101 protein-coding genes and 2 pseudogenes (2 of these 103 running past the window's edge) are annotated in these 115,343 nt (G+C 66.8%); 62 read left to right on the top strand and 41 right to left on the bottom strand.

Going from position 1 to position 115,343, the window contains the following annotated elements; translation table 11 throughout:
• The 3 genes from SKC41_RS01665 to SKC41_RS01655 all read left to right on the top strand — a co-directional run.
• Positions 1 to 867: the 3' portion of an adenosine deaminase gene (locus tag SKC41_RS01665; RefSeq protein ID WP_330976030.1), read on the top strand. It extends 222 nt beyond the left edge of the window; only the last 867 of its 1,089 coding nucleotides appear in the window; its start codon lies beyond the left edge, outside the window; the stop codon is at positions 865 to 867.
• A 397-nt stretch (positions 868 to 1,264) separates the two neighbouring features.
• The gene (locus SKC41_RS01660) at positions 1,265 to 1,468 is read left to right on the top strand and encodes a cold-shock protein (protein WP_330978721.1); all 204 of its coding nucleotides are present in this window, start codon (positions 1,265 to 1,267) and stop codon (positions 1,466 to 1,468) included.
• Positions 1,469 to 1,840: 372 nt separating this feature from the next.
• Positions 1,841 to 1,999: a DUF6307 family protein gene (locus SKC41_RS01655; protein ID WP_330978720.1), complete on the top strand. Its 159-nt coding sequence runs from the start codon at positions 1,841 to 1,843 to the stop codon at positions 1,997 to 1,999.
• A 74-nt stretch (positions 2,000 to 2,073) separates the two neighbouring features.
• On the opposite strand, the gene SKC41_RS01650 is transcribed toward SKC41_RS01655, so the two are convergent.
• On the bottom strand, positions 2,074 to 2,535 hold the full coding sequence (locus SKC41_RS01650) for an STAS domain-containing protein (protein ID WP_330976029.1): 462 nt from the start codon (positions 2,533 to 2,535) through the stop codon (positions 2,074 to 2,076).
• 295 nt (positions 2,536 to 2,830) lie between these two features.
• Here SKC41_RS01650 and SKC41_RS01645 point away from each other — a divergent pair, with 295 nt between their 5' ends.
• The 3 genes from SKC41_RS01645 to SKC41_RS01635 all read left to right on the top strand — a co-directional run bounded on the left by SKC41_RS01645 (position 2,831) and on the right by SKC41_RS01635 (position 5,676).
• Positions 2,831 to 3,658 (top strand): GAF and ANTAR domain-containing protein, encoded by an 828-nt coding sequence (locus SKC41_RS01645; protein ID WP_330976028.1) that lies wholly within the window; start codon positions 2,831 to 2,833, stop codon positions 3,656 to 3,658.
• Between the two features lie 73 nt (positions 3,659 to 3,731).
• On the top strand, positions 3,732 to 4,364 hold the full coding sequence (locus SKC41_RS01640) for a hypothetical protein (RefSeq protein ID WP_330976027.1): 633 nt from the start codon (positions 3,732 to 3,734) through the stop codon (positions 4,362 to 4,364).
• Between the two features lie 133 nt (positions 4,365 to 4,497).
• The gene (locus SKC41_RS01635) at positions 4,498 to 5,676 is read left to right on the top strand and encodes a glycosyltransferase (protein ID WP_442931519.1); all 1,179 of its coding nucleotides are present in this window, start codon (positions 4,498 to 4,500) and stop codon (positions 5,674 to 5,676) included.
• A gap of 153 nt (positions 5,677 to 5,829) precedes the next feature.
• Here the strand turns inward: SKC41_RS01635 and SKC41_RS31810 are convergent.
• The 3 genes and pseudogenes from SKC41_RS31810 to SKC41_RS01620 form a co-directional block, all read right to left on the bottom strand.
• Positions 5,830 to 5,972 (bottom strand): annotated as a pseudogene (locus SKC41_RS31810) (NAD(P)H nitroreductase); the annotation flags it as partial.
• Between the two features lie 57 nt (positions 5,973 to 6,029).
• Complete coding sequence (locus SKC41_RS01625) at positions 6,030 to 8,489, bottom strand: phosphoketolase family protein (RefSeq protein WP_442931518.1); 2,460 nt, start codon at positions 8,487 to 8,489, stop codon at positions 6,030 to 6,032.
• A gap of 11 nt (positions 8,490 to 8,500) precedes the next feature.
• The gene (locus SKC41_RS01620; RefSeq protein ID WP_330976025.1) at positions 8,501 to 9,370 is read right to left on the bottom strand and encodes a slipin family protein; all 870 of its coding nucleotides are present in this window, start codon (positions 9,368 to 9,370) and stop codon (positions 8,501 to 8,503) included.
• Between the two features lie 826 nt (positions 9,371 to 10,196).
• Here SKC41_RS01620 and SKC41_RS01615 point away from each other — a divergent pair.
• Positions 10,197 to 10,376, top strand: a complete 180-nt coding sequence (locus SKC41_RS01615) for a DUF6131 family protein (RefSeq protein ID WP_330976024.1) — start codon at positions 10,197 to 10,199, stop codon at positions 10,374 to 10,376.
• A gap of 336 nt (positions 10,377 to 10,712) precedes the next feature.
• Complete coding sequence (locus tag SKC41_RS01610; protein ID WP_330976023.1) at positions 10,713 to 11,963, top strand: fatty acid desaturase family protein; 1,251 nt, start codon at positions 10,713 to 10,715, stop codon at positions 11,961 to 11,963.
• 39 nt (positions 11,964 to 12,002) lie between these two features.
• On the opposite strand, the gene SKC41_RS01605 is transcribed toward SKC41_RS01610, so the two are convergent.
• The 4 genes from SKC41_RS01605 to SKC41_RS01590 all read right to left on the bottom strand — a co-directional run bounded on the left by SKC41_RS01605 (position 12,003) and on the right by SKC41_RS01590 (position 15,339).
• Positions 12,003 to 12,710: a sensor histidine kinase gene (locus tag SKC41_RS01605; protein WP_330976022.1), complete on the bottom strand. Its 708-nt coding sequence runs from the start codon at positions 12,708 to 12,710 to the stop codon at positions 12,003 to 12,005.
• 262 nt (positions 12,711 to 12,972) lie between these two features.
• The gene (locus tag SKC41_RS01600; RefSeq protein ID WP_330976021.1) at positions 12,973 to 13,236 is read right to left on the bottom strand and encodes a CDGP domain-containing protein; all 264 of its coding nucleotides are present in this window, start codon (positions 13,234 to 13,236) and stop codon (positions 12,973 to 12,975) included.
• 30 nt (positions 13,237 to 13,266) lie between these two features.
• On the bottom strand, positions 13,267 to 14,520 hold the full coding sequence (locus SKC41_RS01595; RefSeq protein WP_330976020.1) for a PPE family protein: 1,254 nt from the start codon (positions 14,518 to 14,520) through the stop codon (positions 13,267 to 13,269).
• A 159-nt stretch (positions 14,521 to 14,679) separates the two neighbouring features.
• On the bottom strand, positions 14,680 to 15,339 hold the full coding sequence (locus tag SKC41_RS01590) for a GntR family transcriptional regulator (RefSeq protein WP_330976019.1): 660 nt from the start codon (positions 15,337 to 15,339) through the stop codon (positions 14,680 to 14,682).
• Positions 15,340 to 15,467: 128 nt separating this feature from the next.
• On the opposite strand from SKC41_RS01590, the gene SKC41_RS01585 reads away from it, so the two are divergent.
• Entirely contained in the window at positions 15,468 to 16,472 is a 1,005-nt protein-coding gene (locus SKC41_RS01585; RefSeq protein WP_330976018.1) for a cupin, read from the top strand.
• 47 nt (positions 16,473 to 16,519) lie between these two features.
• Positions 16,520 to 17,527, top strand: coding sequence for a VWA domain-containing protein (locus SKC41_RS01580; RefSeq protein ID WP_330976017.1), 1,008 nt, complete (start codon positions 16,520 to 16,522; stop codon positions 17,525 to 17,527).
• Between the two features lie 16 nt (positions 17,528 to 17,543).
• Here the strand turns inward: SKC41_RS01580 and SKC41_RS01575 are convergent, their stop codons facing one another.
• The 3 genes from SKC41_RS01575 to SKC41_RS01565 form a co-directional block, all read right to left on the bottom strand.
• On the bottom strand, positions 17,544 to 18,527 hold the full coding sequence (locus SKC41_RS01575; protein WP_330976016.1) for a VWA domain-containing protein: 984 nt from the start codon (positions 18,525 to 18,527) through the stop codon (positions 17,544 to 17,546).
• Positions 18,528 to 18,626: 99 nt separating this feature from the next.
• A complete protein-coding gene (gene satS / locus SKC41_RS01570; RefSeq protein ID WP_330976015.1) occupies positions 18,627 to 19,949 on the bottom strand; it encodes a protein export chaperone SatS in 1,323 nt (440 codons plus the stop codon).
• Positions 19,950 to 20,007: 58 nt separating this feature from the next.
• Positions 20,008 to 20,838 (bottom strand): alkaline phosphatase family protein, encoded by an 831-nt coding sequence (locus SKC41_RS01565; protein WP_442931515.1) that lies wholly within the window; start codon positions 20,836 to 20,838, stop codon positions 20,008 to 20,010.
• A 145-nt stretch (positions 20,839 to 20,983) separates the two neighbouring features.
• Between SKC41_RS01565 and upp the strand changes: the two genes are divergently transcribed.
• Positions 20,984 to 21,718 (top strand): uracil phosphoribosyltransferase, encoded by a 735-nt coding sequence (upp, locus tag SKC41_RS01560; protein WP_330976014.1) that lies wholly within the window; start codon positions 20,984 to 20,986, stop codon positions 21,716 to 21,718.
• Here the strand turns inward: upp and SKC41_RS01555 are convergent.
• Both SKC41_RS01555 and SKC41_RS01550 read right to left on the bottom strand, forming a co-directional pair.
• Positions 21,609 to 23,189 carry a phospho-sugar mutase gene (locus SKC41_RS01555; RefSeq protein ID WP_330976013.1) on the bottom strand — a complete coding sequence of 527 codons (1,581 nt, stop codon included), beginning with the start codon at positions 23,187 to 23,189 and terminating at the stop codon, positions 21,609 to 21,611. The two genes, upp and SKC41_RS01555, sit on opposite strands and share 110 nt — an antisense overlap.
• Before the next feature lie 12 nt (positions 23,190 to 23,201).
• Positions 23,202 to 24,008, bottom strand: coding sequence for a purine-nucleoside phosphorylase (locus SKC41_RS01550; protein ID WP_330976012.1), 807 nt, complete (start codon positions 24,006 to 24,008; stop codon positions 23,202 to 23,204).
• A 43-nt stretch (positions 24,009 to 24,051) separates the two neighbouring features.
• Here SKC41_RS01550 and SKC41_RS01545 point away from each other — a divergent pair, with 43 nt between their 5' ends.
• The 3 genes from SKC41_RS01545 to SKC41_RS01535 are packed head-to-tail and all read left to right on the top strand — an operon-like array spanning position 24,052 to position 27,124.
• Complete coding sequence (locus SKC41_RS01545) at positions 24,052 to 24,714, top strand: cutinase family protein (protein WP_330976011.1); 663 nt, start codon at positions 24,052 to 24,054, stop codon at positions 24,712 to 24,714.
• Positions 24,715 to 24,764: 50 nt separating this feature from the next.
• Positions 24,765 to 25,949: a M20 family metallopeptidase gene (locus SKC41_RS01540; protein WP_330976010.1), complete on the top strand. Its 1,185-nt coding sequence runs from the start codon at positions 24,765 to 24,767 to the stop codon at positions 25,947 to 25,949.
• The gene (locus SKC41_RS01535; protein ID WP_330976009.1) at positions 25,946 to 27,124 is read left to right on the top strand and encodes an amidohydrolase; all 1,179 of its coding nucleotides are present in this window, start codon (positions 25,946 to 25,948) and stop codon (positions 27,122 to 27,124) included. Before SKC41_RS01540 ends, SKC41_RS01535 begins: the two co-directional genes overlap by 4 nt.
• Here SKC41_RS01535 and SKC41_RS01530 read toward each other — a convergent pair.
• Entirely contained in the window at positions 27,121 to 27,687 is a 567-nt protein-coding gene (locus SKC41_RS01530; protein WP_330976008.1) for a TetR/AcrR family transcriptional regulator, read from the bottom strand. The genes SKC41_RS01535 and SKC41_RS01530 overlap by 4 nt on opposite strands.
• Before the next feature lie 71 nt (positions 27,688 to 27,758).
• On the opposite strand from SKC41_RS01530, the gene SKC41_RS01525 reads away from it, so the two are divergent.
• The 5 genes from SKC41_RS01525 (at position 27,759) to SKC41_RS01505 (ending at position 31,865) form a co-directional block, all read left to right on the top strand.
• Positions 27,759 to 29,177, top strand: a complete 1,419-nt coding sequence (locus SKC41_RS01525; protein ID WP_330976007.1) for a PPE domain-containing protein — start codon at positions 27,759 to 27,761, stop codon at positions 29,175 to 29,177.
• Between the two features lie 231 nt (positions 29,178 to 29,408).
• Positions 29,409 to 30,569: an EspA/EspE family type VII secretion system effector gene (locus SKC41_RS01520; RefSeq protein WP_330976006.1), complete on the top strand. Its 1,161-nt coding sequence runs from the start codon at positions 29,409 to 29,411 to the stop codon at positions 30,567 to 30,569.
• A gap of 17 nt (positions 30,570 to 30,586) precedes the next feature.
• Positions 30,587 to 30,901, top strand: coding sequence for an ESX-1 secretion-associated protein (locus SKC41_RS01515; RefSeq protein ID WP_330976005.1), 315 nt, complete (start codon positions 30,587 to 30,589; stop codon positions 30,899 to 30,901).
• Between the two features lie 20 nt (positions 30,902 to 30,921).
• Positions 30,922 to 31,512, top strand: a complete 591-nt coding sequence (locus tag SKC41_RS01510; protein WP_330976004.1) for a secretion protein EspD — start codon at positions 30,922 to 30,924, stop codon at positions 31,510 to 31,512.
• Positions 31,513 to 31,520: 8 nt separating this feature from the next.
• Positions 31,521 to 31,865 (top strand): YbaB/EbfC family nucleoid-associated protein, encoded by a 345-nt coding sequence (locus tag SKC41_RS01505; RefSeq protein ID WP_330976003.1) that lies wholly within the window; start codon positions 31,521 to 31,523, stop codon positions 31,863 to 31,865.
• An 8-nt stretch (positions 31,866 to 31,873) separates the two neighbouring features.
• Here the strand turns inward: SKC41_RS01505 and SKC41_RS01500 are convergent, their stop codons facing one another.
• Entirely contained in the window at positions 31,874 to 32,353 is a 480-nt protein-coding gene (locus SKC41_RS01500; protein ID WP_330976002.1) for a gamma-glutamylcyclotransferase, read from the bottom strand.
• A gap of 76 nt (positions 32,354 to 32,429) precedes the next feature.
• Between SKC41_RS01500 and SKC41_RS01495 the strand changes: the two are divergent.
• The 3 genes and pseudogenes from SKC41_RS01495 (at position 32,430) to SKC41_RS01485 (ending at position 36,564) form a co-directional block, all read left to right on the top strand.
• Positions 32,430 to 33,883: pseudogene (locus SKC41_RS01495) on the top strand (NAD(P)H-quinone dehydrogenase).
• A gap of 84 nt (positions 33,884 to 33,967) precedes the next feature.
• Positions 33,968 to 35,674 carry a glycerol-3-phosphate dehydrogenase/oxidase gene (locus SKC41_RS01490; RefSeq protein ID WP_330978717.1) on the top strand — a complete coding sequence of 569 codons (1,707 nt, stop codon included), beginning with the start codon at positions 33,968 to 33,970 and terminating at the stop codon, positions 35,672 to 35,674.
• The gene (locus SKC41_RS01485) at positions 35,671 to 36,564 is read left to right on the top strand and encodes a pseudouridine synthase (protein ID WP_330976001.1); all 894 of its coding nucleotides are present in this window, start codon (positions 35,671 to 35,673) and stop codon (positions 36,562 to 36,564) included. Before SKC41_RS01490 ends, SKC41_RS01485 begins: the two co-directional genes overlap by 4 nt.
• Here the strand turns inward: SKC41_RS01485 and SKC41_RS01480 are convergent.
• From SKC41_RS01480 to SKC41_RS01470, 3 genes are read right to left on the bottom strand one after another with little or no spacing between them, the layout of a single operon-like run.
• Positions 36,509 to 39,208 carry a cation-translocating P-type ATPase gene (locus SKC41_RS01480; protein WP_330976000.1) on the bottom strand — a complete coding sequence of 900 codons (2,700 nt, stop codon included), beginning with the start codon at positions 39,206 to 39,208 and terminating at the stop codon, positions 36,509 to 36,511. The two genes, SKC41_RS01485 and SKC41_RS01480, sit on opposite strands and share 56 nt — an antisense overlap.
• Positions 39,209 to 39,214: 6 nt before the next feature.
• On the bottom strand, positions 39,215 to 39,835 hold the full coding sequence (locus tag SKC41_RS01475) for a DUF5994 family protein (protein ID WP_330975999.1): 621 nt from the start codon (positions 39,833 to 39,835) through the stop codon (positions 39,215 to 39,217).
• A complete protein-coding gene (locus SKC41_RS01470) occupies positions 39,822 to 44,225 on the bottom strand; it encodes a cation-translocating P-type ATPase (RefSeq protein ID WP_330978716.1) in 4,404 nt (1,467 codons plus the stop codon). Before SKC41_RS01470 ends, SKC41_RS01475 begins: the two co-directional genes overlap by 14 nt.
• A 367-nt stretch (positions 44,226 to 44,592) precedes the next feature.
• Here SKC41_RS01470 and SKC41_RS01465 point away from each other — a divergent pair, with 367 nt between their 5' ends.
• Complete coding sequence (locus tag SKC41_RS01465) at positions 44,593 to 47,487, top strand: arylsulfatase (protein WP_330975998.1); 2,895 nt, start codon at positions 44,593 to 44,595, stop codon at positions 47,485 to 47,487.
• Between the two features lie 302 nt (positions 47,488 to 47,789).
• Here SKC41_RS01465 and SKC41_RS01460 read toward each other — a convergent pair whose 3' ends face one another.
• On the bottom strand, positions 47,790 to 48,173 hold the full coding sequence (locus tag SKC41_RS01460; RefSeq protein ID WP_330975997.1) for a DUF732 domain-containing protein: 384 nt from the start codon (positions 48,171 to 48,173) through the stop codon (positions 47,790 to 47,792).
• 143 nt (positions 48,174 to 48,316) lie between these two features.
• Between SKC41_RS01460 and SKC41_RS01455 the strand changes: the two genes are divergently transcribed.
• Positions 48,317 to 49,234 (top strand): extracellular catalytic domain type 1 short-chain-length polyhydroxyalkanoate depolymerase, encoded by a 918-nt coding sequence (locus SKC41_RS01455; protein ID WP_330975996.1) that lies wholly within the window; start codon positions 48,317 to 48,319, stop codon positions 49,232 to 49,234.
• Between the two features lie 82 nt (positions 49,235 to 49,316).
• On the opposite strand, the gene nei2 is transcribed toward SKC41_RS01455, so the two are convergent.
• Genes nei2 through SKC41_RS01440 form a run of 3 tightly spaced genes read right to left on the bottom strand, consistent with a single transcriptional unit; the run spans position 49,317 to position 55,356 of the window.
• A complete protein-coding gene (gene nei2, locus SKC41_RS01450) occupies positions 49,317 to 50,072 on the bottom strand; it encodes an endonuclease VIII Nei2 (RefSeq protein WP_330975995.1) in 756 nt (251 codons plus the stop codon).
• A gap of 6 nt (positions 50,073 to 50,078) precedes the next feature.
• Positions 50,079 to 54,650, bottom strand: coding sequence for an ATP-dependent helicase (locus SKC41_RS01445; protein WP_330975994.1), 4,572 nt, complete (start codon positions 54,648 to 54,650; stop codon positions 50,079 to 50,081).
• Positions 54,651 to 54,684: 34 nt separating this feature from the next.
• Entirely contained in the window at positions 54,685 to 55,356 is a 672-nt protein-coding gene (locus SKC41_RS01440) for a TetR/AcrR family transcriptional regulator (RefSeq protein ID WP_330975993.1), read from the bottom strand.
• A 283-nt stretch (positions 55,357 to 55,639) separates the two neighbouring features.
• Here SKC41_RS01440 and SKC41_RS01435 point away from each other — a divergent pair, with 283 nt between their 5' ends.
• The 4 genes from SKC41_RS01435 (at position 55,640) to SKC41_RS01420 (ending at position 57,873) form a co-directional block, all read left to right on the top strand.
• The gene (locus tag SKC41_RS01435; protein WP_330975992.1) at positions 55,640 to 56,026 is read left to right on the top strand and encodes a hypothetical protein; all 387 of its coding nucleotides are present in this window, start codon (positions 55,640 to 55,642) and stop codon (positions 56,024 to 56,026) included.
• A gap of 26 nt (positions 56,027 to 56,052) precedes the next feature.
• Positions 56,053 to 56,364, top strand: a complete 312-nt coding sequence (gene usfY, locus SKC41_RS01430) for a protein UsfY (RefSeq protein ID WP_330975991.1) — start codon at positions 56,053 to 56,055, stop codon at positions 56,362 to 56,364.
• A gap of 280 nt (positions 56,365 to 56,644) precedes the next feature.
• Entirely contained in the window at positions 56,645 to 57,082 is a 438-nt protein-coding gene (locus SKC41_RS01425; protein WP_330975990.1) for an ATP-binding protein, read from the top strand.
• A complete protein-coding gene (locus tag SKC41_RS01420; protein ID WP_330975989.1) occupies positions 57,079 to 57,873 on the top strand; it encodes an RNA polymerase sigma factor SigF in 795 nt (264 codons plus the stop codon). Before SKC41_RS01425 ends, SKC41_RS01420 begins: the two co-directional genes overlap by 4 nt.
• On the opposite strand, the gene SKC41_RS01415 is transcribed toward SKC41_RS01420, so the two are convergent.
• The 7 genes from SKC41_RS01415 to SKC41_RS01385 all read right to left on the bottom strand — a co-directional run bounded on the left by SKC41_RS01415 (position 57,844) and on the right by SKC41_RS01385 (position 64,331).
• Complete coding sequence (locus SKC41_RS01415) at positions 57,844 to 58,266, bottom strand: STAS domain-containing protein (RefSeq protein ID WP_330975988.1); 423 nt, start codon at positions 58,264 to 58,266, stop codon at positions 57,844 to 57,846. The two genes, SKC41_RS01420 and SKC41_RS01415, sit on opposite strands and share 30 nt — an antisense overlap.
• Positions 58,267 to 58,462: 196 nt before the next feature.
• A complete protein-coding gene (locus tag SKC41_RS01410) occupies positions 58,463 to 60,259 on the bottom strand; it encodes an acetyl/propionyl/methylcrotonyl-CoA carboxylase subunit alpha (protein ID WP_330975987.1) in 1,797 nt (598 codons plus the stop codon).
• Between the two features lie 130 nt (positions 60,260 to 60,389).
• Positions 60,390 to 60,812 (bottom strand): SufE family protein, encoded by a 423-nt coding sequence (locus SKC41_RS01405; protein WP_330975986.1) that lies wholly within the window; start codon positions 60,810 to 60,812, stop codon positions 60,390 to 60,392.
• Positions 60,809 to 61,714, bottom strand: a complete 906-nt coding sequence (locus SKC41_RS01400; RefSeq protein WP_330975985.1) for a sulfurtransferase — start codon at positions 61,712 to 61,714, stop codon at positions 60,809 to 60,811. Before SKC41_RS01400 ends, SKC41_RS01405 begins: the two co-directional genes overlap by 4 nt.
• 57 nt (positions 61,715 to 61,771) lie before the next feature.
• Positions 61,772 to 62,416, bottom strand: coding sequence for a Maf family protein (locus SKC41_RS01395; RefSeq protein WP_330975984.1), 645 nt, complete (start codon positions 62,414 to 62,416; stop codon positions 61,772 to 61,774).
• Positions 62,413 to 62,694, bottom strand: coding sequence for an acyl-CoA carboxylase subunit epsilon (locus tag SKC41_RS01390; protein ID WP_330975983.1), 282 nt, complete (start codon positions 62,692 to 62,694; stop codon positions 62,413 to 62,415). The genes SKC41_RS01395 and SKC41_RS01390 overlap by 4 nt, the downstream gene beginning before the upstream one ends.
• A complete protein-coding gene (locus SKC41_RS01385) occupies positions 62,691 to 64,331 on the bottom strand; it encodes an acyl-CoA carboxylase subunit beta (RefSeq protein ID WP_330975982.1) in 1,641 nt (546 codons plus the stop codon). The genes SKC41_RS01390 and SKC41_RS01385 overlap by 4 nt, the downstream gene beginning before the upstream one ends.
• 39 nt (positions 64,332 to 64,370) lie before the next feature.
• Here SKC41_RS01385 and SKC41_RS01380 point away from each other — a divergent pair, with 39 nt between their 5' ends.
• From SKC41_RS01380 to SKC41_RS01370, 3 genes are read left to right on the top strand one after another with little or no spacing between them, the layout of a single operon-like run.
• On the top strand, positions 64,371 to 65,936 hold the full coding sequence (locus tag SKC41_RS01380) for an FAD-binding protein (protein ID WP_330975981.1): 1,566 nt from the start codon (positions 64,371 to 64,373) through the stop codon (positions 65,934 to 65,936).
• 26 nt (positions 65,937 to 65,962) lie between these two features.
• Positions 65,963 to 66,769, top strand: a complete 807-nt coding sequence (locus SKC41_RS01375) for a biotin--[acetyl-CoA-carboxylase] ligase (protein WP_330975980.1) — start codon at positions 65,963 to 65,965, stop codon at positions 66,767 to 66,769.
• A 9-nt stretch (positions 66,770 to 66,778) separates the two neighbouring features.
• Entirely contained in the window at positions 66,779 to 67,297 is a 519-nt protein-coding gene (locus tag SKC41_RS01370) for a PH domain-containing protein (protein WP_330975979.1), read from the top strand.
• Here the strand turns inward: SKC41_RS01370 and SKC41_RS01365 are convergent.
• The gene (locus SKC41_RS01365; protein WP_330975978.1) at positions 67,252 to 67,911 is read right to left on the bottom strand and encodes a GtrA family protein; all 660 of its coding nucleotides are present in this window, start codon (positions 67,909 to 67,911) and stop codon (positions 67,252 to 67,254) included. The two genes, SKC41_RS01370 and SKC41_RS01365, sit on opposite strands and share 46 nt — an antisense overlap.
• A 98-nt stretch (positions 67,912 to 68,009) precedes the next feature.
• Between SKC41_RS01365 and SKC41_RS01360 the strand changes: the two genes are divergently transcribed.
• The 6 genes from SKC41_RS01360 to SKC41_RS01335 all read left to right on the top strand — a co-directional run bounded on the left by SKC41_RS01360 (position 68,010) and on the right by SKC41_RS01335 (position 74,282).
• A complete protein-coding gene (locus SKC41_RS01360) occupies positions 68,010 to 69,233 on the top strand; it encodes a 5-(carboxyamino)imidazole ribonucleotide synthase (protein WP_330975977.1) in 1,224 nt (407 codons plus the stop codon).
• Positions 69,226 to 69,741, top strand: a complete 516-nt coding sequence (gene purE / locus SKC41_RS01355; RefSeq protein ID WP_330975976.1) for a 5-(carboxyamino)imidazole ribonucleotide mutase — start codon at positions 69,226 to 69,228, stop codon at positions 69,739 to 69,741. The genes SKC41_RS01360 and purE overlap by 8 nt, the downstream gene beginning before the upstream one ends.
• Before the next feature lie 23 nt (positions 69,742 to 69,764).
• Positions 69,765 to 70,934, top strand: a complete 1,170-nt coding sequence (locus SKC41_RS01350) for an acyl-CoA dehydrogenase (RefSeq protein ID WP_330975975.1) — start codon at positions 69,765 to 69,767, stop codon at positions 70,932 to 70,934.
• A gap of 143 nt (positions 70,935 to 71,077) precedes the next feature.
• Entirely contained in the window at positions 71,078 to 72,262 is a 1,185-nt protein-coding gene (locus tag SKC41_RS01345) for a PP2C family protein-serine/threonine phosphatase (protein ID WP_330975974.1), read from the top strand.
• Positions 72,259 to 73,845 (top strand): sensor histidine kinase, encoded by a 1,587-nt coding sequence (locus SKC41_RS01340; protein ID WP_330975973.1) that lies wholly within the window; start codon positions 72,259 to 72,261, stop codon positions 73,843 to 73,845. Before SKC41_RS01345 ends, SKC41_RS01340 begins: the two co-directional genes overlap by 4 nt.
• The gene (locus SKC41_RS01335; RefSeq protein ID WP_330975972.1) at positions 73,842 to 74,282 is read left to right on the top strand and encodes a response regulator; all 441 of its coding nucleotides are present in this window, start codon (positions 73,842 to 73,844) and stop codon (positions 74,280 to 74,282) included. Before SKC41_RS01340 ends, SKC41_RS01335 begins: the two co-directional genes overlap by 4 nt.
• Here SKC41_RS01335 and SKC41_RS01330 read toward each other — a convergent pair.
• The 3 genes from SKC41_RS01330 to SKC41_RS01320 all read right to left on the bottom strand — a co-directional run bounded on the left by SKC41_RS01330 (position 74,221) and on the right by SKC41_RS01320 (position 78,951).
• Positions 74,221 to 76,509, bottom strand: a complete 2,289-nt coding sequence (locus tag SKC41_RS01330; protein WP_330975971.1) for a SulP family inorganic anion transporter — start codon at positions 76,507 to 76,509, stop codon at positions 74,221 to 74,223. The two genes, SKC41_RS01335 and SKC41_RS01330, sit on opposite strands and share 62 nt — an antisense overlap.
• 313 nt (positions 76,510 to 76,822) lie before the next feature.
• A complete protein-coding gene (locus SKC41_RS01325) occupies positions 76,823 to 78,010 on the bottom strand; it encodes a CoA transferase (RefSeq protein ID WP_330975970.1) in 1,188 nt (395 codons plus the stop codon).
• A 14-nt stretch (positions 78,011 to 78,024) separates the two neighbouring features.
• The gene (locus tag SKC41_RS01320) at positions 78,025 to 78,951 is read right to left on the bottom strand and encodes a class I SAM-dependent methyltransferase (RefSeq protein WP_330975969.1); all 927 of its coding nucleotides are present in this window, start codon (positions 78,949 to 78,951) and stop codon (positions 78,025 to 78,027) included.
• A gap of 129 nt (positions 78,952 to 79,080) precedes the next feature.
• Here SKC41_RS01320 and SKC41_RS01315 point away from each other — a divergent pair, with 129 nt between their 5' ends.
• On the top strand, positions 79,081 to 80,742 hold the full coding sequence (locus tag SKC41_RS01315; RefSeq protein WP_330975968.1) for an AMP-binding protein: 1,662 nt from the start codon (positions 79,081 to 79,083) through the stop codon (positions 80,740 to 80,742).
• Positions 80,743 to 80,813: 71 nt separating this feature from the next.
• Here SKC41_RS01315 and SKC41_RS01310 read toward each other — a convergent pair whose 3' ends face one another.
• Together SKC41_RS01310 and SKC41_RS01305 are read right to left on the bottom strand one after the other, a co-directional pair.
• Positions 80,814 to 81,545: a TIGR03089 family protein gene (locus SKC41_RS01310; protein ID WP_330975967.1), complete on the bottom strand. Its 732-nt coding sequence runs from the start codon at positions 81,543 to 81,545 to the stop codon at positions 80,814 to 80,816.
• A complete protein-coding gene (locus SKC41_RS01305; protein ID WP_442931509.1) occupies positions 81,533 to 82,999 on the bottom strand; it encodes an LCP family protein in 1,467 nt (488 codons plus the stop codon). The genes SKC41_RS01310 and SKC41_RS01305 overlap by 13 nt, the downstream gene beginning before the upstream one ends.
• A gap of 84 nt (positions 83,000 to 83,083) precedes the next feature.
• Here SKC41_RS01305 and rfbD point away from each other — a divergent pair, with 84 nt between their 5' ends.
• From rfbD to SKC41_RS01290, 3 genes are read left to right on the top strand one after another with little or no spacing between them, the layout of a single operon-like run.
• Positions 83,084 to 84,007 (top strand): dTDP-4-dehydrorhamnose reductase, encoded by a 924-nt coding sequence (rfbD, locus tag SKC41_RS01300; RefSeq protein WP_330975965.1) that lies wholly within the window; start codon positions 83,084 to 83,086, stop codon positions 84,005 to 84,007.
• Positions 84,000 to 84,896, top strand: coding sequence for a glycosyltransferase family 2 protein (locus tag SKC41_RS01295; RefSeq protein WP_330975964.1), 897 nt, complete (start codon positions 84,000 to 84,002; stop codon positions 84,894 to 84,896). Before rfbD ends, SKC41_RS01295 begins: the two co-directional genes overlap by 8 nt.
• Position 84,897: 1 nt before the next feature.
• Positions 84,898 to 85,977: an NDP-sugar synthase gene (locus SKC41_RS01290; protein ID WP_330975963.1), complete on the top strand. Its 1,080-nt coding sequence runs from the start codon at positions 84,898 to 84,900 to the stop codon at positions 85,975 to 85,977.
• Positions 85,978 to 85,993: 16 nt separating this feature from the next.
• On the opposite strand, the gene SKC41_RS01285 is transcribed toward SKC41_RS01290, so the two are convergent.
• The 4 genes from SKC41_RS01285 to cofD are packed head-to-tail and all read right to left on the bottom strand — an operon-like array spanning position 85,994 to position 90,486.
• Positions 85,994 to 86,530: an NUDIX hydrolase gene (locus tag SKC41_RS01285; RefSeq protein WP_330975962.1), complete on the bottom strand. Its 537-nt coding sequence runs from the start codon at positions 86,528 to 86,530 to the stop codon at positions 85,994 to 85,996.
• The gene (locus SKC41_RS01280) at positions 86,527 to 88,116 is read right to left on the bottom strand and encodes a class I SAM-dependent methyltransferase (RefSeq protein WP_330975961.1); all 1,590 of its coding nucleotides are present in this window, start codon (positions 88,114 to 88,116) and stop codon (positions 86,527 to 86,529) included. Before SKC41_RS01280 ends, SKC41_RS01285 begins: the two co-directional genes overlap by 4 nt.
• A 10-nt stretch (positions 88,117 to 88,126) precedes the next feature.
• Positions 88,127 to 89,488: a coenzyme F420-0:L-glutamate ligase gene (locus SKC41_RS01275; RefSeq protein WP_330975960.1), complete on the bottom strand. Its 1,362-nt coding sequence runs from the start codon at positions 89,486 to 89,488 to the stop codon at positions 88,127 to 88,129.
• Positions 89,485 to 90,486: a 2-phospho-L-lactate transferase gene (gene cofD, locus SKC41_RS01270; protein ID WP_330975959.1), complete on the bottom strand. Its 1,002-nt coding sequence runs from the start codon at positions 90,484 to 90,486 to the stop codon at positions 89,485 to 89,487. Before cofD ends, SKC41_RS01275 begins: the two co-directional genes overlap by 4 nt.
• Positions 90,487 to 90,777: 291 nt before the next feature.
• Here cofD and SKC41_RS01265 point away from each other — a divergent pair, with 291 nt between their 5' ends.
• Complete coding sequence (locus SKC41_RS01265; protein ID WP_330975958.1) at positions 90,778 to 91,149, top strand: WhiB family transcriptional regulator; 372 nt, start codon at positions 90,778 to 90,780, stop codon at positions 91,147 to 91,149.
• Positions 91,150 to 91,167: 18 nt separating this feature from the next.
• Here SKC41_RS01265 and SKC41_RS01260 read toward each other — a convergent pair whose 3' ends face one another.
• Positions 91,168 to 91,590, bottom strand: coding sequence for a metallopeptidase family protein (locus SKC41_RS01260; RefSeq protein ID WP_330978715.1), 423 nt, complete (start codon positions 91,588 to 91,590; stop codon positions 91,168 to 91,170).
• Positions 91,591 to 91,763: 173 nt separating this feature from the next.
• Here SKC41_RS01260 and SKC41_RS01255 point away from each other — a divergent pair, with 173 nt between their 5' ends.
• The 4 genes from SKC41_RS01255 (at position 91,764) to manA (ending at position 96,054) form a co-directional block, all read left to right on the top strand.
• Complete coding sequence (locus SKC41_RS01255) at positions 91,764 to 92,246, top strand: DUF3499 domain-containing protein (protein ID WP_330975957.1); 483 nt, start codon at positions 91,764 to 91,766, stop codon at positions 92,244 to 92,246.
• A gap of 66 nt (positions 92,247 to 92,312) precedes the next feature.
• Entirely contained in the window at positions 92,313 to 93,710 is a 1,398-nt protein-coding gene (locus SKC41_RS01250; protein ID WP_330975956.1) for a phosphomannomutase/phosphoglucomutase, read from the top strand.
• Positions 93,707 to 94,819, top strand: a complete 1,113-nt coding sequence (locus tag SKC41_RS01245; protein WP_330975955.1) for a TobH protein — start codon at positions 93,707 to 93,709, stop codon at positions 94,817 to 94,819. Before SKC41_RS01250 ends, SKC41_RS01245 begins: the two co-directional genes overlap by 4 nt.
• Before the next feature lie 8 nt (positions 94,820 to 94,827).
• Positions 94,828 to 96,054: a mannose-6-phosphate isomerase, class I gene (gene manA, locus SKC41_RS01240; RefSeq protein WP_330975954.1), complete on the top strand. Its 1,227-nt coding sequence runs from the start codon at positions 94,828 to 94,830 to the stop codon at positions 96,052 to 96,054.
• Here the strand turns inward: manA and SKC41_RS01235 are convergent.
• The gene (locus SKC41_RS01235; RefSeq protein ID WP_330978714.1) at positions 96,032 to 97,420 is read right to left on the bottom strand and encodes an FAD-dependent oxidoreductase; all 1,389 of its coding nucleotides are present in this window, start codon (positions 97,418 to 97,420) and stop codon (positions 96,032 to 96,034) included. The genes manA and SKC41_RS01235 overlap by 23 nt on opposite strands.
• A gap of 95 nt (positions 97,421 to 97,515) precedes the next feature.
• Between SKC41_RS01235 and SKC41_RS01230 the strand changes: the two genes are divergently transcribed.
• The 16 genes from SKC41_RS01230 to mddA form a co-directional block, all read left to right on the top strand.
• Positions 97,516 to 98,991 (top strand): amino acid permease, encoded by a 1,476-nt coding sequence (locus tag SKC41_RS01230; protein ID WP_330975953.1) that lies wholly within the window; start codon positions 97,516 to 97,518, stop codon positions 98,989 to 98,991.
• Positions 98,992 to 99,091: 100 nt separating this feature from the next.
• Positions 99,092 to 100,339: an alkane 1-monooxygenase gene (locus SKC41_RS01225; RefSeq protein ID WP_330975952.1), complete on the top strand. Its 1,248-nt coding sequence runs from the start codon at positions 99,092 to 99,094 to the stop codon at positions 100,337 to 100,339.
• A complete protein-coding gene (locus tag SKC41_RS01220; RefSeq protein WP_330975951.1) occupies positions 100,336 to 100,509 on the top strand; it encodes a rubredoxin in 174 nt (57 codons plus the stop codon). The genes SKC41_RS01225 and SKC41_RS01220 overlap by 4 nt, the downstream gene beginning before the upstream one ends.
• On the top strand, positions 100,506 to 100,688 hold the full coding sequence (locus tag SKC41_RS01215; protein WP_085220026.1) for a rubredoxin: 183 nt from the start codon (positions 100,506 to 100,508) through the stop codon (positions 100,686 to 100,688). Before SKC41_RS01220 ends, SKC41_RS01215 begins: the two co-directional genes overlap by 4 nt.
• 29 nt (positions 100,689 to 100,717) lie before the next feature.
• Positions 100,718 to 101,323 (top strand): TetR family transcriptional regulator AlkX, encoded by a 606-nt coding sequence (gene alkX / locus SKC41_RS01210; protein ID WP_330975950.1) that lies wholly within the window; start codon positions 100,718 to 100,720, stop codon positions 101,321 to 101,323.
• 124 nt (positions 101,324 to 101,447) lie between these two features.
• Positions 101,448 to 102,905: an adenosylhomocysteinase gene (ahcY, locus tag SKC41_RS01205; RefSeq protein ID WP_330975949.1), complete on the top strand. Its 1,458-nt coding sequence runs from the start codon at positions 101,448 to 101,450 to the stop codon at positions 102,903 to 102,905.
• Between the two features lie 91 nt (positions 102,906 to 102,996).
• Positions 102,997 to 103,650: a dTMP kinase gene (locus SKC41_RS01200; RefSeq protein ID WP_330975948.1), complete on the top strand. Its 654-nt coding sequence runs from the start codon at positions 102,997 to 102,999 to the stop codon at positions 103,648 to 103,650.
• A gap of 80 nt (positions 103,651 to 103,730) precedes the next feature.
• Positions 103,731 to 104,417 (top strand): two-component system response regulator MtrA, encoded by a 687-nt coding sequence (gene mtrA / locus SKC41_RS01195; protein ID WP_007168097.1) that lies wholly within the window; start codon positions 103,731 to 103,733, stop codon positions 104,415 to 104,417.
• A gap of 49 nt (positions 104,418 to 104,466) precedes the next feature.
• Positions 104,467 to 106,158, top strand: a complete 1,692-nt coding sequence (gene mtrB / locus SKC41_RS01190) for an MtrAB system histidine kinase MtrB (protein WP_330975947.1) — start codon at positions 104,467 to 104,469, stop codon at positions 106,156 to 106,158.
• Complete coding sequence (gene lpqB / locus SKC41_RS01185) at positions 106,158 to 107,909, top strand: MtrAB system accessory lipoprotein LpqB (RefSeq protein ID WP_330975946.1); 1,752 nt, start codon at positions 106,158 to 106,160, stop codon at positions 107,907 to 107,909. The genes mtrB and lpqB overlap by 1 nt, the downstream gene beginning before the upstream one ends.
• 91 nt (positions 107,910 to 108,000) lie before the next feature.
• Positions 108,001 to 108,633, top strand: coding sequence for a ComF family protein (locus SKC41_RS01180; RefSeq protein ID WP_330975945.1), 633 nt, complete (start codon positions 108,001 to 108,003; stop codon positions 108,631 to 108,633).
• 347 nt (positions 108,634 to 108,980) lie between these two features.
• Complete coding sequence (gene hpf / locus SKC41_RS01175) at positions 108,981 to 109,661, top strand: ribosome hibernation-promoting factor, HPF/YfiA family (RefSeq protein ID WP_442931650.1); 681 nt, start codon at positions 108,981 to 108,983, stop codon at positions 109,659 to 109,661.
• Positions 109,662 to 109,743: 82 nt separating this feature from the next.
• Positions 109,744 to 112,593, top strand: coding sequence for a preprotein translocase subunit SecA (secA, locus tag SKC41_RS01170; protein WP_330975943.1), 2,850 nt, complete (start codon positions 109,744 to 109,746; stop codon positions 112,591 to 112,593).
• Between the two features lie 277 nt (positions 112,594 to 112,870).
• The gene (locus SKC41_RS01165; protein WP_330975942.1) at positions 112,871 to 113,617 is read left to right on the top strand and encodes a hypothetical protein; all 747 of its coding nucleotides are present in this window, start codon (positions 112,871 to 112,873) and stop codon (positions 113,615 to 113,617) included.
• Positions 113,618 to 113,648: 31 nt separating this feature from the next.
• On the top strand, positions 113,649 to 115,232 hold the full coding sequence (locus SKC41_RS01160; protein ID WP_330975941.1) for an HD domain-containing phosphohydrolase: 1,584 nt from the start codon (positions 113,649 to 113,651) through the stop codon (positions 115,230 to 115,232).
• A 47-nt stretch (positions 115,233 to 115,279) separates the two neighbouring features.
• On the top strand, positions 115,280 to 115,343 hold the 5' portion of the coding sequence (mddA, locus tag SKC41_RS01155) for a methanethiol S-methyltransferase (RefSeq protein ID WP_330975940.1). Its footprint extends 692 nt past the window's final position; the window shows 64 of its 756 coding nt (coding positions 1–64); it begins with the start codon at positions 115,280 to 115,282; the stop codon falls past the right edge of the window.

Raw genomic sequence — 115,343 nt, 5'->3', positions numbered from 1 at the left:
GTGGCCGTGATGCAGACGCCGGACGCGCTGTTCCGGGTCGGCTACGAGTGCGTGGAAGACCTGGCTGCCGACTCCGTGGTGTACGCCGAGATCCGTTTCGCGCCAGAGCTCCACATCAACCGCGGGCTTTCCTTCGACGAGATCGTCGATGCCGTGCTGGAGGGCTTCGCCGCCGGCGAGAAGGCCGCCGCCGCGGCGGGCCGCCCGATCGTCACGCGTCTTCTGGTCACCGCGATGCGGCACGCCGCGATGTCGCGAGAGATTGCCGAGCTGGCAATTCGCTTCCGGGACAAGGGCGTTGTCGGTTTCGACATCGCCGGTGCCGAGGCCGGCTATCCGCCGACGCGACACCTGGACGCGTTCGAATACATGCGAGACCATAACGCGCGCTTCACTATTCATGCCGGTGAAGCGTTCGGTCTGCCGTCCATTCACGAGGCGATCGCGTTCTGCGGGGCCGACCGGCTCGGCCATGGCGTGCGCATCGTCGACGACATCGAAGTCGTCGAGGGCCGCGGTGTCGAGTTGGGCAGGCTGGCATCGATCCTGCGCGACAAGCGAATTCCTCTCGAATTGTGCCCGAGCTCGAACGTGCAGACCGGCGCGGTCAAGAGCATCGCCGACCACCCGTTCGATCTGCTGGCCCGGGCGCGGTTCCGAGTGACCGTCAACACCGACAACAGGCTGATGAGCGACACCACGATGAGTCTCGAAATGCACCGGCTGGTAGAGGCTTTCGGCTACGGATGGAGCGACCTCGAGCGGTTCACCATCAATGCGATGAAGTCGGCGTTCATTCCGTTCGACCAGCGGCTGGCGCTGATCGACGACGTGATCAAGCCGCGGTATGCGGTGCTGATCGGCTAGCACTGCGGCGGTTCGTTACACGACTATTCCAAGTTGTGTCGTCGCCGATTTCGAAGGATTTGGCTTCGTAGCGATTTCAGTGTCTACGACGTACCCCGCTACGCAGGAGTTTCTCGGCGCATGCTTCGCCGACTTGAAGATCGAGAAATCCAACAATCTCGGGGCCCATCTCGGCGGCCGCGCGCATCCTTAGCATCCAGCGTCATCGCACACGCCGTGGTTGAGCTGGAGAACGAACTTCCAGGGCTAGAAGGACGTCTGGACACAAAATAGTCAAAGAACATCCAGCGCCCCCAAGGTCACTGGAACCTGCCATCCCTGTGTATTTTACAAGTATGTTACCCTGAGAACAGGGATGTATCTCAATTACATCCATGTGAAGGAGAAAGAAATTAGTATGACACAGGGGACCGTGAAATGGTTCAACGGCGAAAAGGGCTTCGGCTTTATCGCCCCTGACGGTGGCGCAAAGGACGTGTTCGTCCACTATTCTGAGATCCAATCAGGCGGTTTTCGCTCGCTCGAGGAGAATCAGCGAGTCCAGTTCGAGATCGCCCAAGGGGATAAAGGCCCCCAAGCGGTGGGAGTGACCGCCATCTAGCCGTTCGACACGAAAACCCCTGGGGCGATCGGGCATTGACTTGCTTCGTCGTGGACGCCTTTGTTGGTCGACCTCGGGGGGTTTTCGCACTCGAAATCGTGCTTTATCAGCCCCGGCCGGCCAACCGGGGGACCTCGAGCTATTCGGCACCTTTCTGACTGGATTTTCCAGATTTTGGCGATCATCGACGAGTGACGTGTCAAGAGGGTTTTGATTATTCTGGCTTCGGCGCCTTCCTGTTGTCCGACGATATTCAACCCGTCAAATTCCTCCTCAACGCGGGGGGAGACGCCAGCCCATTCACGGACTAAGATCGATACTGTCGAGGGGTTTTCCTTGACTGAACAAACTGGACGGAATAGGAATGAAATCATGGTATCTCGGTCAACACTTATCTCGCCTTATGAAAAGCGTGTAAGACTCGTCAAGGAGACGTTGAAAACGCACTCGAAAATCGATGATGCCGCCGCGGGCGAGCTTGCGGTGCACGTACTGGACGCACTGAATTCGATCCCTGAGCAGATTCGCTGAGCGACAAAAGCTCACGACATCGTTGATCGGTGTCTCCCGGCATCACCGCACTTTGCGCCCGTTATTCGGACCCGTTATTCGGAGTAGTGCGAATCGGCCGCCGCTGCGTGCAGGCTCGCTAGTACCGCGCTGACGGTATCGGCGGTTGGCACCAAGCGGTCCGGATCGCAGATTCGCAGCACCAGGGATACCGCGGCACCCGGGACCAACGCCCAGGCGATTCCAGCGCCCGCGCAGCTCACCGAGATTCTGCGCAGCGCCGAGAAGCCCGCGGCACCAAAGAATTCCAGACGGGTCAGATCGAGGATCAGTCCGCGGCAACGCATCAGGTGGGCGAGTGGATACTCGGCCAGGGTATGCGCGTTCGTAGTGTCGATGTCGCCGTGGGCGCTGACGATGACCACCGACGACTTCATCCAGCGAGTGTCCCAATACGCCAATTGACCGTTGCGCGACTTGGGGAAAGGCGTCGAGAAAGGTGTCGAGAAGATGGCATCGCCCGGCAGGGCGGCCGAGTCTAACAGTGTCTTGGTCATGGTGATCCCGTCGTGCGGGCGATCACCGGATTGTCAGGGCTCGGAGCAACGCTCCTTGGGTTGAGCAGCGTACGGCTGAACCCGTCCCGGACCAGCTGAGATTCTCAGCAGCTCTCACGCTACACCGTGGTCGGCCGGAGTGCCCAAAGTCGGGAAGCCATCAGCCACCCTCGCCTTAGGCCGGCCAACCAGTTTCGCCCTAGGATGGTAGGCAACTCGCGGCGGGTACGCCCTGGGTATGTGGCTGGTCGCCGGTGCCGCCGGGCTCCAGCAGGTTATGAGGCAGGTACCGGCAATGGTGGAGTCCACCGAGGACGCTGATGACCCACCGCTGGGATCGCGGACACCGGCGCAGCTCAGTGCCGACGATGCCGATTTACAGGCGGCGATCAGCAATCTCGCGGGTCTGGTCGCCGGTCATCGGCGCTTGCCCGAGTTGCTGGCGGAGGTAGCGTCGTTCGCCGTCCGCGCGATACCGGGGGCCGATGGTGCCGGAGTCACGCTGCTCAATGTCGACCGGGTGGACGACATGGTCGCGGCGTTGGCGGCCAGCGCTCCCTTTGTCGCCGAGATTGACGAAATTCAGTACGTCACCCTCAACGAAGGGCCCTGCATCACGGCGGCGCTGGAACGTCGCACGGTGCGCTCGGGGTCGTTGGGCGGGGAGAAGATGTGGCCGCGGTTCGGTCCACGGGTCGGCAGGTTGGGGGTGCACAGCGCGCTGTCGCTGCCGCTGCTGCTGCCCGATCGCGTGGTCGGGGCGATCAACGTATACGCCTACGGCAAAGACGTTTTCGATGAGCACGCCGCCGAGTTTGGGGAGTTGTTCGCCAAACCAGCGGCGGTCGCCGTACACAACGCGCAGATCCTTGCGGACGCGCTTGCTCTTACTGTCCAGTTGCAGACGGCGTTGTCCACCCGCCCAGTGATCGATCAAGCGATCGGTCTGATCCGCGGACGTACCGGGCGCAGCGCCGAGGACGCGTTCACCCAACTGCGAGCGATGAGCCAATCTCAGCACCGCAAATTGGCCGACGTGGCCCAACACATTGTCGATGAAGCCGTGCGCCGCGCCCGCGCCCGCGCTCGACCCACGCCGGAGAGTCCATCCGGCGTACCGTAACAAGCGGGGAAACAGTTACGGGACGGGTCCTGACTCGCGTCTTGAGAATCCTCACCACGCACAGCGACCGGCCGTGCGCGGCGCCGGCACGCTCGATCGCGCTCGGGAGCGCGCAGCGGAGCAGTCCCTTGTGGAGATCGCAGCGGCGCTAGCCGCAGACCTAGGCATCCTCACCGCGGCGTTGGATGAGCCGGGCGCCGATGTCGCCGATAGTCTGCGCCGGCTCACGGCCGATGCCGCCGCGGCAATACCCACCTTCATGGGGTTGAGCGTGACCGTCGACGGCATTGATCCGCCGTTCGCGTTCACCACATTCGTCGACAGTGCCGGGACGGGTGATGTCCGCACCTCGCTCAGGCTCGCGGTGCCAGGTGTCGGTGACGTCGGTCTTCTCCCGACCGTCGTCCTCGTCCTGTACGCGGGGTCGCCGGGAACCTTTGTCGACCTCGCCGCGGACCTCGCGTGGCTGACCGGCCGGCCCCTGAGTGACTTCGTCCTCGATCAGCACCTGGCGGTGCCTGCCGAACGGGATTCCGCGACAAGCCGTTTAGAGGCGTCGGTCATTAATCAAGCAATCGGAGTCCTCGTCGGTCGGGGCTACACGCCCGAGCAAGCCGAATGCCACCTCACGGTTGAGGGTGCCGACGCCGGTATCAGTCGGCACGCCGTCGGCCTGCGCATACTGGCCGGGCTCACGCGGCGATAGCCGGTCATCGCGTGTAGTGTGAGTGACGTTGGGCATCCAGCCAGTCCGGAATGAAGTCAGCTGTCCGCCGCTGATCTCGCAGAGCAACGGCTCGCGCCGGGCACGCCGGTGATAACCGTCAATTGGGATCACCTTGAGTGCTCTATCCCTCTTTCGATCATCGAATTCTGCTTTCGTTCGGCAAGGCCGTTGCGGCCCAACGAGTTTCGGCATTCTCAGTACGTATGCACCGACACCGTGTGGGTTGGCGACGTTCAGTGCGGCCTTGTCAGAAGGGCTGCACGCGAATGGTTCTGACGTCAGCGTCGTACGGGTGGCCGACGGGTCGTTGTCTTCTGACGCTCGGGTGATCGGAGAGCTGGTCAACGGTTCCGCGACGTCGGTGGCTGCAGCCTCCGAATTGCTGAACGAGAGCGACATCGCGGTCGTGCAGCATGAGTACGGCATCTACGGCGGCGTCGACGGAGACGAAGTCGTGGATATCATCGGCGCGCTGCGCATCCCGTCGATCGTGGTCGCCCACACGGTTCTCAAAGACCCGACCCCTCACCAGCGTTCGGTGCTCGAGACGATCGCGGCGACGGCCGCTCAGGTGGTTGTTATGTCGGAGGCGGCCAGGCAACGCCTGTGCCTAGGCTACGACGTTGATCGCCGGAAAGTCACCACGATCGCGCATGGCGCGACCGTCCCGAGGAACACGCCCGTGAAGCGTTCCGGCCGACCGACTTTGCTGACCTGGGGTCTGCTGGGTCCGGGCAAGGGCATCGAACGGGTCATCGAGGCGATGGGTTCGCTGCATGAGCTCCATGGCCGGCCGCGTTACCTGATTGCCGGCCGCACGCACCCAAAGGTTCTGGCCGCCGATGGCGAGGCATACCGTGACGCCCGCGCCGAACAGGCGCGACTGCGTGGCGTCGCGGACTCGGTGTGCTTTGACGCCAACTACCGCGATGCATCGTCGCTGGCGGCGCTTGTCCAGTCCTCGGCCGTGGTGGTGCTGCCCTACGACTCGACGGATCAGGTCACTTCCGGTGTTCTGGTCGATGCCATCGCGAGCGGGAGGCCGGTCGTTGCGACCGCGTTCCCGCACGCCCTCGAACTCCTCGGCAGTGGGGCGGGCATCGTTGTCGGGCACAATGATCCCGATGCGCTGACATCCGCCCTGCGCCGAGTGCTGACCGAGCCGCGCCTTGCTGGCTCGATGGCCGCGGAGGCACGCCGGTTGGCCCCGGCGATGTCCTGGCCGGTGGTGGCCAATGCCTATCTGGACTTGGCACACCGCCTTCTCGCTAAGCGTCGGGCGCTGGTATGAACCGCCACCATGCCGGACCCGAAATTCGACCACCTGGTTTTTCGAAATGACCTGTCCAACAATTTAATTCATTACGATACGAGGTATCGTACGCTCGTAGCGATTCGGTGAGTTTCGACGCCTTCGCCAGTTCCAGCTGCAGCTCGTCGGCTCGTCGGCGGAGTAGAGAATCCGGTTGCGATCAACGTAGAGGTGTAGCCGTGCATCCTCGGCGATCCATTGCCAGGGCTGGCTGTTGTGCAACGACGGGGCGCGGCACGCCAACTGCGCCGCGTTCCTGATATGTCGCTACCCATCAATGTGTCCGGCCTGATCCGAGAATTGGGCGCGTCAGCGATTATGCCGGTTGTTCCTTATGTCGGACGTCGGCGTGTGACGGGGAGGGCTCTGGCCGACGGAAACTCTGCGAACACTGTTCGTCCGCCGATCGGCGGTGTCGAAGTCACTCGCGGTGGATTCCAGCTCCAGTTGCGGATTTCGGGCAGGTCTTGGCCGTGGGTGTTGATGTAGAGGCTGTGTTCGACGAGCTTGTCGGCCATCGCCTGCTTGAGGTAGTCGCCGGTTGCGCCGAGTTGGGGCATCCGGTCGATGACGTCTGCGACGAGGTGGAAACGGTCCAAGCGGTTCTGCACCCGCATGTCGAAGGCGGTAGTGATGGTGCCCTCTTCGTTGTAGCCGCGCACATGCAGATTGCGGTTGGTCCGGCGGTAGGTGAGTCGGTGGATCAGGCTCGGGTAGCCGTGGAACGCGAAGATGATGTGTTTGTCGGTGGTGAACAGGGTGTCGTAGTCGCGGTCGCTTAGCCCGTGCGGGTGCTCGGTGGCCGACTGCAGCCTCATCAGGTCCACGACGTTGACCACCCGGATCTTCAACTCGGGCAGGTGTTCCCGCAGGATCGACACGGCCGCGAGTACCTCGAGGGTCGGAGTATCTCCGCAGCAAGCCAGGACCGCATCCGGTTCCACGCCGCGGTCGTTTCCGGCCCATTCCCAAATGCCGATGCCCTCGGTGCAGTGGACCACCGCGTCGTCCATGCTGAGCCATTGCGGCATCGCGCGCTTCCCGGCGACCACGACGTTGACGTAGTGGCGGCTGCGCAGACAGTGGTCCGCAACCGAGAGTAGGCAGTTGGCGTCCGGCGGCAGGTAGACCCGTACGACGTCAGCCTTTTTGTTTACGACATGGTCTAGGAAGCCGGGATCTTGGTGGGTGAAGCCGTTGTGGTCTTGCTGCCAGACATGGGAGGCGAGTAGGTAAGTCAGCGACGCGATGTCGCGGCGCCACGGCAGTTGCGCGGTGACCTTGAGCCATTTGGCGTGCTGGTTGAACATCGAGTCAACGATGTGGATGAACGCCTCGTAGCAGTTGAACAGCCCGTGCCGCCCGGTGAGCAGATAACCTTCCAGCCAGCCTTCACTTTGGTGCTCACTGAGCATCGAATCCAGCACGCGCCCCTGTGGCGCGAGGAACTCGTCGTTCGCGGTGGTGCGCGCCTGCCACTGTCGGTCGGTGACCTCAAAGACCGCGCCGAGCATGTTCGACAGGGTTTCGTCGGGCCCGAAGATCCGGAAGTTGCGTGTCTCGTCGTTGAGCGCGATGACGTCGCGGAGGAAAGTGCCGAGCACGGCGGTGTCCTCTGCTTCCACCGCGCCCGGCGAGGTGACTGCCACGGCGTGGGTGCGGAAATCGGGCATCCGCAAGTCACGCAGCAACACTCCGCCGTTGGTGTGCGGGTTGGCGCCCATCCGCCGTGGCCCAACAGGAGCCAGCGCAGCCAGCTCGGGCAGCAGCCGTCCGGCCTGGTCGAATAACTCGTCGGGTCTGTAGCTGCGCATCCAGCTCTCCAGTTGCTCGACGTGCCCGGGATGCTGCTCGTCGACGAGTAATGGCACCTGGTGTGCCCGGAAGGTGCCTTCGATCTGCCGACCGTCGACCTCTTTGGGTCCGGTCCAGCCCTTGGGGGAGCGCAGCACGATCACGGGCCAGGGTCTGCGGGTGGTATCGCCGGCGGTTCGAGCGTCGCGTTGGATCCCGTGAATGGCCTCCACCGTCTCATCGAGGGCGGTGGCCATCAGCTCATGCATATACTCGGGATCCTCACCCTCGACGTAGCGGGGCTCCCAACCGCAGCCGCGCAGGAACTGGTCCAACTCTTCGTGTTCGATGCGGGCCAGCACGGTGGGATTGCTGATCTTGTAGCCGTTCAGATGCAGGATCGGCAGCACCGCCCCATCGCCGATCGGGTTGAGGAACTTGGTGGAATGCCAGGCCGTGGCCAGTGGCCCGGTCTCGGCCTCACCGTCACCGATCACGCACGCGACGACTAGGCCGGGATTGTCGAAAACAGCGCCAAACGCGTGACTCAGCGAGTAGCCCAGCTCCCCACCTTGGTGGATCGAACCCGGCGTCGTGGGTGCCACGTGGCTGGAAATGCCTCCGGGAAAAGAGAATTGGGTAAACAACTTCTTGAGGCCGGATTCGTCCTGGCTGATGTCGGGATAGATCTCAGTGTAGGAGCCCTCGAGGTAGGTATTGGCGACCAGGGCCGGGCCGCCATGGCCCGGGCCAGCGACGTAGAACATGTCCAGGTCGTACTTCGTGATGACCCGGTTCAGGTGCACGTAGATGAAGTTTTGACCCGGCGTCGTTCCCCAATGGCCGACGACGAGCGGTTTCACATCCGATAGCCGCAGCGGTCGTTTCAACAACGGGTTGTCATACAGGTAGAGCTGGCCGACCGACAGATAATTCGCCGCCCGCCAGTAGGCGTCCATCTGGTGCAGGAGTTCGGGTTCGAGGGTTCGGGTCGTCATTGTGCTGCTTGTCATTTTGACTCCGAAGCCCGGCCGTTCGCGGGCCGGTGCCCGGGTTGCGTTGACGTGTCCGCCCTATTCGCGTTGGCCGGTTGGGGTACGGGCGCGGCGGCAGCACTTTCTCTGGCAAGGAAGGCGCCCAGTTCACCGATCGCGCTCATTAGAGGCGCCGGGAACACGATGGTGGTGTTCTTCTCCACGCCGAGTTCGACAAGCGTTTGCAGGTTGCGCAGCTGCAGGGCCAACGGGTGCGCCATCATCGTGTCCGACGCCTCGCCCAACGCGGCCGCGGCCATCGACTCGCCCTCTGCCGCAATGATTTTGGCGCGTTTCTCGCGCTCAGCCTCAGCCTGCCGAGCCATCGCGCGCTTCATGCTGTCGGGCAACTGGATATCCTTGAGCTCGACCAGTGTCACTTCGACACCCCATTCGAGTGTCGCGATGTCGAGGATCTTTCGAATATCGGCGTTGATGGTGTCGGTCTCCGACAGCGCCTGGTCAAGGGTGTGCTGGCCGACAACCTTGCGCAGCGTGGTCTGCGCGATCTGGTTGATCGCGGCGTGGACGTTCTCGATGGCGACCACCGATTTCACCGCGTCGATAACCCGGAAGTAAGCGACCGCCGAAATATCAACGCTGACGTTGTCGCGGGTGATGATGCCCTGAGACTGGATCGGCATCGTCACAATTCGCAGCGCCACCTTAATCAGCCGATCGATGACCGGGATGATCACGGCCAGCCCGGGGTCCTTAACCCCGACCACCTTGCCGAGGCGGAATAACACACCCTTCTCGTACTGGGTCACGACTTTTATCGACAGTGGCAACGCGATCAGGGTGGCAACGAGGAGCACCGCGACCAGAATGATCAAAAATCTCATGGCGCGTCCTTCACAGATATCAGGGAATCGAAGCCGTTGTTGTGCGTGAGGAAGCCCGCGCGGCAGCCGTCGTCGAAATCTGGTGCGCCAGCAGGTGGGTGGTTGACGGCAAGCACGTGAAGTGGTCATGGGTGACCCGACGTGCTATTAATCACCGGCGTGTGGGGGCTCGGAGCCGATGCTCCTTGAGTTGGGCGGCGGACGGCCGAACTCATCCCGGACCAGCTGAAATTCTCAGCCCCCTTGACACTACGCGCATTGGACTGTGCGTAGCGACCAATTTCCTTATCGGCTCCCTACGGCTGGGGGCCGATTTGACTCGTGTACGGCGCCGGGCCTCGGCGTGGATGTCCAGTTCCAGCAAGATTATTCAGCGCAGGTATAGCGTACTTTACGCAGGCTCCCGGCGGCATACCGACGGGGTTGCTCAGCGCGCAGCGTGCGGTGAACCGCCGCGGCCGTGCCGCGCTCGGCCGTCAACTAGCCGGGGGTCCCCGAGAGGGGTAATGTTGTTGTTGCTGAGTCCTTCAGCCAGTCCGGTGAGAGTTTGGCTGTACGCCGCTGAACTTGATGAGCGTCTTGCTCGCGCCGTATATTCCTCCGGTTATCCCCGAACTCGGACGGCCACCAACACCCCGTTCACCCGGTTCGCCCGTCGGTTTGCCGGCCATGTGACCGGTGCCGGCGGGACAAGCCGCGTCGCACCCGCAAGGCCGCGACGATCGGCACGCAACCCAAATCAGTTGCAGAGCAAGCCGAATGAGACCTTCACGCTCCGACTCGGGCCTTCTCTTTTCAAACTTCTAGAAAGAAGCTAGGTAACGTCATGATCACTCTCGGAATCGTCCTTATCGTCCTCGGGCTGCTCCTCCCTGCCCTCGTCCCCACCTTCGCCTACGCCCATATTTGCTTGGTCATCGGGGTCATCCTCCTGGTGGTCGGCGTGATACTCGCGGTGGCGGGACGGACGGGACACGCTGTCGGCGGCCGCCGCCACTACTACTAACCGGCCAGATTTATCCAGTGACGGCCGGGCTCGGACGGTCGAGGCCGCGCTCCGCGACGAGCCGCCGCCTCTTATCACCGCGGGGCAGTCACCGGTCGCCGTCAAAACAACGAATAATGTTGGCGGGCTGACAAATTGGGTAAGCCGGACAGGCATCGGAAACACCTGAGCCCGCTGCCTAGCAGGAACCGAAACAGCCGTAGCCAGTTGTGGCCTGGCCTATCGATAGGACGCTTGTCGTTGGCTTGGCCGCAACAGCCGCGGTAACCCCGAGTTCATCGTTGCCGATCAATGCTGGGGAATCCGACACAGAAACCAGACTTAGAGGGGAAAACCATGGCGATTACTGACATTCCGGCCTTCGCCCATTTGACTGAGGCTGACATCGAGAGTCTGGGTGTTGAGCTGGATGCGATTCGGCTGGATATTGAGGATTCGCTGGGTGAGCGTGATGCGCGCTATATCCGTCGCACCATTGGTGCGCAACGTGCCCTCGATGTCGCCGGTCGGTTGCTGCTGGCCGGTGCCTCCAAACGTTCGGTGTGGTGGGCGGGAACCGTGACCTTGGGTGTGGCGAAGATCATCGAGAATATGGAGATCGGCCACAACGTGATGCACGGTCAGTGGAACTGGATGAATGATCCCGAGGTCCATTCCTCGACATGGGAGTGGGACATGAGTGCGGTGTCTAAGCATTGGCGATCGACCCACAACTTTCAGCATCACAAGTACACCAACATCGTCGGGATGGATGACGACGTGGGCTACGCGATCCTGCGTGTTACTCGTGATCAACCGTGGGAGCCGTATAACGTCGGCAACCTGCTGTTCAACGCCGTCCTTGCGGTCGGCTTTGAGTGGGGAATTGGTTTTCAGCCCATCGAGCTCGGCAAGCTCTTGAAGGCTGGTGCGGAGCGCGACATCACGTTGGAACAGGTGCGTGAGTTCTCGATCAAGGCCGTCAGACAGTTGGTCAAGGATTACGTCGCGTTCCCGGCGCTGACGTCGCTGTCGCCGGCGGCGACCTATAAGTCGGTGTTCAGGGCCAACGTGCTGGCTAATGTGATCCGCAACATCTGGGCCGACGCGGTGATCTTTTGTGGTCACTTTCCTGATGGCGCAGAGAAATTCAGCAAGATCGACATGATCAGCGAAACGATGGGGCAGTGGTATCTGCGCCAGATGCTGGGCAGTGCCAACTTTGAGGCCGGGCCGGTGTTGCGGCTCCTGAGCGGCAACCTCTGCTATCAGATCGAACATCACCTTTACCCTGATCTGCCCAGTAACCGTTTGCACGAGATCTCGGTGCGGGTCAGGCACGTCTGCGAGAAGTACGACTTGCCCTACACCACAGGCTCTTTCCTGATGCAGTACGGCAAGACGTGGCGCACCATCGCCAAACTGTCACTGCCGGACCGCTACTTGCGCGATACCGCCGACGATGCTCCGGAGACCCGCAGCGAGCGGATGTTCGCCGAACTGGGGCCCGGTTTCGGGGGGACCGATCCAGCAACAGGACGCCGCCGCGGGCTCAACACGGCGATCGCAGCGGTCCGCCAGTGGCGTCGGTGCCCTACGCGGTGCTGACCGCCTAGCCCGGCGCCGGTTCACTGGGGTGGCCTGAGGTCAATGGCAGGCGAGCAACGGTGCGGTCCAGTTCACTTCGGTGCCGCCTCCCGGTGGTGTTGTGAGGTAGCAGTTCCCGCCGATCTCTTCGGCGCGGGATGTCATGTTGGCCAGTCCGTTGCGACCCACATTCTCGGCGCTGATTGCGCAGCCGTCGTCGGTGACCGTGACGTCTAGTGCGTCGGCAACGGTCACCGCGATGGTCAATTGTGTTGCCCCAGAGCGTCGGACGGCGTAGCTGACCGCTTCCAGAATGGCCCGCTCAGCGTGTGCGGCCAGGTCGTCGCCGATCACGCTCATTGGCCCGCGCATCCGTAGTGTCGTGGCGATATCGCGGTTTTCGGTCAGGTCGGCGACTGCAGCGCGAATCCGCTGTGGAAAGCCGATCCGCTGTGTGCCGGTGACGTGCAATTCGAAGACGGTGGTGCGAATGTCCTCGATCACGTTCTGCAGGTCGGTGACCGACCGGTTCAGCCGAGCGGCGATCTCGCTCGATCGAGACCGGGCGATGGTGCCCTGCAGATCCAAACCGATAGCGAAGATCTGCTGAATCACATGGTCGTTGAGCTTATGTGCGATCCGCTCACGGTCGGCCAGCACAGTCAGATGGCGAGCGTGTTCTAGGGCATTGTCCAGCTCCAGCGCCACCCCGGCATGGTCGAGGAAGTCGGTCCCGAGGGCGACATTTTCGGCTCGAAAGGGGTTCATGATGTCCGTATGCGGTTGTCTGCAGTGTGCGTTCGGCACGAGCTACTGCTCAGTGAGGGAAGCGGCGATGCGGCTGGCCTCATTCCGGACTGGCTGGAATCCTCAGCAACGCTCACGCTACACCTCGCGGCTGTGGTCTGACATGGTCCGACTTAAGAAGACGCCGGTAGCGACTACATTTGTCGACGCGCTCGCCGATCGCCAGTAGGCGTGTCGCCGCGGCCTGGGCTTCCGACACGACGGCGTTCGGCTAGCGGTGCGGCTAATCGTCGATGTGCGGGTCCAGCCCGCCGGGGCCCATCACGTTGCAGGTCCGCTCGGGCACAAAGAAGGAGCTGGCGCCGTTGGCCACCAGATTGTGTGTTACCACGCACCGCTGCCAGGTGCCGTCGGGCGCAATGGGCCCGTCGCATTTGCTGATAACGAGTCCGCCGTACTGGCAGCCGGCGCTGGCCGGCGGCGCCGCGGTCAGCAGCCCTCCGGTGATCAGCACGACGGCCAATCCGCCGACGATGCAGCGCTTCATGGTTCGACGCTACCGCTTACCCGGCGCTATTTACCCCAGGGCCGCCGCCGCAAGTTCTTCCTCGGGGGCGACGAGGCGGCGGGCCCAGTCGGCGAGCCCCTCCGCATTGAGCTGGGGCTGAATTCCGGCGGTTCCGGCCAGGCCGGGTGCGGAGGCCAACGCGGGTGCCGGGACGGCGCTGTAGGAGACGGAGCCCGCGGCATTGGTGAGGGTCGCGCCGGACAGGCCGGCAAATCCGACGGCGGTGTCGTTCACGGTGATGAGGCCGGTGCCCGGACCGAGCGTGACGGAGCCCGAGTTGATGAAGCCGAAGGCCCCGATGGCGAATTTGGGGGTAAGCGTGAGGCCTCCGGCGTCAGCGGTGACGACGCCGCTCACATTGGCGCCGGTCGCCACGTTCACCCACTGCGGGACAATTCCGCCGGCGGTAAAGACGCTGCCCGGGTTGAGGGTGATGACCGAACCGCTCTGGGCAGTGACTTCGACGAAGCCGGCGACGCCGGTGGGTGCCATGGTGACCGACCCGGCGTCGACGATCAGGTGCGAGTTGGTCCCGACGGAGATGATGCTCAGCGGCGGCACGTTGGCCGAGGTTCCGGGCGGGATCGGGGGGTCGGCGTCGCCGACGGGCGTGTAGTCGATGCCACCGGGCCCGGTGGTGTTGGTCGATACCTGCTGCACCAGGGATTGGGTGCGCGCGCTGGTGAGATTGCCCGCGTTCTGGGCCATCGTGCGGGCCTGATCGGCCTGCCCGTTCGGGTTGGTGGTCTGCGGGGCCTCGTCATACGGGGCCAGGGTGCTCGCGACCTCGGCGTCGCCGGCGTAGGTGTACATCGCGGTGGCGTCTTGCACCCACATCTCCCCGTACTGGGCTTCGGTAGCCGCGATCGCCGGGGTGTTCTGCCCGAAGAAGTTGGTCGCGACCAGCGCCATCAGCTGGGCCCGGTTGGCCGCGATCACCGGCGGGGGCACCGTCATCGCGAACGCCGCCTCGTAGGCCGCTGCCGCCGCATAGGCCTGAGCCGAGGTTTGGGCGGCCTGCGCGGCGGCCGCCTCCAGCCAGGCCACATAGGGTGTGGCGGCGGCGGCCATCCGCATCGACGACGGACCGAACCACGTCTGCCCGGTCAAACCGGAGACTTCCGAAAAGTAACCGCTGGCAGCCGATTCCAGCTGAGCGGCCAGTTCGTCCCAGGCCGCCGCGGCGGCGAGCAGCGGGCCCGACCCGGGTCCGGAATACATGCGAGCGGAGTTGATTTCCGGCATGAGCAATCCAAAGTCCATGGCGTCGTTGCCTTTCGGACGGACCAGTAAAATCGGCGAAGCGCTTTGGTTAAACCCCCGCCCGAAGAGGTCGACCCCTTGTAGGGATTTCTAGCACGCATGATTGGGCTTCGGGCGGTTTTGGGCGTGTGTGTAAGACCGTGTCGGCCCGCGCTGGAGTCAGATCAACGACGAGTCGACGGCGAGACCGATCGCGCGCACGGTGCTGGCCAGGTGCGTCCGCACCGCCTGCTGAGCTCGTGGCAGATCGCCGTCGCGCAGTGCCTCGGCGATCGCGAGATGCTCACGCATGATCGTCGCGACCCGATCTTGTTCGCGCAGCGCCGATTCGCCGATCATCCGCATCTGACGGTCGCGCAGCGAGGAGTAGAAGCCGGACAGAATCGCGTTTCCCGACTCTTCGAGAGTGATGGCGTGGAAGGCGCGGTCGGAATCCAGGAATTGCCGCCAGTCGCCCGCCGCCGCGGTCTCGCGCTGCCGTTGCAGCTCGGCGGTCAACCGTTCGAACACCGCGGCACACACGGCGGGCCCGCGGCCGACCACTTTCCGCGCGGCATGCTGCTCAAGCATCAACCGGGCCTCGATCACCGAGCGAACCTCGTCGGGGGAGACGGGCACGACGAGCGCCCCGCGTTGCGGATACAGCCGCAGCAGGCCCTCGGCCTCCATGCGCAGGAAGGCCTCGCGCACCGGGGTCCGCGACATGCCCAGTGCGGTCGCGACGTCACCCTCGCTGATCAGTTCGCCGCCGGGAAACGCTCCGGTGAGCACCTGGGTCTTGACGTACTCCAGCGCGCGGTCCTTGGCGGTCGCTGCCACGGGCGCCCCCTTGTAGCTCAGTCGTATCTCAGGGTGTCAGTACTGTACCCGACATCGCGATTGACACTGAGATACAAGATAGATACGATTTAAACACAAGATGAAACCGAGCATTAAGGAGATGCGCGATGTCCGTGAACTTGGACCCGACGATTCCCGCTCCGATGACCAACGTGGCCGAGTACGGGTTCGAGGGGCGTTTCGCCGACTGGGCCGATGAAGCGCGCTACTTCGAGTACTCCAAGGCCGCCAATCCGATCGGCTCCGGGTATGCGCCGCAGGTTCCGATTACCCAGTTCGGACCCGAGGTCTACATGGACCAGCCGACCGGCATCGTGCCGCTGGATCTGTCCTCCGACTTGGGCATCACCGGCGCGGCGACGAGTCCCGCACTGCTGGCCAACTTCCTGCGCATCCGTGCCGGTGAGCAGATCGACACCCATCCCAACGCCACCTCGCAGCTGTACTACGTGCTGTTCGGGCACGGCTTCGCCGCGGTCAACGGGCAGCTGGTCAAGTGGGAGAAGGGTGACTTCCTGACCCTGCCCGCCGGTTCGCGCTCGGTGTTCTACGCCGACTCGGAGGCGGCCATGTATTGGGTGCACGACGAGCCGCTGCTGCGTTACCTGGGCGCCGAGGCGCGCGAGCCGAGGTTCGCCGCGACCAAGTTCTGCCGCACGGACGCGGTGACCAAGCTGGACGAGATCGCGTCGCGTCCCGGCGCCAACGACAAGAGCCGGGTGAGCGTGCTGCTGGCCAACGAGAACCAGGAGCAGACGCTGACCATCACCCACGTCCTGTGGGCAATGTTCGGCGTGCTGCCGCCCAACCAGGAGCAGCGCCCGCATCGGCACCAATCGGTCGCATTGGATCTCATTCTCGATGCGCCGCCCCGCGGCTGCTACTCGTTGCTGGGCACCCGCCTCGACGAGCGCGGCGACATCGTCGACCCGATCCGGGTGGACTGGCAGGCCGGTGGGGCGTTCACCACTCCGCCGGGCATGTGGCACGCCCACTTCAACGAGACCGGTCAGCCCGCTCACCTGATTCCCGTTCAGGACGCCGGGCTGCAGACCCACCTGCGTAGTCTCGACATCAAATTCACTGAGCGCCGGGACCTCGTCGCCGGCTGACCGGGGTGCCGTGCACCGCCGGCGTTTGGTGAATAGTGTGTCGTGGCATGAAGTTGCCACTGCTGGGTCCGGTGTCGCTCACGGGCTTTCAGCACGGATGGTTCTTCCTGCTCCTGCTGGCCGTGCTGCTGGTGATCGGGCTCTACGTCGTCCAGCAATTCGCCCGACGCCGACGCGTGCTGCGATTCGCCAACATGGAAGTGCTCGAGCGCGTCGCGCCCGCGCGGCTGTCCCGGTGGCGTCACATCCCGACGATCCTGCTCGCGGTGTCGCTGGTACTGCTGACGACGGCGATGGCCGGGCCGACGACCGATGTCCGCATTCCGCTCAACCGCGCGGTGGTGATGTTGGTCATCGACGTCTCGGAGTCGATGGCCGCCACCGATGTGTCTCCGAACCGGCTGGTCGCCGCGCAAGAGGCCGGTAAGCAGTTCGCCGACGAGCTGACTCCCGCGATCAACCTCGGGCTGGTGGCGTTCGCGGCCAACGCCACCCTCCTGGTGTCGCCGACGACCAACCGCGGTGCCGTCAAGGCCGCGATCGACGGCCTGCAACCGGCTCCGAAAACCGCCACCGGAGAAGGCATTTTCACCGCGCTACAGGCGATCGCTACGGTCGGTGCGGTGATGGGCGGCGGCGACGGACCGCCCCCGGCACGCATCGTGTTGGAGTCCGACGGCGCCGAGAACGTGCCGCTGGATCCCAACGCCCCGCAGGGAGCGTTCACCGCGGCGCGCGCGGCCAAGTCCGAGGGCGTACAGATCTCGACGATCTCGTTCGGTACGCCCGACGGCACCGTCGTCTACCAAGGCGCGACGATTCCGGTTCCGGTCGACGACCAGACGCTGCAGGAGATCTGCAAGATCACCGACGGCCAGGCGTTCCACGCCGACAGCCTGCAGTCCCTGAAGGAGGTCTACGGGACGCTGCAGCGCCAGATCGGCTACGAGACCGTCAAGGGCGATGCGAGTCTGGCCTGGTTGCTGCTCGGTTCGGTGTTGCTGGCCGGCGCGGTGCTGGCCGGGCTGTTCCTCAACCGCAGGCTGCCCGCCTGACGAGCTGGGCGGGCCGCTAAGTAGGCAGCCTGCGGTTGATCAGCAGCGCCAACACCGTGGCGACCAACGCGGTGAGCACCCCGAGGCGCAACCACCCGGATCCTCCGGGCCCGGGCACGATGCGATACCCGATCTCCTTCTGGATGGCTTCGTAGTCCTTGGTGAGCTCGTCGAGGTTGGACGCGGTATAGGCCTGGCCGCCCGCCAGCTGCGCCACCTTCTTCATCTGGTCCGTCGACACCGGGACGTTCACCTGCACCCCGTCCAGGCTGATGCTGCCACTCTTGGTGCCGAACGAGATCGTCGAGATGGGCACGCCCTGATCCTTGGCCAGACGCGACGCTGTGTAGACACCGTCGTGCGGATCACTGGGATCGGTCGGCCTGTTCTCCCCGCCGTCGGACAGCAGCACGATCCGGGCCGGCGGCGGAGTGTCCCCTCCGGTCGTGTTGCTCGCCTCGATCGCGTGCAGGGCGGTGTAGAGGGCTTCACCGGTCGCCGTGCCGTCGCCGAATTGCAGCTTCGGCAGGGCATCGATGGTCGCCTGGTGCTGCGGGGTCGGCGGCACCAAAAGGTACGGCGTCCCCGCGAAGCCGACCAGCCCGAGATTGATGCCCGGCGTCAGCGCGGCGGCGAACTTGCTGGCGGCTTGCTCGGCGGCCCGCAGCCGGTCGGGCTCGACGTCGGTCGCCCGCATGGATTGCGACATGTCGATCACGAGCATCACGACGGCGCGGTTGCGCGGGATCTTCATGTCGTGGGTCGGGGTGCCCAGCGCGATGGTCAACAGCGCCAGGCTGAGCAGCGATACGGCTATCGGCAGATGCCGCCATAGCGACTGCGGTACCTCCGCATCGGTGTAGCGGCGCAGGCGGCGGCGGCGCCGGGCCTGAACGACGACATACACGGCCAGCAAGACCAGCGGGATCAGCCCGAACAGCAGCAGGACCGGACGCTGAAATCCGTAGAGCGGCAGCGGTCCGATCACGGGAAGCGACATTCAGTTGACCTCCCCGTCGGGCCGCCGCGGACCTCGGGCGGGCGCTGCCGCCAGTAAAGAGGAGACTCGGACACCCGTCAAACGAACGCTAGTAGCGCCCTATTCACGCCTGAGCCGGGAATCGACGAACCTCTCCAGTTCTTCCCATTCGCGCACCGCCGCCGAATACGGCGACGCGGGCTTGCTCACCGAGCCGGGCTCGAGCACGTAGGCCACCAGCTTGCCCAGTGGCTTGCCGGTTTCCAGGGCCTTGTCGACGGTGCTCTCCTCGGAGTAGTCGCCGATATCGCGGAGCAGTTCGACGGCCAGGTCGAGTTGCTCACGATCGACGGCGTCGGGGCCGTCGGCGAAGTCGTCGACCAGCCCGCTGAGCACGTAGATGTTCTCGTCGGCGACCTCCACGGCCAGCGATCCGTCCGTCGCGGCGGTGCGGATGTCGTCGTAGGTGCTCAGATCGGACAGGTCGTGGTCGTGCTCGTCGGCGAGGTAGCGAGCCAGGCTCCGCTCGGAGGTGAACACGCTGATGCGCCCGTTGCGGCCCAGGAAGATCGGGCGGTCGTCGAGGTAGCAGCGCAGCGTGTAGAACGTGCCCGAACTCGTAATGATGCGGACCGGGTCGATGCCGACCTGCATCCAGAAGTCCTCGTCACTGCCGAGGACGACAGTGTCGCCGGGCGCGCGGTCCTCCTCCTCGGCGTCGTCTTCCTCGTCGGCCTCGGCGTCGTCCTCTTCGTCTTCCTCGGCGTCGTCCTCGTCGTCGTCGTCGGAGTCCTCCTCCTCGGATTCGGTGGCCTCCTCGTCGTCTTCTTCCTCGGCTTCTTCGCGCTCTTCGTCTAACTCTTCGGCGGCCTTCTTCACCGCCGCCTCATCGACCTCGGGAGTACTGATGATGCCCTCGATGGCGCTGAGCACGTCGTCCCAGCTGCGCCCGATGACCTCGGCGATCGAATTCCAGCGCTTGGCGCCCGCCTTGCCGGTGAAGTGTTCGATGCCGCCGGACACCGTGCCCAGGCTGGGGTTGCCGTTGAAGAACTTCGACACCGCGGCCAGCTCGCACACCGACCCGATCGACGACACGATCGCCAGTGCGCCGGCCAGCGCGGTCACCGATTGCTCGGTCGGCTTCTCGGCCACCAGCTCCTCGACCGCGATCAGGTCGAACTGGTTGGCGTCGGTGGGCTCGAAGTCGTGCGCGTGGGCTGTGGTCAGGTCATTCCACGCCGGGTGATCGGTCAGGTCGTTCTCGGCGCCGGAACGTACGAACGCGACGAGATCGGCAACGGCCTCGAAGACGTACAGGTCGTCTTCGTTGCCCAGGAACGCCTCCCACTCGTCGCCTGCGTCGCGCCAGCGCGGTGCCCAGACGGTGTATCGGTCACCGACGGACAGGCTCAGGCGGATGGGTACGAGGTCAGCAGCCATGCGGCACAGAATAGCGACGGCCGACCGGGGCGCCGGGTCCGGTGCCGGACCAGCCGGCCTAGCCCGCCCAAATGCTGGCGATCGCGGGGGCGTTGGCCGCGTTGCCCGTCTTGGGCAAGCCGTACATCTGCTCGATGGTGGACAGCAGGTTGTAGTGGCTCATCTGCTCGGGGTAACTGCCCGGCTGTACATGGGCGCCGTAGATGATGGTCGGGATCTGATTGTGACCGCCTGGCGAACCGGATCCGTCGTCTTCGTCCCAAGTCACGATCAGCAGGCTGTTGTTGGCGACCGCCCAGTTGGCGTATCCGGACATCTGTCGATTCAGCCAGGCGTCGCCCTGTGCGATCGAGCCGTCGTGCATGTTGTCGTCGTTGTTGGGAATGACGAACGACACCGTCGGCAGGCCGGCGTAGTTCCCCTGCGGAAAAGCGGAGAACGGCACGGAACTCGTCGGCGGCACGTTGGTGAAATTGGCCCACGGCACGTGCTTGCGCGCGTACTTGCCCGCGCTGCACACCGGCGAGCCGACCGCGGGCAGGTCCTCCGAATAACCGATGAATGTGTAACCGGCACCGAGCAATTCAGAACCCAGGTTGGGGGCGTTGCCGGCGTTGATCGGGCACGAGTCCTTGGTCAGACCAAAGGTATTGCCGGCGAACATCGCCAGATAGTTCGGTTCGCTGGGGTGGGTTTCGGCGAACGACTGCATCATGTTGGCGCCGTGGGAGGCCAGTGCGTTGATGAACGGGTTCTGCGGGCTGCCGATGATGTGGCCTTCAGAACGGTTCTCTTCCACCACAATTACGACGTGCGCGGGCCGGGGAAGCGCAGCCGCGGCGCTCACGCGGGGAGCCAACGGGGTGGCCGCCAACCAAGTCAGCCCCACCGCGGCGACCAACCTTCCAAGACTTCGAATCTCGCGAAACACCCGGGGAGCATATGGGCCGACACGCGCGACGGACGGCAGGCGCGCATGCGGGTGAACTGCACTTTAGCCAACCGAGGTCGGATCGTTATATACCCTCATGCGCATGGAAGTGCGCGTGATCGACCACCCGTTGGCCGCCACTCGGCTGACGGTGCTGCGCGACGAACGCACCGATGCCGCGGGCTTTCGGGCCGCGCTGCGTGAGCTGACGCTGATGCTGGTCTACGAGGCCACCCGGGACGCGGCGACCGCGCCGATCAGGATCCGCACGCCCCTGGCTGAGACCTTCGGAAAGCGATTGGCCAAGCCGCCGTTGCTGGTGCCGGTGTTGCGGGCCGGGCTCGGGATGGTCAGCGAGGCGCACGCCCTGATCCCGGACGCCCAGGTCGGCTTCGTCGGGGTGGCCCGCGACGAGGAAACCCATCTGCCCTTCCCGTACATGGAGTCGCTGCCCGAAAAGCTCAAACACCGGCCCGTCATCGTGCTTGACCCGATGCTGGCCACCGGCGGGTCGATGACGTATGCCATCGAACTGCTACAGCGCCGTGGCGCAACGGATATCAGCGTGCTGTGTGTGGTGGCCGCGCCGGAAGGGCTTGCGGCGGTTGAGGAAATCGCGCCGGACGCGCGAGTGTTCACCGCGGCGGTCGACAAGGGACTCAACAAGTCGGCGTACATCGTGCCCGGGCTCGGCGATGCCGGCGACCGCCAGTTCGGGCCCCGCATCTTCACCAGCGTTCCACCGAAGCAACCAACTCAGCGCGCAGCGCGGCGGCGTAAGTCCGAGAAGAAGTTAACTCGTCGGAAGCGGCGCAGCCAATCTCCAAGTAGCACTTGAGCTTTGGCTCAGTCCCGGAAGGCCGCACCACCACGCGGATCGAGGTGTCGTCGTCGCCGGCGGTGAAGATCAGCGCGTCGGTGATGTCGGTGAGGGTGGCCGCGAACCCGGCCAGTTGCGTGGGCGGGTCGGCGCGCAGCCGGGCCATGAGTGCGACGGCCTCGGTGCTGTCGGCGACCCGGCGCGAGACCGCCGCAACTTCGTGCACGCCGTATACCCGGGCGAGCTCGTCGAGCCCGTCAGGGATCGAACGGCCCTGCTGTTTCGCCGAAGCCACCATGTCGCACACCAGCACCGCGGCGCTGATGCCGTCCTTGTCGCGCACCGCGGCCGGGTCGACGCAGTGGCCGATCGCTTCTTCGTAGGCGTAGACCAGGCTGCCGCCGGGCACCGTCGAATCGGCGCGCGCCAGCCATTTGAAGCCGGTGAGGGTTTCGACGTGGGTCGCACCGTAGTGGCCGGCGATCTGCGCGAGCATCCGGGAGGACACTATGGTGCTGGCAACCACCGCGTTGTCCGATCGATCGTGGGCGAGGATGTAATCGCCTAGCAGCCAACCGGTTTCATCGCCGGAGAGCATCCGCCATCCCGCCGCGGTGGGGATGCCCACCGCGCAACGGTCGGCGTCGGGGTCCAGGGCGATCGCGACGTCGGCGTCGATCTCGGCGGCCAGGGTGAGCAGCGCGTCGGCGGCGCCGGGCTCCTCGGGGTTCGGGAACGCGACGGTGGGGAAGTCGGGGTCCGGTGCGTACTGGGCGCCGACGGTGTGCACCTGCTCGAAGCCGGCGCGGTGCAGCGTCTCGACGGCCACCGCGCCGCCGACCCCGTGCAGCGGGGTCAGGGCCACCCGCACCGAGCCGCTGGCGCGCCGCACCCCGGCAGCGCGTTCGATGTAGCGCGCAACCAGTTCGGTGTCGGCGGCCGCGACCGGCTTGCGGGCGATCTGATCGGCGGGAGGCGAAGTGGCCATTGCGGTTTCGATCTCGGTGTCGGTGGGGGAGATGATCTGGATGCCGCCGTCGAAGTACACCTTGTAGCCGTTGTCGGCCGGCGGGTTGTGTGAGGCCGTGATCTGGATCCCGGCGGCGGCACCGGTGTGGCGTACCGCGTAGGCGACCACCGGCGTGGGCACCGCGCCCGGTAGTAGTAGGACCGAAAATCCCTCGGCGGCAAGGACTTCCGCGGTCACTGTGGCGAAGATCGCCGAACCGTGCCGGGCGTCACGCCCGACGATCACTTGCGAGCCGGCCAGGCCGCGATCCGTAAGCACCTGCGCCACTGCCCAAGTCGCGCGCGAGACGACCGCGACGTTCATGGCGTCCGGGCCGCCGCGTACCGGGCCGCGCAATCCCGCGGTGCCGAACGTCAGGGGGCGGGCGAATCGCGCGCGAAGTTCCTCGGGTGAGCACGCCGCGAGCTCGGCGGCAGTCGTCGGGTCGGGGTCGTGTGCGATCCACTCCTGCGGCATCACACGACCATTCTGCTAAATCCGCTCGATGATCAAGGCCAGCAGTGCGCCGATCCGGGCCGCCGACGCCGCCCCGGCTGCCATCACGTCGGCGTGGCTCAGCGGAGCACCGGTGATCCCGGCCGCCAGGTTGGTCACCAGCGAGATGCCCAGCACCTCGGCACCGGCCGCGCGCGCCGCGATCGTTTCGTGCACCGTCGACATGCCGACCAGGTCGGCGCCCAGGGTCCGCAGCATCCGGATCTCGGCCGGCGTCTCGTAGTGCGGCCCGGGCAGGCCGGCGTACACGCCTTCGGTCAGCTCGGGGTCGGCGTCGCGGGCGAGGTCGCGCAGCCGCGGGCTGTAGGCATCGGTGAGATCCACGAACTGGGCGCCGACCAACGGCGAACGCGCGGTCAGGTTCAGGTGATCGCTGATCAGCACCGGCTGGCCGACCCGCAGGTCGGTGCGCAATCCGCCGGCCGCGTTGGTCAGCACCACGATGCCGGCGCCGGCCGCACAGGCCGCCCGCACGGGGTGCACGACATGGCTCAGGTCGTGGCCCTCATAGGCGTGCACGCGCCCGGCCAGCACCAGTACCCGGTGCTCGCCGACGCGCATCGACAACAGCTCGCCGGGATGGCCGGCCGCGCGCGGCGGCGCGAAGCCGGGAATCTCGGCCTGGGGTAGCACGACGTCGGGGGAGCCCAGCTTCGCGATCGCCGGCGACCACCCCGAACCGAGAACGATCGCGACATCGTGCTCGTCAACCCCGGTTTGCTCGCGGATGGAATTAGCCGCGCGCCGCGCGAGTTGTGAACTCTCGGATGCAACGTCGGTCACACTCCGCGAGCTTAGCCTCGCTATATATGTCAGGATCTCCCGCATGAGTTTTGGTAGGTGGCCGGTTGTCGGCGCGCTTGTTGCTGTTGCGGTCTCGTTGGCCGCGCTCGTCAGTGGTCCGGCACCGAAGGCGAGGGCGGACTGCCCGGACGTCCAGCTGATTTTCGCTCGGGGTACCAACGAGCCACCCGGCCTGGGTGTGGTGGGCGATGCGCTCTTCGGTGCGCTGCAGGGCTCCCTGGGCGGGCGCAGCTTCGACAACTACGCGGTGAACTATCCGGCCAGCTACAACTTCCTGCAGACCGGTGACGGCGCCAACGACGCCCGTGATCACATCGCGGCGATGGCCGACCAGTGCCCGGCCACCCACCTGATCCTGGGCGGCTTCTCGCAGGGCGCCGCCGCGGTCTCGATGCTGGCGGGGGTGCCGCCGCTGGGCAACACCGTCGGTGAGTTCGGGTCGGCCCCGGCGCTGGACCCCGGCCTGGCCAACAAGATCAGGGCGGTCGCCGTGTTCGGCAATCCCGGCAACCGGTTCAACACCCCGCTGTCGACGGCGGGCGAATTCGCCGGCCGTGCCATCGACCTGTGCGCCGCCGGTGATCCGGTCTGCGTCGTCGGCGGTCGCGACCGCGACGCGCACCATGACTATTCGGCACCGCCGTACCCCGGCCAGGCGGCGGGATTCATCGCCGGACGGGTGTAGCCGCTGTCGGGGCCGTCAGCCGCGGCGTCGTTCGATGAGATACTGCGATGATGCCCACCAACACCGCATTGGACAGCGTCGAGAACGCGGTGCGGCGTCGTGGCGTCGATCTTGTCGAGCTATCGCACGCAATCCACGCCGAGCCCGAGCTGGCCTTCGCCGAGCACCGTAGCTGCGCCAAAACGCAGGCCCTGGTCGCGGAGCGGGGTTTCGAGGTCACCGGCGCCCCCGGCGGTTTGGACACCGCCTTCCGCGCCGACTTCGGCAGCGGACCGTTGGTTATCGGGGTCTGCGCCGAGTACGACGCCCTGCCCGAGATCGGACATGCCTGCGGCCACAACATCATCGCGGCCTCGGCGGTCGGAACGGCACTGGCGCTGGCCGAGGTGGCCGACGAACTCGGCCTGACCGTGGCCCTGGTCGGCACTCCCGCAGAGGAGGCCGGCGGGGGCAAGGCGCTGCTGCTGGAGGCCGGCACCTTCGACGACGTCGCGGCGGCGGTGATGCTGCACCCCGGGCCGACCGATATCGCCGCCGCCCGTTCGCTGGCCTTGTCCGAAGTGACCGTCGACTACCGGGGCAAGGAATCGCACGCCGCTGTGGCCCCACATCTGGGCGTCAACGCCGCCGACGCCGTCACCGTCGCGCAGGTCGCGATCGGCGTGCTGCGCCAGCAGCTGGCGCCCGGGCAGCTGGTGCATGGGATCGTCACCATCGGCGGGCAGGCGGTCAACGTCATCCCCGGCCACGCTGCATTGCAGTACGCGATGCGGGCGGTCGAACTGGACTCGTTGACAGAGCTGGAGGGCAGGATGTTTGCGTGCTTTGCCGCAGGCGCCCTGGCCACCGGCTGCGAATACGAAATCAGCACGCCGTCACCGGCTTACGCCGAGCTCAAGCCCGACCGATGGCTGGCCGAGATTTGCCGGGAAGAGATGCGCCGACTCGGACGGGAGCCGGTGTCGCCCGAATTCGAGATGGCGCTGCCGATGGGCAGCACCGACATGGGCAACGTCACGCAGGTGCTGCCGGGCATCCACCCGGTGATCGGTGTCGACGCCGGTGGCGCGACAGTGCATCAGCGCGCATTCGCCGCGGCCGCCGCCGGCCCGAGCGCCGACCGCGCCGTGGTCGAGGGCGCGGTGATGCTGGCGCGCACGATTGTCCACCTCGCCCAGGACAGCGCCGAGCGTGACCGGGTGCTGGCCGGGGTCCAACGTCGGGCGGCCACATGAGCCTGGTCGACGACGCCGAATCCTGGCTGGCCGCGCACTACGACGACATGGTCGAGTGGCGCCGGCACATCCACCGCTATCCGGAGCTGGGCCGGCAGGAGTACGCCACCACGCAGTTCGTCGCCGAGCGGTTGGCCGATGCGGGTCTGAACCCGAAGGTGCTCCCCGGCGGTACCGGGCTGACGTGTGATTTCGGGCCCGAACACGAGCCCAGGATCGCGCTGCGGGCCGACATGGATGCACTGCCGATGGCCGAGCGGACCGGGGCGCCGTACGCCTCGACGATGCCGAACGTCGCGCACGCCTGTGGGCACGACGCGCACACCGCGATCCTGCTGGGCACCGCGCTGGTGCTGGCGTCGGTGCCCGAACTGCCGGTCGGGGTGCGGTTGATCTTTCAGGCCGCCGAGGAACTGATGCCCGGCGGCGCCATCGACGCGATCGCTGCCGGAGCGCTGACCGGGGTGTCGCGGATCTTCGCGTTGCATTGCGATCCCCGCCTCGAGGTCGGCAAGGTCGCGGTCCGCCAGGGCCCGATCACCTCGGCCGCCGACCACATCCACATCACGCTGTATTCGCCGGGCGGGCACACCTCACGGCCACACCTGACCGCCGACCTGGTTTACGGCCTCGGCACGCTGATCACCGGGGTCCCCGGCGTCCTGTCGCGGCGCCTCGACCCCCGCAACGGCACCGTCCTGGTGTGGGGCGCGGTCAACGCCGGGGTGGCCGCCAACGCCATTCCGCAGAGCGGCCAGCTGTCCGGCACCGTGCGCACCGCCAGCCGGCACACCTGGCTCGAGCTGGAGGAGATCATCCGGCAGGCCGTGGATGCGCTGCTGGCGCCGCTGGACATCGAACACACGATGCAATACCGGCGCGGCGTGCCTCCGGTGGTCAACGAGGAGGTCTCGACGCGCATCCTCACCCACGCGATCGAGGGTGTGGGCCCCGACGCGCTGGCCGACACCCGGCAGTCCGGCGGCGGCGAGGACTTCTCCTGGTATCTGGAGGAGATTCCCGGCGCGATGGCGCGACTGGGTGTGTGGCCGGGCGAGGGCCCGCAACTGGACCTGCACCAGCCGAATTTCGATCTCGACGAGCGCGCGCTCGGGGTCGGACTGCGAGTGATGGTCAACATCATCGAGCAGTCGGCCCTTTCCCCCGGGGATTAGTGCGGGACGGTCAGCCGTCCCATCTCCACGTAGATCGAGTCGCGCAACGTGTTGGCGGGCAAATCCTGCAGGCCGAACGCCGACCGGATGAAGGATTCGAACAGCTGCCAGCCCAGCAGCAAGGCGACGGCGTGCGCGGTGGCCAGCCGGGCCGCGTCGTCGTTGTCGTGTAGGGGTCGTACCTCGTCGAGCAGACGATCGGCGGCCGGAAAGCTCGTCTGTAGCTGAGCCACCGGATAGCCGTCGAGTAGCGCCTGGCTGAGGATGCGCAGCTGGCGGGTGCCGGCGGTAGCGATCTCCGGCAACTCCGCGCCGGCATCGATCAGCTTGCTCAGCGCTGCGGCCTCATGGTTGAGCACCGCACCCACCAGCTGTTCTTTATTGCCGAAGTGCCGGAACACGAGGCCGTGGTTGACCCGCGCCCGGGCCGCGATATCGCGGATGGATGCGGCCGCCGGTCCGCGTTCGGCGAACAGGTCCGCGGCGCTTTCGAGGATCGCGGCGACGACCTCATCACGTCCCGTCGGTACCTCACCTGCTGGGCTTGCACTCGGTGTAGTCACGTGTCTACACTACCATCAACCGCACTGTAGACACCTGACTACAGTGCTCCGGATCCGAGGAGTTGGTCCCCATGACGTCGACGCTCACGGTCGACTACGACGAATTGATGCAGCGCGCCGACGAGGTGGAGGCCCCAGTGCCGGGGCTGCCCACCGAAAACGCCCAGGCACCGTGCCTACTTCGAATGGCGATCTCGGCGACCGAGCAGATCGGGTTGTCCGCCGACAACATGCGCACCTTCCTGCGCACGGGCATCGAACGGGAATGGCCGAAACTGGCCGACACCATCAGGCAAGTGGCCAAGGCCTACGAGGAGGTCGACGAGAACGCCGCGACCGCACTGGACAACGAAACGTCCGTGTCGGCGGCGTCGTACAACTTCGCGGCCCAAGACCTGGACCAGGTGGTCCTCACCACCACGCAGGCGGCGCAGAGCTTCCCCCCGGAATACCAGGACCTGAAAGAGCGAGCATGGGAGATCGAGCAGACCGACCGGGGCGCCTCGCTGGACAACTTTGCCGCGGCGTGGACCGCTTACCAGAGAACGCTGCTGGAAACGGTCGACCGATTCCGCCCGTTCGACACATATGACGGCGACGCGGCTTATGCGCTCGAGCAAGAAATGGAACAGCAGCGGCAATGGGTATACCAAATGGCCGACCTATGCCAGACAATGATTGCCCAGGCCCAAGCTCTCGCATCGACCCAGCGCTGGGCGCTGTCGGAGCATATTTTGGACGACTACAAGCTGATCACGTACAGCTATCTCGTCGAATTCGAAGCAATGTATGAAAAGTACCCGGAATACCGGAATGACTATATGCAGTATTACATCAAATGGCAGGAAAAATCGGATGAGGTGATGGAGGAATATCAGAACAAGTCGGCTATGCCTTTGTCGCCGGTAAATCCGGCGACTCCGCCCTACGTTCGCGCGCCGGGTGACTCCGGCGGCGGCGGTGGGCTGCCGTCGGGCAACCCGTCCGGCAACAAGCCCACCGACGCGTTGCCGACCGACCCGGGTGCCGGGCACGGTGGGGCCGGAGCGGCGGCGGCAAACGCGGCCGACACCCCCACCGACGAGACGCCGACCGATCCTCCGGCGTACCCGGGGGTAGTCCCGCCGTTGTCGGCCGGGCCGGGAGTCAAACCGGCATCGGTGAGCGGCGGCGGGATGCCGACGATGCCGCTACAGCCCCCGATTCAGCCCGACGGGGTGCCGCGGCCCACCGGGGCGGCCCCTCCCGCGGGTCTGTTCGGTATGGGCGCCGGCGGACGCGGTGCGATGGGCGGCGGTGGCCCTGGCGGTGGCATGCCGATGGGCGGTCACGGCGGTCAAAACCAGAACGAGAAGAAGGGCAAACGCGTCCAGCAGGAGGACGAAGCCCTCTACACCGAGGACCGGCAATGGACCGCACCGGTCATCGGAAACCGTCGGCGCAACGACCTTCCCGACGGCGGGGAAGCCCCCATGCCCGCCGCCAGCTGAATTGACCACGGACGAAATATGAATCTCGCCGTTAATTAATACCTGACAAGCATCGAGGAGAATCACGGATGAACAGAATTCGTGCCCGCCGCATCGGCACAGTGAAGTGCGTGCGCTGCGCGGCCAAAACCGCTGGTGTAGAACAAAATTCGCGCACCATGATGGATCGTTACGCTGCTAGGATCATCAACTACCAATATGCGATACCGGCGATATTAGGAGTGTGCGCTCATGCCTGAAATATCGGATTGGGCAAAAGGTCCCTTTGCATTTCTCGGTTCTGTTCCAGCTTTCACCCAAGGCGATTACGAAAAAGGTGCTCAGGGGTTAGTCAACTCCGGCGGATTCCTCGCGTTTGCGGCCAAAAGGTACCGAGGTGACAAGGAGACCCAGGAGGCCTTCAAAGCAGAAACGAAGGTGCTCTGGTACGGGATCCTCTACATCATGTCCCTGCAGATGCTTTACATGAAGGCCACCGATACCGGAAAGGAATTCAAGACCGCGAAGGGTGACTTCGAGGCGGCCGGGCAATCGCTCGATGCCGCCACCGCCGAGGACTGGGGCGGATGGACCGGCGATGGGTCGGACAACTACAACACGCAGAATGACCTGCAAAAGACCCGGGCCGCGACGATGTCCGGACTTGATGCCGATGTTTACGACATCTTGGCGAAGGAGACTAAAGAGGTCAAAAGGGCCGTCCTGAATCTCGGGTGGGAACAGACGGGCCTCACCTGCATGATCCCCATCTGCTCGATGGTCTATAAAACGAATCCAGCACTTTCGTTGAAAACGCAAGTGACTGCGGTAATGTGCGCCGTTTTGGCCAGCATCTCCATCGTCAAGGGCACGGCCGATGATTCGTCGGATAATGCCGGCAAGTTGCACGAACTCCGGGAGACATATCGTTCAGAAGGCGCCGGGGCAGCGGCCTCGCTCGCCGACCTGACCTCAACCAGCAAGAGTGCGGCGGAGGTAGGACCGACGACGAAGTCCACCGTGGACCAGTTCGAAACACTCAGCACGGCCGCTTCCTTTGCCGCTCCGGCGGCGACCCCGTGGGCCGCTGCGGCGGCGAGCCCGTCGGCTGCTTCGTTTGCCACTCCGGCGGCGACTCCCTCGGCCGCTCGCGTCGAAAACATCGGCGGTGGTGTGACGGCGAGCGCCCCGACCACCTCCCGCGGGTCGTACCCGGTTGCCGGAGTCAGCCAGGCGGCGAGTCCGGCATCCACAGGGGCCGGAGTAGCTAGTCAAGTCACGTCGACGGCCAAGCCGGCGGTGCCCGCCAAGGAGCACGGCGCGGCCGGGGGCGACGAGGGGGCCGAGCGGGCGCCCGTCGACGTCGCTGCCGATGGCATCCAACCAGCGCCCAGCCCGGTCGGGCGAGTTTAGAAAAAGGAGATTAAGCGATGACGGATTTAAGCGTTACACCAAATTATCTCGAGGACCTGGCGAAGCAGCAGGACCGGGCCTCCGGAGAGATCGCGGACGCGACACAGGACGTCGCGGGGACCTCGGACAAATTGTGGTACGACCACGGGGTCCTGTGTGGGTACACAGCGCAAGCGCTGAAAGCGCTCCTCAGGGACCGCAAATATACGGGCGACACGATGAAATCGGTGTCCGAGGCGCTGGCGGCGAATTTGCGTCAGGCGGCCGCCAATTATTCCGCCACCGACGAAGAAACCGGTAACGCTCTCGGTCAACAAGTGCTGCACGGCTGATGAGAAGGGACGACGAGATTATGAAAGACAGTTTCGCAGCGCTGGATTTCGGCGACGAGCCCGGCCACGAGTCAGGTCACGACAGGAGCGCCGCGCTGGACTTCGGCGACGAGCCCGGCTACCAGACCAGCGACGAGTGGGCCTTTGACGGCGTGCCCGCCGACGAGCCGGCCGAGCCCGCCGTGAGCGGGATCGAGCCGCGTGCCACCGACACGCTGCCCGCGGACACCGGCGATACCGCGGACACCGTCGCCGAGGAGGACGAGTTCTCCTGGGAGCGGACCACGGTGACCAACCCGCCCGAGACCGTGTCGGTGACCGCGCTGATGGACGGCAAGACGCTGAGGATCGACCTGGCGGCCGACGCCGCGGGCATGACCGAGTCGGAGCTCGCGGCGGAGATCCTCGTCATCGCGGACGTGGCCAGTCAGAAGGCATCGTCGGTGTTGCACACCTTGTTGCTCGGCAGCATGCAGGCGCAAGGGCTAGAGGACGACGGCGCCCTGGCCGAACTCCTGGGAGCGCGCTTCCTGGGTTTGACCTCGGCGACACGGGCAGCCGAGACGCAGGCAGAAGTGTTCACCACCCGCTACCAACTTTCCGCACCGTAAGGACACCCATGAGCACCGAGAACGCGCAGTTGGACGAGGTGTTGCGGCACGCGCAGCATATTCAGTCCGCGATGGACGAGCAGCTGCACCAGCTCAACACCAGATCATTCCAGGGGCTAGATGAGGCCAAGACCGTCGCCGCCACCGTCGACGGACGCCAACGGCTTACCGACCTGCACATCCAGGACGGGCTGTTGCGGCTGGGCCCGCAAGTGGTTGCGCAGCGCGTCAACGAGGCGATGGTGAACGCTCAGGCGGCCGCGACCGCGGCGGACGAGGCCGAGCAGCAGCGGTTCTTTGAGTTGATGGACGACGCTGCCGGCTCTCTCAAGGGCATTCTGGGCTTCGCCTAGGGGGTTCGCTAGGCGGAAGTTCCGGGGCCGATGTTGCGGGCCGGGCGGGTGCGCAGATCGTGCACGTATTCCATTGGCGCGCCGGCGATTTCGGCGGCATCGGCCATCACGCCCAGGTACCGTGCCGACGGCAGCCCGCCCTCCCAGGCGTCGAGCACGTAGAGCCACGCCAGCACGGGATCGGTGTCGGTGTCCGACGAAGTGCGTTCGACCCGGCATCTGATCTTTTTGTGGATGCCGAACTCGGAGCCCTCCCACCGGTCCAGGCTCATCTCGTCGGCCGGCGTCATGTCGTACAGCACCACGAACACCTTGGAATCGGGGTCCTCGACGACGCTGGCCAGCGCGCCTTCCCAGCCGATGTCTTCGCCGCCGAAGGTCAGCCGCCACCCGTGCAACCAGCCCGTTCCGGCCATCGGGGAATGGGGTGCACGCTGCTGCATCTGCTCGGGATGCATGTTCGATCCGTAGGCGGCGTAGAGCGGCACGGGTGAAAGCTTAAACGGCGGACGCTCACGCGGTGTTCATCCGGCGGTTCCGAAGGTCCTTGGATAGGTTAGGGCTGTGGTGACCCGCATCGTGATCCTCGGTGGAGGCCCGGCCGGTTACGAAGCCGCCCTGGTGGCCGCCACCTTGAATTCAGAGCACCCCGATACCACCGACGTCACCGTCATCGACTCCGAAGGGATCGGCGGGGCGGCCGTGCTGGACGACTGCGTGCCGTCCAAGGCGTTCATCGCGTCGACCTGGCTGCGCACCGAACTGCGCCGCGCGCCCCGCTTGGGCTTCGACATCGACATCGACGACGCCAAGATCTCGCTGCGGCGCATCCACAAACGGGTCAAGGCGCTGGCCGCCGAGCAGTCCGCCGACATCACCGCCGATCTGGTCAGTAAGGGCGTGCGGTTGGTCGCCGGCCGCGGCGAACTGTGCGACTCGACCCTGGGCCTGGCCCGGCATCGCGTCAAGGCAACCCATTCCGTTGAGGGGCCCGACGGCCCCGTCGTCACCGAGCACGACGCCGACGTCGTCCTGATCGCCACCGGCGCCAGCCCGCGGGTGCTGCCGTCGGCCCAACCCGACGGCGAACGGATCCTGACCTGGCGCCAGCTCTACGACCTGGAGGCGCTGCCCGAGCACCTGATCGTGGTGGGCTCCGGCGTCACCGGCGCCGAGTTCGTGCACGCCTACACCGAACTCGGCGTGCCGGTGACCGTGGCGGCCAGCCGGGACCGGGTGCTGCCCTACGAGGACGCCGACGCCGCGCTGGTCCTCGAGGAGGCGTTCGCCGAACGCGGCGTCGACCTGATCAAGAACGCCCGCGCGGAATCCGTCGTCCGCACCGAGACCGGGGTCCTGGTCACCATGACGGATGGCCGGACCGTCGAGGGCAGCCATGCGCTGATGACGATCGGGTCGGTGCCCAATACCAGCGGCCTCGGTCTGGAGCGCGTCGGCATCGAGCTGGGCCGCGGCGACTATTTGAAGGTGGACCGGGTGTCGCGGACGTCCGTGCCCGGCATCTACGCCGCCGGCGACTGCACCGGCCTGCTGCTGCTGGCCTCGGTGGCCGCCATGCAAGGCCGGATCGCGATGTATCACGCGCTGGGCGAGGGCGTCAGCCCGATCCGGTTGCGCACGGTGGCCTCGACGGTGTTCACCCGCCCCGAGATCGCGGCGGTGGGCGTGCCGCAAACGATGATCGACGACGGCTCGGTGCCGGCTCGCACGATCATGCTGCCGCTGCGGACCAACGCGCGGGCCAAGATGTCCGGCCTGCAGCAGGGCTTCGTGAAGCTGTTCTGCCGGCAGGCCACCGGCGTGGTCATCGGCGGCGTGGTGGTGGCGCCGATCGCCTCCGAGCTGATCCTGCCGATCGCCGTGGCCGTGCAGAACCGCATCACCGTCAACGAGCTGGCGCAGACGCTGGCCGTCTACCCGTCGTTGTCCGGGTCGATCACCGAGGCCGCCCGCCGGCTGATGGCACACGACGATCTGGACTGACGACAGGCCTGTGAGCGCCCGACGAACTAGCCTTGGTGGAGCACCCGCTACTGACGAGTAACCGACAGGAGTCCGTTCCCGTGAGTGACCTGTTGTCCATGTTGGGCCCGCCGCAACGCGCCCAGGCCTGGGAGCGACTCGGCACCGAGCAGTTCGACGTCGTCGTCATCGGCGGCGGGGTGGTGGGCTGCGGGTGCGCGCTGGACGCCGCCACCCGCGGGCTCAAGGTGGCGCTGGTCGAGGCCCGCGACGTGGCCTCGGGGACCTCGAGCCGCTCGTCGAAGATGTTCCACGGCGGGCTGCGCTACCTCGAACAGCTGGAGTTCGGCCTGGTGCGCGAGGCGCTCCATGAGCGCGAGCTGTCGCTGACCCGGCTGGCGCCGCATCTGGTCAAGCCGTTGCCGTTCCTGTTCCCGCTGACCCATCGCTGGTGGGAGCGTCCCTACATCGCGGCGGGCATCTTCCTCTACGACAGCCTGGGCGGTGCGAAATCCGTTCCCGCGCAAAAGCATTTGACCCGTGCCGGCGCGCTGCGGCTGAGCCCGGGGCTCAAGCGCAGCTCGTTGATCGGCGGGATCCGCTACTACGACACCGTCGTCGACGACGCCCGGCACACGATGACGGTCGCGCGCACCGCCGCGCATTACGGCGCGGTCGTGCGGTGCTCCACCCAGGCCGTCGCGTTGTTGCGCGAGGGCGACCGGGTGATCGGGGTGCGGGTGCGCGACTCCGAAGACGGCTCGATGACCGAGGTGCGCGGGCATGTCGTGGTCAACGCGACCGGGGTGTGGACCGACGAAATCCAGGCCCTGTCCAAGCAGCGCGGGCGATTTCAGGTGCGCGCGTCCAAGGGCGTGCACGTCGTGGTGCCGCGGGACCGGATCGTCAGCGATGCCGCAATCATCCTGCGCACCGAGAAGTCGGTGATGTTCATCATCCCGTGGGGCAGCCACTGGATCATCGGCACCACCGACACCGACTGGAATCTCGACCTGGCCCACCCGGCGGCCACCAAGGCCGATATCGACTACATCCTGGGCACCGTCAACACCGTGCTGGCCACGCCGCTGTCGCATGCCGACATCGACGGGGTGTACGCGGGACTGCGGCCGCTGCTGGCCGGGGAGAGCGAGGAAACCTCCAAGCTGTCCCGCGAGCACGCCGTCGCGGTGCCCGCGCCCGGCCTGGTCGCCATCGCCGGCGGCAAGTACACCACCTACCGGGTGATGGCCGCCGACGCGATCGATGCCGCATCGCAGTTCGTTCCGGCCCGGGTGGCGCCGTCGATCACCGAGAAGGTGAGCCTGCTGGGTGCCGACGGCTATTTCGCCCTGATCAACCAGGTGGAGCATGTCGGCGAACTCGTCGGCCTGCACCCGTACCGGGTGCGTCATCTGCTGGACCGCTACGGCTCGCTGATGGACGACGTGCTGGCGCTGGCCGCCGATCGTCCCGAACTGTTGACCCCGATCAAGGACGCGCCGGGCTACCTCAAGGTGGAAGCGCTGTATGCCGTCGCCGCCGAGGGGGCCCTGCATCTCGAGGACATCCTGGCCCGCCGGATGCGGATCTCCATCGAATACCCGCACCGCGGCGTCGACTGCGCCCGCGAGGTCGCCGAGCTGGTGGCTCCCGTGCTGGGGTGGAGCGCCTCCGACGTCAATCGTGAGGTCGCGAACTACACCGCGCGGGTGGAGGCCGAGATCCTGTCGCAGGCCCAGCCCGATGACGTGTCGGCCGACGAGCTGCGGGCCAGCGCGCCCGAAGCGCGCGCCGAGATTCTCGAGCCGGTTCCTTTGACGTGAGGCCCGCCCCGCTTCCGGTGCGCGACGGATTGGGGCCCGCGCGGGTACGGCTGCACGGCGGGGCGGTGCTGGCCGAGCTGACCACGCGGTTCGGCGAGCAGGCCCGGGCCAAGGTCCTGGCCGGTGAGGTCGTCGACGCCGACGGCGCGGTGATCGACGAGGCCACCGTGTTGCCCGCCGGCGCCAGCGTCTACCTGTACCGCGATCTGCCGGACGAGGTGCCGGTTCCTTTTGACATCCCGGTGCTCCATCGCGACGACGACATCGTGGTCGTCGACAAGCCGCACTTTCTGGCCACCATGCCCCGCGGCAGCCACGTCGCGCAGACCGCGCTGGTGCGGCTGCGCAAGGAGCTGGGACTGCCCGAGCTCACCCCCGCTCACCGGCTCGACCGGCTGACGGCAGGGGTGCTGTTGTTCACCACTCGGCGCGAGGTGCGCGGTGCCTACCAGATGCTGTTCGCCCGCGGCGAGGTGCGCAAGACCTACCTGGCCGGCGCTGCGGTCGATCCGGAGCTGGCGTTTCCGCGTCTGGTTAGAAGCCGAATTATCAAGCGCCGCAGTCACTTACAAGCCATCTGTGAGCCAGGCGAGCCCAACGCGGAAACGTTGGTGGAGCTCTTTTCGCCGGATGGCCTATACCGGCTGACGCCGCGCACCGGGCGCACCCATCAGCTGCGGGTGCAGATGGCGTCGCTGGGGTTGCCGATCGTCGGAGATCCGTTGTATCCCAAAGTGATCGACGTGCCCGCCGACGATTTCAGCACTCCGCTGCGGTTGCTGGCGCAGCGCATCGAGTTCGACGATCCATTCACCGGCTCGCGCCGCATATTCGTCAGCCGCCGGACAATTGAGATCGGCTCCGGCGGCGGTCACGACGACGCAGGATGACCTTGCGGATCTCGCTGACCCACAGCACCGTGCTGGACATGGCTACGCACACCAGCCACTGGCCCGGGGACAGCGGCTCGGTGGTGAAGGCCGTATTCAGCAGCGGCAGCTGCACCACAGCCACCTGTAGTAAGGCCGAGAAGGCAATCGCCGCCCACAGCCAGCCGTTGGCGAACAGGCCACGGAACACGGTTTGCGTCTCCGAGCGGGCATTGAGGGTGTTGAACAGCTGGCTGAGCACCAGCACGGTGAAGCCGGCGGTGCGGGCCGTGTCCACCGACGACGGCATTGGACCGCCCGGGACATAGAGGTGGATCGTCAGCAGTGTCGCGGCCGCGACCGCCGCGCCGATCACGACGATGTTGTTCCACATCCGCCCGTCGATGACCCGATCGGACGCCGCCCGGGGCGGCCGGCTCATCAAGTCCTCGGTTTGCGGGTCCGCGCCCAAGGCCAGGGCCGGAGCGCCGTCGGTGAGCAGGTTGATCCACAGAATCTGGGTGGCCAGCAGCGGTAGCGCCACGGTGTGCGCCTGCGACAGGCCGATCGCGCCGGCGAGCACCACCCCGAAAAACACGGTCAGGACTTCCCCCATGTTGGAGGACAACAGGTAGCGCAGGGACTTCTTGATGTTGGAGAAGATGCCGCGGCCCTCGCGGATGGCCCGCACGATCGTCGCGAAGTTGTCGTCGGCGAGAATCATGTTCGCCGCTTCTCTGGCGACTTCAGTGCCGGTGCGGCCCATGGCGATCCCGATGTCTGCCGATTTCAGGGCCGGTGCATCGTTGGTCCCCTCGCCGGTCACGGCCACGATCTCGTGGTCGGCCTGCAGGGCGCCGATGATGCGCAATTTGTCGGCGGGACCCAGCTGCGTGTATTGCGAGTGCCGGCGCACCGTTTGCCGGAGCTGATCATCGTCCTGGACGGCGATCTCGGCGCCGGATACCGCCGACTCGTTGTCTTCGATTCCGAGTTCGCGCGCGATTCGCGCCGCCGCTCGGGGTTGGTCGCCCGTGATCATCACGACCCGGACCCCGGCTCGGTGGGCGTCGGCGATGGCCGTCGCGGCTCCCGGCCGAGGGGGATCGGTAATGCCGACCATCCCGACATACGCCAGTGGCTGGCCGGGCTGGTCAGCTGCTACCGGATAGGCCACCGCGACCGCGTGCAGCGCGTCGCGGGTGAGCCGCTCGGCACCGCAACGGATGGTCGCCTTCGTCGAGTCGTCGAGCGGTACCAGTCGCTCGCCGATCCGCAAATGCGTGCAGCGGTCCAGCACGGCACCGGGCTCACCCTTGATCACGCCCGTCGAGGTGCGGTGTGTCGCCGGCCGGGTGCCGAGCTTCGTCTGCGCAACCAGGAAGGCCGCCTCGATGGGATCACCCTCGGCAATCCACTGACCGTCCTGTTCTCGCAGCGAGGCAGTTACGCCCGCAGCGTCGTCGCCGAGCACCAGTGCGGTTTGGCGCCAAAGGTTCTCGCCTTCCCGAAGCGGGATCCCGTCGTGCTCGAACCTGCCTTCCGGCCGGTATCCCGCACCCGTGACGCTCACCTCCCCGATCGGGGTGAGGACGCGCACGACCGTCATCTCCCCGGTCGTGAGGGTGCCGGTCTTGCCAGAGCAGACCACCGAGGCAGATCCCAGCGTCTCCGCCGACGAGAGTTGTTTGACGACGGCGTTTTCGTCGGCCATCCGCCGCGTTCCCAGCGCAAGCACGACCGACATGATGGCGGGCAGCCCCTCCGGCACGGCGGCCACCGCCAGCGAGACGCCGAGCAGCACCGCGGTGACCACATCATGGGCGCTGTGGACGCCGAAGACGACAAAAATGCTCGCGATCACCACGACGCCGAGCACCAACACCGCGGTCCCGAGAACGCGGCTGGCGCGGTCGATCTCACGCTGCAAGGGCGTCGCGTTGTCGTCGACGGCGCGCACCAGGCCGGCAATCTGACCCGTCTGGGTGGCCATCCCCGTAGCGGTCACCACCCCCCGCCCGGCACCCTTGGCGACCGCCGTGCCCTTGAACACCATGCCGGCTTTTTCGCCCAGCGCCGTCGGCTCGGCCAGGGTCCGCGGATCTTTACGGGCCGGCTCACTTTCCCCGGTCAACGCGCTCTCCAGCACCTCCAGCCCGTCCGCCGACAGCAGCCTGGCATCGGCGGCCACGGCGTCGCCCTCCGTCAACAGCAGCACGTCACCGGGCACCACTTCGCTTGCGGCAACCCTGCATTCGATCCCGTCGCGAACGACGGTCGCGGTGGTTGCCGTCATCCGCGCCAAGGCATCGACCGCGTGCTCGGCGTGGGCCTCCTGTCCGTAACCCAGGGCGGCGTTGAGCACCAGAATGACGCCGATCACCAACGCATCGACCGGCCATTCGGCGGCCCCCTCGACGGCCCAGACCGCAAGGGAGGCAAGGAGTGCGGCCAGTAGCAGGTAAATCAGCGGACTGCGGAACTGGCTGATGATCTTTTTCCACCTCGCCAGCGGCGGGACACGCGCGATGTCGTTCGGTCCCACCGCGACGAGTCGGTGAGCGGCCTCGCGCGCGGTCAGGCCAACTTCGGAATCCGTTTGGAGCCGTTGGACGACGACCGCCGGATCCAGCAGCGCGGGATCAGGCTCGACCAGGGCAAACACTGGTCATCAGCCGCTCGCCGAGGCGGCTGACGAGGTCTTGCGGCGGGACTCGATGATGCGGTTACGCACGATGTGTTCGACGAGGATCGGAACAAAGGTCTGGACCGGCGCAGTGACGAATTGTTTCGCGGCCTCCTCACACCAGTCCTTGATCTGGGCCGTGCGCCGATCGTCATCAATCCCCTCGTGACGGGCCAGCTTGTCTGCGACCTCGGCTACGGATCGCGCAACCGTTGAAAGACTGGCCGGTGCGGCGTCGGCGGGTACTTGCGTCTCCGCCAACGCTTCTCGAGCAACCTCTTCGTCGGCGTCCGGGCGGATAACGTGCAATGTGAGGTGACGGCCGTCTTCGCCGATCAGGATGACACTGGTCGGCTCGTTACTGGTGAAGCCCAGCAATTCGATTGTGTGCCCGGCGATCTCGGCCAGGGGCGGCGTTTCGTCCCAACCGTTACGGCGGTAACCCACCATCACGACCTGTCCCAGTCGGTCGGACACCGACGTCACCAAGTCGGGCAACTCGTCGACCAAATTCTGCGACCGCGGCCACCAAGCTCCGTCGAGATGCTCCGACAAGGCTCGGTAAGGCTTGAGCTGCAATCGTGAATTACGGTTACCGGCAACCACTTTCGACTCCTTGGGTTGGTCGGGCCAACTCGTCGCCCGAGATTTGTCGTTGGATTACGTCAGAAGCCCGCCGCAGCGGGCCGGGAGCGATAGCAGGCAGTGCACTGGCCACCGCGGCCCCGAGCAAGGCCTGACCCCAGGCCAACGGGTCTACCGGGGTGCAGCCGAACAGCTGGCTGAGTCCCGGAGTGCTGACCACCACCGCCAGGACTGCGAGCGAACCGACCGACGTCAACACCACCATCGGTGCGTGGGAGTCGATCAGAGTCTGGGCAAGTTGCGTGCTGACCAGCGCGATCAGCCCGACGGTCGCGGCGCGCTGCGGCATGCCGGTCACGCTGGCCATCGTCCAGGCCAGCGTGGCGCCGATCGTGGTGGCGGCACCACGAATCCCGATCGCACGCCACATCGCGGCCTCGTCGCGGTCCTCGTCGGCCGGGCCCGATTGCGGGCTGACGGCCAGCGCGGCGGCCGGAAGAGCGTCCGTCAGCATGTTGACCAGCAGCATTTGCCGGGCGTTGAGCACCGACCGCCCGGTCAACAGGGCGGTAATCGTTGCGAAGCACGCTTCGCCGAGGTTGCCGCCCAACAACATCGACACCGCGGAGTGCACCCGCTGCCACAACTGCCGGCCTTCGTCGAGCGCATCGAGCAGCGCCTCGATCCGTTCGTCGAGCAGCACCACGTCGGCCGCGCTGCGCGCCGCATCGCTGCCGCGCGCCGCCACCCCGATGCCCACGCTCGCCGCCCGGATCGCGGCGGCGTCGTTGACACCGTCGCCGACCATCGCCGTGACGAGGCCCGCCCGCTCGAGGGTCTGGACCACGTCGATCTTGTCCTCCGGCGTCATCCGTGCGAACACCACACAGGATGTGACGGTCTCGGCCCGCTGGTCGGCGGACAGTGCTTCCCAGTCGCTGCCGGTGATCACCTGATCGGCGTTCACATCGATGCCCAGCTCTTGGGCGATCGCCATCGCGGTGCAGGGATGATCGCCGGTGATCAGCCGGACCGCGATATCGCGCTCGGAAAGGCTCTGCAACAGCGCGCGGGCCGTCGGCCGCGGAGTGTCTGCCAAGCCGATCAGACCGACCGGGATGAGGTCGGACGTGCACACGCTTTCCAGATAGCCGGGGTTGGCCGCGGCGGCCGCTGCCTGGTGCGGGGTGAGGTCGCGCTCGGCAACCGCCAGCACCCGAAGACCATTGGCCGCCATCTCGTCGACCTGCCGTGCCAACGGCTGGTCGTCGTGCCGTAACGCCGCCGAGAGCGCCTCGGGTGAGCCCTTGACGGTCAGTCGAGTGCCCACCAGCGCGGCGGCGAACGGCCGGCCGGATGACTGGAACGGCAGGAACGCGTCACGGCTGCGCCGCGGTTGTGGTGGCAACCCGTCACCTCGCAGATCCGGGTCGTCGGCGGCTTGGGTGATGGCGTCGTCGGTGGCGTGGTCGACGCGGTGGGTGTGCCTGGCGTAGCTGGTGCTCACCGCCGCGTCGAGGACCTGCGCCGGGGTGTAACCGGCCATCGGGTGCACTGATTTGACCTTCAGCCGGTTCTCGCTGAGCGTTCCGGTCTTGTCGAAGCAGACCACGTTCAACCGGGCCAGCGCTTCGATCGAGTGCGGATTGCGGATCAGGACCGATCGGCCGCTGAGCCGGCGGGCCGCGGACAGTTGCGCCAGTGTGGCTACCAACGGCAGCCCCTCCGGAATGGCCGCAACGACCAAGGTAACCGCACTGGACACCGCGTCGCGCAACAGTGTTCCGCGCATGAGGCTGATCAGGCCCACCAGCCCGCCGCTGGCCAGGCTGAACGGCAACGCTCGGCCGGTGATGTGGCGCAACTGCCGCTGCAGGCCGACCTCTTGCAACTTCCGCGGGGCCATTGCCAACGCTCGGCGCATCTCCGAGCGTGAGCTCGCCGCGGTTACCACGGCCACCGCCGTGCCCGCGACAATCGTGGTGCCGGCATAGATCATGCAGGTGCGCTCGGCGAGCGGGGCGCCCGGTGTGGGCTCGGTCTGCTTGGCCACCGGCAGTGATTCGCCGGTCAGGGTGGATTCGTCGACTTCGACATTGATCGCGTGCAGCAGCCGGGCGTCCGCGGGGACCACCTCGTCGGCACGGACTTCGATGACGTCGCCGAGCCGCAGCCGCCTGGTAGCAACGTTCTCGTGGCGCTGCTCCTCCACCGGCCCGACATGTCGGCGTGCGGGCGGATCCTGCACCGCCAGCAGGCGATCCAGCGTGCGTTCGGCATACAGCTGCTGCTCGGCCGACAACGCTGCGTTGGACAACAGGACACTACCCACCAGGACCGCATCCAACGGGGAGCCGAGCAGCGCGCTGGCCAGCGCACCGGTGGCCAGCAGCGGAGTGATCGGGTCCGACAGGTCGCCGCGCATCTCGCCGACGAAATCACGGAGCAGGCCCCACGACGGCGCGGTGGCATCGTGCAGCGCACGAACCGCCGGCCGCTGCGACCACCACGTCGGTGCTTCGATCGCGCGTTGGTCGGTCGGGCGGGGCAACAGCCGCTGCACCTCCGTCACGGGCAGCGCGTGCCATTCGTGGCTGGTCTCCGGTTCGGGCAGCGGATCGCGAAACGCCTTGGCGGCCGCCCGGTATCCGATCCACAGGCTGGTGGCCATGCCGATGTTGACCGATGTCGAACTGCGGCCGGGCACACCGGGAATCAACATCAGGGCGCCGAGCGCCGAAGCCGAGGCGGACAGCCGGACCGCACCCTCGGTGGCGGAGCGGGCGGCGGGCAGTGCGTGCAGCACCCGCCAGACGCCGGTCAGGTCGTCCACGATCACGTCGGCACCCCAGGGCGGAGGCCGTCGGTCGCGGAGCACGCCGATCGTGATGTCGGACCGGTGCGCGGCCCGCATCTCCGCGGTAGTCAGCAACGCGACGGTGGCGCCGCCGGCCTTCAGTTCGGCCACCGCCGCTGCCACCGCGTGGTCGATCGTGCCGTCGGTGGGATACAGTTGGTCGAATCCCCTTGCCAGAGAACGCAACCCGTCGTCATCGAGCGAGAAGATCCGCGGCTGCGACCGCCGCGCTTCGGTCAGCACCGCCGCAGCGAACGGATCGCGAACCGGGCTGATGAGCGCCTCGCCGATACTGCCGGCTCCGGGGATGTCGGCCAGGTCGTGCCATCCCGGCCTCAGGCCGTCGTTTTCGAGTGCGGCCCGCACCGCTTCCCATGCGTGGGAACGTACCGAATTCTCCACGCCCAGAATGCGACTGACCATCAGATCGTCGGTGTAGAGCGCTCGCGGGTCGATCATGATCGCGTCAATCCGATCGAGCGACCGCAGCACGCGAGGGTGCAGCACCAGCGCGTCATGGTGGACGTTGAGGCCGCTGCTCATCGCACAGGCGAACGCCTCACGCACGGTGCGCAACGGCTTCGGGACGGTAGTCAGCGCGGCGGCACCGGCCGTGTCGAGATTCCGTGACAGCACGCCGACCACGGCGCCGGCACCGATGCCGGCCAGGCCGATGCGGTTGGCGTAGCGTTCCGCGGGGCCGTCGAGCGAGGGGGGCCGGACCCGCGGCGCCAACGCCGCATCGTCCGGAATCGGTTGGCAGCCCAGCGTGGATTCATGCCGGGACCACGCCAGCCGACAGGTCCACGCCTCCGCCGCCAGCAAAGCGTTGGTAGCGGCCTCGGCGGCCGCCGCCGTCGGCGACACCGTCAGCGCGGCAGTAGCGGCGTTGACCAAACCGAACAGCACATCGGTTCCCTCCGGACCGAGGCGTTGTTCCACCTCTCGACGCACCCGCGGCAGGTGATCGGCCAGCGTCGGCGCCACGGCTATCAAGTCGGGCATTCTGGGCAGGCGGAGCAGGCTGCCGGTCAGTGAAAGACCAAGGCCCACAGTGGCGGCCGCAACCGCTACCATCCGTGCTGCCAGTAGCGCATCGTCGCCCGGCAGGGAGGCCGGGCGGTGTCGTGCGACGCCGATTCGGTGGCGCGATTCGGCGTTCTCGACGATCCGGCACAGTTCGGTCAGTGCGGGCGCATCGGCGGCTTCGGTGTCCAGGGTGACCACGACCCGTGCCAGGGCGCGGTTGAGGAAGGCCGTGCGAACGCCTTGCGTCGCGCGGACCGCGGCCAGTACGTCGGTGGCGATGGCGCAAGCGTGTTCGCCGCCGAGACCACGCACCTCGATCCAGCACCGCGGCCCGCTGCGGCTGGAGCGGCGTGCCGCAGCGCCGCCCAGCGCCTCGATCACCACGCCCGCTGTCGCGCGTGCCAGCGACGAAACATCCGGCGCGGCAAGGGTTAACGACTTGCTTATTCTCGCTGCCACGCCGGCGCCGGCGAGGGCCGTGTGGGTAGCCCCGGCCGCAGCGACCACCCCTGCGCTAAGGGCCATTTGCGTGCCGCCGACGGTAGCCCGCAACGGGCCGGCCACCAGGGCCAAGCCTGGTAAACCACGGGGCGTGATCACGTCGTTAGACTATGCGGCGCCGGCCGGTATCAGAGGAGGCGTAAGGCCCCCCTTCGGGGGCTTTCGTCCCTTGCAAGAGGCTCGCGAATCAGGCGAACATCGTTATCGAGCCACTCACGCTTTCCGTTCTCCTGCGCGACAACTCGCGTTCAGGGAGGTTTCACCGATGCCTACCGCCGGTGATCTTCGCGCTGCTGGTGTAGCGGACTGAGGATGAGATATCCGCCTATTGACGCCGTGAATTCGGTGGCAATCAACCGCTGCGAAGCTCTTCGGCGTCTATAAGTTGGTTATGAGTGAAGAACACGCGCTGGTCATCGTTGCCGGCTATCAGGGCCTCGATGCTGCCCGCCACGACTTTCAAACCCTAACCAAGGACAAGAGCCTGCAGCTGCGCGACGCAGTGCTGGTCGGCAAGGACGCCGAGGGCGATCGCGTGTTCGTCGACAGCGGCAATCGCCTCGGCCGTCGCGGCGCCAAGTGGGGGGCCGGCGCGGGCCTGGCTGCGGGCCTGTTCTCGCCGGCGTCGGTGGTCACGGCGGCAGCCGGCGCCGCGGCCGGCGCCCTGGCGGGCACCTTCTTGAACCAGAAGGTCAAGGGCGGGCTGTCCGACAAGATCGGCGAGCAGATGGCGGCCGACAGTGCCGTGATCGTTGTCCTGGCGCCCGCCGACTCCCGGCTTGCCGTCCAGCAGGCGCTGGCCGGATCGCCGATGAAATCGGTCGCGGAGCTCGCTCACTCGACATTGCGCGGCTTCGGCGCGGCGTTACAGGAGGCGATGGGCAAGTTCAACCCGGACCGTACCCGGCTGCCGATACCGCAGCGCGGCTTCGGCGGCACCGTGGGCCGCACCGTGGCGGAGTCGGTGGGGGACTGGACGATCGTGCCCGGCGCCGCCGCACCCGAGGGAGCGCCGAACGTGCTGATCGTGCTGATCGACGACGCCGGCTTCGGCGGGCCGGACACCTTCGGTGGCGCTATCCGCACCCCGACACTATCCCGGCTGGCGCGCAACGGGTTGGCCTACAACCGCTTTCACGTCACCGCGGTGTGCTCTCCGACCCGCGCGGCGCTGCTGACCGGTCGCAACCATCATCGCGTCGGCTTCGGATCGGTGTGCGAGTTTCCGGGTCCTTACCCGGGTTACTCGACGGCCAAGCCGCGCAGTTGCGCCGCGCTGCCCCGGATTCTGCGCGACAACGGCTATGTCACAGGCGCTTTCGGCAAGTGGCATCTGACTCCGGACAACGTGCAGGGCGCGGCGGGTCCGTTCGACAACTGGCCGCTCGGTTGGGGGTTCGACCACTTCTGGGGATTCCCGTCGGGAGCCGCGGGCCAGTACGACCCGATCATCAGCCAGGACAATTCCGTGCTCGGCATACCGCAGGGCCACGACGGTAAGCCGTACTACTTCCCCGACGATCTCACCGACAAGGCCGTCCAGTGGCTGCACACCGTGCGGGCGGCCAACGCCACCAAGCCGTGGATGATGTACTACGCGACCGGCGCCACCCACGCGCCGCACCACGTGTTCGCCGAGTGGGCCGACAAATATCGGGGCCAGTTCGACGAGGGCTGGGATATCTACCGGCAGAAGACATTCGAACGGCAGAAGCAGCTCGGGATCATTCCGCCCGACGCCGAACTCACCGAGCGGCCCGATCTGTTTCCGGCGTGGGACAGCCTGTCGGAGACCCAGCGCAGACTCTATGCCCGGCAGATGGAGGTGTTCGCCGGGTTCTCGGAAAACGCTGACTGGAATGTCGGTCGCCTGCTGGACGCGATCGACGATCTCGGCGAGTCCGACAACACGCTGGTCTTCTACATCTGGGGCGACAACGGCGCCAGCATGGAGGGCACCAACACCGGTTCGTTTAACGAGATGACGTTCATCAACGGCCTGGATCTCACCGCCGAGCAGCAGTTGCAGCTCATCGAGCAATACGGCGGGATCGAAGCGCTGGGCGACGAGCACACCGCACCGCATTTCGCGAGCGCCTGGGCGCACGCCAACAACACCCCGTATCAGTGGGGCAAACAGATGGGCAGCCACCTGGGCGGCACCCGCGATCCGATGGTGGTGGCCTGGCCCAGCCGGATCCGGCCCGACGCGCAAGTACGTGACCAGTTCACGCACTGCATCGACATCGCGCCAACTGTGTTGGAGGCCATCGGTTTACCGGAGCCGAGCAGTGTCGACGGATTCGAGCAGGAGCCGATGGACGGAACCAGCTTCATCCACACCTTCGACGATCCGGCGGCGCAAGAGCGTCACACCGTGCAGTACTTCGAGAACTTCGGCAGCCGCGCGCTGTACAAGGACGGCTGGTGGGCGTGCGCACGGCTGGACAAGGCGCCCTGGGACCTGTCGCCACAGACCATGCAGCGGTTCGCTCCCGGCAATTACAACCCCGACGACGACGTGTGGGAGCTGTACTACCTGCCCGACGACTTCGCTCAGGCCAACGACCTGGCCGCCGAGCATCCCGATAAACTTGCAGAGCTGCAACAACTTTGGTGGCAGGAAGCCGAAAACAACCGGGTGCTGCCGCTTCTCGGCGGGCTGGCGGTGATGTTCGGTGATCTGCCCCCGCTACCCACCACCGCCCGATTCAGCTTCTCCGGCGGCGTGCAGAACATTCAGCGCGGCATGGTGCCGCGCATCTTCGGGCGCTCCTATGCGATCGAGGCGCGGCTGCACATCCCCGACGCGGGGGCCCAAGGTGTGTTGGTCGCCAATGCCGATTTCATGGGCGGGTACGCGTTGTGGGTGGACGAGGAACGCAAGCTGCACCATACGTATTCGTTCCTCGGCGTCGAAACCTATCGGCAGGTATCGACCGAGGCACTGCCCGTCGGCGATCTCACCGTGCGGATGCTGTTCGAATCCGCCCAGCCCGTCGTCGGTTCGGGCGGACGCGTGACGCTATGGGCCGACGATCGGTTGATCGGCGAGGGCGAACTGCCTCAAACGGTGAGCCTGGCCTTCACGTCGTACGCCGGGATGGACATCGGCCGCGACAACGGGTTGGTCGTCGACCGTGAATACGAGGACAGGGCTCCCTACGCGTTCACCGGAACCGTCAAAGAGGTCGTTTTCGACCTGATGCCGGTTCCGGTGAACGCCGAGCAGGCGCTGCACGAGCACGCCGCTGTCCAAGCTGTCGGACAGGGAGCGGCCGGCTAGCCGTTATCGCCAGGTAGCACGCGGGTCAAGGCGTCGTGAATACCCTGGTTAATGCGATCCGCGGCCAGTGGGCTGGCGAATGGGGGCGGTGCCCCGCAGGTACAGGAAAATTGGTTGAACACCACGTCCGCGTTGGCAGGTGCGGCCAGTCCAACCGTGGCACCCAGAACGATCGCACCACCGATTATTATCTTCGTGATCATTTTTAGTCCTCCGTTTGTTCACCTTTTGTTAAAGTGTACGCACGGACGGAGGCGCAACGGCGTCGGCTCGCCGTTTTGTGGTGGTTTGAGGCCGTTCCGTTAGGTCGACGGAGGCGGCGGCGGAGGTGCGGGCTCCGGCGGCGGCTTGTACTGCGGGCAGTAGGCGCGGATGGCCGCGCCAACGAAGTAGCCGGCGTCGTAGTCGGGCAGGCTGCTGCTGTTCATCACGTCGATGACGACTTCGTTGGGCGTCATCCCCTGTGCGAGGTACTCGCAGACCTTCCGCGCTGCCGCGATGGCAGCGGGGACGGACTCGTGGGTGATGCCGTCGGAAATCAGCAGCTGGATGAATTTGTCATCGTTCGCGTCGGCGTGGGCGGCAGGGGCCAAGCCTGCGCCAAGCACGCCAAGCGACACGGCCATCGCAACTACAAGTCGGGTACCCGACGGAATCTTCGCCGGGCCGGGCTTGGCAATTTTCACGTTTCCCATCATCGCTCAAATCGCGATCGTTGCCAATGTGGGCAAGTCTGGCCCGAAGTTGAACATGGCTGTTTTCGCTGCCGGCATAGCGATCACCCGCCCGAGGTGATCGAACCGTCACTGCGGTAGGTAATTTGGCCCCCATGCCGTATGGACGATTGCTATCGCTGGCGCTGCTGGCGGTCTGTCTTGTCGGCTGCGGCGTGCAGCAGGTATCGGCGGCCACGCCGCGCGACCTGGCCGGAACGTTTCGTTCCGGCGGCCTGGACCGCACCTACGTAATGCATGTGCCGCCCGGCGATCCCGTCGGTTTGGTACTCAGCCTGCACGGAGGCGGCGGCAGCGGAAAGGGCCAGAAGGGTCTGACGGACTTCGACGCCGTCGCCGACGCCAACAAGCTGCTGGTGGTTTACCCCGACGGTTACGACAAGAGCTGGGCCGACGGGCGAGGAGCCTCCCCCGCCGATCGCCGCCATGTCGACGACGTCGGCTTCCTGGTGGGGCTGGCCGACAAGCTGCGCAACGACTACAACATCGCGCCGGGGCACGTGTTCGTCACCGGAATGTCCAACGGCGGCTTCATGTCCAACCGGCTGGCTTGCGATCGTGCTGATGTTTTTTCGGCGATCGCGCCGGTGGCGGGCACGCTGGGCGTGGGGGTGGCGTGTAATCCGTCGCAACCGGTTTCGGTGTGGGAGGCGCACGGGACCGCCGATCCGCTGGTGCATTTCAACGGTGGGGACGTCCGTGGTCGCGGTGGGCTGAGTCACTCCATCTCGGTCAAAAGCATGGTGGACAAGTGGCGTTCGGCCGACGGCTGTCAGGGTGACCCGGTGGCCCAGGTATTGCCCAACGTCGGCGACGGCACCGTCGTGCACCGCATCGAATCGACGGCGTGCGCGGCGGCCACCGAGGTGGTCTTGTATCAGATCGACAACGGCGGGCACACCTGGCCGGGCGGCAAGCAGTATCTGCCCAAGGCGGTGATCGGGCCGACCACGCGAGTGTTGGACGGATCCGAATCGATCGCGCAATTCTTCCTGGCGCACGCCCGCGACTAGCCGTGGCCGATTCGCATTGTTCGGCAGGATTTCCCGGCCGGGTTAAACAAAGTGTTTCCAGAGTTCTTCCGGAGTTTGGGATTCAGCGCTGACACGACGGGCACCAGTAGGCCACCCGCTCGGCGGTGTCGTCGACGTTGATGCGCGTGCCGCAGCGCCGGCAGCTCTGCCCGGCGCGGCCGTAGACCCACAGCTGCCGGCCCGCCCGGGTGTCGCCGGTGGTGCAGCGGTTCCAGCGGAAGCGGTTGGCCCACAGCATGTCCCGGGCTCGCGACACCACACGGCGCGGATCTGCGATCGCGCTGACGGGTGCGGTGGGCAAGTGTCCACTGACGAAGCACAATTCGTTGCAGTAGACGTTGCCCACCCCGGCCATCACCCGCTGGTCGAGCAACGCTTCGGCCAGCGGCCGGTCCGGACTTGCGACCAGGTTCGCCGCGGCGAGGTCGGGATCCCAATCCGGACCCAGCAGATCGGGCCCCAGATGGGCGACCGCTTCGCCGTCGCGATCACGGTCGAGAATCTCGAGCACGCCAAGATCGATGCCGACAGCACGAATATCGTTGGCTTCCAAAATAATGCGGGCGCGATGGTCTGTCCGCACCGGGCGGTTCCCGACTCGCCAACTGCCGTCCATCTTCAGATGTGAGTGAATGCTGGCCCGCCCGGCGCGGATGAACAGGTGCTTGCCACGGCTGAGCACCTCGTCGACCACGGTGCCGGTGAGGTCGACGGTGGCGAATTGCGGCACCCGGACGTCGCAACGGGTCAGCGTTTGCCCGGCCAGGTGCTCGCGCAGCACGGCCGCGGTGTGCCAGACGGTGTCACCCTCGGGCATCGGTCATCACCGCAGCCGCATTCCGCGCGGGGTGCGCGCGAAGCCCGCTGCCGACAGGGCCTCGGTCACCGGACTCGGGCCGCCGGGCAGCGGCTGCAGTGCCGGCACCCCGTTGATGCGTTCGACGAGGATCGACTCGACGCGCCGGGCGGTGACCAGGTCGGCCAGCCCCTGGGCCGCCGCGTGGTGGGCGCCGGGATCGTCGGTGAACGTCAGCAATGACCGCCCGCCGCGCTCGAGGAACCAGGCCAGCCCGCCGTCGACCAGCACGACGAGCGCGCCGGCCTTGCGACCCGGGCGGGGCCCGTCGGTTGCGGGCCAGGGCAATGCGGCCCCGTACGGGTTGGCCGGGTCGGCGGCGGCCAGCACGACCGCCCGGTATTCGGGTCGCTCCGGGTCGATCCCGTCGAGGTAACTGCGCAGCCGGTCGACGGTCGAGGCGACGGCGAATTGGGCGCCGCCCAGCGACTCGACGAAGTACCCCCGCTGACACCGGCCGGCTTCTTCGAAGGTGCTCAGCACCTTGTACAACGTGGCGAATCCCCCCGGCACATTTTCCGACGCCACGGCGCCTCTGGTCAGCACGCCATGCCGGTTGAGCAGCAATTCGGCTTGGTAATGGGCGCGCAGGGTGGAATCGGGCTCCGGCGCCGGCACCGCCGACCAGCGCCCGGCCACGGTCGGGTCGGTGGTCCGGGAGTGGGGATGCGCGACGCTGTACCGGCTCAGCCGCGGCGGCCGGCGGGTGCGGTGCGCCGGGGCCGAACGCTTGCGGGTCCCGCTGCCCGTCAGCAACGCCCGCACTGGGGCGAACGTGTCGCCGGTGATCCAGCCGGCCCAGATCAGTTCCCACAGCGCATCTTTGAGCGCGGTTTCGCCGATCTTGTCCTGCTCGAGCTGCCGGAAGAAGTACGCGCCGCCGCCGGCCAGGGTCTCCAGCATCGCGCGATGGGTGTCGGTGAAGTCGATCTCGTCGGGCGCCGACAGGGTCAGCGGAGCCGAATCGCTGGCGTGCAGCGCGATCCACCCGTCGCTGCCCGAGATCGACCCGGCGCCCGACCAGGTGACCTCCCCGGCCGCCAGCAGCTCGTCGAGCATCGCCGGGGCATAGTCGGCCACGCGCGGCGCCAGCACCAGCGGCTCGAGCGCCGACGCCGGTATCCGCACCCCGGCCAGCTGATCGATCACAGACATCAGCCCGTCCAGGCCGCTCGCGGCGCCCAGGTGATGCCAGGCCGGCAGGAAGCGCCCGTAGGCGGCGGTGCTGACCGGCTCGACCTGAGCGCGCAGCGCCGCCAGCGAACGCCGTCGCAGTATTCGCAAAACGTCTGCGTCACACCATTGTTCGCCACCAACACCACCGACACCGCCGGACGCGACGAAGTCGCCACGCACCAGTCGGCCGGCAGACCTTGCTGGGTCGGCCAACCGACCCAAGACGTCGGCCGTCACCCGCAGCCCCAGCCCGAAGCGGGCGGCGGCCTCGGCCGTGGTGAACGGGGTGCGGGTGCGCGCGTAGCGGCCCAGCAGCTCGCCGAGTGGGTCGGCCACCTGTTCGGTGAACGTGGCCGGAATGCCCAGCGGGACGGCCACGCCGACCGCGTCGCGCAGCCGGCCGATGTCCTCGATGGCCACCCACCAGCTGCGGCCGGCGAACGACACCGTCAGCGCGCGCCGGGCGGCGCGCAGACCTTCCAGCCAGCCGCCCACGTCGGCGGCCTCGGATCGCGCGGCGACCTCGTCTTCGGTCAAAGGGCCCAGCAGCCGCAGCAGGTCGGCGACCGCCTCGGCGTCGCGGGCGGCCCGGTCGGCGGTCAGATGCTGCAGCTGGCGGCCGGTCGCGGCGATGACGTCCGGGTCGAGCAGCTCGCGCAGCTCGACGCGTCCGAGCAGCTCCGCCAGCAGCGTACTGTCCAGCGACAGGGCCGCGGCGCGGCGCTCGGCCAGCGGCGAGTCGCCCTCGTACATGAATGCGCCGACGTAGCCGAACAACAACGAGGCGGCGAACGGTGACGGCCTGGGTGTTTCGGCCTCGAGCACCCGCACCCGGCGGTTAGCGATACCCGTCATCAAATCGACCAGCGCCGGGACGTCGTACACGTCCTGCAGGCATTCCCGGACGGTCTCGAGCACGATCGGGAAGTCCGGGTATTTGCGGGCCACTTCCAGCAGCTGAGCCGCCCGCTGACGCTGCTGCCACAGCGGCGAGCGCTTGCCGGGATGCCGGCGCGGCAGCAGCAGCGCACGCGCCGCGCATTCCCGGAAGCGGGATGCGAACAGCGCCGAGCCGCCCACTTCGGCGGTGACGATCGGGTCGATTTCGTCGGCGTCGAAGACGAAGAGCTCCGCACCAAGCGGGGCACCATCTTGGCTGGAGAGCCCGGTGTCGGGCAGATGCACGACGATGCCGTCGTCGGAGGCGGTCGGCTTCTCGTCGATGCCGTAGCGCTCGGCCAGCCGCCGGCCCACCGCCAGCGCGAGCGGGCCATGCACGCGCAGCCCGTACGGAGAGTGCAGGATCACCCGCCAGTCGCCGAGCTCGTCGCGGAATCGTTCGACCAGCAGGGTGGTGTCGGTGGGCACGGTCCCGGTGGCGGTCCGCTGGTCGTCGAGCAACACCCACAGGTTGTCGGTCGCGTAGTCATTGAAACCCAATGCGGTGCAACGCTTTCCGAATTCCTCGCGGTTCAGCCCGGCAAGTTCGCCGGTGAAGGCGCCCAGCGCCGCGCCGAGTTCGGCGGGGCGGCCCACGTCGTCGCCGCGCCAGAACGGCAGCCGGGCGGGCAGGCCCGGCGCCGGAATCACCAGCACCCGATCGTGGGTGATCTCGGTGATCCGCCAGCTGGTCGCCCCCAGCGAGATCACATCACCAGGTCGCGACTCGTAGACCATTTCCTCATCGAGTTCACCTACCCGCGAAGGTTTTTCGGCTTCACTGGCCAGATAGACGGTGAACATCCCGCGATCGGGGATCGCGCCGCCGGACGTGACGGCCAGCCGCTGCGCACCGGGCCGGGCGGTCAGCGTTCCGGTGTCGCGGTCGTACACCAGCCGCGGTCGCAGCTCGGCGAATTCGGTGGACGGGTACTTGCCGCTCAACAGGTCCAGGGTGGCCTCGTACACGCTGCGCGGCAGGGTCGAGAACGGCGCGCTGCGGCGTACCGTGTCGAACCACCGGTCGGCGTCCAGCGGCTCCAGCGCGGCGGCGGCAACCGTCTGTTGGGCCAGGATGTCGAGCGGGTTGGCCGGCACCCGCATCGATTCGATCTGCCCGGCCAGCATCCGCTGCACGGTCACGGCGCAGCTGATCAGGTCGGTGCGGTGCTTGGGGAACAGCACGCCCTGGGAGACCTCGCCGACCTGATGGCCGGCTCGTCCGATGCGCTGCAGGCCGCTGGCCACCGACGGCGGCGCCTCCACCTGGATCACCAGGTCGACGGCTCCCATGTCGATGCCCAGCTCCAGGCTGGACGTGGCGACGACGGCCTTGAGCAGCCCGCGTTTGAGGTCCTCTTCGACCAGCGCGCGCTGCTCCTTGCTGACCGAACCGTGGTGCGCGCGAGCCAGCAACGTATCGGCGCCGTAGGTCTGACCGCTGCCCATGATGTGCGCCGGCGCCCCGCCGGGCACCTTGCGGTTGGCCCTTTGATTGTCCGGGGTCGACAGGTCGACACCGCTGCGCTCGGCGTGAATCTCGTTGAGCCGTGCGGTAAGTCGTTCGGCCAGCCGTCGCGAATTGGCGAACACGATGGTCGAGCTGTGCGCTTCGATCAGGTCGACCAGGCGGGCCTCGACGTCGGGCCAGATGGTGTTGTCGGTCAGGTTGGCCATGTCGGGGACCGGCACCTGCACGGTGAGCTGGAACGACTTGGCCGACGGGGGAGCCACGATCGTGGTCGGGGCGGACCCGGACAGGAACCGCGCGAGCTCCTCGGGCGGGCGCACCGTCGCCGACAGTCCGATGCGCTGCGCGGGTGGTCCTTCGCGGAGGTCTCGTGATAAATCCTGGAGCCGCTCCAGCGACACCGCCAGGTGCGCGCCGCGCTTGCCGGCGGCGATCGCGTGCACCTCGTCGACGATCACCGTCTGGACGCCGGCCAGGGTTTCGCGCGCGGCCGAGGTCAGCATCAGAAACAGCGACTCGGGGGTGGTGATCAGCACGTCGGGCGGGGAGTTGATCAGCTGGCGGCGCTGCGCCGGCGGGGTGTCACCCGAGCGGACCCCGACAATGATGTCGGGGGCGGGCAGACCGTGGCGCTCGGCGATTCGCCTCAGCCCGGCCAGCGGCGTGCGCAGGTTGCGCTCCACGTCGACCGCCAGCGCCTTGAGCGGTGACACATACAACACGCGCGTGCCGCGCGGCCGTTCGTCCGCGACGGGGGAGCGGGCCAAGGAGTCCAGGGCCCACAAGAATGCGGCCAGCGTCTTGCCGGATCCGGTCGGGGCGATGACCAGCGTGTTGTTGCCGTCGGCAATAGCATCCCAGGCCGCCGCCTGCGCGGCGGTCGGGGCGGGGAAGGTGCTGTCGAACCACTCGCGGGTGATCGCGCTGAATCGCTCGAGTGCTTCGGTGCTCACCTAGTCATGGTGCCAACAGGCACCGACAAAATGTCTACTGCGGTTGATGACGAGCGGTCGCCATCGCGTGGGCGAGTTCCTCAGGAATCTCGGGTACCCGGGTGATCGCGTCGAGCAGCGTGTGCGCACACGAGTCGGCAAGGCGCTCGGCACTGGTGGTCGGATCCATGATGCGCTGGCGGCACAGCTCGAAGGTGAACGCGATCCAGCCGTTGAGGATCACTCGCAGGTCCCGCTCGATATCCGGCGCCAGCTTCGCTCCCGGAACCGCGGCCACGACCTCGTGGATGCGGGTCATGATGTGCTCGAGCTGGCGGTTCTTGGCGTCGTCCTCGACGCCCAGCAGAACCGGGTCGGACCGGCCCAGGCCGACGTAGGCGGCCCAGGCGGCTTCCGGGTTCTGCTCGTGGTAGGCCATGTAGGCCAGCACGCCCATCCGCGCCTCTTCGAACATCGTCAGCCCGGCCATCGGCTCTTTGTTGGTGGCCTCGTAGAGCCGATCGGCTTCGTCCTTGACGACCGCGGCGAAAAACGCTCGCTTGTCGGGGAAGTAGTGATACATCAGAGCACGGGAGACGCCCGCGCGCTCGGCGATCTCATCGATGCGGACCTCGTCGTAGGGCCGCTTCCCGAAGACTTCCGCCCCTAACGCAAGCAGTTCGGCGCGCCGATCCTCGGGGGACAGCCGCCTCCTAGCCGTTGGCATGTGTCAGATAGTACTCACGAAGACCGGCAGACAATTCAGCTTGCGTTTATCCGAACTCCACACCTTGAGCCAAGGGCAGCCCGCTGGAGTAATTCGCGGTGTGACTGTTCGATCGCGCCGACGAGGGGGCCGCCGTCGCGCGGTAGGGGGCGTGTCAGCGGCCCTGGATGGGGGTACTTGACCCGCAACCGGGGGCGGAAAGAAAATTCTTATGAAGCTGTAACTAATCCTTCGTTGCGGACGAAACAGTTAACGCAGTCAGCGCGGGATATGAGGTTCGCCAATGCCGAAAGCAGATGAGCGATCGCGGGGTGATCGCCTGGGTTCCGAAGACGGCGAGGTGCGCGCCGCCATTCGCTTTGCCGTCTTGGCGGCTGCCGCCGGAGTCGGATTCATCGTGATGGCGGCCTTGTGGGTCAGCACCTGTCCGGCAACGGGTGTCGACACGGCGGCCTGCGGGGCGCCACAGCGAATCCTGCTGGCCATCGGGGGGCCGCTCATCCTGCTGGCCGGCGGCCTGTGGGCGTTTGTGCGCACCTACCGGGTCTGGCGTGTCGAGGGCAGCTGGTGGGGATGGCACGGCGCGGGCTGGTTTTTGTTGACGCTGATGATCGTCGCGGTCTCGATGGGTGTTCCGGCAATTGCCGGTCCGGCCCTAGGGGTCCCATAATGAGGGGTGCGACCCTAGGAGCAGCCATGGGAGACACCTATCACGACCCGGTAGACCATTTGCGGACGACGCGGCCACTCGCCGGCGAATCACTGATCGATGTATTGCACTGGCCCGGATATCTGATGGTGGTGGCCGGGGTGGTCGCGGTGTGCGGAAGCATCGCCGCCTTCGGCACCGGACATCAGCACGAGGGCATGACCGCAGGTGTGACGGCGATTGTCGTCACGGTGGTGGGCCTGGTGTGGCTGGCCGCCGAACACCGTCGGGTACGAGGGATCTTCGATCGGTGGTACCTCGACCACCCCGACGCGGTCAGGCAGTCGCCCGACAGCTGATTCCCGGCGCGGCCCGCTCGAAATTCGTAGGTTATCCGCCCCGTCGAGTGGGTATCAGGTGTAAACCATGATGAGCGCCCGTGATGATTTTGCGCGCAGCGCCTACGCGATCAAAGCGACGCGCCCGAGTGTGTGCGTCCCCGGGCTGCCGGTGGTGTCTGGCGCGTCCACATCGAGTGACATACCCGGCCGCGATGAGGGCTAACCGGGTGGGCTGTCCCGACCGATGGAGCGCTCTTAAGCGAGGGGTAGTGTGAGCCAAACGTTGCCGGGAGACCATATGACCGATATTGGATTGCGCGCTGACAAGCGTCAACGCGGCCACAGAGCCGTCGAATTGCATGTTGCTGCGCGCCTGGAAAACCTGGCGATGTTGCGCACGCTGGTGGGTGCGATCGGCACCTACGAAGACCTGGACTTCGACGCCGTGGCGGATTTGCGGCTCGCGGTCGACGAGGTGTGCACGCGGTTGATCCGGTCGGCCACCCCCGACGCGACGCTGATCGTGGTGGTCGACCCGCGCGCGGACGAATTGGTGGTCGAGGCATCCGCCACCTGCAACACCCACGACGTGGTGTCGCCGGGCAGCTTCAGCTGGCACGTCCTGACGTCGCTGGCCGACGACGTCCAGACTTTCCACGATGGTCGTGAGCCCAATGAAACCGGCAGCGTCTTCGGTATCACGCTGACGGCGCGACGGGCGGCCGCTAGCCGGTGACACCGCAGGCTGACGGCGGTTCGGGCTCGTCACGCCCAAACGAATACGCCGACGTTCCGGATATGTTCCGTGAGCTGGCCACCGTCTCGGCCGACTCGGCAGAATTCCAGCGCCAACGGGACAAGATCGTCGAGCGGTGTCTGCCGCTGGCCGATCACATCGCCCGCCGGTTCGAGGGTCGTGGCGAACCACGCGACGATCTGGTTCAGGTCGCGCGAGTGGGATTGGTCAATGCGGTGGTGCGCTTCGACGTCGACGCCGGATCGGACTTCGTGTCGTTCGCGGTGCCCACGATCATGGGTGAGGTCCGCCGGCACTTCCGGGACAACAGCTGGTCGGTCAAGGTCCCGCGGCGTCTCAAGGAGTTGCATCTGCGGCTCGGTAGCGCCACCGCCGACCTATCGCAACGCCTCGGGAGGGCGCCCACCGCAACCGAACTCGCGGCCGAGCTGGAAATGGACCGCGCCGAGGTCGTCGAAGGTCTGGTAGCGGGCAGCTCGTACAACACCCTGTCCATCGACAGCGGTGGGGGCGGCGGCGACGAAGAGGACGCGCGCGCCATCGCCGACACGCTTGGTGACGTCGACGCCAGCATCGATCGCATCGAGGACCGCGAGTCGCTACGTCCGCTGCTGGAGAGCCTGCCCGAGCGAGAGCGAACGGTGTTGGTGCTCAGGTTCTTTGAGTCGATGACCCAGACGCAGATCGCCGAGCGAGTCGGCATCTCGCAGATGCACGTATCGCGGCTGCTGGCTAAATCGCTAGCGCGTCTGCGTGACCAGTTGGAGTAGCGGCCGCGCGTCGGGGCCCGCGGGCCACCCGACCCGCTCCAGCAGCGGCTCCTCGATCGGCGTCGTCACCGGCAGGGTGCCGTCCGGGTCGCACACGCGCAACAGGCGCATCACCGCAGGGCTGGGCACCATCGCCCAGCTCAGCTGGGCGCCCGAGCACACCACGTTGATGCGGTGTAATGCTGAAAAGCCCGCAGTACCAATCAAATCCAGATTGCGCAGATCGAGGATCACGCGCTTGGCACGGCGGGCATTGCGCTGCACGTAGATCGCGAGCTGATCCGAGTTCGCGGCGTCGAGTTCGCCGTCGACCGTGATGACGGTGCCCGACACGCTCCAGGTGGCGCTGAATTGGGCCGTTCGGCATTGTTGCCAGGATTGGGTCACAGACATTGCTTCACTCCCTCAACCGAGGATTGGTGTGAGGGACTACGCCAACGGTCGATAACACTGAAGGAAGGGAATTCGCCTTCCGCGCGGCGCCGACGTAATCCGGGCGGCTGTGAACTCAACCTGACTCGAACCCTACCCCGGGTGCCGCAGACCGACAACGTTTACTTAGCTGATTCCCAGGAAGCCTGATCAGCAGCTATTTGATTTCGGCGAGGACCGTGCCCTGCGTGATGGCGGCACCCGCCTCGACCGCAAGGCCGGTGATGGTGCCCTCCTTGTGCGCGGTGACCGGGTTCTCCATCTTCATCGCCTCGAGGACTACCACCAGGTCACCCACGGCCACCTGCTGGCCCTCCTCGACCGCAACCTTGACCACGGTGCCCTGCATCGGCGCGGTGACCGCGTCGCCCGAGGCCGCCGCGCCGCCGTGCGCGCCGCGCTTGCGAGGCTTCGGCTTCTTGCGGACGACGCCGGCCGGGTCGGCGGCGGCGCCGTTGGACAGCGCCAGATCGCCGGGCAGCGACACCTCGAGCCGGCGGCCGTCGACCTCGACGACCACCTTCTGCCGGGGCCGAGTCTCCTCCTCGTCGAGGGGCTCGCCGCCGGTGAACGGCTCGATCTTGTTGTCCCACTCCGTCTCGATCCAGCGGGTGTGCACGGTGAAACCGTTGTCGTCGCCGATGAACGCCGGGTCGGAGACCACGGCGCGGTGGAACGGGATGACCGTGGCCAGGCCCTCGACGTGGAACTCGTCCAGCGCACGCCGCGAGCGCGCCAGCGCCTCCTCGCGGGTGGCGCCGTACACGATCAGCTTGGACAGCATCGAGTCGAATTGGCCGCCGATCACCGAGCCGGCCTCGACGCCGGAGTCCAGCCGCACGCCGGGGCCGGTGGGGATGTCGTAGCGGGTGACGGGGCCCGGTGCCGGCAGGAAGCCGCGTCCGGCGTCCTCGCCGTTGATCCGGAACTCGATCGCGTGCCCGCGCGGTGTCGGGTCCTCGGTGATGTCCAGCTTTTCGCCGTTGGCGATCTTGAACTGCTGCAACACCAGGTCGATGCCCGCGGTCTCCTCGGTGACCGGGTGCTCGACCTGCAGACGGGTGTTGACCTCGAGGAACGAGATCAGACCGTCCTGGCCGACCAGGTACTCGACGGTTCCCGCGCCGTAGTAGTGCGCCTCTTTACAGATCCGCTTGGCCGACTCGTGGATCTCCTTGCGCTGCGCGTCGGTAAGAAAAGGTGCCGGCGCTTCTTCCACCAGCTTCTGGAAGCGGCGCTGCAGCGAGCAGTCGCGGGTCCCGGCGACGACGACGTTGCCGTGCTGGTCGGCGATCACCTGGGCCTCGACGTGGCGCGGCTTGTCCAGGTAGCGCTCGACGAAGCATTCACCGCGGCCGAACGCCGCGACGGCCTCACGGGTGGCCGACTCGAACAGCTCGGGGATCTCTTCGATGTTGCGGGCCACCTTCATGCCGCGGCCACCGCCGCCGAACGCCGCCTTGATCGCGATCGGCACGCCGTACTCCTTGGCGAAGGCCACCACCTCGTCGGCGTCCTTGACCGGGTCGGGAGTGCCGGGCACCAGCGGCGCCTGGGCGCGGGCGGCGATGTGGCGGGCGGTGACCTTGTCGCCGAGGTCGCGGATCGACTGCGGGCTGGGCCCGATCCAGATCAGGTTGGCGTCCAGGACCGCCTGGGCGAAATCGGCGTTCTCCGAGAGGAAGCCGTAGCCCGGGTGGATGGCGTTGGCGCCGGACTTGGCCGCCGCGTCGAGAATTTTGCCGAAGTCCAGGTAGGACTCGGCGGAAGTCTGACCACCCAGGGCGAACGCCTCGTCGGCCAGACGCACGTGTGGCGCCTCGGCATCGGGCTCGGCGTACACCGCCACGCTGGACAGACCCGCGTCGCGGGCCGCCCGGATCACCCGGACAGCGATTTCGCCGCGGTTGGCGACGAGCACCTTGGAGATCCTTGAGCTGGCGTGACTGGCCACTGCGCCTCCTGTTTTGGCCTATCGGCAGAGATTATTCTGCGTCGTCTCTAAGAGAATTTCTTACAACGATTTCGGGGGAAGTCTAAGCGCCGCGCCGCCGGGACGATGAGGCGGTGTCGGTATTCGGGGGTTACTCGGCGGTATCTCGCAGCCGCCTTTTGATGCGGGCCAGCATCGCCGACATGCCCCGCAGCCGCAGCGGGCTGATCAGAGCGGCCAACCCGAGTTCGCTGTAGAAATCTTCGGGCACCCCCAGGATGTCGGCGGCCGATTGCTCGTCGAGGCCGGCGGCCAGGATCGAAGCAAACCCGCGGGTGGTCGGCGCTTCGGCGGGAGCGCTGAAATACAGCCGCACCCGGTTCGCGTCGTGCGCGTCGACGTGCAAGAACAGCGGCGACTGGCACTCGGGGACCGGCTCCATCGACGCTTCGGCCAAAAAGGGCGGCAGGGCTGGAAGTTCATCGGCATATTCCAGCAAGAGCTTCAGCTTGTCCTGACCCTGCACTTCGGCGAAGTCGGACACCACCTCGGCGAGGGGGGCGGGCAGAGTCATCGGGCCGGTACGGCTCCTGGTGTCTGCCCTGGTTCAGAGCCCGCGACGATCGGCACCCGCACGGTGTTGCCCCACTCGGTCCAGGACCCGTCGTAATTGCGGACGCCGGGCTTGCCCAGCAGGTGGGTGAGCACGAACCAGGTGTGGCTGGACCGCTCTCCGATGCGGCAGTACACGACGGTCTTGTCGTCGGGTTGCAGGAATCCGTACAGCTCTTCGAGTTCCTCGCGGCTGCGGAACCGGCCGCTCTCGTCGACCGCCTTGCCCCACGGGATCGATCGGGCGGTCGGGATGTGGCCGGCACGCAGCGCGCCCTCTTCGGGGTAGTCGGGCATGTGCGTGCGTTTGCCGGTGTATTCGTCGGGTGAGCGCACGTCGATCAGCGGCTGGCTGCCCAGGATGTCGAGCACGTCGTCCTTGTAGGCGCGGATCGGTGCGTCGTTGCGGGCGACGACGGGGTAGCCGGTCGAAGTCTTGGTCGGCACCTCGAGGCTGGTGTCGCGTCGCTCGGACAGCCACAGGTCACGCCCGCCGTTGAGCAACCGCACATCGGGGTGGCCGAACAACGTGAAGACCCATAGCGCGTACGCCGCCCACCAGTTGCTCTTGTCGCCGTAGATCACCACGGTGTCGTCGCGCGAGATGCCCTTGCGGTTCATCAATTCCGCGAATTGCTCACCGGAGATGTAGTCGCGGACCCGCGGGTCGTTGAGGTCGGTGTGCCAGTCGATCTTGACCGCGCCGGGAATGTGCCCGACGTCGTAGAGCAACACGTCCTCGTCGGATTCGACGATCGCCAGACCGGGCGAGCCCATGTGGCCGGACAGCCAGTCGGCGGTGACTAGGCGTTCAGGGTGGGCGTAGGCCGACAGCGTGGGGCTTGAATCGGGAGGTAGCGGCACATGGCAAAGCCTACCCACGCGAGTCTGCGCGGCCGACACCGTCGAGCCGGTAATTCCTTACGGGCTCGGCGTGTTGTCCGCCCACAGTGCCGCGATGGACAGGCCCGCGCGGCGCAGCAGCGCACGCGTCAGCGGCAATCCGATTCCCACCACGGCCGATGGATCGCCGTCGACGCCGTCGATGAACCAGCCGCCCAGGCCGTCCAGGGTGAAGCCGCCGGCGACCCGCAGCGATTCGCCGTCGGCCAGGTAGGCCTCCAGGTCGTCGGGCTCCGGTGTTCCGAAATGCACTGTGGTGATTGATGTTTGCGCTTGGCAATGGACAATGTTGTTGTCCTGCATACGGATAACGCAGTGACCGGTATAGAGCTGGCCGGAGCGCCCGGCCATCGACTGCCAGAGCCGGCGCGCGGCCTCGACGGATTCGGGCTTGCCGCACAGCCCGCCGTCGAGGTACAGCATCGAATCACAGCCGATCACAACACAATCCGTCGCAACGGCGGCATCCAGTTCGCCGGCCACCTGCTCGGCCTTGGCCTGGGCCAGCGCACAGACCACGTCACCGGGCGAGGCGTCCGGTCCCAGATTGGCGATCAGGCGATCCTCGTCGACGCCGGAGACGACGACCAGGGGATCGATGCCCGCCTGGCGCAGCACCTTGAGGCGGCCGCCGGAGGCCGACCCGAGTACGACCCGGGTCATCGCTGCATGTGGATGCGTTCCTGCAGGGTGATGCGCTGATAGTTGCTGATCGCATAGCGCAGCTTGTCGACCGGAAGACCCCAGCGGGTGCTCTCGGGCTGCTCGGGCTGCGCGCCACCACCCACGGCACTGCCCAGCACGGTGATCAGCGCGGCCACCTCCGCGGGGGTGGGACGGCCCCGCAGAATCTGGATGTGCGGCACGTGCGGGGTCCCGGCGGCCTCGGCGGTCTCTTCGCCCGCGGGGGCCGAACCGTTCGTCTCGTTCCCGTCACTCATAGCGGAATGTTCCCGTGCTTCTTCGGCGGCAGGTGGGCGATCTTGCGTTCCAGCAGGCGCAGCGCCGTGCCGATGTAACCGCGGGTATGCGACGGCGGGATGACCGAGTCGACGTAACCGCGCTCGGCGGCGACGTACGGGTTGACCAGCGTGTCCTCGTACTCCTGCTGCAACTGCAGCCGCAGCTCGTCGACGTCACGGCCCTCGGCGGCGGCCTGCTTGAGCTGCTGGCGGTAGACGAAGCCGACCGCGCCGGAGGCGCCCATGACCGCGATCTGCGCAGTCGGCCAGGCCAGGTTGACGTCGCAGCCCATGTCCTTGGACCCCATCACGCAGTAGGCACCGCCGTAGGCCTTGCGGGTGATGACGGTGATCTTCGGGACGGTCGCCTCGCCGTAGGCGAACAGCAGCTTGGCGCCGCGGCGGATGATGCCGTTGTATTCCTGGCCGGTGCCCGGCAGGAAGCCGGGCACGTCCACCAGCATGATGATCGGGATGTTGAAGCAGTCGCAGGTCCGCACGAACCGGGCTGCCTTCTCGGAGGCGTTGATGTCCAGGCAGCCCGCGAACTGAGTGGGCTGGTTGGCCACGATCCCGACCGGCCGGCCGTCGACCCTGCCGAATCCGACGACGATGTTCTGCGCGTAACCGGCCTGGATTTCCAGGAATTCGTCGTCGTCGAGGATGCGGGTGATCACCTCGTGCATGTCGTACGGCTGGTTGGGCGAGTCCGGGATCAGCGTGTCCAGCTCGAGGTCCTCTTCGGTGAGGTTCTCCTCGATCGGGCCCGCCGGGGCCGGCACCGCGTAGCGGGGGGCGTCGGTGAAGTTGTTGGGCGGCAGGTAACCGAGCAGGTCGCGGACCCAGTCGAAGGCGTCCTGCTCGCCGGAGGCGACGTAGTGCAGCGTGCCCGACTTGGCCATGTGGGTGTGGGCGCCGCCGAGTTCCTCCATCGTGACGTCCTCGCCGGTGACGGTCTTGATGACGTCGGGTCCGGTGATGAACATCTGGCTGGTCTGATCGACCATCACCACGAAGTCGGTGAGGGCGGGGGAGTACACGTGCCCACCCGCGGCTGCCCCCATGATCAGCGAGATCTGCGGGATGACGCCCGACGCCAGGATGTTGTTGCGGAAGATGCGGCTGTAGAGGCCCAGCGAGACGACACCCTCCTGGATGCGCGCGCCCGCCCCGTCGTTGATGCCGATCAGCGGGCGGCCGGTCTTGATGGCCAGCTCCTGGACCTTGACGATCTTCTCGCCGTAGACCTCGCCGAGGCTGCCGCCGAACACCGTGGCGTCCTGGCTGAAGATGCAGACGTCGCGGCCGTCGATGGTGCCGTAGCCGGTGATCACACCGTCGCCGAGCGGGCGGTTGGCTTCCAGGCCGAAGTTGGTGCTGCGGTGCTTGGCCAGCGCGTCGAGCTCGACGAACGAGTCCTCGTCCAGCAGGGCGAGGATGCGCTCGCGGGCGGTCAGCTTGCCCTTGGCGTGCACCTTCTCGACGGCCTCTTCACCGACGGGGTGCAGCGACTCTTCCCGGCGCTTGTGCAGTTCGGCCAGCTTGCCCGCGGTGGTGTGGATGTCAATGGTGTGCTCGGCAGCGGGTTCCGCAGTGTGGTCGGTAACGCTCGTCATGGGAGTCGAGCTTAGCGGCGGGGATAGGCTGCGCTGACTATGGGCACGGTGCAGTGGAGCCAAGAGTGCGACGTGCTGGTCGCGGGGTCGGGCGGCGGCGGGGTCACGGGTGCCTACACCGCGGCGCGCGAAGGACTCGAGGTGCTGCTGGTCGAGGCGACCGACAAATTCGGTGGCACGACGGCCTACTCCGGCGGCGGCGGCGTCTGGTTCCCCTGCAACCCGGTGCTCGTCCGGGCCGGCATGGACGACGACACCATCGAGGACGCCCTCACCTACTACCGGGCGGTGGTCGGCGACCGCACCCCCCGCGACCTCCAGGAGACGTTCGTGCGCGGTGGCGCGCCGCTGATCGAGTATCTGGAGGAAGACCCAAACCTGAAGTTCGTGCCGTTGCCCTGGCCCGACTACTACGGCAAGGCACCGAAGGCGCGCCTGGACGGGCAGCGCCACATCGCCGCCAAGCCGTTGAAAGTGGCCGCCGCTCCCGAATTGCGCGACGCGATTCGCGGGCCGCTGGACACCGACCGGCTCGGCGCCGAAACCCCGCCCGACTACTACCTCGGCGGCCGCGCGCTGATCGCGCGTTTCCTCAAGGCCATCGAGCAGTACCCCAGCGCGTCGCTGCAACGCGACACCGCGCTGGTCGAGCTGGTGATGTCCGACGGGCCGCATAGGCGGGTCACGGGAGCGATCGTCGAGACCGCCGGCGAGCGCCGCGCGATCCGCACCCGGCTGGGCGTGCTGCTGGCCGCCGGCGGTTTCGAAGCCAACGAGGAGTTGCGCCGCGAATACGGCGTGCCGGGCGTGGCGCGAGACACCATGGGCGGCCCGGGAAGTCGCGGTCTGGCACTGCGGGCCGGCATCGCCGCGGGCGCCGACACCGACCTGCTGGACCAGGCGTGGTGGTCACCGGGCATGACCCATCCCGACGGCCGCTCGGCGTTCGCGCTGTGGTTCACCGGCGGCATCTTCGTCAACCAGCACGGCAATCGGTTCGTCAACGAGTCGAGGGCCTACGACCGGGCCGGGCGCGAGATCATCGCGCAGCTACAAGACGGCTCAATGTCGTTGCCGTACTGGATGATCTACGACGACAAGGAAGGCGAGGTGCCGCCGGTCAAGGCCGCCAACGTGTCCATCGTCGAGACCGAGAAGTACGTCGCTGCCGGGCTGTGGCACACCGCCGACACTCTCGAGGAGCTGGCCGCCAAGATCGGGGTCCCGGGGGATCGGCTGGCCGCAACTGTGGCCCGGTTCAACGGTTTTGCCGCATCCGGCGTCGACGAGGACTTCGGCCGCGGCGACGAGGCCTTCGACCGCGCCTTCTCGGCGGGCGCGTCGCCGCTGGTGCCCATCGACTCACCGCCGTATCACGCCGCGCAGTTCGGCCTGTCCGATCTGGGCACCAAGGGCGGCCTGCGCACCGATACCGCGGCGCGGGTGCTCGACACCTCCGGCAAGCCCATCCCCGGTCTGTACGCGGCGGGCAACACGATGGCCGCGCCCAGCGGGCTGGCCTATCCCGGCGGCGGTAACCCGATCGGGACCAGCATGCTGTTCAGCCACCTGGCGGCGCTGGACATGCGAGATCGCCGTCACTGAGCTCCGGCCCTCTAGGCTGGACGTCGATGGATCGCGACTCACTGAGGCCGCCACTGGATGCGGCCGCGCTGCGCACCGAGCTCGTCGGGACCGGATTGGGTTGGCGGCGGCTCGATGTCGTCGAGCAGACCGGTTCCACGAACGCCGATCTACTGGCTCGCGCGGCCGACGGCACCGACATCGCCGGAGCGGTGCTGATCGCCGAACACCAGACCGCCGGTCGCGGACGGCACGGCCGCGGCTGGTCGGCTTCGCCGCGGGCACAGATCACGATGTCGGTCGCGGTGAGCGTCGTCGACGTCCCGGTCACCGGGTGGGGCTGGCTGCCGCTGGCCACCGGAGTGGCGGTGGTCGACGCCGTGGCCCCGCTGTTGGGCGGGGTGGAACTCGGCCTCAAGTGGCCCAACGACGTGCTGGCCGCGGGTGGCAAGCTGGCCGGAATCCTCGCCGAGGTGGCGCGGCCGGTCGTGGTAATTGGCCTGGGGCTCAACGTGACTCAGGCACCCGAGGAGGTCGACGGTCCGAGGGCGACCTCCTTGTTCGACCTGGGCGTGGCCGCCCCCGACCGCGGTCAACTGGTCGGCGCGGTGCTGCGCGAGCTCGGCGGGCGGATCGTGGCGTGGCAGGCCGCTCGCGGGGCCGACTGGCAGTTAGCCGCCGACTACCGGGCACGCAGCCTGACCATCGGCACCCGGGTGCGCGCACAGCTGCCCGGCGGCAAGGAGATCGTCGGGACGGCCAGCGGAATCGACGATCAGGGCCGGCTGTGTCTGGAGGCCGGCAACGAGACCGTCGTCGTTTCCGCCGGTGACGTCGTGCATTTGCGGGGCTAGTGTCACCACATGAGCTATCCCGATAACGCCCTGGCCGCCGGCGAACAGGTCGTCATACACCGTCATCCGCACTGGAAGCGACTGATCTGGCCGGTGCTGATCTTCATCCTGGTTACCGGGCTGGCGGCGTTCGGGTCGGGCTACGTCAACTCCACGCACTGGGAGCAGATGGCCAAGAACATCATCCACGGCGTCATCTGGGGGATCTGGTTGGTGATCGTCGGCTGGCTGACGCTGTGGCCCGTATTGACTTGGCTCACCACACATTTCGTCGTCACCAATCGCCGGGTGATGTATCGGCACGGATTGCTGACCCGCAACGGGATCGATATCCCGCTGGCGCGGATCAATAGTGTGGAATTCCGGGACAAGATTTGGGAGCGACCGTTTCGCACCGGGACGCTGATTATCGAGTCGGCGTCACAGGATCCGTTGGAGTTCTACAACATTCCGCGGCTGCGCGAGGTGCACGCGCTGCTGTATCACGAAGTCTTCGACACCCTGGGTTCCGACGAGTCACCGAGCTGATTGATCCGGCTCCGCCGGTTGCGCCAGGCGCGCAGCAGGGTGACGTTGCCGGACTCGACCTCATCCTCGAATACCTCGGCGATCCCGCCGGCGGTAAGCGCGGATTCGATTGCCTTGTCGGGGTTGCGGGCGAACTGGTCGGGGAACACCCAACGCCGGAACGCCCAGAAGCGGAACGCCATCTGCAGCAGGTTGCCGATGATGTAGGCGGAGATGAAGTCCGCGATGTTCTCCACGGTCAGCGACACCATCGGTTCCCGCAGCTGCAGGATGTAGCTGGACACCCACAGCGGCGCCATGCTCAGCAGCACCCCCACACCGCTGAACGCGAAGAACAGCAGCGCCTCGTGATGGCGCTCGCGGCCGCCCCGGTCGCGGAAGCTCCACTCGCGGTTCAGCACGTAGGACGCGATGACCGCGACGATGCCCGCGATCACCTTGGCCGTCACCGGCTTGTAGTCGAGAATCGTCAGCTTGAGCGTGTAGAAAATTGCCGAGTCGATGATGAAGGTGGTGCCCCCGACGATGGCGAATTTGATGAATTCATGATGGCGCTGTGCATAGGGCTGAAAGGCCTGGGGCAAGCGCGCGATTGTGGCATCGGCAAAGGACACAACACGTGAGTGTACGGACGGACTCGAAAACGGCGCAAAATGATACATAACGATTTCGCGTCACAGCCGGTCAACACGCCGTTGGGTGCCGTGACACCATGATGGCCGTGCCGAGTACACGCAGCCCGTTGGTCGCCATGGTCGGCGGCGGTCAGCTAGCCCGGATGACGCACCAGGCCGCGATCGCGCTGGGGCAGAGCCTGCGGGTGCTGGCGCTGGCCGCCGACGAGCCCGCCGCCCAGGTCACCCCCGATGTGGTGATCGGTTCGCACACCGATCTGGAGGACCTGCGCCGGGTCGCCGCCGGCGCCGACGTGCTGACTTTCGACCACGAGCACGTCCCGGCGGAGCTGCTGGAGAAGCTGGTCGCCGACGGTGTCAACGTGGCACCGCCACCGCAGGCCTTGTTGCACGCCCAGGACAAGCTGGTGATGCGCCGCCGGCTGGAGGCCCTCGGTGCCGCGGTGCCGCGCTATCTCGGCCTGGATTCCCTCGACCGCCTCGACGAGGTGGACGCCTTCGCGGGCCGTGTCGACGCCCCGCTGGTGGTCAAGGCGGCCCGCGGGGGCTACGACGGCCGGGGCGTGCAGCTGGCGCGCGACCTGGCGGATGCGCGCGAGATCGCCCGCGCCTACCTGGCCGACGGCGTGCCGGTGGTGCTCGAGGAGAAGGTCGAACTGCGCCGCGAATTGTCGGCGCTGGTCGCCCGCTCGCCGTTCGGGCAGGGTGCGGCGTGGCCGGTGGTCCAGACGGTGCAGGCCGACGGCATCTGCGTGCAGGTGATCGCGCCCGCGCCCGAGCTGCCCGAGGGCGTGGCCGCGACCGCGCAGCAGCTGGCGCTGCGGCTGGCGGCCGAACTCGGCGTGGTCGGTGTGCTCGCCGTCGAGCTGTTCGAGACGACGAGCGGCGCGGTGCTGGTCAACGAGCTCGCGATGCGGCCGCACAACTCCGGGCACTGGACGATGGACGGTTCGCGCACCAGCCAGTTCGAACAGCATCTGCGGGCGGTGCTGGACTACCCGCTCGGCGACACCGATGCCATCGCGCCGGTGACCGTGATGGCCAACGTGCTGGGGGCGGCGCAGCCGCCGGAAATGACCGTCGACGAGCGGTTGCATCACCTGTACGCCCGGATGCCCGACGCGCGGGTACACCTCTACGGCAAGGACGAGCGCCCGGGCCGCAAAGTCGGGCACGTCAATTTCCTCGGCGGCCAGGGCGTCGGGGTCGCGGACTTGCCGAAGCTTCGTGCCCGGGCCGAGCTGGCGGCACACTGGTTGTCACATGGGCAGTGGTCGGACGGATGGGATCCACATGGTTAGCGCGCCTCGCGTCGGGGTGATCATGGGCAGCGACAGCGACTGGTCGGTGATGGCCGACGCCGCCGCGGCGCTGGCCGAGTTCGACATCCCGGCCGAGGTCCGGGTGGTCTCGGCGCATCGCACCCCGGGCGTGATGTTCGACTATGCCCGCGGCGCGGCCGACCGCGGCATCGAGGTGATCATCGCGGGCGCCGGGGGTGCCGCCCACCTGCCCGGCATGGTCGCGTCCGCGACGCCGCTGCCGGTGATCGGGGTGCCGGTGCCACTGGCCCGGCTGGACGGCATGGACTCACTGCTGTCGATCGTGCAGATGCCCGCCGGCGTGCCGGTGGCCACCGTCTCGATCGGTGGCGCCCGCAATGCGGGGTTGCTGGCGGTGCGGATTCTCGGCTCCCGCGACCCCGCGCTGCGGGCCCGGATCGTGGCGTTCCAGGAGCAGCTGGCCGACAGCGTGCGGGCGAAGGATGAGGCCCTGCAAGAGCTCCAGGGTAAAGTTACCGGCGAGTAGCAACAGGGCTAGGAGATTTCAAGATGGCTGCATGGGCCGGACACCCCGACTTCGATCTGTTCCAGTTGCCCGAGGAACACCAGGAGTTACGGGCGGCGATTCGGGCACTGGCGGAAAAGGAAATCGCTCCGCACGCCGCGGATGTGGATGAGAATGCCCGCTTCCCGCAGGAGGCGCTGGACGCGCTGAACGCCTCGGGCTTCAACGCCGTGCACGTGCCCGAGGAGTACGGCGGCCAGGGCGCGGACTCCGTGGCGGCCTGCATCGTCATCGAAGAGGTCGCCCGGGTCGACACGTCGGCTTCGCTGATCCCGGCGGTGAACAAGCTCGGCACCATGGGCCTGATCCTGCGCGGCTCGGACGAACTGAAGAAGCAGGTCTTGCCGTCGATCGCGGACGGCACCGCGATGGCGTCCTACGCCCTGAGCGAGCGCGAAGCCGGCAGCGACGCGGCCGCGATGCGCACCCGCGCCAAGGCAGACGGGGACGACTGGATTCTCAACGGCGCCAAGTGCTGGATCACCAACGGCGGCAAGTCAACCTGGTACACCGTGATGGCGGTGACCGATCCCGACAAGGGCGCCAACGGTATCTCGTCGTTCATGGTGCACAAGGACGACGAGGGGTTCACCGTCGGACCGAAGGAGCGCAAGCTCGGCATCAAGGGCTCGCCGACCACCGAGCTCTATTTCGAGAACTGCCGCATCCCGGGCGACCGGATCATCGGCGAGCCCGGCACCGGCTTCAAGACGGCGCTGGCCACGCTGGATCACACCCGCCCCACCATCGGGGCGCAGGCCGTGGGCATCGCCCAGGGCGCGGTGGACGCGGCGATCGCCTACACCAAGGACCGCAAGCAGTTCGGCGAGTCGATCAGCAGCTTCCAGGGCGTGCAGTTCATGCTGGCCGACATGGCGATGAAGGTGGAGGCCGCTCGGCTGATGGTCTATAGCGCGGCCGCGCGGGCCGAGCGTGGCGAGTCGAATCTGGGCTTCATCTCGGCGGCGTCGAAATGCTTTGCCTCCGACGTCGCGATGGAGGTCACCACCGACGCCGTGCAACTGTTCGGCGGCGCCGGCTACACCATCGACTTTCCCGTCGAGCGGATGATGCGTGACGCCAAGATCACCCAGATCTATGAGGGAACAAACCAGATTCAGCGCGTGGTCATGTCACGGGCCCTGCTGCGCTGACCGTTTTCCGGGACCCGGTGCCCAGAAACTCAGGTTGCCTAATAGGATCGTGCGCTACAACCAAGCTCAGCATGTGCCGTTCGGAGGGTAGCGGCCACGCGTAGCGCCAAATGAGCAGGGTACGACTGCGGCAAGGGGTGCGGATGCTTAGCCCAGTCACGCCGGCGGCGCACTGGCAGACGTTGTCGTTACTGCTGGTCGAAGACGATCGCGCCGACGCCGTGCTGGTCGGAGACCTGATTTCCAGCGCGGTCGACGACATCCGCGTGACCTGGGCGCAGTCGATGGCCCACGCCGAGCGCGAGCTGGCTTCGGCCCGGCCGGACTGCGTACTGCTGGATCTACATCTGCCCGACGCCAGCGGTATCGAGGCCCTGGACCGCATCGCCAAACGCGACGCCACGGTGCCGATCGTGGTGCTGACCGGTTTGAACGACGAATTCTTCGGTGCCTCCGCGGTTGCGGCCGGGGCACAGGATTATCTGGTCAAGGGCCGGGTCGAACCCGAAATGCTGCGACGTGCGCTGCTTTACGCGATCGAGCGCAAGCGGGTTGAGATCATCGCCGCGGATCTGCACGCGACGCAGCTTCGAGCCCGCGAGAACGCTTTGCTGGAACGCGGCCTGTTGCCGTCGCCGTTGCTGCTGGACAACCCGGGTGTCGAGATCGTCGCCCGATACCGGCCGAGTCGGGTGGACGCGCTGCTGTGCGGTGACTTCTACGACGTCGTGCAAACACCGGACCGGGTGGTGCACGTCTTGATCGGCGATGTCGCCGGACACGGGCCCGACGAGGCCGCCCTGGGCGCCGCGTTGCGAATCGCTTGGCGCGCCCTCACATTCGCGGGCGTGCGCGCCGCCGAATCGATGCGTCAGCTGGAGCGCGTGCTGCAGGCCGAACGGGCCGGCAGCGGGATCTTCGCGACGGTGCTGTCCCTGGAGATTCCGCCCGACACCCCGGGCATCACGTGTATCCGGGCCGGGCATCCGGGTATGTTGCGCCAAGGCGCCGCACCGGTGGAATGGATCGAGCCGCCGGCCGGGCCGGCGCTGGGACTGCGTGCCGACGACTGGCCGCAGTCCGAGCTGGATTTGCCGGTGGGGCAGGGGCTCTTGTTGCTCACCGACGGCCTCTTCGAGGGATATTCCGGGACCGGCAACGAACGACTGGGGGAGGATGGCTTGCTTGCACTGGCGCGTACCCACGATGGCTTGCCCAGTTCGGCTTTCGTCGATGCGCTCATCGACGGCGCCGAGGAACTCGCCCAGCCGCGCGGCGGCCTCACCGATGACATCGCCGTGGTGCGGGTAGAGCGGACGGCGACATGATCACCGACGGGCATCCGCGGGCACAACTGACCGTCCGGGGCTGGCTGTTCCTCGTCTTGTTGAGCATGGGGGTGCTGGTGCTCGCCGGCGCCGCAGCAGGCGCGGCATTGCTGAATCGCACCGACGAGGTGTCGCGCGGCCTGACCGAACAGATTCAGCCCGCGCGGCGGGCCGCCCTGCAGCTGCAGGCCGCGTTGCGCGACCAGGAAACCGGTGTGCGTGGCTATGCGATCGCCGCCGACCGGCAGTTCCTCACGCCCTACTACGACGGGCAACACGCCGAACAGGCGGCTGCCGAGGACGTCCGGCGGCTGCTGGGTCCGCGCGTGGACCTGGTCAACGATTTGGACGCCGTCGAGCGGGCCGCCGCCAATTGGCGAGCCAGCTCCGCCGAGCCGCTGATCGCGAGCGTGACCCCCACCGCCCCCGGCGTGGTGAACAGCAGGATGGCGGATCGCGGAAAAGCCGAGTTCGACCATTTGCGTGGACTTTTCGAGACGCAGAATACCGATCTCGCCGCGGCGGCCGCGCAGGCTACTGACGAATTGAACGACATCAAGGCCTGGCGGGACCGGGTGCTGGCTGCGGTGGTGCTGGTTTTCTTCGGCCTCGCAATCACATTGGGACTGCTGACCCGGGGTGCTATCACCCTACCGCTGGCGGCCCTGGCCGCGTCATGCCGGCGGATCACCGAGGGTAACTTCACCGAGACCATCTCGGTCCCGCGGCGGCCCAAGGATATTCGGGACATGGCCATCGATGTCGAGAACATGCGGCAGCGAATCGTTTCGGCACTGGACAATTCGCGGGCGGCCGAGGCGCGATTGGACGAGCAGGCAATCGAATTGAAGCGATCCAACGCCGAGCTCGAGCAGTTCGCCTATGTCGCCTCACACGATCTGCAGGAGCCGCTGCGCAAGGTCGCCTCGTTTTGCCAGTTGCTGGAAAAGCGTTACGGCGATCAGCTCGACGAGCGCGGGATCGAATACATCAACTATGCGGTTGACGGTGCCAAGCGGATGCAGGTGCTGATCAACGACCTGTTGAGCTTCTCCAGAGTCGGCCGGGTGGGTGGCAAGCAAACCGAGGTCGGGCTGGACGTGACGCTGGATGCGGCCGTGGCCAACCTCGCCACCGCCATCGAGGAGTCAAACACCGAGATCGTACGCCCGGCCCAGCCGCTGCCACAGATCCTCGGAGATCCGACACTGCTGACGATGTTGTGGCAGAACCTGATTGGCAATGCGATCAAGTTCCGTCACGTCGATCGGTCGCCCCGGATCGTCATCGAGTGCCAACTGCGTCCGGATACTCACCAGTGGCTACTGACCGTGTCGGACAACGGCATCGGCATCGCCGAGGAGTTCACCGAGAAGGTGTTCGTGATCTTCCAGCGGCTGCACGGCCGCGAGGTATACCCGGGAACGGGTGTCGGCCTGGCGCTGGTGAAGAAGATCGTCGAGTACCACGACGGCGCAGTCCGGATCGACACGACCTACACCGACGGAACCCGATTCGAGTTCACGCTCCCCGCTGCCGTGGACGCAGAGCACCCAGCCGCCCTGGAAGGAGCGCACCAATGACACCCGCCAGCAGAGCAATCGAGATCCTGCTCGTCGAAGACGACCCGGGAGATGAACTCATTACGCGGGAGGCGTTGGAGCATAACAAGTTCCAGAATCGGCTACATGTCGCGCACGACGGTGAAGAAGGGCTCGACTTCCTCTACAAGCGCGGTCGGTTCGGAGACGCACCACGACCGGATCTCATCCTGCTGGATCTGAACCTGCCCAAGTACGACGGTCGCCAGCTACTGGAGAAGGTGAAGTCCGACGCGGATCTCGCGCGTATCCCGGTCGTGGTGCTCACCACTTCCTCGGCGGAGGAAGACATTCTGCGCAGCTACAAGCTGCACGCCAACGCCTATGTCGCCAAGCCGGTCGACCTCGACCAATTCATCAGTGCGGTAAGGCAGATCGATGACTTCTTCCTGCAGGTGGTTCGTCTGCCGGGCGTGTAGCGGGGGGTTTTTCGGGGCACACGATGCCGCGCGGCGTCACCTCGTACACCCGGGTGGTCGCGATGTCGAAGAAGATGCCGACCACCTGAATATCGCCGGCCGTGACCGCGGTCGCCAAGATCGGGTGGCGGATCAGTCTTTCCAGCTGAATGGCGACGTTCACGATGCTCAGCTGGTCGATCTGCGAGTACCCGTTGGCCGCGGCGCTGGCGCGCGCCGGATGGTGATCCCGGTAGGCGGCCAGGCTGTCGCCGGCGTATTGCAGCCACTGGCCCATCGGTGTCGCGGATTGACGGGCGTCCTCGGCGAGGAGCACTTTCATCGCCGCGCACGACGAATGCCCGCAGATGACAACCGAACGCACGCCCAACTGGCTGGCCGCGAATTCGATTGCGGCGTCGACCGATCGGTCGTCGGAGTCGGTCGGCACCAGGTTGCCGAAGTTGCGAACGGTGTACAGGTCGCCGGGGCCGCTGGCAGTGATGACGTTCGGCAGGATCCGGGAATCCGCGCAGGTGAGGAACAGCGCATACGGGTCCTGGGCGCCGCCGAGCCCCGCGATGTGCTGGTGCAAAACGGCCGAGCCGTTGCGGTGATACTCATCGACGCGGTCGAGAATCGAAGCCTCGCCGTTGTTTTCGTGATTGGCGCGCGCCGACCGCCACGGCACCAGCCCGATCGGAGCGGACGCGAAGTGACGCTTCGGTGGGCTCACGTGCGCGTTCTGCAGCTTCGCGCCGGTCGTCTCCACGATCACCACCACGCCGCCGCGCGCTTCGTGCGTGCGTTGCCAATCCTCGATCGTTTCGGATACGGAGTCGTCGATGTAGTCCGCGTTCAGGTTCAGCGTCACCTCGGTACCCTGCGGCACCGACGCGAGCGCTTTGGTCAGGCGTGGCAGCAGCAGGAAGCTCAGCGTGCCGTCGATATCGATGCGCCATTGCTTAGACTGTTCGCCGCCGATCGGCTGCACCGCGACAGGTGCGCGAGTCACCCTGACCAGCAGGAAGCCGATGGCGACGGCGAGCCCAATGAGCACACCTTCCAGCAGGTTCAGGAACACCACCGACAAAATGGTGATGGCGTACACTGCGAAATTGCCTGTGCGCCAGGCCAGTTTGATGTGAGCCAGTTTGATCAGCTGGGCGCCGACCACGATCAGCAGTCCGGCCAGCGCGGCCTTCGGGATGAGTTCCACCAGGTCGGTGAACAGCGAGGCGAACAGCAGGATCCACACGCCGTGCAGCACCGCCGACATCCGGGTGCGGGCGCCCGCGGCCACGTTGGCCGAACTACGCACGATGACACCGGTGATCGGCAAGCCGCCAAGCAATCCGGATACCACGTTCGCGGTGCCCTGCCCGATGATCTCCTTGTCGAAGTTCGTGCGCGGCCCGTCGTGCAGTTTGTCGACACCGACCGCGCACAGCAGCGATTCGACACTGGCGATCAGGGCGATCGTCAGCACACCGATGGCGATGTCCTCGGTCTCGTCCAGCCACGGCTTGCCTTTCGGGGTCGCTCCCGAGATATGAGGCAGGTTAAGCGCGTCGAAGAAGTTGCCCGACAAGGAGATTCGATCGGTGTCCAGCCCCGCCGCGATCGCCAGCGCGGTCGCCGCGACGATAGCGACCAGTGGGGCGGGGATCATCCGAATCTTGGCGGGCAGCCTCGACCAGACCAACAAGATCGCGATGACCGTTGCACCCGTGATCACCTCATGTAGTTCGTGATGCAGAATCCCGTTGGGCAACGCCACCAGATTCTGCCAAGCAGAGCTGTGTGACGATCCCCCCATCAGTACGTGAATCTGCTGCAAAATGATCGTGATACCGATGCCCGCCAGCATTGCGTGCACGACCACCGGAGCAATAGCCAGCGCGGCGCGTGCCAGCCGGCTCAGCCCGAACGCGATCTGCAGCGCACCGGCGCCGATCGTCATCAGACACAACATCGGGAACCCGAAGTCGTCGATCAGCCCGGCGACCACGACCGTGAGGCCCGCGGCCGGGCCACTGACCTGGACCGACGACCCGCCGAAAGTGCCGGCGACGATGCCGCCCACTACCGCGGCGATCAAGCCGGCGGCCAGCGGGGCCCCGGAGGCGATCGCGATGCCCAGCGAAAGTGGCAGGGCCACAAGGAAGACGACGAGCGATGCGGGAACGTCGTGGCGCAGGTTCTTCAGAAGCGACCCGGATTTGGCCGTTTCCACAAGCGCATTCATACGTCGACTCCTCCAGCGGTTAGGAAGTCGGCAAGCGGCGGTCCGCTACCCCGAAGCTGACGACTCTTTATGACCGGTAGAACGTCGTGTGTCAATCATGCGCTCACCAGCCTTGGCAACCAAGACAAGTCAGATAAGCGGACGACAAGACGTCGTGCCGCCTGCGGCTAGTTCGTGTGAGGAAGCTTTCCGCGACCGCCTGATCACGGGGATAAACGCCCACGGATTCATCGACAACTCAAAGAAACCCAGGTGTCCCTGCTTTGACAACAAGTCGTTTCATCGGCGATTCAAAGAAAGCCGGTGCGCGAAATCAGGACTCGGCCAGAAACATGTCGTTGTGCTGGCCCGCAGCGGGTGGGGGATCGGTGGCTGCCGCATCGAAGCTGGAGTAGCGGGCCGGAGTGCGGATCACCGTGATTTCATCGGCACCACTGCCGACCGTTAGCGCGAGTTCGTTTTCGGCGAATAGCGGGGTGCCGACGACTTGCTTCCAGGTGTAGGCCAGGCAGGCCATCAAGCCGCCTTCTTGCAGCAGCTCAACCCATTCGGCGGCGGTCTTGGCGGCCAGCGCCGACTCGAGTTCCTCGGTCAACTCGGGGTAGTTCATCGCACGGGACCGCTGGTCGATGAACCGTTCGTCTTCCAACATGTCGGGCCGGCCGATGATCTCGCACAGCTTCGCCCAGTGCTTGGGCACGTACGCGCTGATCACCAGGTACCCATCCGCGGCCTTGAAGGCATCCGACGGCTGGGTGGCGAAGCCAACACCCTTGCGCTTCTTGGTAGTTGGCGCCGGGTCCGGCTTCGGCTTGGGCGCCTCGGCAGGCTTGTTCAGGTGAATCGTGAGCTGGCTGGCCTGCAGGCCCACCGCGACGTCGTACATTGCGACCCGGACCACATCGGCCACACCATGGCGCTCGCGGTTGAGCAGCGCGGCCAGCACCGCCTGCGCCAGCACGTGGCCGCTGGCCGCGTCGACGAGCTGGAACGGAATGATCTGTGGTTTGCCGCTCGGCGTGGGCATTCCGGTGGTCATGCCCGACTCGGCGGCGACCATCAGGTCGACGCCCGGCCGGTTGCCCTCCGGGCCGTTGCCGCCGTAGGCGGACAAACGCGCGTAGATGAGCTTCGGGTTGCGCGCCTGTAACTCATTGGGGCCCAGCCCCATACGCTCCATCACCCCGGGCCGGAAACCCTCGAGCACGACGTCGGCGGTGTCGACCAGCCGCAAGATCTGTTGTTTGGCTTCGTCTTTGGTCAGGTCCACCGCGACCGACTTCTTGCCCCGGTTGTGGGGCCAGAACAGCGTGGGCAGCGGCGGCCGGCCGGGCAGCACCGCGACGATCTGCCGGGCCGCTTCGCCGTGGGGCGCCTCGACCTTGATCACCTCGGCACCGAGGTCGGCCATGATCTGTCCAGCTAGCGGGCCGGCGATGTTCTGCGTGAAATCGAGAACCCGGTATCCGTCAAGTGGCTTGGGCGGCTGGCTGTTTGGCATAATGGAGCCTTCCTTTACCCTGCCTGGTGCAAAACTGCGGTGCAGTAGTAATTCTTGGCGAACGGGGCGTCGTCACCATCGGGCTGCTGCGGTAATCCGTTGTCGGCCAACAATTGATTCAGCGGGGTGCTGACCGGATGCCAGCCGCGATCGGCCAGATACGTGGCCGCATCGCTGCGCTCACCCGGGAAGCCCAGATCGTCGAGCACGACGTCGAGCCCGTGATCGCGCCACCGCTGGCTGGCGCCGTTCAACGCGTTCTGATTGCAGCCGGTATTCAGAAACACCTCGGCCACCAGCCGGCTGCCGTCGGCGGACAGCGCGGTGATGTTGTCCAGCAAGCGATCCTGGGCGTCGGGTGGCAGGAAGCCGAGTAGGCCCTCTGCAGCCCACGCGGCGGGTTGGCCGGTATCGAACCCGGCCCGCGTCAGCGCTGACGGCCAATCGTGGCGCAGGTCGACCGCGACGGCCCGGAGCTCGGCGGTGGGCTTGGCACCGAGCGCTTCGATCGTGGTGGTCTTGAACTCGATGACTTCCGGCTGATCGATCTCGAACACCGTCGTTCCCGGGGCCCAGGGCAGTCGGTATCCGCGCGCGTCCAGGCCGGAGGCCAGGATCACGACTTGGCGGATGCCCGCGGCGGCTTCGTCTTTCTGGGCGTCGGCGAAGAACGCATCGATGTAGCGGGTGCGCGCCGCCAGCAGGTCGGTCATGCGCTGCATGCCCCATGGTGCACCGGGCTCGTCGACCTCGGCCGCGTCGATCTCGGCGTTGGCCCACCGGGTGAAGAAGTCGACGCCGACGGCGCGCACCAGCGGCTCGGCGAACCGGTCGTCGATCAGCTCGTCCCTGGTGGCCCGGGCCCGTCCGGCGGCCACCATGGTGGCGGTGGCTCCCACACTCGTCGCCAGGTCCCAGGTGTCGTCGTCGCTGCGTGCCACGGATGCGCCTTTCTCTCGAACCACTGGTTAGACACAATAACTACGAGCGCGGCGGCGGTGACCAAAGACCTCGGGCGCGGTGGCATTGCGCCCTTATCGACGAGCTGTGGCCGCGCGCAATATCGATGAGTGCAGACGTTGGCGGGATGGTTGCGGCGCCTCGGCCTTGAAGGCTGGTCACTACTTCTTTTTGCGAAGTCCGGGGGGTTGCACCCGATCCGCGGCCGTCGCGTATTCGCGGTGCTGGCGGCGCTGAACCGCTACGGGCTGTTGGGTGCGGCGACGGTGATCGCCGCGGGCCGAGATTGCCATGGGGTGGCGCTGATCGACGAGCGGGGTGCGCTGACCTTCGGCGAGCTGAATGAGCGGACCAATGCGTTGGCCAACGAGTGGCGCGGGCGCGGACTCGGCCCGGGCGCCAACGTGGCGATCTTGGCCGCCAACCACAGAGGTTTTCTCGAAGCGGTCTACGGCGCAGCCAAGTGCGGAGCCGGGGTGGTTCTGCTCAACACCGGATTTGGCGAGCAGCAACTGGCCGACATGGTCAGCCGCGAGGACATCGATCTGCTTGTCTATGACGACGAGTACGGCCCGATCGTCGCTGACGTCCAACCGCGGCTGGGGCGCATCCGGGCCTGGGCACATGCGCCGGGTACCGACACTCTCGATGCGCTGATCGAGCATGGCGATACCTCGGCGCCACCCGCGTCCGGTGGTAGACCCAAGATCGTCATTTCGACCAGCGGGACGACCGGCGCCCCGAAGGGGGCCGCGCGCTCCGAGCCGTACTCGTTGATACCGGTGGGGGCGTTGCTCGGCAAGGCGCCGTTCAGGGGCCGAGAAGTCACCGAATGTTGTGTGCCACTGTTTCATTCGCTGGGGTTCAGCCACGCGATGTTCGGGATGGTGCTGGGCTCGACGTTGGTGCTGCGCCGCCACTTCGATCCCGAGCGGGCCGTGGCGAGCGTGGCCGCACATCGTGCCAGCGCCTTGATCGTGGTGCCGATCATGCTGCGGCGCATCCTGGACCTGGGCCCGCAAGCGCTGGCCGACCGCGATTTGTCGAACCTACGCATTGTGTTCGTCGGTGGGTCCCAGCTGGGTGCCGCGCTGGCGACCCGCGCGGCCGAAGAGTTGGGACCCGTCGTCTACAACATGTACGGGACCACCGAAGTCGCCTACGCCACCATCGCCACGCCTGCGGATCTGGTTGTCGAGCCGGGATGCGTCGGTCGAGTCGTGCCTGGATCGGTCGTCAAGGTGTTCGCCGACGCCGACCACGAGGCGCCGACCGGGACCCCCGGCCGGATCTTCGTCGGCAACGTGCTGGCGTTCGAGGGATACACCGGCGGTGGCACCAGGGACTCGATCCAGGGCCTGATAGCTACCGGTGACGTGGGCCATTTCGATGGCGACGGCAGGTTGTTCATCGATGGCCGCGACGACGAGATGATCGTGTCCGGGGGTGAGAACGTATACCCGGGCGAGGTCGAAGAGGCACTCGCGCAGCATCCGGATATCGCCGACGTCGCGGTGATCGGCGTCGACGATGAGGAGTTCGGCCAGCGCCTGCGCGCCTACATCGTGCTGCGCCCGGGCGCGTCGCTGACCGAGCGCGATGTCCAGGAATATATCCGAAACCGGTTGGCGCGCTTCAAGATTCCGCGTGATGTGCTGTTCGTCGACGAGCTGCCCCGCAACGCGGGCGGAAAGGTGCTGAAACGGATGCTCAACACGCGGCCTAGCCGGCCGAAAGACCCTCGGCCCATTGAATCAGTCCCTCGACGTTGAGCTGCGGTTGAATTCCCGCGGTTCCGGCCAGGCCAGGCGAGGCGGCCGCCGCGAGAAACCTCGCGATGTCATCAGAGAACGCGGGTGACCTTCTCGGTCTCGACGCGGCGCTGCAGCGCCGCCGGATCCGGGTTGGCCACCTGGACCAACGAGGCGCCGACGGACATGATCGCCAGCAGGCCGTCGACCAATTCGGCCGGGCCCGGCCACGAGGCGGTGGAAAGCACCCGATCCTTGGCCGTCAAACCCCTTGCCGCCGCCGAGCTTTCACAGTCGGCCAGGACTTCTTCGACGGAACGGCCGGCCAGTGCGGGGCCGGGATGGCGTTCGGCGACGATCTGGTCGCCATGCACCCGCACCGCGGTGGCGTAGTCGGTGACGCCGATCGGCAGATCGGATCCCCCCAGGTTTGCGGGACGACCGAATGGATCCAGCGACAACACCGCGACCTCGCCGCCGGGCTCGACCGTCGCGTCGGCCTCGTCGAGCCGTTCGATGGTGCACAGCGCCAGGTCGGCCGGCCCGTCGAGAACCGCCTCGGCGCCGATCCACCACACCCCGAAGAGGACCGCCGCGGTCTGCCAATGCGCGGGCAACAAGATCGCCACCCGGCTGTCCGGGCCCGCGCCCAACTCGTCGCGTAATAGGTTGCCGGTCTTGGCCGCCCAGTTGGCCAGGGTCACCGCGGACAACTCGATGCGCTCGCTGGTCGCGTCGTCGTAATAGGTAATGCGCGGACCGACCGGGTCGGCGGCCAGCATCGGATCGAGGATCGCCCCGGATAGCGTGGTCAGTTGATGCACTCCGGCTTGTCGCTGCCGGCCGTCAGGATCGGGGAAGGCGCAGGAACATTCGGATCGGTGGCCGACTGGTTGGTCACCCGTGCCGGTGCTGTCGTGCCACCGGACAGGCCCGAGCCCGGTCCGGTGTAGTCGTTGGCCAGCACCACCCGGACCGATCCCGGCGCCAGTGACGCATCGGGGACGACGGGCAACCCGCCCAGTTCCTTGGAGACTTCCTGGGCTCCCATGTCGTCGGACTTGTTGGCGCGCACCTGGCTGGATTTGACGTGGCTGCCGTCGTTGTTGCCCGCTGCGCCTGTGGTAAATCCCTTGGAGCTCAACACATCTGACACCGCGGCCGCCAGTCCGTTGATGTCGGTGTCGTTGACGACGGTGGCGGTGGTCTTGGCGGGTGTGTAGGCCAGTTGCTCGGTTTTGCCCTGATCCTGGTCGTGCAACAGGCTGGCGACCCAGTCCTGAACCTGGTGCGGGTCGACGCGGACCACGCTCTGCATGCCGTCGTCGCTCCAGCCGGCCCCGTCGAGCACCGGGATGGTGGCGAAGGCGACGTTACCGCCGGCCAGCTTCTGCAGCTGCTGGACGAAATCCATCACATCCCAACCCTGGGAGATCACCACCGAGCGCTGCACCGCGGCCTCCAGCTTTTTCAGCGTGCCGGGGCTCGACAACGTCTGGCCGGAGATCACCCGGTGGGCCAGCGAAGCCATCACGACTTGCTGGCGCACCACCCGGTCGAGGTCACCGCGCGGCAGGTCGTGGCGCTGACGCACGAAGCTGAGCGCCTCTGCGCCGTCCAGCTTTTGTGGACCGGCCGGGAAGTCCGCACCCGAAAGGGGTTCGTATACAGCATCTTTGAGACACACGTTGACGCCGCCGAGCGCTTCGGTGATCAAGGCGAAGCCCAGCAGCCCGATCTCGGCGTAGTGGTCGACGGTGACACCGGTGAGGTCGCCGACGGTCTTGATCAAGGCCTCGCGGCCGGCCTCGGTTCCCTGAGTGGCGGCGTCCTCGGCCGAATCGCCGGCCTTCACTAGGTTGGTCCGCTTGGCTTCCCGGGTTTGGCCGTAGACCCCGTTGATCTTCGTCTTGCCCAGACCGGGCGCCATCACATAGGAGTCGCGCGGTATCGAGATCGCGGTGGCCGACTTCCCGTTGTTCGGTATCCGGACCAGGATGATGGTGTCGGTGTTGGTGGCTTCCTCGTCACCGGCCTTCAGCGTCGCCAGCTCCTCGGGGGTCAACGGGTTGCCGTGCGCGTCGGTGCGGCTATCCAGGCCGACCAGCAGGATGTCGATCGCGCCGTCGTCGCCGCCCTTGCCCAGCGACGGGGCCGACATGTGGAAGATGCCGTCTTCGAATGCCCGGACGTTGTTCCACGCCACGCCGGTGCCGAGAACGACGGCGACGGCTAGCACCGTGGCAACAACACGAACCACACGCTGCACAAGCATCACACTAGGTTACTTGCGACACACCCGCTTCTCGGGTAGCCAGCAGCGGCGTGGCCCGAGCTTTCCCGGACATGCCAGACTCGAACCATGTCGGGCAGGATCGTCGTCACCGGAGCCGGTGGACAGCTGGGCGGGCGTTTGGCGGCCCACGGCACTGAGCAGGGACGCAACGTCCTGGCGCTGACGTCCGCGCAGTGGGACATCACCGACCCGGCCGCCGCGGAGGCGATCGTGACGAGCGGCGACGTCGTTATCAATTGCGCCGCCTACACCGATGTCGACGGCGCCGAGAGCGACCAAGCGCGGGCGTACGCGGTCAATGAGGCCGCGCCGGCGCACATCGCGCGGGCCTGCGCGCGGGTCGGCGCCCGGCTGATCCACGTCTCGACCGACTTCGTTTTTGCCGGTGATTACGCCGATCCCCATCCGTTCGAACCCAGCGACGAGACCACGCCGCGCGGCGTATACGCATGCAGCAAGCGCGCCGGCGAAGTCGCCGTGCTGGCGGCGCTGCCGGAGGCCCAGTGCACCGTGGTCCGCACCGCCTGGGTCTACACCGGCGGCACCGGCAAAGACTTCGTCGCGATCATGCGCAAGCTCGCGGCCGGCGGTGATGCCCAAGGCCCGGTTAAGGTCGTCGACGACCAGGTCGGCTCGCCCACCTACGTCGGCGACGTGGCCGACGCACTGCTGCAGATCGCCGACGACCGCGTGCCCGGGCCGATCCTGCACGCCGCCAACGAGGGCGCCGTCTCGCGATTCGGCCTGGCCCGCGCGGTGTTCGAGGAGTGTGGCGCCGACCCCGAGCGGGTGCACCCGGTGAGCACCGCCGAATTTCCCCGTCCCGCGCCCCGTCCGACCTACTCCGCGTTGTCGAGCCGGGAGTCGGCGGCGGCGGGCATGACGCCGCTGCGGCCCTGGCGCCCTGCGCTTGTCGCGGCGCTGGCCGCGCCCGCCGCCTCGGGGGGGCCGGCTCCAGCCGAACGACCGATAATCTCTACGCGTGACTGACGTCCTGCCGGTCGTGACGGTGACCTATTCGCCGGGCCACCACCTCGAACGTTTTCTGGCTTCGCTGTCGCTGGCCACCGAGCGTCCGGTCAGCGTTCTGATGGCCGACAACGGTTCCACCGATGGCGCGCCCCAGGCGGCGGTGGAGCGCTATCCGAACGTGCGGCTGTTCAGCACCGGGGGCAATCTCGGCTACGGCACCGCGGTCAACCGCGCGATCGAGCACCTGTCCGAGCGCGGGGAGATCGACGACTGGGTGCTGGTGGCCAACCCGGACGTGCAGTGGGGCCCGAACAGCATCGACGCGCTGCTGGAAGCGGCAACCCGCTGGCCGCAGGCCGGCGCGCTGGGCCCGCTGATCCACGACCCCGACGGCTCGGTGTATCCGTCGGCGCGCCACCTGCCCAGCCTGATCCGCGGCGGCATGCACGCGGTGATCGGGCCGTTCTGGAAGCGCAATCCCTGGTCGGCGGCCTACCGCCAGGAGCGGCTCGAGCCCAGCGAACGGCCGGTGGGCTGGCTCTCGGGATCGTGTCTACTGCTGCGCCGATCGGCCTACGGTCAGATCGGCGGATTCGACGAGCGCTACTTCATGTATATGGAGGACGTCGACCTCGGCGACCGGCTCGGCAAGGCCGGCTGGCTCAACGTCTACGTGCCGTCGGCCGAAGTGCTGCACCACAAGGGCCATTCCACCGGGGACGATCCGGCCAGCCACCTCGCCGCCCACCACCGCAGCACCTATATCTTTCTGGCAGATCGGCATACCGGTTGGTGGCTGGCTCCGCTGCGCTGGGTGTTGCGGGCCTCGTTGGCGTTGCGCTCGGCTCTGATGGTCCGCAGCTCGCGCCGGCAGCGTTCGGAGAAGTCGGCAGAAGGGCGACACTGAGTTGGCGATTGCCGGAGTGGATGCGGTGATTCTGGTCGGCGGCAAGGGCACTCGCCTGCGGCCGCTGACGTTGTCGGCGCCCAAGCCGATGCTGCCGACGGCCGGGGTGCCGTTTCTCACCCACATGTTGTCGCGCGTCGCCGCGGCGGGCGTCGAGCACGTCATCCTGAGCACCTCGTACAAGGCCGGGGTGTTCGAAGCGGAGTTCGGTGACGGGTCTGCGCTGGGTCTGGAGATCGACTACGTCACCGAATCCGAGCCGCTGGGGACCGGCGGCGGCATCGCCAACATCGCGGACAAGTTGCGCCACGACACCGCGCTGATCTTCAACGGCGACGTGCTGTCCGGCGCCGATCTCGGCCAGCTGGTGGAGTCGCACCGGGCCAACCAGGCCGACGTGACGCTGCACCTGGTGCGGGTGGGTGATCCGCGTGCCTTCGGTTGCGTGCCGACCGACGAGAACAACCGCGTCTTGGCCTTTCTGGAGAAGACCGAGGATCCCCCGACCGATCAGATCAACGCCGGCACCTACGTCTTCGAGCGCAAGATCATCGACCGGATTCCGCGCGGGCGGCCGGTGTCGGTCGAGCGCGAGGTGTTCCCAGCGTTGTTGTCGGACCCCGACGTGAAGATCTGCGGCTACGTCGACGCCACCTACTGGCGAGACATGGGCACCCCGGACGATTTCGTCCGCGGTTCGTCGGACCTGGTGCGCGGCATCGTCACGTCTCCCGCCCTGCATGGTCATCACGGCGAGAAGCTGGTGCACGAAGGCGCGGCGGTGTCGCCCGGTGCGGTGCTGATCGGTGGCACCGTCGTCGGGCGCGGCGCCGAGATCGGTCCCGGGGTGCGGCTGGACGGCGCGGTGATCTTCGACGGCGTCAAGATCGAGGCGGGCAGCGTGGTCGAGCGCTCGATCGTCGGCTTCGGGGCGCGCATCGGTCCGCGCGCGCTGATCCGCGACGGGGTGATCGGCGACGGCGCCGACATCGGTGCGCGCTGCGAGCTGTTGCGCGGCGCCCGGGTCTGGCCCGGTGTCTCGATTCCCGACGGCGGGATCCGCTACTCCAGCGACGTCTGAGCTTGCATCGTCGGCGCTACAACGCCAGTGCGCGCGAAACCAGGTGTGCGAGCGCGTAATCCGTGCCGGGTGGCAGCGCGTCGGCCGGCCACCACCGCAAGTCGTCGGATTCCTCGCTGATCGCGATCTGGGCACCCGACGGTGCGTGCGCGACGAATTGCAGGTCCAGATGCCGGGTCGGGATACCCAGCGAGCAGGTGACCGGGTGGACGTGAATCGCGGCCAGCTCCGGTGCGATGCGCAGGTCGGGCACGCCGGATTCCTCGACGGCTTCGCGCAGCGCCGCGGTCACGATGTCGGCGTCGTCATCGTCGCAGTGGCCACCGAGCTGGACCCAGCGGCCTAGCCGGGGATGCAGGGTCAGCAGCACCCGGGTGCCGGTGTCGTCGAGCACGATCGCCGACGCCGTGACGTGGCCGGCTTCGCACTCGCGGCGGCAGGCGTCGGGGCGAGCGTGCACGAAGGCCAGCACGGCGTGCCGCAGCGACTCCTGCGTCGGGTCGGGTGCCCGCCAGTCGGCGAGCACCGAGATGGCCGAATCGCGGATGCTCATCGGGCGCCGCGTCTGGCCCGGCGGTCGCGCAGCGTGTGCCATGCCGCTCGGCACTGCGCGACGACATCGGGTGACCAGCCGAGCCCGTCGATCAGGACGTGACGGTCGACGGCGTCGAGTGCCTTCTCGATTTCGTTGGCCTTCAGCAGGAGATCCACATCTGCGGCCAGTTCGGCGCCGGCCAGGGCCGGGGCGGGAATGGGCAGCTGCTCGGCTTCGGTCGGCTCCAGTTCCAAGATGCCACCACCATAACTACGGCCCATGATCTCGGCGAAAGCGAATGTCGCGCTGTTGTGGAACACCGCCGCGAACGCCTTCGGGTCCGCCCGGCTTTCGGCGGGTCCCACCAGCCGCACCCGATGCACGGTGTCGGTGCTGGTCGCCGCGGCGGCGTTGACGGTCAGCCGCGGCGCCAGGTGAATCTGGCGCAGCAGGAACAGATCGGGAACCCACAGCGACGGGGTTCTCCACCACGGCACGCGGATCGAGCACTTATAGCCGAGGTGAACCCCGGCGGCCTCACCGGCATCGATGTGGCTGGTCAGCGCGGGATCGGCGGGCTCCTGCGGGGCGTCGAGCAGCCAGGTCCGCTGCCCGGCCGCGATATCGCTTGCCCGGCAATCGGTGTCGTAGACCAGACCGCACAGCTGGCTGCTGCGCGAGACGAGCGGGACGCAATGCGGTCGCAAGCCCAGCTCGTGGGCTTGTGCGTCGGTGAAGGTGAAGAAGCTGTTGCGGCCGGTCACGATGCCGACGTCGACGTCGGCGACGGCCCCGAGCCGCGTCATCGTGGCGGACTGGTTGAGCGTGCGCAGCAGCCGGATCGCGGCGGGGTCCAAGAAATACTTGGTCCACTTCTCCTTCTCGTGCAGTAGCGCGGGTGCGGCTTCGCCGTCGAGGTCCGCGTGCGCGAGCGCGTCGGCATCGGCGAGATTGATCGTCCGAATTCGCGCGGGCCCCGCACCGGCCACCCCGCAGAACAACACGACTTCCTGCAGGATGCCGTCGAAAACCAGGCGGGCAAATGTGACCAGAGTGATTTCGCGGTAGCGCGCGAGCAGAAATTCGCGCAATTGTGCGGCATAACTGACTTGCAGCAATTCGGCGGGCAATACCAAACCCACCCGCCCGCCGTCGCGCACCATTACCGTGCTCGCGACGACGAAAGGGACCCAGGCATTGGTCAGCCTGCTGGGGCGCAGCCCCTCCCGTCGCATCAGCTCCAGCGCCGGCTCCCGTTGCTCGGACGCCCAATTGCCGAAGCGGATGTAGGGCGGATTGCCCGCCACCGCGTCCCAGCCGGCCGCCTCGATTTCGGCGACCCAGCTGAACAGATTCGCGACGTCGACCGGAGCGAATCGCTGTGCCTTGAGCGCCTCTTGTGGCACGAGTTCCACGCCCCGTACTTGCGCACTGAGCGCGGCCAGCTCGCGCAGGATCCGGCCGTCGCCGCACGAGGGTTCCAGGATCCGGGGTCCGGCCTCGCGCACCCAGCGGGCCAGAAATCGTGCCACCGACGCCGGCGTGTAGTAGCCGCCGCGAACCTTGTCGGCCGATGCGGCCGCCTTGCCCGCGAACGTTTTCACCCGGTCAGTATCACTTGCGGATCAGCAGATCTCCGGGATTCACGGGTCCGCGCAACCCTCCGGGCCCTGCCTCTTCGGAGGCGTAGCCGATCGCGATGCCGCCCAACGGTTCCCAGTCGGCCGGCAGCTCCAGCTCGGCGCGGACCAAATCGGCGGCAAAGATCGTCGAGCCGATCCAGCAGCTGCCCACTCCCCGAACGGCCAGCGCGACCAGCAATGCCTGCACGGCCGCGCCGACCGCGACGGTGAACATGGTGTGCTCGGCATCGGTGCGCTCAGCATCGGAATAGGTGTGGGCGCCCTCGGGCACCAGCATCGGGATGATGACCTCGGGTGCCTCGTAGAGGATCTGGCCGCGCGCCACTCGCCGATCGATCGCGTCGTCCGGCTTTCCGTCGCCGGCCAGGTCGGTGCGCCACTTGTCCTTCATCCGATCGAGCAGCCGGGTCCGGGTGGCCGTGGTACGCAGCCAGACGAACCGCACCGGGCGGGTGTGGTGCGGGGCGGGCGCGGTGAGCGCCTCGGCGACGGCCGCCTCGATCAGCTCCGGTGGCACCGGCTCGGCGCTGAACCGGCGCACCGACCGGCGCAGCAGCTGGGCCTCGCGGCGGCCCATCTCGAGGGCTTCGGCGGTGCCGAGCCAGAACAGATCTTCGGGTCCGGGCCGCAGCAGCTGCCGCGCAGTGGTGCCGTCGTCGACGACGGTCAGCCCGCGCACCACGGCCACCGGCATTGCGGTCAGCTTGCCCTTGACCAGATCCGCAGCGGCGGCCACTTCGTCGGCCACCGCGATCTCGGTGACCACCAACTCGTTGCCGTGCTCGTCGAACGCACCCGAATAGCCATGCAGCACAGCCAATCCCGCCGCGCCGATCGCGGCGTCGATTTGACCGTTGCGCCAGGCCCGGCCCATGGTGTCGGTGATAACCACCGCGACGTCGACGCCGAGCTTCTCACGCAGCGCGGCGCGCAGGGCCGCGGCACTGCCGTCGGGGTCCAGCGGCAGCAGCGCGAGTTCGCTTCGGCCGACGTTGGATCCGTCGACGCCGGCGGCGGCCTGCACCAGCCCGAGCCGGTTCTCGGTGATCAGCGTGCGGCCCTTGCGGGCCAGCACCCGCACCGCCTCGTCATCGACCAGTCTGCGCCGGAGCTCGTCGCGCTCCTCGGGGTCCTCGGGAGCGGCCACCAGCCGGCCCTCGCACTTGGACACCACCTTGCTGGTGACCACGACGACATCGCTGTCGCGCAGCCACGGGGCGGCAGCGGCGACTGCCGCGCCGAGATCGTCGCCGGGGCGGAACTCGGGAAGTCCGGTGACGGGCAGGATCTCGATCGTCGCGGCGGAGCCGTGCTCCCTCGGGGTATCGGTCACGGCGCCACGCCCGCAATGTCCAGTCCGGCCCGAACCATTTCTGCCGTCGCCTTCGGATCGCTCATCAACAGCGGCACCGCGCGCACCGCGACGCCGTCGATTTCTTCTTTGAAGGTTTCCAAGTCGCCGTCGTGCACCAGCCAGCAGTCCAATATCCCGGTGGCAGTGCGCGCGCCGTAATATCGGCCGACCGCTTCGGCGGTGGACTCGACCCCGATCACCTCGAGGCAGGCATCAGCCATGCCGCGCAACGGTTTTCCACCGATGATCGGGGAGTAGCCGACGATCGGTGCGCGAGCCGCCCGCAGTGCGCCGCGGATCCCCGGCACGGCCAGGATCGCGCCGACGCTCACCACCGGATTGGACGGCGCCAGCATGATGATATCGGCGTTGCCGATCGCGTCGACCGCATCAGTTGTGGCACTGGCCGTTTCAGCGCCGACGAACGCGAAGCTGTGGGTTGGCACGTTGGCCCGGTAGCGCACCCACCACTCCTGGAAGTGGATCGCGCGCCGACTGTCGTCGGCCGGATCGGTGATCACCACATGGGTTTCACAACGGTCGTCGCTGGCGGGCACCAACTGTGCGCCGGGTTGCCAGCGGTCGCACAACGCCGTGGTGATCTGCGAGAGCGGGTAGCCGGCGTTGAGCATCTGGGTGCGCACCAGGTGCGTCCCCAAATCGCGGTCGCCGAGTTGAAACCAGTCTGGCTGCATGCCGTAGTGCGCCAATTCCTCTTTGGCGTGCCAGGTTTCGTCGCGATGGCCCCAACCGCGCTCCGGGTCTACGCCTCCACCTAAGGTATACATGCAGGTGTCCAAATCCGGACAAACCCGAACCCCGTGGATCCAGGCATCGTCGCCGATGTTGACGACGGCGGTCAGCTCGTGGTCGGAAGTTTCTCCCCCGGTTGCGAACTGACCCAGCCCGAGTAATTGTTGAACACCCAGTAGGAACCGGGCGCCGCCGACCCCACCGACCAGAACGGTGACCTTCACACCGGACGACAGTACCGGCCGGGGACTTTGGCGAGCGTTTGTGATGGACACGCCGAAGGGCCGAAATAACAGAAACGCCGGAAATTGATCACGAGATGGTATGGAAATACGCCGAAACGCTTGACCCGGCAGATCAACCCGTGTCTAATCACATCAGTGTCATTTCCCGGTTGGCCGGCCGGTTCCGGTGTCGCAGACCGAGATTCGATCACTTGTTCGAATTGTCTGTTACATCAGAACAGCGGGACACAACCACTCTCTCAAAGACCAAGCTGAGGAGGCGTACGACGCATGTCTTACGAGCACCTACGGGGCGTCATGCCAAGCACTGAGCGCGCCACGATCAGCTCCGCGCCGGCGCCGATTGCACGGCCATACTTGACCGTGGTCCCTGATGCGCCAATCGCATTCGAGCCCGAGCCGTTGCCGGAACCCGAACTCACTCCGGACCAATGGCAGGACCGCGCGCTGTGCGCGCAGACCGACCCGGAGGCCTTCTTCCCGGAGAAGGGCGGATCGACTCGCGAAGCCAAGAAGATCTGCCTGGGTTGCGAGGTACGTCATGAATGCCTGGAGTACGCGCTGGCCCATGACGAGCGCTTCGGCATCTGGGGTGGCCTCTCCGAGCGTGAGCGCCGCCGCCTCAAGCGCGGCATCATCTGACCGCTGAACCCGCTTGGGTTATTCGTCGTCGATCGTCGGGTCGATGACAGTCGGTTCGACGTCGAGGTAGATGGCCACCTGCGCCACCAGGATCTCGTGCAGTAAGTCGCCCAGTTCGACGGTGTCTTTAGCGCGTCGTTCGATGGGCTTGCGGAACAAGACAATTCGCGCCCGCGTCGAATTTCCTCGGACGTCGACCCCGGCGGGGATCAAGCGGGCCAGCGCGATCGGTCCATCGGCGACGACCTCGGGCGGCCACTGCACGCTGTCCGGGTCCTTGGCGGCGATGCGCGGAATTTCGTCGACCGCCACGTCGAGTTCCGACACTCGTGATTGCCAGCGCCGCTCGATGGGTTCGTAGGCCTCGAGCACCGCCATGTCGAATCGCTCGGCCCGGCTGCGCCACCCCGGCACCGTCGGCGGCAGCAAAGGACCGCGCATATCGCGCCCGCGCCGAGTTGCCCGGTGCCCAGGCGTTCGGCCCGACGGCCGTCCGTTGCGCGGGAAACTGCGCGAATCACCCACGCGCCGATGGTAACGGTTGGACATCGTGGCACGAACGGATGCGCGTGTCCGGCGCTTCGGTGGCGTTTGTCCACGATAGCCTTTCCGACGTGAACGTTCCCCGTCGCTGCTGCCGGCCAGGGTGCCCGCATTACGCCGTGGCGACCTTGACGTTCGTCTATTCGGACTCGACGGCAGTGGTAGGCCCGCTCGCGACCGCGCGCGAACCGCATTCGTGGGACCTGTGCGTCGGCCACGCCGGCCGCATCACGGCCCCCCGCGGCTGGGATCTCGTGCGCCATGCCGGCCCCCTGAATTCGGAGCCCACGAATCCCGATGAAGACGACTTGGTCGCGCTTGCCGACGCCGTGCGCGAAGGCGGTGCGGCAGCGGCGTCCTTGCCGCACGCCGGCGGCACCGGCATGCCGTTGAACGGCTTCCCCGCGCGAGCGGGAAATGTCTCCGCCGAACCGCATCTGCACCACACCGGAGCCCAGGCCACCGCGCCGAGCAGCCATCTGTTCGCGCCGCCGGATAAACGGTCCGGTCGCCGTCGCGGGCATCTGCGGGTGTTGCCCGATCCGTCCGACTAGGGGACCGCTCGGGCCGATAGGCTGACGCCAAGAGGCAAATCAATCCATGGCGTCAAGGAGGCCCGCATGTCTCGGCCCGCCGCGACTGTCCACCGTGTCATCAAGGCTTATGACATCCGTGGGCTGGTCGGCGAAGAGATCGACGAGTCGCTGGTCGCCGATGTCGGGGCAGCGTTCGCCGCGTTGATGCGCGGCGAGGGCGCGCAACGCGTGGTGATCGGACACGACATGCGCGATAGCTCGCCGTCGCTCGCCGCTGCCTTCGCGGCCGGGGTGACCAACCAGGGCCTGGACGTGGTGCGGATCGGGTTGGCCTCCACCGACCAGCTGTATTTCGCCTCGGGGTCACTCGATTGCCCCGGCGCGATATTCACCGCCAGCCACAACCCCGCCGCTTACAACGGCATCAAGCTCTGCCGGGCCGGCGCGAAACCGGTCGGTGCGGAGACCGGGCTGAAAGTGATCTCCGAACACGTGATCGCCGGAGTCGCCGACTACGACGGGAAGCCGGGGACCAGCACCGACCGCGATGTGCTCTCCGACTACGGCGAGTTCCTGCGGTCCCTGGTGGCGACGTCCGGCTTACGGCCGCTGCGGGTGGCGGTCGACGCCGGCAACGGCATGGCCGGTCATACCGCACCGTCGGTGCTCGGCCCGATCGACTCGATCACGTTGTTGCCGTTGTATTTCGAGCTCGACGGGTCGTTTCCGAATCACGAGGCCAACCCGCTGGACGCGGCTAACCTGCTGGATCTGCAGTTCTACGTCCGCGAAACCGGCGCCGACATCGGATTGGCCTTCGACGGCGACGCCGACCGGTGCTTCGTGATCGACGAGCGCGGGATGCCGGTTTCTCCGTCGACGGTGACGAGCCTGGTTGCCGCGCGCGAGATCGGCCGGGAAATCGGCGCCACCGTCATCCACAATCTGATCACGTCGCGGGCGGTGCCCGAGCTGGTCGCCGAGCGCGGCGGTACTCCGTTGCGCTCGCGGGTCGGACACTCCTATATCAAGGCGCTGATGGCCGAAACCGGTGCGATCTTCGGCGGCGAGCATTCCGCGCACTATTACTTCCGTGATTTCTGGGGCGCCGACTCAGGGATGCTGGCCGCGCTGTATGTACTGGCCGCGCTCGGCGAGCAGGACCGGCCGCTGTCCGAGCTGACCGCGGACTATCAGCGTTACGAGGCGTCCGGTGAGATCAATTTCAAGGTGGCCGACGCCGCGCAGTGCGTGGACGCCGTGTTGAAGTCGTTCGGCAGCCGGATCCACTCCATCGACCACATGGACGGGGTGACGGTGGATCTGGGCGACGGCAGCTGGTTCAACCTGCGCACCTCCAACACCGAGCCGTTGTTGCGACTGAACGCGGAGGGCCGCACCACCGAGGACGTCGAGGCGATGGTCGCCGAGATCAGCGCCGGAATCGCCGGCCAGGTGCAGCGCAATGAGAGTGTGCCGTGAACGTCACCCGGGCGATCGATCTCGAAGACACCGACGGCCTGATCGCCGCCGACCGGCGGGGCCTGTTGCGGTCCGCCTCCTCGGCCGGTGCGCAGGTGCGCGCCATTGCCGCCGCGGTCGAGGAAGGTGAGCTGGACTCGCTGCGCACCGGCGACCGGCCACGCAGCGTGATCTGGGTGGCCGGGCAGGGCACCGCCGAGACGGCCGGGGCGATGCTGGCCGCGACGCAGGGCGGCGCGGCGTCCGCGCCGATCGCAATCGTCGGGGAGGCCCCGCCGTGGATAGGCCCGCTCGACGTGCTGATCGTCGCCGGCGACGACCCCGGCGACCCGGCTCTCGTCGGAGCCGCCGCGACCGGGGTGCGCCGCGGTGCGCGAATTGCCGTCGTCGCGCCGTACGAAGGTCCGCTGCGCGACACCACGGCCGGCCGCGCCGCGGTGCTCGCCCCACGGTTGCGGTTTCCCGACGAGTTCGGCCTGTGCCGGTACCTGGCCGCCGGCTTGGCGACGCTGCATACCGTGGACCCGCGACTGGACATCGATCTGCCGGCGCTCGCCGACGAGCTGGACGCCGAAGCGCTGCGCAACAGCGCGAGCCGTGACGTATTCACCAACCCGGCCAAGATCATCGCCGCGCGCTTGTCGCACCACCCGGTGGCACTGGCAGGTGACTCTCCCGCGACGCTGGCGCTGGCCCGGCATGGCAGTTCGCAGCTACTGCGGATCGCGCACCAGGTGGTCGCCGCCACCGGGCTGGCCGATGCGGTGGTGGCGCTGCGCGAGCCCGTCCATTTCGGTGATGGCCCCCCGTCGGTGGATGCGCTCTTTCACGACGAACAAATCGACGGGCCGCTGCCCGAGCGGATGCGGGTGCTGGCGTTCACGCTGGCCGGCGACCGGACAGTGTTGGCCGCTCGGGTGGCCGGGCTGGACGAGGTGTACCTGATCGCGGCGCACGACGTGCCCGAAGCACCCGGCGGCGTGGGCGGGTCCGGCGGCCTGGTCGGGGCGGTGGCCCCGGGAGGCGCGGCCCGCCCCGAACAGCAACTGGCAGTATTGGCCGTTCGGCTGGAGATGGCTGCCGTTTACTTACGACTGGTGCGGGGATAGATAGACAAGTGGAACTGCTTCGCGGTGCGATACGGACGTACGCATGGGGGTCGCGTACGGCCATCGCAGAATTCACCGGGCGTCCAGTGCCCGCGGCCCACCCCGAGGCCGAGCTCTGGTTCGGCGCGCATCCGGGGGATCCAGCCTTCCTGGAAACCGAGCATGGCGAACTCTCCTTGCTGGAGGCGGTGACCGCCGATCCGGAAGGACAGCTCGGCTCCGCCTCGCGCGAACGGTTCGGCGACGTGCTGCCGTTCCTGGTCAAGGTGCTCGCCGCCGACGAACCGCTGTCGCTGCAGGCCCATCCCAGCGCCGAACAGGCAATCGAGGGCTACCTGCGCGAGGAAAAGTTGGGCATTCCGGTGGCGTCGCCGGTCCGCAACTACCGCGACACGTCGCACAAGCCCGAATTGTTGGTGGCTCTGCACTCATTCGAGGCACTCGCCGGATTCCGCCAGGCCGCGGTCACCATCGAGTTGCTGCGGGCGCTGGCCGTCACCGACCTCGACCCCTACATCGAATTGCTGCACGACCAGTCCGACGCCGACGGTCTACGCGCGCTGTTCACCACCTGGATCACCGCACCGCAGCCCGACATCGACGTGCTGGTGTCCGCGGTGATCGACGGCGCCATCCAGTACGTCAGTTCCGGCGCAACGGAATTCGCGGCCGAGGCCAAGGCGGTGCTCGAACTCGGCGAACGCTACCCCGGGGACGCCGGAGTGCTGGCGTCGTTGTTGCTCAACCGGATCACTCTGGTCGCGGGCGAGGCGCTCTACATCCCGGCCGGCAACCTGCACACCTATCTGCGCGGGTTCGCGATCGAGGTAATGGCGAACTCCGACAACGTGTTACGCGGCGGGCTGACCCCCAAGCACGTCGACGTGCCCGAGTTGCTGCGGGTGCTGGACTTCGCACCCACCGCCGAGGCGCAGCTGCGGCCGTCCGTGCACCGCGAGGGCCTGGGGCTTGTCTACGACACCCCGGCCGACGAGTTCGCGGTGGCACTGCTGACCCTCGAGGGCGAACACCTCGGCCACGAGGTCGACGCGTCACCAAACCATGACGGTCCGCAGATCCTGTTGTGCGCCGAGGGTTCCGCGGTCGTGCACGGCAAATCCGGGTCACTGGTGCTGGAGCGCGGGATGGCGGCATGGGTCGCGGCCGACGACGGACCGGTGGGGCTGGTCGCGCACCAGCCGGCCAAGTTGTTCAGGGCGACCGTAGGCTTGTGACGGCCCGACCCTTGGCGGCCTGACGCGCCTCGCGGCGCTCGCGCAGCCACAGCCGTAGGTTGTGCGCGATGGTCCGGCCGACGATCCGCGGCGGTGGAACCATATAGAGGCTGTCGAGCAGCGAGAATCGGCGCAAAAACCATTCGGCGAGAACGGGTTCGGTCTCGGCGGCTCCGAGGAATTGGTCGAACAGCGCTCCCGACGGCCGCCACCACCAGGGGATCGGAGCATTGGCGCCGGCGTGGTGAAAAGCGACGTCGCCGATCGCGTTCATCGTCCACACCGGATAAGTCGTCTTGGCGGTCGCCCGGCTGAGCTCGCCGGCCAGGTCTTCGTCCGCGGACCGCAATGCCCGCCGCAGATGACCGGCCTGCAGCGACGTCATCGTCATGCCCTGCCCGAAGGTGGGATTGAAGCTGGCCACGGCGTCGCCCAACGGGATGATGCCGGCCGGGAAGCGGTCCAGCTTGTCATAGCGGCGCCATCTGCTGGTCGGAAAGGCGTGAAACGCCGGTGCACCAAGCGGTTTGGCGTGGGTCAGCGCCTCGGTGAAGTGCGCCGGGAGCAGCTCGATGGCCAGCGCGACCATTTCCGGGAACGTCGTCGGCGGCTTCGCGCCGGCCACCCCGAAGGTGGTCAGCACCCAGGTGCCGTCCTCGTAGCACAGCATGCCCATCCCCAACGACTGGTCGTGGGAGGCGCCCGCCACCACCACCTTCTCCGGGATCAATCCCTCGGGGATGCGGAACTGGTGACTGGCGTAGTTGATGCCGATGTCCAGGGTCTCCTCGATGGGCCGCTCGTATCCCCACTGCGTCAACCACACCGGCAGCCGGGTGCCCCGGCCCGCCGCGTCGACCACCAGATCGGCAGGCACGAATTCCGGCTCGCCGCCGACCTCGTCCTTGGGGTCCAGCACCACACCGGTCACCCGCTGTCGCGCCGGGTCGAACCGCGGTTCGGCGACGGATCGGCGCAGGATCGTGACGTTGTCGATGTCGCGGACGCGGCTGCGCAACTGCCACTCGAGATGTGGCCGGCTGGGCACGTATGCGGTGAATTCGTCGCGCAGCGTGTGGCCCGTCCCGAGGACATGGCCCGCCGCGCCCAGGTGGATGCAGTCCGGGCGGTTTTCCAGCATCGGCACACCCGCGGCCACCATGTCCTTGAGCAGACCCGGGAACAACGAGTCGAATTCGTGGGCCCCGCGCGCCATCAGCAGATGCAGATGCCGGTCCTGCGGAATCGTCGCGCGATTTGCCGGGGTGCTCGGCAGTTCATCGCGCTCATAGACGCTGACCTGCGAATACCAGTCAGCAAGCACCCGGGCGGCGCACAAACCCGCGATGCTCGCGCCTATCACTATTGCGTGGTCTCGCGTGGCTGCGCAGTCCGGCATTCGGGGGGAGTACCCAGTACTGTGCGGTCCAATGATTTCTGACGGTAGCGAGAAGGAGGCATATGTCCAACCGATGGCGTACTAAGTCAGTCGAACAGTCCATCGAGGACACCGACGAGCCAGACACTCGACTCCGCAAGGTCCTCACCTGGTGGGACCTGATGGTCTTCGGCGTCGCCGTGGTGATCGGCGCCGGCATCTTCACGGTCACCGCATCGACCGCCGGTGATATCACCGGCCCCGCGATTTGGATCTCGTTCCTGATCGCCGCCATCACCTGCGCGCTGGCGGCGCTGTGCTACGCCGAATTCGCCTCGACGCTGCCCGTCGCGGGCAGCGCGTACACCTTCTCCTATGCCACCTTTGGTGAGTTCTTAGCGTGGATCATCGGCTGGAATCTGTTGCTGGAGTTGGCAATTGGTGCCGCCGTGGTGTCCAAGGGCTGGTCCAGTTATCTCGGCACCGTATTCGGTTTCGGCGGTGGCACAGTCAACGTGGGGTCGTACAGCGTCGACTGGGGCGCGCTGCTGATCGTCGCCGTGGTGGCGACCCTGGTCGCGTCGGGCACCAAAGTGTCGTCAAGGGTTTCGGCGGTGATCACCGCCATCAAGGTGTCGGTGGTCATCTTCGTCGTGCTGGTGGGCGTCTTCTACATCAAAGGCTCCAACTACTCGCCGTTCATCCCGAAGCCGGAAGCCGGGCACGAGGCGAGCGGCATCAATCAGTCGGTGCTGTCGCTGCTCACCGGGGCGCACAGCAGCCACTACGGGTGGTACGGCGTGCTGGCCGGGGCTTCGATCGTGTTCTTCGCATTCATCGGGTTCGACATCGTCGCGACGATGGCCGAGGAGACCAAACACCCGCAGCGCGACGTGCCGCGCGGGATTCTGGCGTCGCTGGCCGTCGTGACCGTTCTCTATGTCGCCGTCTCCGTCGTGTTGTCCGGCATGGTGTCCTACACCCAGCTCCAGACCGTCCCCGGCGGCAAGCCGGCAAACCTGGCCACCGCATTCACGGCGAACGGGATCCAGTGGGCGAGCAAGATCATCGCCATCGGCGCACTGGCCGGGTTGACCACCGTCGTGATGGTGCTGGTGCTGGGGCAGTGCCGGGTGCTGTTCGCGATGGCGCGCGACGGCTTGTTGCCGCGGTCGCTGGCCAAGACCGGCTCACGCGGGACGCCGGTCCGGATCACCGTGTTGGTCGCGCTGGTGATCGCGGCGACCGCATCAGTCTTCCCGATCAGCAAGCTCGAGGAGATGGTCAACGTCGGGACGCTGTTCGCGTTCGCGCTGGTCTCCGCCGGCGTCGTCGTCCTGCGCCGCACCCGACCGGACCTGGAGCGCGGGTTCCGGGCGCCGTGGGTGCCGCTGCTCCCGATCGCCTCGATTTGCGCGTGCATCTGGCTGATGGTCAACCTCACCGCACTGACCTGGGTCCGGTTCGGCGTGTGGCTGGTGGTGGGGACCGCGATCTATCTCGGCTACGGATACCGGCACTCCATCCAGGGGCATCGGCAGGCCGCTCAGCAGGCATAGCCGTCTGCTTTACAAAATAGCGTCCTTTGTCTAGACAGAGGACGCAAACAGCGGTATTGTCCAATCTCAACGTGGTGTGACTCACAAGGAGGTTTGGCATATGACCACTCAGATCCAGGCGGCCGAAGAACTCGGTGCTGCCCAGTGGCGCGACAAGAAGCGCTATCTGTGGCTGATGGGCCTGATCCCGCCGACGGCGTTGTTCGTGATGCTGCCGATCGTCTGGGGACTGAACCAATTCGGCTGGCACGGCGCCGCCCAGGTGCCGATGTGGATCGGGCCGATCCTGCTCTACATCCTGCTGCCGATCCTGGACCTGCGGTTCGGGCCCGACGGGCAGAACCCGCCCGACGAGGTGATGGAGCGGCTGGAGAACGACAAGTATTACCGCTTCTGCACCTACATCTACATCCCGTTCCAGTACCTCAGCGTCGTGCTGGGCGCCTACCTGTTCACCGCGTCGGACCTGCACTGGCTGGGCTTCGAAACCGGACCCGACGGCGGCCTGGGCTGGTTCGGAAAGATCGGCGTCGCGCTGTCGGTCGGTGTGCTCGGCGGCGTCGGCATCAACACCGCGCACGAGATGGGGCATAAGAAGGACTCGCTGGAGCGCTGGCTGTCCAAGATCACCCTGGCGCAGACCGCCTACGGCCACTTCTACATCGAGCACAACCGCGGCCACCACGTGCGCGTCTCCACCCCCGAGGACCCGGCGTCGGCCCGCTTCGGCGAGACCTTCTGGGAGTTCCTGCCCCGCAGCGTGTTCGGCAGCCTGCGCTCATCGGTTCATCTCGAGGCGCAGCGGATCCGCCGGCTCGGCCGCAGCCCCTGGGACCCCAGGACCTATGCGTCCAACGACGTGCTCAACGCTTGGGCGCTGTCGGTAGTGCTGTTCGGCGCGCTGATCGCGTTCTTCGGCGTCGGCGTGATCCCGTTCATCGTCATCCAGGCGGTGTTCGGCTTCTCGCTGCTGGAAACCGTCAACTACCTGGAGCACTACGGCCTGCTGCGGCAGCAGACCGCGAACGGTCGCTACGAGCGTTGCGCGCCGGTGCACAGCTGGAACTCCGACCACATCGTCACCAACCTGTTCCTCTACCACCTGCAGCGGCACAGCGATCACCACGCCAACCCCACCCGGCGGTATCAGACGTTGCGCAGCATGGAAGGCGCGCCCAACCTGCCGAGCGGATACGCGTCGATGATCGCGCTGACCTACTTCCCGCCGGTGTGGCGCAAGGTGATGGACCGCCGCGTGCTGGCGCACTACGACGGCGACATCACCAAGGTCAACGTTCACCCGCGGATGCGTGACAAGGTAATGGCGAAATACGGGGTGCCGGCATGACCGCCTACCGCTGCCCAGGCTGCGACTACATCTACGACGAGACGAAAGGGGCGCCGCGGGAAGGCTTTCGGCCGGGCACGCCGTTTGCCGACATCCCCGACGACTGGTGCTGCCCCGATTGTGCGGTGCTCGAGAAGGTCGACTTCGAAACGATAGGAGCAACGAAATGACGGACTACAAGCTTTTCATCTGCGTCCAGTGTGGATTCGAGTACGACGAGGCGAAGGGCTGGCCGGAGGACGGCATCGCCCCCGGCACCCGGTGGGACGAGATTCCGGACGACTGGAGCTGCCCGGACTGCGGCGCGGCAAAATCCGACTTCGAGATGGTGGAGGTGGCAAGGCCCTGAGCGCCGTAAAAACCGATATTGTCGCGCCTGTGAAGCGGATTCCATACGCCGAGGCGTCGCGCGATCTGCTGCGCAACTCGGTGTTGGACGCGATGCGCGACTTGCTGCTGACGCGGGACTGGTCCTCGATCACTCTCGCCGACGTGGCGAAGGCCGCCGGTATCAGCCGCCAGACCATCTACAACGAGTTCGGCTCGCGGCAGGGTCTGGCGCAGGGGTACGCCCTGCGCCTGGCCGATCGCCTGGTCGACGCGGTCCACTCCGCTATCGATGCGAATGTCGGCCACGTCTATGAGGCGTTTCTGCAGGGCTTTCGTGCCTTCTTCTCGGAGTCGGCGTCGGACCCGTTGGTGATCTCACTGCTGACCGGCGTCGCCAAGCCCGATCTGCTGCAGATCATCACCACCGACAGCGGGCCCATCATCACCCGGGCGTCGGAGCGGCTGACATTGGCCTTCACCCACAGCTGGGTGGCCACCAGCGACGAGGACGCCGGCGTGCTGGCGCGCGCCATCGTGCGGCTCGCATTGAGTTATGTGTCGATGCCGCCGGAGGCGAGTCACGACGTCGCACAGGATCTCGCCCGTCTGATGACGCCCTTTGCGGAGCGTCACGGCGTCATCAACGTCCCCTGACCTGCAGGGGCCGTCGGCCCGAAAACGTCAACGACTACAGTGGCGGAAGAGCGTACCGAAGCTAACTAAACGCCCGTCCGCTCATACTTGAGCCCCCTGAGCCGCAAAAGGATACCGACACGCCATGACTCTGACGCCCGACGTTGTAAACGGCATCGACTTCAAGATCGCCGATCTGTCGCTCGCAGAATTCGGCCGCAAAGAGCTTGACCTGGCCGAATACGAGATGCCCGGCCTGATGTCGCTGCGTCGCGAGTACGCCGACGTGCAGCCGTTGAAGGGCGCGCGCATCTCGGGCTCGCTGCACATGACCGTGCAGACCGCCGTGCTGATCGAGACGCTGACCTCGCTGGGCGCCGAGGTCCGCTGGGCCTCCTGCAACATCTTCTCCACCCAGGACCACGCCGCGGCCGCGGTCGTCGTCGGACCGCACGGCACCCCGGAGGAGCCCAAGGGCGTACCGGTGTTCGCGTGGAAGGGCGAGTCGCTCGAGGAGTACTGGTGGTGCGCCGAGCAGATGCTCACCTGGGAGGGCGAGCCGGCCAACATGATCCTGGACGACGGCGGCGACGCGACCATGATGGTGCTGCGGGGCGCGCAGTACGAGAAGGCCGGCGTGGTGCCGCCCGCCGAGGACGACGACTCCGCGGAATGGAAGGTCTTCCTGAGCGTGCTGCGGAGCCGCTTCGAGACCGACAAGACCAAGTGGACCAAGATCTCCGAGTCCGTCAAGGGTGTCACCGAGGAGACCACCACCGGCGTGCTGCGCCTCTACCAGTTCGCGGCAGCCGGCGACCTGGCGTTCCCGGCGATCAACGTCAACGACTCGGTCACCAAGTCCAAGTTCGACAACAAGTACGGCACCCGGCACTCGCTGCTCGACGGCATCAACCGCGGCACCGACGCGCTGATCGGCGGCAAGAACGTGCTGATCTGTGGTTACGGCGACGTGGGTAAGGGCTGCGCCGAGGCCGCCAAGGGCCAGGGTGCGCGGGTGTCCGTCACCGAGATCGACCCGATCAACGCGCTGCAGGCGCTGATGGAGGGCTTCGACGTGGTGACCGTCGAGGACGCCATCGCCGACGCCGACATCGTCATCACCGCGACCGGCAACAAGGACATCATCTCGCTGGAGCACATGAAGGCGATGAAGGACCACGCCATCCTGGGCAACATCGGCCACTTCGACAACGAAATCGACATGGCCGCGCTGGAGCGCTCCGGGGCGACGAAGCTCAACATCAAGCCGCAGGTCGACCTGTGGACGTTCAAGGATTCCGGCAAGGCGATCATCGTGCTGTCCGAGGGTCGGTTGCTGAACCTGGGCAACGCCACCGGGCACCCGTCGTTCGTGATGAGCAACAGCTTCGCCAACCAGACGATCGCGCAGATCGAGCTGTGGACCAAGAACGACGAGTACGACAACGAGGTCTACCGGCTGCCCAAGCACCTCGACGAGAAGGTGGCCCGCATCCACGTCGAGGCGCTCGGCGGTCAGCTGACCAAGCTCACCAAGGACCAGGCCGAGTACCTGGGCGTCGACGTCGAGGGCCCGTTCAAGCCGGACCACTACCGCTACTGATTCAGCTCGGAAACCGAACGCCCGGCCAGCCGGGCGTTCGGTACCGCGTGCCCGGCCCGCCGGGCGCTCGACGTGAGACTAGGCTCGCGCCGTGCTGATCGCGATCGAGGGCGTCGACGGCTCCGGCAAGCGGACGCTGACCGAAGGGCTGCGCAAGGCCTTCGAAGCCGCCGGCAAGTCGGTGGCCACGATGGCATTCCCCCGGTACGGGCAGTCGGTGACCGCCGACATCGCGGCCGAGGCGCTGCACGGCGAGCACGGCGACCTCGCGACGTCGGTCTACGCGATGGCGCTGCTGTTCGCGCTGGACCGGGCCGGCGCGGCCGACGACATCGAGGAGCTGCGTGGCAGCCACGACGTGCTCATTCTCGATCGCTACGTCGCCTCCAACGCGGCCTACAGCGCCGCGCGCCTGCACCAGGACGCCTCCGGAGACGCGGCTTCCTGGGTCTACGCGTTGGAATTCCAGCGGCTCGGACTGCCCGCCCCGGATTGTCAGGTGCTGCTCGGGGTGTCCGCCGAGCTCGCCGGGGAGCGGGCCCGGCGCCGGGCCGAGTCCGATCCGGGCCGTCCGCGCGACAGCTACGAGCGCGACGACGGGCTCCAGCAGCGCACCCGCGCGGTGTACGCCGGGCTGGCCGCCGCGGGCTGGGGCGGGCGATGGCTGGTGGTCGACGCGAACGTCGATCCGGCGCGCCTGGCGGCCGATTTGACCGTTGATAGGCCCCGGATAGGCCCCGAATAGCACAGATTTGTCACGGTTTGCCCGTATTCAATACGAAACGCCCGTGTGGCGCCCGAGTTTTGTCCCGATCTGGTGACACCATGGACTCCATGAGGCAAAGGATTTTGGTCGTCGACGACGACGCTTCGCTCGCGGAGATGCTGACCATCGTTCTTCGTGGGGAGGGTTTCGACACTGCGGTCATCGGTGATGGCACGCAGGCTCTGACCGCGGTGCGCGAACTGCGGCCCGACCTGGTGCTGCTCGACCTGATGTTGCCCGGTATGAACGGCATCGACGTATGCCGGGTGTTGCGCGCCGACTCCGGCGTTCCGATCGTGATGCTGACCGCCAAGACCGACACCGTGGATGTGGTGCTCGGCCTGGAGTCGGGCGCCGACGACTACATCATGAAGCCGTTCAAGCCGAAGGAGCTGGTGGCCCGGGTGCGGGCGCGGCTGCGGCGCAACGACGACGAGCCGGCCGAGATGCTCTCCATCGCCGACGTCGAGATCGACGTGCCGGCGCACAAGGTCACCCGCAACGGCGAGCAGATCTCGCTGACCCCGCTGGAGTTCGACCTGCTGGTCGCGCTGGCACGCAAACCGCGCCAGGTGTTTACTCGTGATGTACTGCTCGAACAGGTGTGGGGCTACCGTCATCCAGCGGACACCCGCTTGGTGAATGTGCACGTCCAGCGCCTGCGGGCCAAGGTCGAGAAAGACCCCGAGAACCCGACTGTGGTGTTAACCGTTCGAGGAGTGGGTTACAAGGCCGGACCTCCGTGATCCGCGGCGGCGCCGGTGTAAGACATCACGATGCTGAGGAGCGCCGCCATTGATCTGGGGCTCGCGGCGACGTATTCACGGTCACCGCTGGGGACGCACCGGTCCCATGACTCGGGGCATGAGTGCGTTGAGTCGAGCCGTCGGCATTGCCTGGCGCCGCTCGCTGCAGCTGCGAGTCGTGGCGTTGACTCTCGGGCTGTCGTTGGCGGTGATCCTGGCGCTCGGCTTCGTGCTGACCAGCCAGGTCACCAACCGCGTTCTTGACGTCAAGGTCAAGGCGGGTATCGAGCAGATCGAGCGGGCGCGCGGCACCGTCGGCGGGATCGTCAACGGTGAGGAGACCCGCTCGCTGGACAGCAGCCTGCAGCTGGCCCGCAACACGTTGACCTCGAAAACCGATCCGGCGTCCGGTCCCGGCCTTGCCGGGGCGTTCGACGTGGTGCTGATGGTGCCCGGTGACGGCCCGCGCGCCGCGACCGCCGCCGGGCCGGTCGACCAGGTGCCCGCCTCGTTGCGTGGCTTCGTCAAGGCGGGGCAGGCGGCCTACCAATACGCCACGGTGCACACCGAAGGCTTTTCGGGACCGGCGCTGATCGTCGGCACGCCGGCGTCGTCGCAGGTGGCCAACCTGGAGCTGTACCTGATCTTCCCGCTGGCCAGTGAGCAGGCCACGATCAGGCTGGTGCGCGGCACGATGATCACCGGTGGGGCGGTGCTGCTGGTACTGCTGGCCGGAATCGCACTGCTGGTATCGCGGCAGGTGGTGGTGCCGGTGCGGTCGGCGTCGCGGATCGCCGAACGGTTCGCCGACGGGCATTTGTCCGAACGCATGCCGGTACGCGGTGAAGACGACATGGCGCGGTTGGCGGTGTCGTTCAACGACATGGCCGAGAGTCTGTCGCGGCAGATCACCCAGCTCGAGGAGTTCGGCAACCTGCAGCGCCGGTTCACCTCCGATGTCAGCCACGAACTTCGTACGCCGCTGACCACGGTGCGAATGGCCGCCGACCTGATCTACGACCACAGCTCCGAGCTGGACCCCACCCTGCAACGCTCCACCGAGCTGATGGTCAACGAGCTAGATCGCTTCGAGACCCTGCTCAACGACCTGCTGGAAATTTCCCGGCACGACGCCGGTGTGGCCGAATTGTCCGTGGAGGCGGTCGACTTGCGCACGACCGTGCAGAAAGCGCTGGGTAACGTCGGCCACCTTTCCGAGGACGCCGGCATCGAGCTGGTCGTGGACATGCCCGACGAAGAGGTAATCGCCGAAGTCGATCCGCGGCGGGTGGAGCGGATCCTGCGCAATCTGATCGCCAACGCCATCGACCATGCCGAGCACAAACCGGTGCGCATCCGGATGGGCGTCGACGAAGACACCGTCGCCGTCACCGTCCGCGACTACGGGGTGGGGCTGCGGCCCGGCGAGGAGAAGCTGGTGTTCAGCAGGTTCTGGCGCTCGGACCCGTCGCGGGTGCGGCGCTCCGGCGGAACCGGGCTGGGTCTCGCGATCAGCGTCGAGGACGCGCGCCTGCACCAGGGCCGGCTGGAGGCGTGGGGTGAGCCCGGTCAGGGCGCCTGTTTCCGGCTGACGCTTCCGCTGGTCCGCGGCCACAAGGTCACCACCAGCCCGTTGCCGATGAAGCCGATCCCGCAGCCGGCGCCGCCGGCCGGGGAGCCCGGGCAATCGGCCGGCAAAGAGCGTTCGCGCCAACATGAGCACGCCGAAAGGGGCGTGTGATGCGGCTCCTCGTCGCACTGCTGGCGGTGCTGCTCGCCGGCTGCGCGGGGATTCCCAGTACCTCGGCGCCGCAGGCCATCGGCACCGTCGAGCGGCCCGCCCCGTCGAATCTGCCCAAGCCGACCCCCGGCATGGATCCCGACGTGTTGCTGCGCGAATTCCTCAAGGCCACAGCCGATCCGGCCAACCGGCATCTGGCGGCGCGGCAGTTCCTCACCCAGTCGGCATCCAATGCCTGGGACGACGCCGGTAGCGCACTGCTGATCGACCACGTGGTGTTCGTCGAAACCCGTGGTGCAGAACGTGTTTCGGCGACGATGCGGGCCGACATCCTGGGCTCGCTGTCCGACGTCGGGGTGTTCGAAACGGCCGAGGGTGTGCTGCCCGACCCCGGGCCGATCGAGCTGGTCAAGACGTCCGGTGGCTGGCGAATCGACAAGCTGCCCAACGGTGTTTTCCTAGACTGGCAACAGTTTCAATCCACCTACAAGCGCAATACGCTCTACTTCGCCGATCCGACCGGTAAGACGGTGGTGCCCGATCCGCGCTATGTCGCGGTCTCCGATCACGATCAGCTGCCCACCGAACTCATCTCCAAGCTGCTGGCCGGGCCCCGGCCCGAGATGGCGCACACGGTTCGCAACCTGCTCGCCCCGCCGCTGCGCCTGCGCGGGCCGGTGACCCGGGCCGACGGCGGCAAGAACGGGATCGGTCGAGGCTACGGCGGCGCGCGCATCGATTTGCAGAAGCTGTCCACCACCGATCCGCACAGTAGGCAATTGCTTGCCGCACAGATCATTTGGACGCTGGCCAGAGCCGACATCAGAGGTCCGTATGTGATTTATGCCGACGGCGCACCGCTGGACGACAGGTTCGCCGAAGGGTGGACGACCTCCGACGTCGCCGCCACCGACCCGGGTGCGGCCGACGGTGCCGGCGCGGGGCTGCACGCGCTGATCAACGGATCGCTGGTCGGCCTGGACGGGCAGCGGACCACCACGGTGAACGGCGCATTCGGCCGGATGGGCGATCAGACGCTCGCGGCGCTGTCCCGCAGCGGCCGGCAGGTGGCGTCCGTCGTGACGCTGCACCGCGGCGCCCCGGACATGGCCGAGTCGCTGTGGATCGGTGATCTCGGTGGCGAGGCGGTGCAATCCGCCGACGGACACAGCCTGACGCGCCCCAGCTGGGCGCTGGACGACGCGGTCTGGGTGGTGGTGGACGGCAATAACGTGCTGCGGGCCATCCAGGAACCGGCATCCGGGCAACCCGCTCGCCTGCCGGTGGATTCCGGGGCGGTGGCGAGCAAGTTCCCGGGCCCGATCAGTGACTTGCAACTGTCACGCGACGGCACGCGCGCGGCGATGGTGATCGGCGGCATGGTCATTCTCGCCGGTGTGGAGCAGACCCAGGCCGGGCAATATGCGCTGACCTATCCCCGGCGATTGGGTTTCGGGCTGGGCAATTCGGTGGTGTCCCTGTACTGGCGCACCGGCGACGACATGGTGGTGACCCGCAACGACCTCGCCCATCCGGTCTCATACGTGAACCTCGACGGGGTGAACTCCGACGCCCCCGCACACGGTTTGCAGATCCCGCTGACCGCGATCGCGGCCAACCCGTCGACCGTCTACGTCGCGGCACCGCAGGGCGTGCTGCAGTATTCGGCGTCGGCGCCGGAAAGCCAGCAAACCTGGTCCGACGTGCCGGGCTTGATGACCGGTGGCGCTGCTCCGGTGCTGCCTGGGTAGCGCTAGATCTTCGTCGCGATCTGCAGGGCGACGTCGCCGCGGCTCAGGCTGGCGGGCCGTTGATGTCACCCCTGCCGGAGACACTGGGGCCGTGCTCGATTTGATCCTGCCGCTGGAGTGCGGTGGCTGCCGGACGGCGTCGACTCGCTGGTGCGACGCGTGCGCCATGGAGCTTCTCGTCAAGCCCGACGAGCCGCACCTGATCAGTCCGCGCATCGACCCGCACGTACCCGTGTTCGCACTCGGGCGTTACGCCGGCGCCCGTCGTCAGGCGATTCTCGCGATGAAGGAGCAGGGCCGCCGCGATCTCGTCGCGCCACTGGCCCGGGCGCTGGCCGCGGGTGTTCACCGGCTGCTCGCCTGGGGCATCGTCGATACCCCGTTGACGGTCGTGCCCGCGCCGACCCGGCGCGCGGCGGCACGCCGGCGCGGCGGCGACCCCGTCGCCCGTGTGGCGCACGCCGCCGTGGGCCGGCATCCGGACGTCACCGTCGCCGCGGCGTTGCGCATGAAAGCGCGGACCCGCGACTCGGTGGGTCTCGGCACCGCCGAACGCGAGCGCAACGTCGCCGGCCGGGTGCTGCTGCGGGGCGCGGCGCCGCGCACCGAGGTGCTGCTCGTCGACGACATCGTCACCACCGGCGCGACCGCGGGTGAGTCGGTCCGGGTCTTGTCGGCGGCCGGAGTGCGGGTGGCGGCGGTGCTGGCGATCGCGTTCGCCTGAATCGGCGAATCTCGGGATAAACCAGTGAAATTGCCAAGAAGACGTGAAGAACTCGCTACGGGTTCGTCAAATCGGTGGCACGGCGAGGCGAACACGAGCTAACGTCGAGGACAACCTTCAACAACTCTTCGGGACCTACGGGTTCCGACTCACTGGTCGTGATTTCCCAGGTTGAGACGGCAATTGCGGAGGGGGTGAGTATTCGACACCTCGCGACGGCGGGCTGCCTGCGGCGGTGACCTCCGCAAACCGTTCCCACCCCGTCGAAGCTTCTTGTAGAAAGCCGGCACGCAGGGCGCGTGCGACGTGAAAAGAGAAATGAGTTGTCACGTATGTCAAGGCTCACCGTGGATTCCACTCAGCTCCTGGACGAACCACCGGCAAGGATCGACGCGCAGGAACCGACCACCACCGCCGAGGTTGTGTTCAAGGGTCGCAACGTCGAGATTCCCGATCACTTCCGCGTTTACGTCTCGCAGAAACTCGCCCGCTTGGAACGTTTCGACAAGACCATCTACCTCTTCGATGTCGAGCTCAAGCACGAACGCAACCGTCGCCAACGTAAGTCCTGTCAGCGCGTGGAGATCACCGCGCGGGGCCGTGGGCCGGTAGTCCGCGGCGAGGCGTGCGCCGACAGCTTCTATTCCGCGCTCGAGTCCGCGGTGGTCCGGCTGGAAAGCCGGCTGCGCCGCGGCAAGGACCGCCGCAAGGTCCATTACGGCGAAAAGACCCCGGTTTCGCTGGCCGAGGCTACCGCGGTGGCCCCCCCGGAGCGTGTTTTCCGCGACAACCATGCGCCCGCGGAGCCGCATCAACACGACACCGGCGACGACGACCGAGACCATCAGCCCGGTCGGGTGGTGCGTACCAAGGAACACCAGGCCACGCCGATGTCGGTCGACGACGCGCTCTACGAGATGGAGCTCGTCGGACACGACTTCTTTTTGTTCTACGACAAGCAGACCGAGCGGCCGTCCGTCGTCTATCGCCGTCACGCCTACGACTACGGACTGATCAGGCTCTCCTGAGGATCGGCGGCCATCAGCTGGTCGTCCCCTACGATGGGAGTCGCCTTGAAGAAAAAGACTCCTACCCACAGGGGACCTAGCTGTGCTGTCGAAGCTGCTGCGCCTTGGTGAAGGTCGCATGGTCAAGCGCCTCAAGCGCGTGGCCGACTATGTCAACACGTTGTCCGACGACGTCGAGAAACTCACCGATGCGGAGCTGAGGGCCAAGACCGACGAGTTCCGTAAGCGGCTCGATGACGGCGAAACCCTCGATGACCTGCTGCCCGAGGCCTTCGCGGTGGCCCGCGAGGCCGCCTGGCGGGTGCTGGATCAGCGTCCGTTCGACGTGCAGGTGATGGGCGCCGCCGCGCTGCACCTGGGCAACGTCGCCGAGATGAAAACCGGTGAGGGCAAGACGCTGACCTGTGTGTTGCCGGCCTACCTCAACGCGCTGGCCGGCAACGGCGTGCACATCGTCACCGTCAACGACTACCTGGCCAAACGCGACAGCGAGTGGATGGGCCGGGTGCACCGCTTCCTCGGCCTGCAGGTCGGGGTGATCCTGGCCAACATGACCCCCGACGAGCGCCGGGTGGCTTACGGCGCCGACATCACCTACGGCACCAACAACGAGTTCGGCTTCGACTACCTGCGCGACAACATGGCGCATTCGGTCGACGACATGGTGCAGCGCGGACACACCTTTGCGATCGTCGACGAGGTCGACTCCATCCTGATCGACGAGGCCCGCACGCCGCTGATCATCTCCGGGCCCGCCGACGGCGCCTCCAACTGGTACCTCGAGTTCGCCCGGTTGGCCCCGCTGATGGAAAAGGACACCCACTATGAGGTGGACCTGCGCAAACGCACCGTCGGTGTGCATGAACTCGGGGTCGAGTTCGTCGAGGATCAGCTCGGTATCGACAACCTCTACGAGGCCGCCAACTCGCCGCTGGTCAGCTACCTGAACAACGCGCTGAAGGCCAAGGAGCTGTTCAACCGCGACAAGGACTACATCGTCCGCGACGGCGAGGTCCTGATCGTCGACGAGTTCACCGGTCGTGTGCTGATCGGCCGCCGCTACAACGAGGGCATGCACCAGGCCATCGAGGCCAAGGAGCACGTCGAGATCAAGGCCGAGAACCAGACGCTGGCCACCATCACGCTGCAGAACTACTTCCGGCTCTACGACAAGCTGGCCGGCATGACCGGTACCGCCCAGACCGAGGCGGCCGAGCTGCACGAGATCTACAAGCTGGGTGTGGTCCCCATCCCGACCAACAAGGAGATGATCCGCGAGGACCAGTCCGACCTGATCTACAAGACCGAGGAAGCCAAGTACATCGCGGTGGTCGACGACGTATCCGAACGCTACGAGAAGGGCCAGCCGGTCCTGATCGGTACCACCAGCGTGGAGCGGTCGGAATACCTGTCGCGACAGTTCCAGAAGCGCCGCATCCCGCACAACGTGCTCAACGCGAAGTTCCACGAGCAGGAAGCCGGCATCATCGCGGTGGCCGGGCGCCGGGGCGGCATCACCGTGGCCACCAACATGGCCGGTCGCGGTACCGACATCGTGCTGGGCGGCAACGTCGACTTCCTCACCGACCAGCGGCTGCGCGAGCGGGGCCTGGACCCGCTGGAGACGCCCGAGGAGTACGAGGCGGCCTGGCACGAGGAACTGCCCAAGGTCAAAGAGGAAGCCAGTGCCGAGGCCAAAGAGGTGATCGAGGCCGGCGGGCTGTACGTGCTGGGCACCGAACGCCACGAGTCGCGCCGTATCGACAACCAGCTACGCGGCCGCTCCGGCCGGCAGGGCGACCCGGGTGAATCACGCTTCTACCTGTCACTGGGTGACGAGTTGATGCGGCGGTTCAATGGCGCCGCGCTCGAGGCGATGCTCAACCGGCTGAACCTGCCCGACGATGTGCCGATCGAAGCCAAGATGGTCACCCGCGCCATCAAGAGCGCCCAAACCCAGGTCGAGCAGCAGAACTTCGAGGTCCGCAAAAACGTCCTCAAGTACGACGAGGTGATGAACCAGCAGCGCAAGGTGATCTACGCCGAGCGCAAACGCATTCTCGAGGGCGAGAACCTGCAGGAGCAGGCGCTCGAGATGGTCCGCGACGTCATCACCGCCTACGTGGATGGCGCGACAACCGAAGGCTATGCCGAGGATTGGGACCTCGACGCGTTGTGGTCGGCGCTCAAGACGCTGTATCCGGTCGGAATCGAGCACGAGTCGCTCACGCGTCGGGACGCGGACTCCGAGCACGACGATCTCACCCGCGAGGAGCTGCTCGAGGCGCTCGTCAAAGACGCCGAACGGGCTTACGCCACAAGGGAATCCGAACTGGAGGAGATCGCCGGCGAGGGCGCGATGCGACAGCTGGAACGCAACGTGTTGCTCAACGTCATCGACCGCAAGTGGCGTGAGCACCTCTACGAGATGGACTACCTCAAGGAGGGTATCGGGCTGCGCGCGATGGCTCAGCGCGACCCGCTGGTCGAGTACCAGCGCGAGGGCTACGACATGTTCATGGCCATGCTGGATGCCATGAAGGAGGAGTCGGTCGGCTTCTTGTTCAACGTCAGCGTGGAGGCGGTTCCCGCTCCGCAGGTCGCGCCGGTGGAAACGCCGGAAGGGCTGGCGGAGTTCGCGACTGCCGCCGAACAGCAGCAGGACGAATCCGCTTCCGCACCTGCCCCGGTGCGCGAACCGGCTCCAAGCACCTTGCGCGCCAAGGGTATTGACAATTTTGATAGTGAGGCGCCCGCCCTTTCGTATTCCGGTCCGGCAGAAGACGGTTCGGCCGAAGTCCAGCGCAACGGCGGCGGCGCGCAGAAGACTCCGGCCGGCGTGCCTGCCGGGGCCAGCAGGCGCGAGCGCCGCGCGGCCGCCCGCCAGCAGGGCCGGGGCGCCAAGCCGCCGAAGTCGGTCAAGAAGCGCTAGCCCGCGTCTAGCTGTCTCATGCCGCCGAGTGTGAAGTTGGTTTCACGCTCGACGCCCAGTGTGAAACCAACGTCACGTTCGGGCGTCCCCGGCGTGGCTCCGCGCGTCCCCGGCATGGCTCCGCGCGTGCCCGAGCATAGCTCCGCGCGTGCCCGAGCGCCCGGCCAGCCGGGCGTTCGACAGCGAGCGCCCCGCTGGCCGGGCGTTCGGCCCTGCTCCGGCGATTTGAGGCATAAGCCTCATGCACGCGTCGGGTGGCGCGGCGCAGCATCAGTGCATGAATACGTTGTACAGTCCCGCCGACGCGGCTTCGGCCGTCCTGCACGACGCCACGCTGCCCCCCGGTGACGACGAAAGATTTGCCGGTTTCGGGGTTTTGGGGCTTCCCTTCGCCAGCGGGCATTACCTCGCGCTGCGCTGCATACCCACGTCGTCGTTCGCCCCGGGCTACCGGTCGGTGTGGCATCGCGATGCCGCGGGGGTGTGGACGTTCTACGCGACCAGCTCCGGCGAACTCAGTTGCTCCCGCTTCTTCAGCTCGGCCACGCCGAACGACCCGGTGCGATGCGATATCGACGTCGCCTGGGTGACGCCGTGGTCGCTGTACATCCGGATTGCCGGCTTGCTCGAGTGGCATCTCGGTCTCGGGACCAGTGCGTCGTCCCGACTGATGAGCGCTATCGCCCCGCGATTGCCCGCATGGGCATGGACCAACCAATGGGCCCTCGGCGCTCTCGGCCGAATGGCCGGACCGCTGATGGGCGCCGGGCGGGTGCGGCTATCCGGCAAGGCGCCGAACGGCCAACGATTCATGATCGCCCCCAAGCGATTCTGGGCTGTCAGCGATGCGCGCGCGGTGTGGCGTGGCGAGGACCTCGGCGCGGTGACCCCGTTGCCGCAGCAGGCCCGGTTGGCCGACTTCTGGGGTCCGCAGCGCGGACTATTCGTGACCGGGGGCGGCCGTCTGGAGGCGTTCGACCCGGGCCGTCACCACGCCGTGCAGCGCACTGTTTCGATTTGCTGACTTGCACGCCACCGAAGGGGACAATGGGCCGATGTCGTCGCGCATAGCCGAGCCGCCGCCGGCGGGCGAGGGGCCCCGCCGGGCCGAATTGCTCGCGGCGCTATCGGTGGCGATCGACCTCGGCCTGGGACAGCCCGCCGAGCACATGCTGCGCGCGGCGATGATTGCGACCCGGCTCGCGGATCGGCTGGGACTCACCGACGCGCAACGGGATTGCGTTTACTACACGACGTTGGTGATGTGGATCGGATGTCACGCCGACTCCCATGAATACGCGCGGTGGTTCGGCGATGACATTGCGGTACGCCATGACTCGTATCTGGTCGACTGGTCGGGCCTGCCGTATTGGCGGTTCCTGATGGGCAACATCGGTCGCGGTCAGCCGTTGGCGCAGCGGCTGACCATCATGGCCACCCTGTTCGCCAATGCGCGCGGTCAGTTGTCCCGGCTCATCCACTCGCACTGCACCTCCGCGGCGCTGCTGGCGGATCGCATCGGCCTGGGCCCCGACGTCCAGGCGTCGCTCGCCTTCGCTTTCGAGCGCTACGACGGCGGCGGCCTGCCCGCCGGTTCGCACGGCGACGAGATTCCGATCCAGATGCGTGTTGCCCAGCTCGCCGACATGGTCGAGGTGCACCACCGCACCTACGGTGTCGAGGGCGCCGTGGCGATGGCTCGCGGCCGCCGCGGGGGCCAGTTCGACCCGAAGGTCGTCGACACGTTCCTGCACAATGCCGACGCGATCCTGTCCGGTCCCGGCCCCGGCGATGCGTGGACCGCAGCGGTGCGCGAAGCGCCCGATCGTCACCAACGGCTCGACGACAACGGGCTGGACGCACTGCTTGTCGCGTTCGGTGACTTCGTCGACCTCAAATGTCCTTTCACCCTTGGACATTCGCGTGTGGTGGCCGGGCTCGCCGGCGATGCGGCACTGGCGGCCGGCGTCGATGCCGCCTCGGCGGCCCTGACGCGACGTGCGGGCCACGTTCACGACCTGGGCCGCATTGGTGTGTCGAATCAAATCTGGTCCAAGCCAGGGTCGTTGACCGCGGGGGAATTCGAGCGGGTGCGACTGCATCCCTATCTCACCGCCCGGATCCTCAACCAGGTTCGTGGTCTGGGGCGGCTGGCCGAAGTCGCCGGAAACCACCATGAATGCCTGAACGGATCGGGATATCCACGCGGACTTGCCGGTACCGCGCTGAGCCTGCCCGACCGTATCCTGGCAGCGGCGGTCAGTTACCAATCCGCTTGTGAACCAAGGCCTTACCGCAATGAGCTGCCGCCCGGCGCGGCGAGTCGGCGGCTGCACGAGCGGGTGAGCGCCGGTGAGCTCGACCCCGTCGCCGTCGAAGCGGTGTTGCATGCGGCGGGCCGGCCCGCCCAACGGCCCAAGCCCCGTCCGGACGGTCTCACCCCGCGCGAGATCGAGGTGCTCTGCCTGGTCGCCCGCGGCGCGTCGAACAAGGAAATCGCCGGGGCGTTGGTGATCACCGAGAAGACCGCCCGCAACCATGTGGAGCGAACGTACGCCAAGATCGGTGTCTCAAATCGCATCGGCGCCAGCATGTACGCCCTGCAGCAGGGGTTGTCGTTACCGGCTGCCGAAAATTGAGGCAATCGCCCCATTCCCTTACGCCGGATTCGGCGGACAATCAACACATGAGTCGATATTTGACAATCTGTTACGGCGCAGTGGCTTATCTGCTGTTCCTGGTGTCGTTTG

This window comes from Mycobacterium sp. 050128 (genome assembly GCF_036409155.1).
Taxonomy (GTDB): domain Bacteria; phylum Actinomycetota; class Actinomycetes; order Mycobacteriales; family Mycobacteriaceae; genus Mycobacterium.
Note: the sequence above shows the minus strand (reverse complement) of the source record. Positions and strands in the feature narration are given on the sequence as shown.

What these genes read in the sequence shown, in the direction of transcription:
- SKC41_RS01605 (WP_330976022.1), bottom strand. Translation starts at nt 12,710, where the DNA reads ATGAACCCCTTTCGAGCCGAAAATGTCGCCCTCGGGACCGACTTCCTC.
- SKC41_RS01510 (WP_330976004.1), top strand. Translation starts at nt 30,922, where the DNA reads ATGAAAGACAGTTTCGCAGCGCTGGATTTCGGCGACGAGCCCGGCCAC.
- SKC41_RS01600 (WP_330976021.1), bottom strand. Translation starts at nt 13,236, where the DNA reads ATGAAGCGCTGCATCGTCGGCGGATTGGCCGTCGTGCTGATCACCGGA.
- SKC41_RS01625 (WP_442931518.1), bottom strand. Translation starts at nt 8,489, where the DNA reads ATGACGACCCGAACCCTCGAACCCGAACTCCTGCACCAGATGGACGCC.
- SKC41_RS01385 (WP_330975982.1), bottom strand. Translation starts at nt 64,331, where the DNA reads ATGACGAGCGTTACCGACCACACTGCGGAACCCGCTGCCGAGCACACC.
- SKC41_RS01490 (WP_330978717.1), top strand. Translation starts at nt 33,968, where the DNA reads ATGTTGGGCCCGCCGCAACGCGCCCAGGCCTGGGAGCGACTCGGCACC.
- SKC41_RS01585 (WP_330976018.1), top strand. Translation starts at nt 15,468, where the DNA reads ATGTCCGTGAACTTGGACCCGACGATTCCCGCTCCGATGACCAACGTG.
- upp (WP_330976014.1), top strand. Translation starts at nt 20,984, where the DNA reads ATGGAAGTGCGCGTGATCGACCACCCGTTGGCCGCCACTCGGCTGACG.
- SKC41_RS01620 (WP_330976025.1), bottom strand. Translation starts at nt 9,370, where the DNA reads ATGAGATTTTTGATCATTCTGGTCGCGGTGCTCCTCGTTGCCACCCTG.
- rfbD (WP_330975965.1), top strand. Translation starts at nt 83,084, where the DNA reads ATGTCGGGCAGGATCGTCGTCACCGGAGCCGGTGGACAGCTGGGCGGG.
- SKC41_RS01230 (WP_330975953.1), top strand. Translation starts at nt 97,516, where the DNA reads ATGTCCAACCGATGGCGTACTAAGTCAGTCGAACAGTCCATCGAGGAC.
- SKC41_RS01455 (WP_330975996.1), top strand. Translation starts at nt 48,317, where the DNA reads ATGCCGTATGGACGATTGCTATCGCTGGCGCTGCTGGCGGTCTGTCTT.
- SKC41_RS01350 (WP_330975975.1), top strand. Translation starts at nt 69,765, where the DNA reads ATGGCTGCATGGGCCGGACACCCCGACTTCGATCTGTTCCAGTTGCCC.
- mtrA (WP_007168097.1), top strand. Translation starts at nt 103,731, where the DNA reads ATGGACTCCATGAGGCAAAGGATTTTGGTCGTCGACGACGACGCTTCG.
- SKC41_RS01425 (WP_330975990.1), top strand. Translation starts at nt 56,645, where the DNA reads ATGACCGATATTGGATTGCGCGCTGACAAGCGTCAACGCGGCCACAGA.
- SKC41_RS01540 (WP_330976010.1), top strand. Translation starts at nt 24,765, where the DNA reads ATGCCCACCAACACCGCATTGGACAGCGTCGAGAACGCGGTGCGGCGT.
- SKC41_RS01610 (WP_330976023.1), top strand. Translation starts at nt 10,713, where the DNA reads ATGGCGATTACTGACATTCCGGCCTTCGCCCATTTGACTGAGGCTGAC.
- SKC41_RS01660 (WP_330978721.1), top strand. Translation starts at nt 1,265, where the DNA reads ATGACACAGGGGACCGTGAAATGGTTCAACGGCGAAAAGGGCTTCGGC.
- SKC41_RS01390 (WP_330975983.1), bottom strand. Translation starts at nt 62,694, where the DNA reads ATGAGTGACGGGAACGAGACGAACGGTTCGGCCCCCGCGGGCGAAGAG.
- SKC41_RS01645 (WP_330976028.1), top strand. Translation starts at nt 2,831, where the DNA reads ATGGTGGAGTCCACCGAGGACGCTGATGACCCACCGCTGGGATCGCGG.
- SKC41_RS01415 (WP_330975988.1), bottom strand. Translation starts at nt 58,266, where the DNA reads ATGTCTGTGACCCAATCCTGGCAACAATGCCGAACGGCCCAATTCAGC.
- SKC41_RS01215 (WP_085220026.1), top strand. Translation starts at nt 100,506, where the DNA reads ATGACGGACTACAAGCTTTTCATCTGCGTCCAGTGTGGATTCGAGTAC.
- SKC41_RS01520 (WP_330976006.1), top strand. Translation starts at nt 29,409, where the DNA reads ATGCCTGAAATATCGGATTGGGCAAAAGGTCCCTTTGCATTTCTCGGT.
- purE (WP_330975976.1), top strand. Translation starts at nt 69,226, where the DNA reads ATGGTTAGCGCGCCTCGCGTCGGGGTGATCATGGGCAGCGACAGCGAC.
- SKC41_RS01330 (WP_330975971.1), bottom strand. Translation starts at nt 76,509, where the DNA reads ATGAATGCGCTTGTGGAAACGGCCAAATCCGGGTCGCTTCTGAAGAAC.
- SKC41_RS01515 (WP_330976005.1), top strand. Translation starts at nt 30,587, where the DNA reads ATGACGGATTTAAGCGTTACACCAAATTATCTCGAGGACCTGGCGAAG.
- SKC41_RS01435 (WP_330975992.1), top strand. Translation starts at nt 55,640, where the DNA reads ATGCCGAAAGCAGATGAGCGATCGCGGGGTGATCGCCTGGGTTCCGAA.
- SKC41_RS01525 (WP_330976007.1), top strand. Translation starts at nt 27,759, where the DNA reads ATGACGTCGACGCTCACGGTCGACTACGACGAATTGATGCAGCGCGCC.
- SKC41_RS01360 (WP_330975977.1), top strand. Translation starts at nt 68,010, where the DNA reads ATGATGGCCGTGCCGAGTACACGCAGCCCGTTGGTCGCCATGGTCGGC.
- SKC41_RS01225 (WP_330975952.1), top strand. Translation starts at nt 99,092, where the DNA reads ATGACCACTCAGATCCAGGCGGCCGAAGAACTCGGTGCTGCCCAGTGG.
- SKC41_RS01405 (WP_330975986.1), bottom strand. Translation starts at nt 60,812, where the DNA reads ATGACTCTGCCCGCCCCCCTCGCCGAGGTGGTGTCCGACTTCGCCGAA.
- SKC41_RS01615 (WP_330976024.1), top strand. Translation starts at nt 10,197, where the DNA reads ATGATCACTCTCGGAATCGTCCTTATCGTCCTCGGGCTGCTCCTCCCT.
- SKC41_RS01505 (WP_330976003.1), top strand. Translation starts at nt 31,521, where the DNA reads ATGAGCACCGAGAACGCGCAGTTGGACGAGGTGTTGCGGCACGCGCAG.
- SKC41_RS01535 (WP_330976009.1), top strand. Translation starts at nt 25,946, where the DNA reads ATGAGCCTGGTCGACGACGCCGAATCCTGGCTGGCCGCGCACTACGAC.
- SKC41_RS01160 (WP_330975941.1), top strand. Translation starts at nt 113,649, where the DNA reads ATGTCGTCGCGCATAGCCGAGCCGCCGCCGGCGGGCGAGGGGCCCCGC.
- SKC41_RS01325 (WP_330975970.1), bottom strand. Translation starts at nt 78,010, where the DNA reads ATGCCAAACAGCCAGCCGCCCAAGCCACTTGACGGATACCGGGTTCTC.
- SKC41_RS01335 (WP_330975972.1), top strand. Translation starts at nt 73,842, where the DNA reads ATGACACCCGCCAGCAGAGCAATCGAGATCCTGCTCGTCGAAGACGAC.
- SKC41_RS01655 (WP_330978720.1), top strand. Translation starts at nt 1,841, where the DNA reads ATGGTATCTCGGTCAACACTTATCTCGCCTTATGAAAAGCGTGTAAGA.
- lpqB (WP_330975946.1), top strand. Translation starts at nt 106,158, where the DNA reads ATGCGGCTCCTCGTCGCACTGCTGGCGGTGCTGCTCGCCGGCTGCGCG.
- SKC41_RS01220 (WP_330975951.1), top strand. Translation starts at nt 100,336, where the DNA reads ATGACCGCCTACCGCTGCCCAGGCTGCGACTACATCTACGACGAGACG.
- SKC41_RS01440 (WP_330975993.1), bottom strand. Translation starts at nt 55,356, where the DNA reads ATGCCAACGGCTAGGAGGCGGCTGTCCCCCGAGGATCGGCGCGCCGAA.
- SKC41_RS01580 (WP_330976017.1), top strand. Translation starts at nt 16,520, where the DNA reads ATGAAGTTGCCACTGCTGGGTCCGGTGTCGCTCACGGGCTTTCAGCAC.
- SKC41_RS01375 (WP_330975980.1), top strand. Translation starts at nt 65,963, where the DNA reads ATGGATCGCGACTCACTGAGGCCGCCACTGGATGCGGCCGCGCTGCGC.
- SKC41_RS01575 (WP_330976016.1), bottom strand. Translation starts at nt 18,527, where the DNA reads ATGTCGCTTCCCGTGATCGGACCGCTGCCGCTCTACGGATTTCAGCGT.
- usfY (WP_330975991.1), top strand. Translation starts at nt 56,053, where the DNA reads ATGGGAGACACCTATCACGACCCGGTAGACCATTTGCGGACGACGCGG.
- ahcY (WP_330975949.1), top strand. Translation starts at nt 101,448, where the DNA reads ATGACTCTGACGCCCGACGTTGTAAACGGCATCGACTTCAAGATCGCC.
- SKC41_RS01545 (WP_330976011.1), top strand. Translation starts at nt 24,052, where the DNA reads ATGAGTTTTGGTAGGTGGCCGGTTGTCGGCGCGCTTGTTGCTGTTGCG.
- SKC41_RS01465 (WP_330975998.1), top strand. Translation starts at nt 44,593, where the DNA reads ATGAGTGAAGAACACGCGCTGGTCATCGTTGCCGGCTATCAGGGCCTC.
- SKC41_RS01370 (WP_330975979.1), top strand. Translation starts at nt 66,779, where the DNA reads ATGAGCTATCCCGATAACGCCCTGGCCGCCGGCGAACAGGTCGTCATA.
- SKC41_RS01340 (WP_330975973.1), top strand. Translation starts at nt 72,259, where the DNA reads ATGATCACCGACGGGCATCCGCGGGCACAACTGACCGTCCGGGGCTGG.
- SKC41_RS01395 (WP_330975984.1), bottom strand. Translation starts at nt 62,416, where the DNA reads ATGACCCGGGTCGTACTCGGGTCGGCCTCCGGCGGCCGCCTCAAGGTG.
- satS (WP_330976015.1), bottom strand. Translation starts at nt 19,949, where the DNA reads ATGGCTGCTGACCTCGTACCCATCCGCCTGAGCCTGTCCGTCGGTGAC.
- SKC41_RS01265 (WP_330975958.1), top strand. Translation starts at nt 90,778, where the DNA reads ATGTCTTACGAGCACCTACGGGGCGTCATGCCAAGCACTGAGCGCGCC.
- SKC41_RS01165 (WP_330975942.1), top strand. Translation starts at nt 112,871, where the DNA reads ATGAATACGTTGTACAGTCCCGCCGACGCGGCTTCGGCCGTCCTGCAC.
- SKC41_RS01470 (WP_330978716.1), bottom strand. Translation starts at nt 44,225, where the DNA reads ATGGCCCTTAGCGCAGGGGTGGTCGCTGCGGCCGGGGCTACCCACACG.
- SKC41_RS01345 (WP_330975974.1), top strand. Translation starts at nt 71,078, where the DNA reads ATGCTTAGCCCAGTCACGCCGGCGGCGCACTGGCAGACGTTGTCGTTA.
- SKC41_RS01260 (WP_330978715.1), bottom strand. Translation starts at nt 91,590, where the DNA reads ATGCGCGGTCCTTTGCTGCCGCCGACGGTGCCGGGGTGGCGCAGCCGG.
- SKC41_RS01380 (WP_330975981.1), top strand. Translation starts at nt 64,371, where the DNA reads ATGGGCACGGTGCAGTGGAGCCAAGAGTGCGACGTGCTGGTCGCGGGG.
- SKC41_RS01650 (WP_330976029.1), bottom strand. Translation starts at nt 2,535, where the DNA reads ATGACCAAGACACTGTTAGACTCGGCCGCCCTGCCGGGCGATGCCATC.
- SKC41_RS01250 (WP_330975956.1), top strand. Translation starts at nt 92,313, where the DNA reads ATGTCTCGGCCCGCCGCGACTGTCCACCGTGTCATCAAGGCTTATGAC.
- SKC41_RS01595 (WP_330976020.1), bottom strand. Translation starts at nt 14,520, where the DNA reads ATGGACTTTGGATTGCTCATGCCGGAAATCAACTCCGCTCGCATGTAT.
- SKC41_RS01285 (WP_330975962.1), bottom strand. Translation starts at nt 86,530, where the DNA reads ATGAGCATCCGCGATTCGGCCATCTCGGTGCTCGCCGACTGGCGGGCA.
- nei2 (WP_330975995.1), bottom strand. Translation starts at nt 50,072, where the DNA reads ATGCCCGAGGGTGACACCGTCTGGCACACCGCGGCCGTGCTGCGCGAG.